Source organism: Agarivorans sp. QJM3NY_33 (genome assembly GCF_050870865.2).
Taxonomy (GTDB): Bacteria; Pseudomonadota; Gammaproteobacteria; order Enterobacterales; family Celerinatantimonadaceae; genus Agarivorans.
Map to the genome: position 1 here is coordinate 2105585 of NZ_CP194039.2, position 115343 is coordinate 2220927.

Below are 115343 nucleotides of genomic sequence, written 5' to 3' on the forward strand. Positions count from 1 at the left end.
GGGGGAATAGGGTCACCAAAAAAAGTACAAAGCCAATAAATGAAAATTGGCCCAACCAACTGATCAGTAAATAACTCTGGCCTAAAAATGTCTCTGGCGCTGCGGCCAACACCAAATAACGTAAGCCTACAATTAATGAAAGAATGATATTAGACAAACAAAACCAATGTCCCCAGCTGATTAACTGTGACACCTTGTCTCGGTACTGCTTTGAGTTATTTACCATTGATTGTTCTTAAGTCCTTCAGGGTAGCCTATGATTCACTGATTGAACTTTTCAGTGCTTTTGAGAAACCTTCGGCAAGAGTCTTCCTTTGCTCTGGAGCAACACGTTGATTAATCAGGCAAGTCGTTGCATTACCTAACACCATTAATGCTAAATCGGTGGTTACATTATGGTTGTTGACTACTTTGAGTACATCATTTAGTAATTGTTCCACTTGCTCTGTGGAATATTTTGAAACTATTGCCATTTCTTCTCTGCAAAATTAACGATAAAGACGCGTATAATACCCCACCTTGTCAGTAAACACTAACAGCAAAAACTATGAGTATTTCATTAAAACATCTTATTTTACATTCATTAGAATTGGCAGCCGACGGCCAAATCGCCTTACAGGCCCGCAGCGAAGAAATGCTGCATAGCGAGCAGGCGCTCAGTCTCATTGAGAGCTTACACTTGAACTTTAGTGGCCGTGCAGCCAAAGGCTTTGGCTACTACCCGCCAGAAAACACCAGTACCTTTAAAGAGAAGCTCGATCTGTTATTGAGTAGCGAGTTGGATTTTCATCGGTTTAGTGTTGATAGCGGCTCAGTACTGGTTGAAGAACTCAAAAAATATGAGTTTATAGAGCAGGGGGTTTTGTTACTGGCTCATTATGAACATGTCGCTGGCGAGTATTTATTAATTATGTTGCTCGAAAATAAAACTTCACCGGCGGTTGATGAAAGTCTAGAGCTGACCGCGAGTCGTTATTTGGAAACCAGTTCAATTCAATTAGCAGCCCGGATCGATATTACCGATATGCAGCGTAACGCTGAATCGAGACGTTATGTTTCTTATGTGAAAGGTCGGGCTGGGCGTAAAATTGCAGATTTTTTTGTTGAGTTTCTTGGTTGTGATGATGGTCTTGATGTGAAGTTGCAAAATACCGTATTGATGCAAGCGGTCGATGATTATTGCCAAGCGACGCAGTTAGATAAAGAAGAGAAACAAGCTTATAAAGCTGAAGTGAAAAGTTATTGTGAGCAGCAGCTTAAAGATGGTGAAGAAATCGTTGTGGGTGAACTTGCTAAGGCCTTACCGACCGACGATGAAAATGTCGATTTTTATCAGTTTGCGGCCGAAAACTATCCTTTGGAAGAGCAGTTTCCAGCAGACCGCAGCACTTTGAAAAAACTTGCTAAGTGTTTTGGTCAAGGGAAAGGCGTTTCTATTAGCTTCGAGCAAAAGCTGTTAGGAGAGCGGGTATTTTATGATGAGGCGAGCGATACTTTGACAATTGTTGGTATCCCGCCTAATTTGAGAGAACAACTTAAAAATAACAATTAAGTCAGTAGCTATGTTTGAAAAGGTTGTCAGTTTCATTGTTGTTGTAAAATTACCACATGCAAAGGTTTTCAAGTGCTAATGTAGTTAATTTTGTTGTTTTATTACCAACTTATTGAGATTGGATTGCCTTTAAGGCCCCGTCTTTCCTTGCTTTTTCGTTATGTAGTATAGTTTCAAAATTGCGAGCTGAGTCATGTGAGTTTCAGTTCTGTTGAGCTAGAATCAAGTTCAGCAAGTTACTCTTGCGACTACAATAATCATAACGACAGTTAAGGAAAGGCTAATGAAAAAGACAATTCTTGCATCTGCTATTGCGGTTGCTTCTTTGGGCATGGTATCGAATGCTTTTGCTGCAATTGAGGAAGGTCAGCTCACTATTTGGATTAATGGTGATAAAGGCTATAACGGCTTAGCAGAAGTAGGCAAACGCTTTGAAGCCGATACCGGCATTAAAGTGAGTGTTGCTCACCCAGACGACGCCCCTGGTAAATTTCAACAGGCTGCTTCAACTGGTTCAGGCCCAGATATCTTCTTATGGCCACATGACCGTTTCGGCGATTGGGTTGATGCCGGTCTATTAGCAGAACTGAAACCGAGCGCTGAGAAAAAAGCGGCTATAGAGGACTTTGCTTGGAATGCGGTCACGATTAATGGCAAAGTTTATGGTTACCCTATCTCGATTGAATCAATTGGTCTTATTTATAATAAAGATTTAGTACCGACTCCCCCAAAAACTTGGGAAGAAATTCCAGCCTTAGATGCTCAGCTACAAAAAGATGGTAAACACGCTATTTTATGGGATTACAACAACACTTATTTTTCATGGCCGATATTGGCAGCCAATGGTGGCTACATCTTCAAATTTGAGAATGGTGCTTACGACGTAAAAGATACCGGTGTAGCGAATGCTGGCGCGAAAATGGGCGCGAAAGTAATTAAAGACCTGATCGATGGCGGTCAAATGCCGAAGGGAGCTGATTACGGGGTGATGGATTCAGCCTTCAATAAAGGCGAAGTGGCGATGATGATTAATGGTCCCTGGGCTTGGGATAACCTCGATAAAAGTGGCATTAATTACGGTGTAACTTACATTCCAACGGTTAATGGACAAAAAGCTAAGCCAATGGTTGGTGTATTGGCTGGTGCAATTAACGCGGCCTCACCCAATGCTGATTTAGCGGTAGAGTTTTTAGAAAACTATTTGATAACCGATGAAGGTTTGAAAACGGTAAACGATGATGTGCCGTTAGGTGCTGTTGCTCTTAAATCATTTATGAAACAGTTAGCGGGTGATCCTCGTATTGCAGCGACCTTTGCGAATGCTGAGGATGGCGAGCCAATGCCTAATGTTGCGGCCATGGGTAAATTTTGGTCGGCGATGGCAACATCTCTCACCAACATTACCAGCGGTCGTCAGCCGATTGATAAAGCATTAGACGCCGCTGCGCGTCGTATAGCGAAATAATACGGTCATATTATTTCGATTAGGGGGAGGGGCTTGGTCTACCCTCCTCTTGTTAATTTCGGTCTAACTCAAAGGTTGTACATAAGATGGGTCATTCTGCGTCTCCAGGTTTTATGCAGGGCAAGTATGCTTGGCTAAAACTGCTACTGGTTTCAGCGATTGTGTTGCTCAACGGCTACGCAATTGTGCTGATGTATGCAGGTGGTGAGTATGCATTTGCATTGCTCACCCTTGTTGTTGTTTCTACTGGTGTGTATGTTTTTGTGAATAAAAAAATGTATGCACATCGCTATATTTTCCCCGGCATTGCCGGCATGGTTGTGTTTATTATTTTCCCTTTGGCCTATACCATTGGTATTGCGTTTACCAATTACAGCGGAACAAATTTGTTATCGTTGGAGCGGGTAGAACAATTACATACACAGAAAATATATATGGCGAAAGGTGGCTCGTTTGGCTTTCAATTGCATCGAGCTGAGGATGGGAAGTATATTCTTGCGCTGAAGCAAGATGAAGTGATGTTTATTACACGTCCCATTGACGCTATTTCTAATGCGGACATTAAGGCTAAAAAGCTTAGTTTGGAAACGTCACGACTTAAATTGAAAGTTGTTGATAGTTTGCCAAATTCTCCCGTAACCCCAATTAAGGACATTATTACTCATCGGCAGTTTTTAGGTAGTTTAATTCTTGTGACTCCGAATGGTGATGAGTTAGTGATGAATGGCTTGCGTAAATTTTCTGCGATGAAGCCTTTATACTCTCGTTTACAAGACGGCGTGGTACTGAAAGATAGTGGTGTTATTCTGCCTGGCCCTTCGATCTTACGGAATAACCAGACGGGTCAACTGATGTTGCCGAATATGGAGACTGGTTATTTTCAGTATATTGATGGTGATGGTGAGTTCGTTGGTGAGCGTTTAGCCCCTGGTTTTACTGTGAAAGTGGGTTGGAAGAATTTTGATCGAGTGATGACCGATAAGGGGATTAAAGAACCTTTTATTGAGATCTTTATTTGGACGGTTATTTTTGCGGCCGCTTCCGTTGCCTTCACTCTTGCGATCGGTATGGTTCTCGCCTGCCTCATTCAATGGGAAGAGCTCAAAGGTCGAGCGATTTATCGCGTGGTGCTCATTCTGCCTTATGCTATCCCTGCATTTATCTCTATCTTGGTGTTTAAAGGTTTATTTAATCAAAACTTTGGGGAAATAAACGGCATTTTGGAATCTTTGTTTGGCATCAAGCCGGATTGGTTCACCGATCCCCTTATGGCCAAGTCGATGATTCTGATCGTGAATACCTGGCTAGGCTACCCATACATGATGATCTTATGTTTAGGGATGCTTAAGTCTATTCCTGAAGATCTTTATGAAGCCTCTGCAATGGATGGTGCAGGCCCTATCAGTAATTTTTTAAATATTACTGTGCCGCTGCTGATGAAACCATTGACGCCTTTGTTAGTCGCTTCATTTGCCTTTAACTTTAATAACTTCGTGTTGATTCAGTTACTCACCAATGGTGGGCCCGATATTATCGGTGCCTCAACCCCAGCGGGTACCACCGATTTACTTGTAAGTTATACCTACCGCATTGCCTTCCAAGGCGATGGTGGACAAGACTATGGACTTGCCAGTGCGATTGCTACCCTGATCTTCTTGGTGGTTGGCGCGTTAGCCTTAGTCAATTTGAAATTAACAAAAGCTGATAAAACGGCATAAGGAGGAGTTGTTATGGCAATGGTTCAAGCTAAGTCTTTGAAGTATAGAAAACTAGCAACTCACGTTAGCTTATGTTTATTTCTATGTTTAATAATTTTTCCATTATTGATGGTCATCACTATTTCTTTCCGTACTGGTAACTTTGCTGTTGGAGAGTTGATTCCGTCAAATCCCACGCTCGATCACTGGCGTTTGGCTTTAGGTATTTCGGTGTTGAATCCGGATGGTTCAACCACGCCACCACCATTTCCGGTACTGATTTGGTTATGGAACTCGATTAAAGTTGCGGGCATTTCAGCATTACTGATTGTAGCCCTATCGACGACCAGTGCTTATGCCTTTGCGCGGATGCGCTTTAAAGGCAAGGCAACCATTTTAAATGGGATGTTGATCTTTCAAATGTTCCCCTCGGTATTGGCCTTGGTCGCGATTTATGCCTTGTTCAATAAGATTGGTGAGTATGTTCCATGGTTAGGTTTAAATACTCACGGTGGTTTGATATTGGCTTATCTTGGGGGGATTGCACTACACGTCTGGACGATTAAAGGTTACTTCGAAACCATCGACCCGGCCTTAGAGGAATCTGCAGCAATTGATGGCGCAACACCTTGGCAGGCATTTAGGTTGGTCTTGTTGCCGCTGTCTGTGCCAATTTTAGCGGTCGTGTTTATCCTTGCATTTATCGGTGTGATTACCGAAGTGCCTATGGCTTCTGTATTGATGCAAGATGTCGATAAGCTCACCCTTGCTGTTGGTGCTCAGCAATACTTATACCCGCAAAACTACTTATGGGGTGATTTCGCCGCAGCGGCAGTATTGTCAGGTTTCCCTATTACCTTGGTATTCCTCATGGCGCAACGATGGTTGGTTGGAGGTTTAACTGCGGGTGGTGTGAAAGGTTAAATTATTTGGGCGTAGTTGCAGGTGTAACGACGCAATACAAAATCGATTGATGAATAAAGCAAAGCGCTTTATTCAGTTTGGAGCTGATAATGGCTGATGTAATTTTAAACAATGTACGTAAAAACTATGATCCGAGTATTCACCAAGACACTTTGCGTGACATTAACTTAGATATCAAAGATGGTGAGTTTGTGGTGTTTGTGGGTCCGTCAGGTTGTGGCAAATCAACTTTATTACGAATGATTGCCGGACTTGAAGATATCACTAGCGGCGAGTTAAAGATTGGCGGCAACTATATGAACGACGTACCGCCAGTAGAACGTAATGTTGGTATGGTGTTCCAGTCTTATGCTTTATACCCACATATGGATTTACGTGAGAATATGTCTTTCGGTCTGAAATTGAAGAAAGTCGATAAGGCGATTATTGAAAAACGTGTCTCTAATGCCTCAGATATCTTGGGCTTAGACCCTTTACTTGACCGTAAACCTAAAGAATTAAGTGGTGGTCAACGCCAACGTGTTGCTATTGGTCGTTGTATTGTCCAACAGCCAGGAGTGTTCCTATTTGATGAGCCTTTGTCAAACTTAGATGCAGCGCTTCGAGTGAAAATGCGCATCGAGATAGCGAAGTTACACAAAGAACTTCAATCTACCATTATTTACGTGACTCATGATCAAGTGGAAGCGATGACGTTAGCGGATAAGATTGTGGTCCTTAGCCCTCTAGAGCCAAATGCGTCCAGTAATTTGGAGCAATATGGTTCGCCATTAGAGCTATATCATAATCCGACCAATAAATTTGTTGCTGGCTTTATTGGTTCACCTAAAATGAATTTTATCGAAGGTAAGCTGATTGAAGTCGGTGAGCAAGAAAGCAAAATAAAATTGGTGACAGGTGACATCATTAGTGCTGCAATTGACACCACCCGAGCTAAAATGGGCGATACGGTTGAGTTAGGTTGTCGTCCCGAGCACTTGGTAGAAGATACCCATGCTCATGCAGAGAACTTCATTACAGGTACGGTTGTAGTTGCCGAGCATTTAGGTTCCGAGTCTTACGTTTATATGGACGTGAAAGGCTTTGATTTCACCTTTAAAGCACGTAGCGAATTTCCATCTAACAATGGTGATGATCTTCGTGTTGGCTTGCCAACTAAAGCATGTTACTTGTTTGATAGTAAAGGCAATGCGTTCCCACGTACTGCTAAGTACAACAAAGACTAGAAGTTGACCAGTAATAGCAAAGCGGCCCTTCGGTCGCTTTTTTTATAAGCGTTTAATTTATAGTCAATCTAACTCATTATCTGTTGATTCTTGCGGGCCTAAATCATCGCTAACTGGCTTACGTATTTTGTAATTAGAGCCACGAGTTACTGCACTTCATGCCTCGTTATCGGCAGGTTTATTCTGCGCAACAAGTTGATCATATCATTAATCAGATTGCTATTATTTGGCTTTATGGGTTGGTTTTATTCTCGCGTTGCATCATTTCCAGTAATGCCATTTGAACAAAATTTTTCTTTTCGGCGTTCTTGGCGTTAAAGGTTAAGCCATAGTGCAGACGTTCAGGTGTTCTTTGCTCTAAGTGTTGATTACAAATACTCGCATCAATACTGATGCTTGGATTATTATCGAGGTTTAGTTGTAATTTAAAAGGCAATGAACTCAAAGGTAATGGGATTGGCTCACAAACAAAACCGCCTCCATTAAGTGATAAATCTTTTAGGACCCCATGAAACGACGTCTGTGCTTGGTGCTGACAAAGTAGTGTGCTAGCTAAGGCAATGGGCATGCGGCTATGCTGACGCAAACTTATTTTTTGGATCCGACGAGGGTAATCCACCACCAACCATCGGCCAACACTACTCATCAGTTTTGATATATTGCCTCGATAAGCAAAAATGGTCGCGTTAGGATCGCCTTGATTAACTAGGCGAATCACAATCGACTGACCTTCTCGAATTTTCTCTTTAGCGGCTTCCCACTGTTGATCTATTCCCCTCGAAAGGATCAAACACATACCAGGTTCAATTCCGATTAAACGACTACGTAAACGCAAGGGTTTTGTGGCCGTCGGAATTTGTAAATGGACCTCGGTTTGACAGGGCAGGGCATTGAATTCAGCTAATAAATCTGGGGAAATCGGTTCCACGGCTGGTTCTGTATATTTTGATAATCTTATAACAATATCATATAAATCGTGTTTGTGTTTTAGTGCTGATGAGAAATGTGTAACAAACGGACTATTAGCGCAGCTTACGGTTATAATTAGCGACCTTGGTTAATATGGAAAGTTCTGATGAAATTGTTTGTAAAAGATTTGACCGTAATCGACTCCACCTACCTGTGCCCAGACCGTGGTTTAGTGGGAGAAAGTTGGTTAGTAGACATAGAATTAGCTGGCGCTTTGAATGATATGGATATGTTGTTAGATTTTGGCCAAGTGAAGAAACTAATCAAGCAACTCATTGATCAGGAAGTCGATCATAAGTTGTTAGTGCCTCAGCGGTCACCTTTATGCAAAACCGAAACCCTTAATGGTTATACTCATATTGATTTTGCGCGGCCAAATGGTGGAAGCATCCAGCTGCGTTGTCCTACTCAAGCGTTTGCGTTTATTGACACTCTAGAAGTGACCAACGATGCTTTGACTACTTATGTACAGCGGATCATTTTACAAAAGCTACCTTCGAATATTCAAGATTTAAAAGTTAAATTACGCCATGAAGCGATCGATGGACCTTATTATCATTATTCTCATGGCTTAAAAAAGCATGACGGTAATTGTCAACGGATCGCTCATGGGCACCGTTCGACTCTCGAAATTATGGTTGACGGTGAGCAAGATTTGGACTTAGCAACAAGTTGGGCGATGAAGTGGCGAAATATATATTTGGCGAGCAAAGCTGACCAAATTGAGCCAAGCAATATAAGCTTTTATCAGGCTCAAAATTGGCAAAAGCACTATGCTTTTGCATATCAATCTCCACAGGGTTTTTTTGAGTTGGTATTACCCCAACATGAGACTGATATTCTTCCCTGCGAGACAACTGTTGAGAACTTGGCCGCTTATATTGCAAGTACTTTGTCTGCCGCGATGCCAGAACACTCTATTGAAGTAATTGCTTATGAAGGAGTTGGGAAAGGCGCTATTTCAGAGGTTCATGGTTCGTCATGGTAAATAAAAAGCGCCTGTTGATAGGCGCTTTGAGTGTCATAGAGCGGCGTTATAAAGTAAATCGTTTGACTAACGCATCTTGCTCTTGAGCTAATCCACCTAGTTCTTCACTGGTGCTCGCCACGATTTCAATACTTTCATAGTTTTCGTCACTAATGTCTGAAATTCTATTGAGGTTCGCAGAAATTTCAGCTCCGGTGGCTTGTTGTTGTTCGGCGGCAGCGGCGATCTGACTACTCATATCTGAAATTTGAGTAATAATCCCTTGGATCTCTTCCATTGCTCCATTTGCATCAGAAGTTTGATCAATACTGGCTTGCATTTCTGAAGAACATTCAGACATGACTGTGACTGCGCGTTGTGCACTTTTTTGTAAGTTCTCAATCATGGTTTGAATCTCGGTGGTTGAATTCGTCGTTTTTTGGGCCAGAACTCTAACCTCATCGGCGACGACAGCGAAACCGCGCCCTTGTTCCCCAGCTCTTGCTGCTTCGATAGCTGCATTTAACGCTAGCAAGTTGGTTTGATCGGCGATACCTCGGATCACATCTAAGATTGAACCAATATTGTTGCTCATTGCATCTACCTCACCAATTACCGCGCTACTATCGTCGAGTCGCTCTGATAACTGATGGGTGGTGGTTATATTGTTACTCATTACAGAGCGCCCTGAATTGGCCGCGGCCTCTACTTCCATCACTTTTTCAAGGGTCATATTGGCACTCTGGGCAACTTCACGAACCGATTGTTCCATTTCAGTCATTGCGGCTGCGACCGACGCAGTTTCTTGCCGTTGATTGTTGAGTTCGGTGGTCGCGGTATGCAACGTCACTGAGTTTCCTTGGGATACATTGGATAAGCTTTCGGCAGCTTCGCTAATATCGTGCAGTACTGATCGCATCTGTTTCATCATGCTATTCGCTGAATCCGCAAGTTGACCAAATTCGTTACTACTTTGATAATCGACGGTTTCAGTCATATTACCTGCAGCCGCAGATTTCAAGGTTTTAAGTAGTAGTTGCAAGGGTACTTTAATCGCACTTGCTACATTCCAGGCAACCAAGAAGGCTAAAGGGATAACGATTGCCATTGCGATATATAGTCGTAGCCGACTGGTCGCTAGCATTGTATTCGCATTGGCCGACGCTTCGTCAACCAATTTATTGGCGATTTGATTAATGTTGGTGAGTTGTTCGATGGCTTCGGTAATCAGCAATGCTGTTTCGTCGGTTCGGCGTGAAATTGCCTCTTTGTCTTGTGAGACCTTTAAGTGCTGGGCTAATACACCATCCTTTGCAGTGGTATCTTTAATAAATTGATCGATTTGATGGCCCATGTCGTTGCGCAAGTCTGGGATTTCATCCTCAAGATCGGCATTGGCTGAGTTGAAGTTTTTTAGCAACTTTTGATTACGTTGCAAAATCACTGCAATTTTTTCTGATTCGCTGGTATTGAGTCCATCGAGGGTATTCAATTCGATCACTACCATCGCATTGAGAAAGCTTTCAGAGGCCCAGCGAATATAATCGTCATCTAATTCAACGACTTTATCTGACAAATTTTTCTTCAATTGAGGCAGCATGACTGATAGCTGATTGGTACTGCGTTTTACTGTTTGCAAATCAGCTAGATATTTAATGTTATCTGCCATGACCTGCTTGGCAACTTGAAAGTAACGTTCATCCAGATTGCTTAAGGAATCTAAATGAGAGCCTAATTCGCTATTCCCCTGAGCCATCTTGCGTAAGGTTGCGAGTGAAGAAACGAACTCTTGTTCGCTCTGTTCAAAGGCTTTGCTACTGACTTTAATCGCATCAGGTTTAGTCGATGTTAATGCATCTTTAAAAAACTTATCCGCGGTGAGTAAATCAACAGCAAAGTCGCTGCTCTGCAGTACCAGTGGTGTTGCTTCTTCGGTAACAACATTTAATTGTTGTTTGAATTGATTCCCCGTTTGCAGGGAAAGGACATTTGTTAGCACCATCATGAGTACTAAAAAACCGAAACCTATATTGACTCGGTGAACAATAGATATGTGTTTATAAAACTGGAGCGATACGCCTAAGCGAGCTGACTTTTTATTCATAATTCCTCGACAAATTTTTTGCTAGCTATTTATAGTTATTATGTTTTTTTATTTATTAAAATTATGCCTTTACTCGTGCTGATATACTAGGTATTAGATCACAACTCTACTCGGATAAACCCTTTGTTTATCAGCTTCGATAAAGAAAGCTTCGATAATTGAGTGTTTGCTATCGTTAGGCGAAAAAATTGTCTGAATATTCACCGGTTAGATGTTTAGAGGTGGTAAATTGGCGCGAAGGTTAGGCGTGGACCGAAAAATGGTTTATAAATAGGCTTTGGACTGCTTATCAATTTGTCGTCTGTTAATTTATGCTAGCTTGATAAGCGAGTTATATGTAGATGTGTTTTACTACATATTGCGACAAACTTAAAATCCAAGTGATCTGGTTCCTCTGTATTAATTAGTCATTATTGTTTTTGTTTCAATAGGATAGATGGGTGAGTGCTCAGCTAGAGGCTTTCTCTCAGTAGTTTGTCTGTCTTCGTTCTTTGGAACATAAATGCATAGCGAAAGATGAACAGTTTAGGGTTTATTCTCGAGAATGCTTATATTGATTGAATCATAGATTTGATATTCCATCATGATTAATTCTATGTTGCGAGCATTTGTATTTGGGTATTTGGGATAGTAAATAATGCATCAATTTTGGCGTGTCGATAGCAACATTGGGGACCGCCGTAGCCAGTTGCGGTGTACTTGGCCGAAAATTGCAATATTTGTTATTGCGGCGCTCGTTACTGGTTGTTCAACAGCAGTGTTCAGTGATCTTTTTACCACTTATTCTGAACAGTTAAGAGCGAGTCGTTATCAATTGACCGCAGGACAATTTGAACACGCGGCCGAGTTACTGGCAGAGGGAAAGGTAACGGATAATAGCTATTATTTAAAACAGTTGGAACTTGGTCGAATGTTGTTTTTAGCGGGAGACTTTGAGGCGAGTCAGCAACACTTTAGTCGCGTCGATCAACAGTTAAAATGGTTATCGAGTCAAGCCGAATATCGCCTTTCCACAGGCTTACAACAGTTTTCTACCTTAGCGACCAACGATAATTTTATTCGCTACCATATTCCAGTGTATGAACAAGTCATGTTGCACCATTATCAAGCGATCAATTACTTGCATAGCGGTGGTTTGGAGTCCGCATTGGTTGAAATTCGCCGCGCAGGACAACTACAGCAGTTGGCGATGGAAGAACAGCCAGTGAGCTTAGAGACGCAATTGCAAGACTATCAACAGCAATACGATGAACTGTTGAAGCAATATCCCAGTCCCGATACAACGCTTCCAAATGCTTATCAGAACGGCCTTAGTTATGCTTTGTCTGCAGTTTTGTATATGGCGGCGGGTCAAGATAATGATGCCTATATTGATTATCGTAAAGCCTTAGCTTTAGCGCCTAAAAATCATTATTTGCAGGCTGAAGTTGCTCGATTGGGGCAAAAACTGGCGATGAGTGATTATCAGCAATATACCCCATTGAAAGCTCAGCCGCTGACTGAAGATCAAGGCTTACTCGTTGTTTTACATGAGCAATCTATAGTGGCTGCAAGGCAAGAAGTACGCTTTACCTTACCTCTCTATCACCAGCAGCGTTGGCAAACTTATACCTTGGCACTTCCGGTTATTTCTACCAAACCTCAACTGGCGATCCCGTTAGCTTTGTCTTTGGAAGGACACGATTTTGCAACGCAACAATTAGTTCAAATCGATGCTTTAGCTGCCAAGCAACTACAACAAGATTTACCTGCAGTATTGGTGCGGCAAATTTTACGAGTGCTGGCTAAAGACCAGCTGCGTCGAGAAGTGAACCAAGGCGACGCAAAGAAAGGGGAGAATTGGGCGAATGTTTTCGCAAATGTATACAATATAGTGTCTGAGCGAGCGGATACTCGAAGTTGGCAAAGCTTACCAGCATTGGCGCAAATAGCGATTAAACCGTTTGCTGTGGGAAAACATAAATTGACGATGTCTGGTCTGGGTGAATCAGAAGTTTCGGTTAACATAAGGCCAGGTCGAGTGACCTTGGTGTTGACCAACGATCTTGGTTCTACAGTTCAGTTATTTAACTTATAAAAGAGGAGTTGGTTATGAAATATATACTGATAATGCTGTCGTTATTGCTGGTGGCTTGTACTGCCGATACATCTGGTATGATAGCCAATTCACAAAAGCCAGAGGGGAAACAATGGCTGATTGTTGATAACTTAAATTTAGGACGAAAGTTAACCATCACAGAGGCGAGGAGTACTCAAAGTGCCGATCGACTACTGGGTATCGCAACGCTTCAATCTTTATTTAAAGGCGACTTGAGTTTGCAATATCGATTCAACTGGTATGATAGCGATAATATTCAAATCAATGATGCGAGATCCGCATGGACACCGCTCACTCTACATGGTCGTGAACAGGTTCAGATTCAGTCGGTCGCGTTAGTTGCTAATGCCCACCACTTCAAAGTTTATGTTAGAGAAGTTCAATAACAGAGAGATAAGTTATGAAAACATATGTTTTAGCCGTTTCGATGGCAGCCCTTATGCTAAGTGGTTGTTCTAGCCAGGTAAGTTATGGTGATCCGCAAGCCGTAGAAACGGTGGATGTTGCCTTTGGCTCTACGGATTTACAGACAATTGCAGGTCAAATGACAGACTCAATGGTTGCGTCGCCCTTATTAACGGAACTAACTCGTAACAAACGGCCAATCGTATTTGTTGATAAGATAAAAAATAAAACGAGTGAGCATATCGATACTGAATCTGTTAGCGATACTATCAGTACCCGCTTGTTACAGTCAGGTAAGTTTCGATTTGTAGATATGACCACGGTGAACCAAGTGCGTGAACAGTTGAACTTTCAAAATGACGGTGGTTTAGTTGATCCCGCTAAAGCAATTGCGTTCGGTCAACAAGTCGGGGCAGAGTATATGCTGTATGGCAACTTAGCGAGTATTGTTAAAACCAACAAAAAGACCAAAGATGTTTATTATAAGATGACGATGCGTTTACTTGATCTTAAAACTGGTTTAGTAGAATGGGCCGATGAAACCGAGATCCGTAAGGCTGAAACTAAATCTACCTTTGGCTGGTAGGGGTATCGAGCCGATGGGACCGCTGTTTTTAGATTTATTGGGCGCCGAGCTGAGTGCTGAAGAGCGAGATATGTTACAGCATCCCCTTGTGGGAGGTGTCATTTTATTTAGTCGTAATTATCAGGAGCGTGCCCAGTTAATTGAACTGGTTCGCTCAATAAGAGCTGCGAGTAAACAGTATTTATTGATTGCTGTGGATCAAGAAGGAGGACGTGTACAACGTTTTCGGCATCAGTTTTCTTGCATACCTGCGATGGGGGATATTGATGCAGGGGCAAGGCAACTGAGGATGGCTAGTGTCGACCTGGCTGAACAGTTGGGTTGGTTAATGGCCGTTGAGCTCAGAGCTTGCGATATTGATATTAGTTTCGCTCCGGTGCTGGATATCAACGGTTGTAGTGATGTGATTGGTACTCGTGCTTTTAGTTCTAACCCTGAACAGATCGTTAGTGATGCGGGTGGTTTTATCTCTGGAATGCATCACGCAGGGATGAAGGCAACTGGCAAGCACTTTCCCGGACATGGGAATGTTAAAGCAGACACTCATCACTTTGAAGCCACTGACTCGCGCTCATTTGATGAGATTAAACGTTATGATTTAAGTGTATTTAGGCGTTTAATTAGTCAAAATAAATTGGACGCAGTGATGCCCGCACACGTAATTTATAGTGATGTTGACGATAAACCCGCAGGATTTTCTAAGCGGTGGTTACAACAAGTATTGCGTAAAGATTTAGGTTTCAAGGGGGTTATATTTAGTGATGATTTGTCGATGCAGGGCGCAGCCCTTGCTGGTGATCATGTGCAACGAGCCGAGCAAGCCTTGACCGCAGGCTGTGATTACCTTTTGGCCTGCAACGATCGAGATGCCAGTATTCGCTTATTAGATGGCTTACCACATACTCAGGTTGCACGCCCCGATGCCTTGCGAGCAAAAGCTTATCCTATGACTTGGTCGGAGCTCACAGCATTGACTCAATATCGACAAATCGCTGCGCGCGCCCTAGAAATTCAGCAAATTAGTAGTGAACTGAGTGAGAACTAAATACACTTAGTATTCATGCGGGAATATAAACAAGGAATCGCATCATGATTATTTATTTACACGGCTTTGATTCTACAAGTCCGGGTAACCATGAAAAAGTACTACAGCTTCAGTTTGTCGATAGCGATGTGCGTCAAATCAGTTACAGTACCATTCATCCTCGACACGATATGAGTCACTTACTCAAAGAAGTCCACAAACAGTTAATGTTGAGTGCTGAAGAGGAAGTGGTGATTTGTGGTGTTGGTTTAGGCGGGTATTGGAGTGAGCGGATTGGTTATCTATGTGGAATTCCCTCCGTTTTGTTTAACCCGAATTTGCACCCAGAGCGGAACATGCAGGGCAAAATAGAGCGGCCCGAGGAGTATTTAGATATTGCGACTAAATGTGTTGCAGAGTTTAGAGACAAAAATCGTGGTAATTGTACGGTTGTGTTGTCTGAAAATGATGGTGTGTTAGATAGCCAACTTTCAGCTGAAGAGTTACAAGATTATTATCCGATTATTTGGGATAGCCAGCAAGCACATAAATTTCAAGATATTAGTCGTCATTTACAATTAATTAAGTCATTGCGGAGTCTACCTCGTCTATGAAATGATTGAGATCAGCGAATAGAGGCATTTCCCCCTCGTTTTTATAAGCCTTTTTTTTGTGATCCTACTCTCATTACGTATAATATGACGCAGCAGAGCGATTATTCAAAGGCGTAGTACATAATGATAAAGCCTTTTAAAAAGCGCTAAACACTTCAAGTTGTGAGAAGGAAATAAGCAAGAATGACTAAAATTGTTGTTGTAGGTGGTGGCGCAGGTGGCTTAGAACTCGCGACGAGTTTGGGTCACAAACTTGGCAAACGAGGTAAAGCCAAGATAGTTCTCATTGATAAAAATAGAACGCATTTGTGGAAACCATTACTACATGAAGTCGCGACGGGGTCGCTAGATGCCGGAATCGATGCCTTAAGCTATCGTTCTCATGCGGCCAATCACGGTTTTGAGTTTCAATTAGGTGAAGTTGCTGATATTGATCGCGAAGAGCAGTTGGTGACGCTAAAAGCCATGGTCGAAGAGGAGCAGGAAGTATTACCAGCTCGGCAGATCGACTATGACTATTTAGTGATGGCAATCGGTTCCGTGTCCAATGACTTTAATACGAAGGGTGTCAAAGAGCATTGCATTTTCTTAGATAATCCGAGTCGCGCCAATTTATTCCACTCTCGAATGTTAAATCGATTCTTGCAGTATTCTCAAGGCGATGAATCACAACAGGGAGAAAAGGTCAGAATTTCCATTGTTGGGGCTGGTGCCACAGGTGTTGAGTTATCGGCGGAGTTATACAACGCGCTTGATCAACTGCGGGCTTATGGTGTACCAAATCTTAGCAGTTCAAGTTTGGCGGTTACGCTGGTTGAAGCGGGTGATAAAATTTTGCCAGCATTACCGGTTAGAATTTCTTCGTCAGCGCATTCAGAATTGCAAAAAATGGGCGTTGATGTTCGCACCAGCACCATGATTACCGAAGCCACTGCGGAAGGGTTAACGACAAAAGATGGCGAGTTAATTAAAGCCGATTTGATGGTGTGGGCGGCTGGCATTAAGTGCCCTGAATTTATGAAAGAAATCGGTGGGCTAGAAACCAACCGGATTAATCAGTTAGTGGTTAGGCCTACGCTACAAAGTTCACGTGACAGTAATGTTTATGCGATAGGTGATTGTGCCAGTTGTGCCTTGGGTGAGAAAGGCTTTGTTCCTCCGAGGGCTCAATCTGCACATCAGATGGCTTCCTTAGTTTACAAAAACATCCTACGTCAGCTTGAAGAAAAACCGTTACTTGAATTTGAGTACAAAGATCATGGTTCGTTGGTGTCTTTAAGTCGTTATTCTACCGTTGGGTCACTGATGGGTAACTTGATGCAAGGCTCTATGATGATTGAAGGGCGGATTGCTAGAATGGTCTATATCTCTTTATACCGGATGCACCAAATTGCTTTACATGGTTATTTTAAAACAGGATTAATGATGCTCGTTGGGCGAATTAATCAGGTATTAAGACCGAAGTTAAAGCTCCACTAAATACAGGCTTTAAGATTCTATTAGAAAGGCAATAACTACTGGTTATTGCCTTTCTAATCCGGCTTTTACTACGATAAAAGCGAACATCAAACTCAACCACAGTGTGAGCGCACTCAGCGCTTCAAATCGCCAATGATGTAAATTCATTAAATAGGCCTGGCTGAGAATATCGGCCAGCAATAACACGAATACCCCCCATAACTGAAACGTTAAAGAGACCGTCTGCCACAGCTTGGGCAAGAGAAGACGAGATAGCGGAAGTGCGCCTAAAGCTAAGCCGACATAAAACCAATGATGGTCGGGATATAGTAAGCTGAGCAGCTTTTCTCCCATTTGACGAGAGCTAGCCGCGATTGCTAGCAATAGCCAGGTGCGACTTAATAAGGCGCAGCTGAATAGCACACTTGGTTGGTTCGCAACGACCACTGCAGCGCTTACGAAGCCGTTTGGCTCGCGGGAGCCGTGAATACTGCTTCAGTAGTGGCTGACTCGGCTGAGTTGCCCTCGAGTGATTTCTGTTCTGGTGCAATAATCTCTGCCATGTCGTTGTCCTGACCATCCGCTATGGATGTTGGTGAAAGTGCACTTTGATTTTCTGGACTACGACGAATTTGGATCAGCATGCCCATTAGTGGATGGTCGAAATAATGTATTTCTCCGGAACGGACACGACGTTTTTGATCAAACTTAAAGCTATGTAGCTCCTCTTCTGTTTGATAATTCGCAATTAAACTGCCATCTTCAACTCCCTTTTGTTCTCCACTTAATATCACCACTTGCTGCGGTTCATTATTTGGCAGGGGATTGGGGGGGGTGAGCTGTGTTTGGCGATCAGAGGGAAGAACCTCTCTTTCAACTTCAACAGGACGTTTTAGGATCAGTTGACTCTCGATATACAAGTAGTGTTGCAAGTAAATTCTAATCCCACCGTTTAGCTCCCAAATTTCGGCCGGTACCTGAGCAACGGCGTCGCTGCTAGTTTCACCATTTAGCGGCGTTGCTTGCTCAAACAAGCTGGTTTCACCAAGCTTATTCTGCTCATCGCTCTTGGCGTTAACGATTGCGTCATTATGAGCTGCAAAGTTAATCAGGTGGCCATCGGCTTGAAAGCGTTGCGAAAAGTCTTGGCCTGCTTGCAACTGATAAAATTTGGCTCGATGACGGGGTGCAACGACTTCCCGCCAAGCTAGATGTATGAGCGGTGTAAAGGCTGCGTGCTGATTTAATTTGGCAAATTGTTCACCTAACTCTAGTTGGTCGGCATTCAGCATCTGTCGATGGGTCGCACCAGTGATAGGCCAACCGCGTCCGTCAATGGTTACAGGTAACTGTTCAAATCGAGGCCGAATGCAGGGCTCGGTGTTACAAGCAAACAACGGTGCGAGCAACGGTTCACTGGTATTTACGCTGAACGTTTGTGGTTGCGGCCAATATTCTTGACTGCTTTCGACACTAACATTACGTTTAAAAACGATGACTTCAATGTCAAACCAACGCGGTCCATCTGCCATGCTAGGCGCGCTGGTCGTAACGATTGCGGCCAAGCCAAGAAGCTGTATAGCCTGTTTAAGAGTTGCTCGCATTGGCGTTAAATTGCTCCAATATAGATTCTATGAGGGTGAGGCGCTGTTCGGGACCGTCGCTTGGAACCGCAAATTTTAGCTTGTTGGCGCCTTCCATTCGATAAATAGCTGGCTGAGATTGTAGCAGGCTTACCAGAAAAGCGGCATTAACTTTTGTTGATTCGGCAAACTCGATAACGCCGCCTTTCGGTCCGGCCTCTAAGCGCTTAATACCGAGGTGGTCGGCTTCAATTTTAAGCCTTTGCACGTTGAACAAGTTTTGAGCAGGTTCCGGTAATAAGCCAAAACGGTCAATCAGCTCGACTTGTAATTCGCGCATTTCTGCAGAATTCCCGCAATTAGCAATGCGTTTGTACATAGTGAGTCGAGTTGTGACATCAAAAATATAATCGTCAGGCAGTAGTGCTGGTAAGCGTAATTCAATCTCACATTGTTCGCTTTGACTGAGATCCCAATTGAGATCTTGACCATTTTTGAGGGCTGTTACCGCTCGGTCTAACATTTCCATATATAGGGTAAAGCCAACGGCTTCTATTTGTCCACTTTGGTCATCTCCTAAGAGTTCACCAGCTCCGCGAATTTCCAGGTCGTGGGTAGCTAAGGTAAAGCCTGCGCCTAAGTCCTCTAGTTGAGCGATCGCCTCTAAACGTTTACGTGCGTCTTTACTCAATAGTTTTGGTGGTGGAGTGAGTAAATAGGCATAGGCTTGGTGATGAGAACGGCCAACTCGACCGCGTAATTGGTGTAACTGAGCCAAGCCAAAATTATCAGCACGATTGATAATAATGGTATTAGCACTGGCGATATCAATCCCAGTCTCGATAATGGTAGTACAAACCAGAACGTTAAAACGTTGATGGTGAAAGTCTCCCATAATGCGCTCTAGCTCACGTTCGCGCATTTGTCCGTGGGCCACAGTAATACGTGCCTGTGGCAGCGATTCAGAGAGTTCTTGGGCGACTCGCTCAATGGTTTCAACCTTATTGTGTAGAAAGTAAACCTGCCCCCCGCGCATTATTTCGCGACTAATCGCTTCCTTAATTAGTGCATTATCATATTGGCGCACAAAGGTTTTTACCGCTAAGCGTTTTGCCGGAGGGGTCGCAATGATCGATAGATCACGCATGCCACTCATTGCCATATTCAGGGTTCTAGGTATTGGTGTTGCGGTGAGTGTGAGAATATCAACATTCGCCCGCATCGCTTTTATTTGCTCTTTTTGACGCACTCCAAAGCGGTGTTCTTCATCAATAACCAGCAGCCCTAAATCAGAAAATTTCACATCCTTGCTTAATAACTTATGGGTTCCGATTACGATATCGACACGACCATCAGCCAGTTTTGTGAGTACTTGATTTTGTTCTTTGGTGGTGTTGAAGCGTGATAAAGAAGCGACTTCAATCGGCCAATTGGCAAAGCGGTCACTAAAGTTGTCAAAGTGTTGCTGGGCAAGCAGGGTGGTCGGGACGAGCACGGCCACCTGTTTTCCGCTGTTCACGGCGACAAATGCGGCACGCATCGCCACCTCTGTCTTACCAAAACCAACATCGCCACAAACCAGCCGGTCCATTGCGTTTGGCGTCTGCATGTCTTGTAACATCGCAGTAATAGCTTGCTGTTGGTCGTCGGTTTCTTCAAAGGGGAAATCGGCGCTAAATTGTTGATAGGCCGCTTCGTCAAGTTGATATCCATACCCAGGTTTAGCGGCGCGTTTGGCATATACTTCTAGCAGCTCTGCGGCGACATCACGGATTTTCTCGGCCGCTTTTTGCTTGGCTTTTTGCCATTGTTCATTGCCTAGCTTGTGCAGTGGCGCCGTTTCGTCGTTGGCTCCAGAGTAACGGCTAATTAAATGGAGTGCATTTACAGGTACATATAATTTTGCCTGATTGGCATATTCAAGGCTTAAAAATTCAGTTTTTATGCCGCCGTTTTCAAAGCTGGTTAAGCCCAGATAACGGCCCACGCCGTGTTCTAGGTGCACCACTGGTTGACCAATCGATAGTTCTGCTAAATTGCGGATCAGAACATCGGGATTGAGCGTTTTACTTGAGGCCTTGCGCTGTTTAGCGCGAACTTTGTCACCGAGTAAGTCGGTTTCAGTAATCAACTGCAAAGTTGGTGTGTTTAGTTCAAAGCCTTTTTCGATAGGCGCGACCACAATCGCCAGACTATCGTTACTCGCAACAAAGTTAAAAATGCTTTGATGATTTTTAAGCTTTAACTTGAGGGGGCGAAGTAAATTCTTGAGTGCTTCTCTGCGTCCCTCGGTTTCGGCAATAAAGCAGGTTTTAGGATGCGGGTGATGCTCTAGGTAATGGCTTAGGGCCTGCAATGGTAAATTGAGTCGATGATTGACGCTGAGGTCTGGTAATGCATGAGCGGCTAAATTGAGCCGTCCTTGGGCATTTTTGGCCGGTCCGCTACGCAGCTTAATGCCAGCAAAACTTTTTAATTCCTTAAAACACTGATCAACATTTAAATAGAGTTCATCTGGCGGCAAAATGGGCCGAGAGCGGTCATGGCGACGGTTTTGATAGCGTTCTTCGAGATCTTGCCAAAACTGTTTTCCAGCATGCTCTAAGTCGCCAATTTTTAAGATGATGGTATTGGCCGATAGTTGGTCACTCAGGCTTTCTGTATGTGAGTGAAATAGCGGCAGGTAGTATTCGATACCCGCTGGCATGATCCCTTTTGATACCTGCTGGTAGATTGATTCCGCCTCTCGGCTTGGCTCGAATCGATCACGCCATTGTTGGCGAAAGGTTTCGATGCCGGCTTGATCAGTGGGGAACTCATGGGCTGGCAGCAAGGTAATTTGTTGCTGCGTTTGCTCACTGCGTTGGGTGTCGGGATCAAACTGACGAATGGTGTCTAGCTCATCATCGAAAAAGTCTAAACGAAATGGTTGGCGACTGCCCATGGGGTAAAGATCGAGTAAGCTTCCGCGTAGCGCAAATTCGCCATGTTCCATGACTTGGTCGACATGTTGATAACCCGCGCTAACCAAGCGTTCTTTAAAAGCCGTGATGTTGAGCTGCTGGCCAACCTTAAGTTGCAAACTATGTTTGGCTAAAAATTCGGCCGGAGCACAGCGCTGTAACCAGGTTGCAATCGGTGCGATGACGACACTGTTCTTGTCCTGACTAAGCTGATTAAGACTGAGGATCCGCTGGGAAATGATATCTTGGTGTGGTGAGAAGGTATCGTAAGGAAGCGTTTCCCAATCTGGAAGTAAGTGCACTGCGCGTTGCGGTTGTAAGCCATTCACTTCTCGTTCTATTTGCAGCGCGCTGCGGGTATCTTCCGTTAAAATAACTAAGGGCGCATCTAAGGTGGTTACATATTGATGGACCACCAAGGCCAACGCACTGCCCGGTAAATTAGTGACTTGTTTATTGTCGCCCGCATGCTCAGGGCAAGGTAGATTTAATAACACGACTGACTCATTTTTTTTCGGCTAATAGGCGAGCGTCGGCTCGCGCTTTTAATTGTTGGCTTTGCACATGAAGACTGGCACGGACCAAGGTTTCAATATCTTCATCACGGATCCAGTGGTAATTGATATGCAGTAATTGTTGCTGGCTGTGGGCCACCGATTGTGAACCTTGAACTTGACCATAACAAAATACCGCGCTGGATTCTTCAGGTAAGAATATTTTTAATCTCACCATTTGTCCGGCCTTTAAGGGGCTATCCCAAAAACAGTGGATTTCTGAGCCTCCAAACTGATGGCTGGTGGTGCGATGTTCACTACTATCTTGCTGGACTAAGACATAGCTTAAAACCCGATTCAGTTTCTGTTCTTGAGCTTGTAGATAAGCGAGTAGTTGTTCGCCAGCTTCGCCGAGTTGTTTTAGCGCACGTAAACCAAGCAAACCATGGTGGTGGCTACTATTAGCGAGGATGAATGGCTCTGGAATTAGGGCCTCAAACTCGCTGTACGAAGAGGGTAAGTTATCATCTTCAATGAGCTCTAAATTCACATTAAGCTGATGAGTCACACTAAAGTAATGTTGATCTTGCATATTTTCCTACAAGTGCCACGCGGCGAAGTTATTCCATAAAACCATGCATAAAGCCTAGTTGAGGTAGAAATTACAACAAGTTGTGTCATGGAATGCAAATAAACTAATTATCTTTATGTTTTACCGGATTAAGCTTGGGCTGTCACTTGTTGACGGATCATGGGCGCGGTATGATGACCGCGTTTTTTCGCCTACGGATGACCTTAGCCTCGATGAATTTGATTGGCTTTATAGCATGGCGCTTCTCTCGAGGAGCCAAACAGCAACGTTTTGCATCATTTGTGAGTTGGTTTTCAACGCTAGGAATTACGCTTGGCGTGGCGGCATTGATCACCGTCATTTCAGTGATGAACGGTTTTGAGAATCAACTCAAACAACGTATTTTAAACTTGGTCCCTCATCTTACGTTTAGCCAGCAAGTTGAACTACCGCCGTTTTTAGCTAAGTTCCCTCATTCGCCCTTAGTGCTAAGTGAAGTTGTTTTGCAAAGCAGTCATCAACTGACGGCGGTAACGTTGCAAGGAATTGATCCTAAGCAACAGGCCGACATTGATTTATTGCGACAACATTTGTTAATCGGCGAGCTGGATAGTCTTAAGCCAGGTTCTTACAAGGTGGTCATCGGGATTGGTGTCGCAAATGCGCTTGGCGTTCGTTTAGGCGATAGCATTCGTTTGATGGCAACCGACCGGGTGCTATTCACGCCACTTGGTGAAATGCCTTCACAACGTAATTTTGTGGTCTCCGGTATTTTTGAGTTTGCAGCAGAAGTTGATAAGCAGTTTGTTCTGGTGAATATCGATGATAGTGCTCGGCTGTTGCGAAGTTCTGTGGCAGCGGTGAGCCAACAGCGACTCTTCCTCGATGACCCTTTCCAGATCGAGTCTCTCAGTGTTGCCTTGGATCAACAAGGTATTCAATATCAAGATTGGCGGCGTTTTTATGGTGAATTATTTGCTGCGGTTAAGATGGAAAAAAACATGATGGGGATGTTGTTTTGTTTAATTATTGCGGTGGCTGCCTTCAATATCTTATCTAGTCTGGTGATGATGGTTGGAGAAAAACGCAGTGACGTTGCGATCTTACAAACTCTAGGTTTGACGCAACAGAAAGTCGTTTTGGTATTTATGGTTCAAGGTGCCTGGAGCGGTTGTATTGGTGCGGGGGTTGGTGCTTTCGCAGGCTGGCTTTTAAGTCATCATATTAACGGCGTGATGTCTGCCATTGGCTTGAATTTCGCCGCGAGTCTCGGTGGTGCAGGTTTACCAGTATTGCAACGTAGTGAGCAAATCATCTTTATTACGGTGGTTGCAATGTTATTAAGTATTTTAGCAACCATTTATCCTGCTTGGCGCGCCAGCAAAATTTTACCCGCAGAGGCACTTCGTTATGAGTGAGCAAACAGCTCAGCCCGTTTTAGTGGCAACAAATATTGTTAAAACTTATCAAGATGGTAGCCAATTTACTGAAGTATTACATGGCGTCGATTTCACTGTATATCCCGGTGAAGCGGTGGCTATTGTGGGAAGTTCCGGTTCCGGTAAAAGTACTTTGTTGCATATTTTGGGCGGCCTGGATGATGCTAATCAGGGCGAAGTTAGTATTGATAATCAAGCGCTTAACCAAATGAATTCCAAACAGCTTGCTAAGTTGCGTAATCAAAAACTAGGGTTTATTTATCAATTTCATCACCTATTAGGAGAATTTTCAGCCTTAGAGAATGTGGCAATGCCGCTATTGATCGCCGGTGAGACAAAAAAAGTTGCGATGGCTAAGGCCCAAAAGTTATTAGACAGAGTGGGTTTGGGGCATCGATTAGCACATCGACCCGCCGAGTTATCGGGAGGGGAGCGTCAACGAACGGCGATTGCACGAGCTCTGGTGAACCAGCCTCGTTTGGTGTTGGCAGATGAGCCTACGGGGAATTTGGATAGCCATAGCTCCGACGCAATTTACCAATTAATCTTGGAGCTCAACCAAGATTTGGGCACCGCCTTCGTGGTTGTGACTCATGATTTAGCTTTAGCTGCCAAATTTAATCGTCAAGCCTTTATGCAAGATGGCAACTTTAGTGAAGAGGCGCAGTAACGATGCGGCTTCCTTTATCGATTTTAATTGGTTTGCGTTACCACCGCGCTAAACATAGTAATGGGTTTATTTCCTTTATCTCCCGTTCTTCCACTTTAGGGATTGTACTGGGTGTCGCAGTACTCATTATCGGTTTATCGGTGATGAACGGCTTCGAGCGGGAACTTCGGGATCGGTTTTTGGGCATCGTGAGTCATGGCGAATTAGAAGCCGTTAATCCGCCGCTGGTTGATCATCAAGATTTGCTGACCCAAGCAACCAGACACTCCGAAGTTTTAGGTGCAGCACCTTACGTGACGCTGAGCGCCTTAGCGCATAAAGGGAGGAAGATGAAAGCGATTGCCTTGAAAGGGATCGATCCCGCTATTGAACGCACGGTGACGGACTTACATCAGTATATTGGAGACGATGCGTGGCAAGCGTTACAGTCGGATCTGCCACAAGTTGTGTTGGGTGCCGGTATTGCCCGTTTACTCGAGGTTAGCGTAGGTGATCCGGTGACGCTATTATTACCTAAAGCTGGAACCCGTCAGCATTTGAGCGCGCCCCAGCGAGTTAGAGTTAAGGTGGTTGGCTTAATGAATGCTGGTGGTCAGTTAGATAATCAGCTGGCTTTCATTAACTTAGCTTATGCCCAAAAGTTGATGCAATGGCAAGATGGGGTATCTGGCATCAGTTTGCGCTTAGTGGATCCGCTTGATGCAGACCGCGTGGTTCGCTTAGTCGCCAAAGGGTTTCCCCAACTAGTGTATATTAAAAGTTGGACTCGCCAGCATGGCTATTTATATCAAGATATTCAGTTGGTTAGAACAATCATGTATGCAATTATGTTGCTGATTGTTGCAGTGGCAAGTTTTAATATCATTTCCACACTGATCTTGGCGGTGAGTGAAAAAAGAGGGGATATCGCCATTTTGAAAACAATGGGGGCCACCGATGCAAGTTTGGTGAGAAGCTTTATTGTTTATGGTTCATACAATGGCGTGATCGGCTGTTGTTGGGGGGCAATATTGGGGATCTTAGGCAGTTTAGGACTTCCTAAGTTGGCTGCTGTTGTCGAAAGTATACTGGGTCACAGTCTGTTGTCGGCAGATATCTACTTTATTGATTTTTTACCCACTCAGTTACTATGGCGTGATGTCATTGCAGTGGTGTGCGCAGCTTTGCTACTGAGTATTTTTGCCACGATTTGGCCTGCATGGCAGGCGGCTCGAGTTAAACCAGCGCAAGAACTTGCTTAAGGCTGAAGCACTGTGAACGATTTGAGGTGAGGAGACCCTATGCTATAAGTCTTTTCATTGTGTTTCGTGAGCAACCGTATAAATTACTTTTTGTGACTTCTTCGGGTCCCGAGGTAGCTCTTTTTCATACACAAAAGTGTTCGCATATCCAACAAGTGACACAAGCGCTTCAAAGTTCAATTCACCTTCACCGCATCAAGGTTTGTTTATCGACGTTTTTTATAGCGTCGTCTGACCGAGTAACGCCAAGCAGCATTAATTGAAAAATAGCCGAGTGCTGAAAAGAAGATTGAACAAACAAGACAACCTAACAAAAATGCCGGGCCAATAGTGGCTATCAAATGCTCGATACTATGCCATGAAAATTTAAAATGATAGTACTCAATAGGTTGCTGCAATATGCTTGCGCCCACTAAATAGCAAAGATAAAAGATCGGTGGGATGGTTAAGGGGTTGGATACCCATACTAAGGCAACCGATAAAGGTAAATTCACCCGAAACATGATTGCCAATGCAGCCGCAATCACCATTTGTGATGGTAAAGGGACAAACGCAACAAATAAACCGACTGCAAATGCGCCAGCCGCAGAGCGACGATTGAGATGCCATAGGTTTGGGTTATGAAGCCACTGACCAAAAAACTTGAGATGTTTACTGGATTTTAAATCTTCAGTTTTTGGAATAAATCGTTGTAAGGTTTTTTTTGGCATATAGTTTGTTATTGACAATAAACTTTTTATCGCACATGAATGCATTTTTACTAGCAAGTTTGCTAGCTATGACATCATCGTTATTATGGGCTAATTTACTTAGCATACCATCGTTATATAGTTGCTACATCGCTCTATTTGCTTTGTTTTGGCGGCGAAGATATTTTTTAGCAGGCCTCGTATTCGGGATCTGCTGGATAACTAGCCATGCGCTATATTATCAATCTTGGATTGAGAGCATCCATCAAAAAGCGCACAACTCTAGCATAATTGGTCAGGTGTTGGCAGTTCAAAATAACGTTTATGGTCAAAAAATTACTTTAGAAATACATCAGTTAGATGGACGCTCTAGTTGGCTGTGGTGGCGGCCTAAGTTGGTATTGTATCAGTCTAAGCTTAGTGACCGATCGCAGATCGTGCTTGCTGGGCAGACCATTGATGTTGGGGCGCGTTTAAAACCAGCGTTTGCTAGTTTAAATCCTGCGGGTTTTAATTATGCCCGTTGGTTGGTCTCCCAGTCGATTATCGCCCGAGGTTCGGTATTGTCGCTTCGCATTGCGCAGGCGGAAAGCTCTAGTCGGGAGCGATGGCTTGGCTTTCTCAACCAGCAATTACAAGGCCTTGAATACGGCGGCGAGATCCTCGCGTTGATGGTAGGGGATAAGCGCAGCTTGAATCACCAGCATATGCAGTTGTATCGCCAATCGGGTCTGAGTCATCTATTTGTATTATCCGGCTTACACCTTGGCATCGTGGCGTTGTGGTCATGGTATATGGCTAATTTGTTGTTTTTGCTGATGCGTCGGCAGGAACGGTTGTGGTCCTTGACGCTGAGTTTAATGTGTTGCGGGTTTTATTGTTGGTTAGCCAATTGGCAACTGCCGATGTTACGTGCGTTGTTGATGTACAGCTGCGTTATTATAAGTATTGGATTGTTCAATCGGCGGCGAGCTTGGCACGGGGTGCTGATCAGTTTATTTATTATTTTAACGCTATGGCCATTTAGTATGTATGGCAACAGTCTGTGGTTGTCGTTTGCCGCCGTTGTGGTGGTATTACTGGCACTGTGGTGCGGTCCCAGTCACAAACTAATGATGTTGGTATTTATTCAGTTGATGGTTGGTATCATCTTGATGCCGCTTCAAGTCTTGATGTTTGGTGTGATTCCGAGTTGTGCGCTGTTGGTCAATCTTATTGCGGTACCACTGTTTAGCGTGCTTTTGGTACCTGCGGTCATGGCATTATTTGTTCTATATATCGTCGGTTTACCATTGGCTGACTGGTGGGCCGATTTACTCAATGATGTTTTTGGTCTCTTCCATCAAAGTTTGATGGCTTTAAATCAGTGGCAGTTACTTAGCTTTCATTTACCGCGTTTTACTATTGCTATGCTGTTATTGTTTGCTGCTTATGTTTGGGCCTTTGGTTTGTTTAGGAGGCAAGTCCATCTGGCTTGGCTAAGCTTGCTCATGTTCGTACCTGTTTGGCCGTCATCTCTTGCTCCAGACGACTCGTGGCAAATCATAGTATTAGATGTTGGACAAGGCCTATCGGTGGTGGTTATTCAGCAAGATGAAGCGCTGATTTATGACAGTGGTCCTCGCTACCGAAGTGGCTTTAGTTATGCGCAAAGTGTCACCATTCCTTTGTTGGTTGACCAATCGGTGAATCGACTTCCTTGGTTGGTGTTTAGTCATGGAGATAACGATCATGCCGGTGGGCGATTTGTTCTGGAACAGCATTATCCGGAAGCGAAGCGCTATTATGGTAGAGATCCGCGTTTGCCTGAGGCGAATTGTATGGGGGTTCATCAATGGAAAAAACTGCGACTTCAGTTTTGGTTGGCTGAGCGAGGGGAGGGTAATAATGGTTCTTGTGTGCTGAGAATCGATGATGGACATTATAGTTTATTACTTCCTGGAGACATTGAACAAGTGATTGAAGTTGAATTACTGAGCCAGTTTACGGCGCCCGTCACCATGTTGCTTAGCCCTCATCATGGCAGCAATAGTTCTTCTTCTGAGGCATTTGTTCAGCAATTTAAACCCGAAATAGTCATTCACAGCAGTGCTGCTTTTAACCGTTTTGGTTTCCCCAAACCTCAAGTGACACAACGATATGCGGCAAGCCAGCAATTCATAACCGGCAAGGTGGGCGCGATAAACATTAAAATCGATGACCGTTCATATCAAATTAGCTCGCAGCGAGATAAATTATTCAGCCCTTGGTACCAAAAAATCATCAGTTGGTGATTTGTCTATAAACCGCTAAACTAAGGCAATTTTTCCGATGGAATAACTCTGTTCTTATGATTCCAGATACAGCTACTGATACAAAAGCTAACTTTATCCGTTTATTAGGCTATGTGAAAGACCGCAAAATTGGCTTGATTGTTGCCGTTATTGGCATGATTGGTTACGGCGCGGTAGATACTATGTTTGTTTATTCAATTAAACCGTTAATCGATGAGGGATTGTCTGGCAGTAACCCTGCAGTATTAACCTATATGCCGATTTTTGTTCTCGGTATTGTGTTATTGCGGGGAATATGTGGTTTTGCTAGCGGTTACGGTATGTCTTGGGTGGGTGGCCATTTGGTGATGAAAATCCAGCGACAGATTTTTAATCATCTGATGCTCATGCCAGTGTCATTTTTTGATAAAAACCCAACGGGGAGCTTACTCTCAAAAATTACTTATGATTCGAACCAAGTGAGTACTGCTGCCACCGCTAGTTTGGTGAATCTAGTTCGAGAAGGCGCTACCATTATCGGTTTGCTGTGCTTAATGTTTTATAACAGCTGGCAGTTATCCCTGATCTTTTTCTTGATTGGTCCACCAGTTGGTTTTGCAATTAATCTCGTTAGTCGTCGTTTTCGTAAAATTAGCACTCATTTACAACACGCTGTCGGTAATGTGACCACCACTACCGAACAAATGTTGAATGGCCATCGTGAAATTTTGTCTTTTGGTGGCCAGAACAAAGAAGCACAGCGCTTTGATCATGCCAGTAATATGATCCGTCGCCAGCAAATGAAAATGGCAACGGTCAGCGCCATTGCCAACCCTGCTATTCAATTTATTGCCTCGATTGGTTTATCCGTTGTGCTATATGTGGCGTCATTTCCTGAGTTAGTTGACAAATTAACGCCGGGTACGTTTACGATTATTGTCACCTCGATGATGATGTTGTTAAAGCCGTTAAGGGTGGTGACTCAGTTGAACAATGATGTGCAACGTGCGATGGCGGCTTGTACTAGTCTGTTTACGGTCATGGATATGAATACTGAATCCGATACAGGCAGCTACAAAACCAAACGGGCGCAAGGCGACATTTGTTTAAAGCAAGTGAACTTTAAGTACCCGACTAAAAACGAATTAGTACTCAAAGGGATCGATTTAACGATTCAAGCGGGCCAAACCGTTGCTTTGGTCGGGCGTTCGGGCAGTGGTAAAAGCACCATTGCCAGTTTGTTACCCAAGTTTTATGAAGTTACGGCTGGTGAAATCACTTTAGATGGACGTTTATTGCAAGACTATGAGTTGAAGAATTTACGTGACCAGTTTTCTCAAGTGTCTCAAATGGTTCACTTATTTAGTGGTACTATCGCCGAAAATATTGGTTACGCCAAAGATGATGCTACTCGAGAAGAAATAGAGCGGGTGGCCGAGATGGCTAACGTAAGCGCCTTTGTTGATCAATTTGAAGAAGGTTACGATACCATCATTGGCGAAAAAGGGGTGATGTTATCTGGTGGACAACGACAGCGCATTGCCATTGCTCGTGCCTTGTTAAAAGATGCCCCGGTGCTGATCCTCGATGAGGCCACCTCAGCTTTAGATACTGAATCAGAACGTAAAATCCAACAAGCCATCGATCGCGTATGCTCTGACAGGACTGCGATTGTGATTGCGCATCGCCTTTCCACCATTGAGAATGCCGACATCATTGTGGTGATTGATGAGGGATGTATTGTAGAACAAGGTAGTCACTCCGAGCTTATGGCTTTAAAAGGGACCTATTATCAGTTACATCAAATTCAATTTGGCCAAAAATAGTGAAGTTTTGGTACCAAAGCGCTAAGCAGCACTGGTTTAAAATTGTCCCATTGCTGCTATTCAGTTATCTATTTCGCTTCATTGCGAGGCTGCGTCGTTTGGCTTATCAGCAAGGATGGCTGGGTCAATATGTTTGTCCCGTACCGGTGGTGGTCGTGGGGAATATTAGCGTTGGAGGGAATGGCAAAACACCGGTTGTACTGGCCTTAGTGGAAGCTGCAAAAAAGCATGGCTTCAAACCTGGTGTGGTGAGCCGAGGGTATGGGGCCAAGGCTCCACATTATCCTTTTCAAGTCGATGCCTCAAGCGACAGCGAACATTGTGGTGATGAGCCTTTACTGATTTATTTGCGTAGTCGATGTCCGGTGATGGTGGACCCAAACCGAAGTCGTGCTTGCCATGCTATTTTGCAAGCTGGCGTTGACCTTATTATTTGTGATGATGGCATGCAACATTATGCCTTAGCGCGAGATATTGAAATTGCCGTAATTGATGCGCAACGTGGTTTGGGGAATGGCTTGTGTTTACCGGCAGGTCCGTTACGAGAACCAGCTTCGCGTTTAGCTCGCACCGATATTGTGATTAGCAATGGGGAGCCAGCATTCTCGGCGGAGAGTTACATTTTAAGCTTGCAGGCTTCTGCAATTCGAAAAGTAATGGATGATTCGGTGGTGCAAAACTTATCTACGGTAGATCTTGCGCTCGCGGGGATTGGTAATCCCCAACGCTTTTTTTCATCGCTTATCCCTTTAGGGATTCATGCAATAGAGCATATGGCTTTAGATGACCACCGACCCTTAACTTTGCAACAACAACGTGAACTGTTTAATAAAACACTGATTATGACGGAAAAAGATGCGATAAAATATCGCCATACGGCAGGTACTGATTGGTATTATTTGCCTGTAGATAGTGTGCTGCCAGCTGCATTTTATCAGCACTTTTTCTCTTTATTACAGGAAAAAACCAATGTCAGTCGAACATAATTTACTTGAAATAGTCGCTTGCCCTTTGTGTAAAGGTAAGCTTCATTATGATAAACCAAACAACGAATTAGTCTGTAAGTTTGATCGCCTTGCTTATCCCATAAAAGACGCTATTCCGGTGTTATTAACCAGTGAAGCCCGTGAGATGTCTTTAAATGAGTTACCGCAATGAAGTTTGTCGTGGTGATTCCGGCGCGTTATCAGTCAACTCGACTACCAGCTAAACCTTTGCAAGATATTGCTGGTAAAACCATGATCGAGCGAGTTTATCAGCAAGCTTTATTGTCAGGTGCCGAACGAGTCGTGATTGCTACTGATGACCAACGAATTGTTGATGTCGCAGAGTCCTTTCAAGCCGAGGTCGTACTCACGGCCCAGAGCCATGAGTCGGGCACTGAACGTTTAGCCGAAGTATGTCAGCGTTTAGCGTTTGCCGCCGATACTATCGTGGTTAATGTTCAGGGGGATGAGCCAATGATCCCACCGAAGGTGATTGCTCAGGTAGCTGGCTTATTAGAAGACGCACCAGCAGTAAAAATGGCTAGCCTTTCAGTGCCTATTCTTGAAGACACTGACATTCATGATCCAAACGTGGTCAAGGTGGTGTGTGACAAGGATAATCACGCTCTCTATTTTAGCCGCGCCCCGATCCCTTTTGAACGGGATGGTCAGTGGCAAGCTGATCTTTATTCAAGGCATATTGGAATTTATGCTTATCGGGCTCATTTCGTGGATGAATATATACAGCTGTCGCCTTCTCCTCTGGAAAAAATGGAAAAGTTAGAACAGTTGCGAGTATTGTGGCATGGCTACAAGATAAAAATGGCAAGGGCTTTAGAAACGCCGGCACACGGGGTTGATACTCCGGAAGATCTTGAAAAAGTCAGAGCCTTATTTAAGCTAAAGTGCTCTTCAATTAAGTCTTTAGACTGATTGAGTGATTTCATTTATTAATTAGAATTATTATGAATTACATTTCTTTAACTGAACATAAAAAATCGTGGATCTTTAGTCGAGCCGATATGCCGATTAGCGAGCAAGATGCTATTGCGATAAAACCAATGACTGAAACTAGGGCGAGTATGCTGTGGAAAGAGTTAGTCAGTAAGCAAGTTGATCATCCTGATTTTTTTCGTAAGGGAGATTGGGCTTTCAGTATCGAAACTTGGCAAGGACAAGGGAACTGGGAGAATGTTTGGGACAGTGAACAAGCGAGTCTTCCTGAAGAATTAGTCACGCATTTACAATGGCAAGACAACACTGTGGTTTATTACTGTAACGATCAACGTCATATTATTGAAACGACATGGAGCACATTTCAACGTTGTTGGAAAAACTTCTTATTTATGGATGATGGCGCTCTGTTGATAGGAAAAAAGCGTAACGAGGTGGTTCAGTTCTTGGCGAACGGTAGTTTTCAGTGGGGAAGTAAGGCCAGCTAAACATATTTGGTCTTTGATTCGAATAAAAAATCCGAGAACTGGGTCTCGGATTTTTGTGTATATTGATTAGACTAAAATAACAACTTACTTAAACGGTCGTTGAGGCTCACCAGTATAAAGCTGGCGAGGTCGACCAATCCGTTGAGTATCTTCTTCCATCATTTCTTTCCAATGGGCGATCCAACCCACGGTACGAGAAAGTGCGAAAATCACGGTAAACATGCTCACAGGAATACCAATCGCTTTCAGTACGATGCCTGAGTAAAAGTCGACGTTGGGGAACAACTTCTTCTCTTTAAAGTAAGGGTCGGATAGTGCAATACGTTCCAACTCCATCGCCACATCTAATAGTGGATCATCAATGTTTAATTCATTGAGAACTTCATGGCAGCTTTCGCGCATTACGGTGGCTCGAGGATCGTAGTTTTTGTAGACGCGATGACCGAAGCCCATCAGGCGGAATGGATCATTTTTGTCTTTCGCGCGTTTAAGAAACTCTGGAATGCGATCAACCGAACCGATTTCTTCTAGCATATTGAGACAGGCTTCGTTAGCACCGCCATGAGCGGGACCCCATAAACAGGCAATACCTGCTGCGATGCAAGCAAATGGATTGGCCCCAGAAGAACCTGCCAAACGGACCGTTGAAGTCGAGGCATTTTGTTCATGATCGGCATGCAGCGTAAATATCCGATCCATCGCACGTTCTACCACTGGACTCACTTTATATTCTTCAGTTGGTACCGAGAACATCATATTGAGAAAGTTTGCAGCGTAGCTCAAATCGTTACGAGGATAGACAAAAGGTTGGCCTGCTGAATATTTGTAGCTCATTGCCGCGAGGGTTGGCATTTTAGAGATCAAACGGTAGGCCGCAATTTCACGGTGACGCACATTCGTGATATCCATAGAATCATGATAAAACGCAGATAGCGCACCAACAACACCGACCATGATTGCCATGGGATGAGAGTCACGACGAAATCCTTGGAAAAAGTGGATTAATTGTTCATGCACCATGGTATGGCGGGTAACAGTTGTCTTAAATCTTTCGTATTGCTCAACGTTTGGTCGTTCACCGAACAATAAAATGTAACAAACTTCAAGGTAATCGGCATGTTTTGCTAATTCTTCTATCGAGTAACCCCGATGTAACAAAATGCCTTTTTCACCGTCGATATAGGTGATTTTTGACTCGCATGAAGCAGTCGCTAAAAAGCCTGGATCGAAAGTAAAATAACCTTTCGAACCTAGAGTTCGAACATCTATTACGTCGTGTCCTGCGGTACCTGACATGATGGGCATTTCGTATGCATCTTGTCCTGGCAGCTTGAGGGTGGCTTTCTTATCAGCCATAGCATGTCTCCCTTGCTTATTCTAATTGTATTAATTTTTTTGGATACAAAGCGAGGTACATTCTGACCTAGAATGACTTCAATTGTCAATTGGCTGTTGTTATGATTTGTGGTTGTTTGTGTCGGATGTGTTAATATTTAGCTTTAATTCGGCTGTTTAGTTGCATTGAAATAGCTAAATGAAGGAAATGTTAATTGTATTTGTGTTATGTGGGCGTTATAATTCTTGCGAAGTATGGCGCTGGCACGAGCATTTTTTGCACAATGGAAATGTATTTTTTAGACTTTAGTCTAGTTTTAGAGCTTAAGTTCACAAAATTAACATTATCGCAACTCAATGCCCTATACTGAGCCTAACTTTATCATCATAATAAAACTCTAGGAACTGAGTGGGCAGAGAACCGTGAAAACAAAACAAAGACCAGTAAACCTCGACCTACAAACCATCCAACTTCCCATCACTGCCATTGCATCTATTTTGCATCGTGTTTCCGGTGTGATTACCTTTTTCGCCTTAGCTATTTTGTTAGGCCTGCTTGCCGAATCCCTTCAATCGGCAGAAGGTTTTGCGAATGTTTTGTCCATCATTGACAATTTCTTTGTGAAATTGATTCTATGGGCGAGCCTAAGTGCGTTGATGTATCACATTGTTGGTGGAATACGTCATTTCATTATGGATATGGGCTATTGGGAAGAGCTAGATACAGCATCTTCTAGCGCTAAAGTCTCATTCATCATCACCGCTGTATTGGCGTTGTTAATGGGAGTAATTGTATGGTAACTAATGCTGCAACATTTGGCCGGAGCGGAGTACATGATTTTATACTCATTCGCGCAACCGCCATCATCTTAACTTTATATACCCTCTATATGCTTGGTTTCATTGCGTGTACCGACGTGACTTACCAATCATGGAGTGGTTTTTTTGCTTGGCTCCCAACTAAGGTATTCACTTTGCTAGCACTCATTTCCATGCTGATACATGCTTGGATTGGTTTATGGCAAGTTTTGACCGATTACGTGAAATTTACAGCATTACGAATGGGTCTGCAGTTTTCTTTAACAGTACTAGCGCTTATTTATGTTGCTAGTGGCTTGTTCATTATTTGGGGGTAGGTCGAGTGGCCATTTCTATCAGAGAATTCGACGCCGTAGTGGTCGGCGCAGGCGGCGCGGGTATGCGCGCAGCTTTACAAATTTCTAAAGAGGGCAAGTCTTGCGCTCTTATTTCTAAGGTATTTCCGACACGTTCTCATACTGTATCAGCTCAGGGTGGAATTACTGTTGCTTTAGGCAATTCGCATAAAGATAACTGGCAATGGCATATGTACGACACCGTAAAGGGCTCTGATTATATCGGTGACCAAGATGCGATCGAATATATGTGTAATGTCGGACCGGAAGTGGTCATTGAACTAGAGAAGATGGGCTTACCGTTTTCTCGTTTTGATGATGGCTCCATTTATCAACGTCCTTTTGGTGGTCAGTCGAAAGAGTTTGGTGGTGAGCAAGCTGCACGGACAGCCGCTGCCGCAGACCGAACTGGTCATGCTTTATTACACACGCTTTACCAACAGAATGTAAAAAATAAGACGACGATTTTTTCCGAATGGTACGCATTGGATTTAGTGAAGAATGCTGATGGCGATGTGGTGGGTTGTACAGCCATGGATATCGAAAGTGGTGAAGTCGTTTATTTCAAAGCGAAAGCAACCGTATTAGCGACTGGTGGGGCTGGACGAATTTTTGCCTCAACGACCAATGCACATATTAATACCGGTGATGGTGTGGGCATGGCGCTACGAGCAGGCGTACCAATTCAAGATATGGAAATGTGGCAATTCCATCCCACTGGCATTGCTGGCGCGGGGGTTCTGGTTACAGAAGGTTGCCGTGGTGAAGGCGGTTACCTGCTCAATAAAGACGGCGAACGTTTTATGGAGCGTTACGCGCCTAACGCGAAAGACTTGGCTGGTCGAGATGTGGTTGCTCGTTCAATGATGACCGAAATCCGTGAAGGCCGTGGCTGTGATGGCCCCTGGGGTCCACATCTTAAGTTGAAGTTGGATCATTTGGGTGAGCAAGTCTTAGAAAGTCGTTTGCCAGGGATCTGTGAATTGTCTCGTACATTTGCACACGTAGATCCTGTGAAGGAACCCATTCCAGTGATCCCAACCTGTCATTATCAGATGGGGGGCATTCCTTGTAATGTGAATGGTCAAGCGATTAGGCAAAATGACAAAGGTGAAGATCAAATCGTAAATGGTTTATTTGCGGTTGGCGAAATCGCCTGTGTGTCGGTTCACGGTGCAAACCGCCTCGGAGGTAACTCTTTACTCGACTTAGTGGTATTTGGCCGCGCTGCGGGTAAATTCTTGGGTGAATACCTGAGCCGCGATATCGATATGGCTGATGCTTCAGAAGCAGATCTGGAAGCGGCAATGCAGCGTTATAATCGCTGGGAAAATTCGAGCCATGATGGTGAAGATCCAGTGCAAATTCGTAAAGACTTACAGCAATGCATGCAACTTAATTTTTCGGTGTTCCGTGAAGGCGAGTCAATGGCCGAAGGTTTAAAAGAGCTGCAAGAGATCCGTAAACGTTTGGAAAACGCTCGCCTCGATGATAAATCGGTAGACTTCAATACCCAGCGGGTTGAGTGCTTAGAGTTAGATAATTTGATGGCAACCGCTATTGCGACTGCTCATGCGGCTAATTTCCGTACCGAGAGTCGTGGTGCTCATAGCCGGTTCGATTACCCCGAGCGTGATGACGCACAATGGTTATGTCACTCTATATTTGAACCGAGCACTGAAACTATGGGACGTAGAGAGGTGAATATGTCACCCAATCTACGTGAAGCTTTTGAACCTAAAATTCGCACTTATTAGGAGGCGGCAATGAACGTTAACTTTTCTTTGTACCGCTATAATCCAGAAACAGATACAAAACCCCATATGAAGTCATATCATCTTGAGGTCCCTGAAGGCTCTGATATGATGGTGCTGGATGCATTAATTCAGCTGAAAGAACAAGATCCTAGCATTGCATTTCGACGTTCTTGTCGAGAAGGCGTGTGTGGTTCAGATGGGCTTAACATGAACGGCAAAAATGGTTTAGCCTGCATCACGCCTTTGTCAGATTTATTAGGTAAAGGTGATATTGTGATACGCCCGTTACCTGGCTTGCCTGTTGTTCGTGACTTAGTTGTCGATATGGGACAGTTTTATGATAATTATGCCCGTATTAAACCCTATTTAATCAGCGAACAGAAAATGCCTCCGGCTCGCGAAAATTTGCAAAGCCCTGAAGAACGTGAAAAATTGGATGGTATGTATGAGTGTATTCTCTGTGCTTGCTGTTCTACGGCTTGTCCTTCATTTTGGTGGAACCCTGATAAGTTTGTTGGTCCAGCGGGTTTGCTTGCCGCTTATCGTTGGCTGGCAGACAGTCGAGATACGGCGACTGATGAACGTTTATCAGAATTAGATGATGCTTTTAGCGTTTTTCGTTGCCATGGCATTATGAATTGTGTAAGTGTTTGTCCTAAGGGATTAAACCCTACAAAAGCGATTGGTCACATTAAGTCGATGCTGATCAAACGGGCTGTTTAGTAATACAGTTAATTTTTAATTAACTGGTTCTAAATAGCCATTTTACCTCGGTAGAATGGCTATTTTTTTATCAAACCCTACAAAGTCTAATATGACGCAAAAAGAAAGGGATAGCGTTTAAATGCAAAATGGCGTAATGAAAGCCTGGCTAGATTCCTCGCATTTAGCTGGTGCTAATTCGACCTATGTCGAAGATCTTTATGAGGCATTTTTAGAAGACCCTTCATCTGTATCTGAACAATGGCAGGCAGTATTTTCAGAGCTCCCTGCAGTCAACGGTGCAGTCGAAGACACCCCCCACGCTCCAATCCGTGATTATTTCCGCCGTTTAGCTAAAGATAATTCACGCTTTAGCTCACCGGTTGAAGACCCTCAGCATAGTGCCAAGCAAGTTAAAGTACTGCAATTGATTAACGCCTATCGTTTTCGTGGCCATCAGCATGCTCAACTTGATCCACTCGGTTTATGGCAGCAAGAGCGTGTAGCCGATTTATCTCCAGAGTTTCATGCCCTAGATAGCGCTGATTTTGAAGAAACCTTCAATGTTGGTTCTTATGCTATTGGTAAAGAAACGATGGCATTAAAAGACCTGCACAAATCTTTACTCAAAACCTATTGTGGTTCGATTGGTGCGGAATACATGCACATTACCGACACTGAAGAAAAACGATGGATCCAAAGTCGTTTAGAATCTGTTGAAGGTCAGGGTGAATTCACTCAAGAGGATCGGTTGCGCTTATTAAAAAGCTTAACTGCCGCTGAAGGTTTAGAGAAATATCTTGGTGCGAAATTTCCCGGAGCTAAACGATTTTCTCTTGAAGGTGGCGATAGCCTATTAGTGATGCTCAAGGAAATCGTTCGTTCTGCTGGGATCCAAGGTACTAAAGAAGTGGTTGTGGGCATGGCTCACCGAGGGCGCTTGAACGTTCTAGTTAATGTTCTAGGCAAAAACCCTTCAGAATTGTTTGATGAATTCGCCGGTAAGCATGATGAAAGTTGGGGCACCGGGGATGTTAAATATCACCAAGGTTTTAGCTCCGATTTTGAAACCCCCGGTGGTAAAGTTCATATGTCTTTGGCATTTAACCCTTCGCATCTGGAAATTGTTAATCCGGTGGTGATGGGGTCAGTTCGAGCTCGACAGGATCGTCGGGAAGGCGAGAACTGCTTACCAATTACCATTCATGGTGACTCGGCTATTGCTGGGCAAGGTGTGGTGCAAGAAACCTTTAATATGTCGCAAGCGCGTGGCTTTAAGGTGGGAGGGACTGTGCGTATTGTGGTAAACAACCAAGTTGGTTTTACCACCTCGAATCCTCGAGATACGCGTTCTACCCAATATTGTACCGATATTGCAAAAATGGTTCAGGCGCCTATTTTCCATGTTAATGGTGACGACCCTGAGGCCGTTGCCTTTGTTAGCCGTATGGCTTTGGACTACCGTAATACTTTTAAACGTGATGTGGTGATTGATTTAGTTTGTTACCGTCGTCATGGTCACAATGAAGCGGATGAACCGAACGCAACTCAACCTTTGATGTATCAACAAATCAAAAAACATCCGACGCCGCGTAAAGTTTATGCTGATTTGTTAATACAGCGTGGACAGCTTGAAAGCACCGATGCGACAGCGCTAGTCAATGGATACCGTGACCAATTGGATAACGGCGATTGCGTGGTTGAAGAATGGCGTCCGATGACACAGCACAGTGTGGATTGGCGGCCATATCTTGGGCATGAATGGGATATGGCTTACGATTCTAGTTTACCCATCGAGGATATTTATAGCTTGGGTGAGCGATTAACCACTGTACCAGAAACGCACAAGTTGCATCCGCGGGTTAAGAAAATTAATGATGACCGGATCTTAATGAGCCGTGGTGAGAAGGCGGTTGATTGGGGCTTTGCTGAAAACTTGGCATATGCCAGTTTATTAGACGCTAAGCAGAATATTCGATTTACTGGACAAGATTCTGGTCGTGGTACTTTCTTCCATCGCCATGCGGTGTTGCATAGCCAAAATGACGCTTCTACCTATATCCCACTCAAGCACCTATCTGAGCAGCAAGGGCACCTAGCCTTATTTGACTCGGTATTATCGGAAGAGGCTGTGCTCGCATTTGAGTATGGTTATACCACTGCAGAGCCCTCAACCTTAGTTATTTGGGAAGCTCAATTTGGTGATTTTGCCAATGGTGCACAAGTGGTGATCGATCAGTTCTTGTCTTCTGGTGAGCAAAAATGGGGTCGGATGTGTGGTTTAGTGATGTTATTACCTCATGGTTATGAGGGGCAGGGTCCTGAACACTCATCTGCGCGTTTAGAACGTTACTTACAGTTGTGTGCTGAACATAACATGCAGGTGTGTGTGCCTTCTACTCCCGCTCAGGTTTATCATATGTTGCGTCGTCAGCAAATCAGACCGATGCGTCGACCTTTAGTCGTGATGTCTCCTAAATCGTTACTGCGTCACCCTCTGGCGGTGTCTTCTCTGGATGAGCTCGCCAATGGTCAGTTCTGCAACGCGATTGATGAGGTGGATGAACTGGATCCGAGCCAAGTTCGTCAAATTGTCATGTGTTCAGGTAAAGTTTACTATGATTTGCTCGAGCAGCGTCGTAAAAATGAACAGACAGATGTTGCGTTAATACGGATTGAGCAATTGTACCCATTCCCAGAGCAAGATGTGAAACAGATTTTTGAGCAATATCAGCATGTTGAACGTTTTGTTTGGTGTCAGGAAGAGCCGCTTAATCAAGGTGCTTGGTATAGCAGCCAGCATAATTTCAAATCGGTTATCCCAGCAGGTGCAAATTTACGTTACGCTGGACGACCAGCCTCGGCGTCGCCAGCAGTGGGTTACATGTCCCTTCACTTGAAACAACAACGCGCCCTAGTTACTGATGCGTTGACCGTTGAATAATTAAGAATTAAAGGAAGCCTTAATGAGCATTGAAATAAAAGTGCCAGACCTACCCGAATCAGTAGCTGACGCAACCATCGCAGTTTGGCATAAGCAACCCGGTGATGCCGTCGCGCGTGATGAAGTGATTGTGGATATCGAGACCGACAAAGTTGTACTTGAAGTTCCAGCAATGGAAGACGGTGTACTTGAAGAAATTATCGAAGCCGAAGGGGCCACGGTATTAGGTCAACAATTAATTGGTAAAATGAAAGCGGGCGCGGTCGCAGGTGAAGAAGCGAAACCTGCAGAAACGGTCGTAGAGAATAAACAAAGTAACGAAGAGCTTTCTCCTTCAGTTCGCCGTTTGGTGGCAGAAAAAGGCCTCGATGCCTCTGCAATTAAAGGAACGGGCCCGAGTGGGAGAATTACTAAAGAAGATGTTGAAGCGCATGTCGCTAAGCCAGCAGCTGCATCAGCCCCTCAAGCTGTTAAAGCTCAAGCTCCGGCTGTCGCTCAACCACCATTATCCTCGCGCAGCCAAAAACGCGTGCCAATGACACGTTTACGTAAACGTGTGGCAGAACGTTTATTAGAAGCTAAAAACACCACTGCGATGTTAACGACGTTTAATGAAGTGAACATGAAACCGATCATGAAGTTGCGCAAGCAATATCAAGAGGTGTTTGAAAAACGTCATGATATTCGACTTGGATTTATGTCGTTTTATGTGAAAGCCGTGGTTGAGGCTCTAAAACGTTTTCCAGAAGTCAATGCATCAATCGATGGGGACGAGATTGTCTATCATAATTATTTTGATGTGAGCATTGCCGTTTCAACGCCACGTGGTTTGGTTACTCCAGTCCTTCGTGACTGTGACTTGCTGAGTGTTGCAGATATCGAAAAAGGGATCCGTGAACTAGCGATTAAAGGCCGTGACGGTAAGTTAACCGTTGATGAGCTGATGGGTGGAAATTTCACAATTACCAATGGCGGGGTGTTTGGTTCATTGATGTCTACACCAATTATTAACCCACCTCAAAGCGCTATTTTAGGGATGCATAAAATTCAAGATCGGCCAATGGCGGTGAATGGGCAAGTGGAAATTTTGCCAATGATGTACCTCGCATTGTCTTATGATCATCGTTTGGTGGATGGAAAAGAGTCGGTTGGGTTTTTAGTCACCATTAAAGAGTTACTCGAAGACCCAACTCGCCTGTTGCTAGACGTTTAACACAAGTTTGTTTTGGGCCTGATCTTCAGGCCCTATTTCGGAAAGGTGTATTACACCTCTAATGTATCCCCTAACACTATGGATAGAACATCATGAATTTGCATGAATATCAGGCCAAGCAATTATTTGCCGATTATGGCTTGCCAGTGCCAGAAGGTTACGCCTGCGATACCCCACAAGAAGCAGCTGAAGCTGCAGGTAAAATCCCTGGTTCAACTTGGGTTGTAAAATGTCAGGTTCACGCGGGTGGACGTGGTAAAGCAGGGGGCGTAAAAGTCACTTCTGATAAAGAAGAGATCAAAGCTTTCGCGCAGCAGTGGTTAGGCAAAAACTTAGTCACTTATCAAACGGATGCGAATGGTCAACCAGTCTCTAAAATTTTGGTTGAAGAAGCTTCCGATATCGCCAATGAGCTATATTTAGGTGCTGTTGTCGATCGCGCTTCTCGTCGAGTGGTTTTTATGGCTTCAACAGAAGGTGGTATGGAGATTGAAAAAGTCGCCGAAGAAACGCCTGAGTTGATCCATCAAATGGCAATAGACCCATTGGTCGGGCCTCAGCCATATCAAGCCCGCGAGCTTGCATTTAAATTAGGTTTAGTTGGGAATCAAATTCGCCAATTTACTAAAATCTTTATTGGTTTGGCTGACATGTTTACCGATCACGATTTAGCCTTACTAGAAATTAACCCGTTAGTGGTCACTGGTAGTGGCGACTTAATTTGTCTCGATGGAAAAATTAATATCGATTCAAACGCGATGTACCGTCAGCCTAAACTGCGTGAAATGCACGATGCTTCGCAAGAAGACGAGCGTGAGGCGCATGCTGCTCAATGGGAGCTTAATTATGTCGCTCTTGATGGTAGCATTGGTTGTATGGTGAATGGTGCTGGTCTTGCGATGGGAACCATGGATATCGTGCAATTGCATGGCGGCTCACCCGCTAACTTCTTAGATGTTGGCGGCGGTGCGACCAAAGAGCGGGTTACTGAGGCGTTCAAGATTATTTTGTCTGATGACAAAGTGAAAGCGGTACTGGTAAACATCTTCGGTGGCATTGTTCGTTGTGATTTAATTGCCGATGGTATTATTGGTGCGGTTGAAGAAGTTGGCGTGAATGTTCCGGTGGTCGTTCGCCTTGAGGGCAACAACGCTGAATTAGGAACCCAACGTTTGGCTGAGTCTGGCCTTAACATTATTGCAGCGACCAGCTTAACGGATGCTGCAGAGCAAGTCGTTAAAGCTGCGGAGGCCAAATAATGAGCATTTTAATCGACAAAAATACCAAAGTAATCTGTCAAGGTTTCACTGGTGGACAAGGTACTTTCCACTCAGAGCAAGCGATAGAGTACGGAACCCAAATGGTTGGCGGAGTATCACCAGGTAAAGGCGGTCAAACGCATTTAGGCCTACCGGTATTTAATACTGTAAGTGAAGCCGTACAAGCAACAGGCGCCGATGCAACTGTTATCTATGTACCAGCCCCATTTTGTAAAGACGCTATCTTAGAAGCGATTGCTGCTGGCATTAAAATCATCATTACGATTACCGAAGGTATTCCAACCTTGGATATGCTTGAAGTAAAAGTGAAGTTAGATGAAGCTGGGGCGCGTATGATTGGCCCTAACTGTCCGGGTGTAATTACGCCTGATGAATGTAAAATAGGTATTATGCCTGGCCATATTCATAAAGCGGGTAAAGTGGGGATTGTATCGCGCTCTGGTACGCTCACTTACGAAGCGGTTAAGCAAACTACCGATGAGGGCTTTGGCCAGTCAACTTGTGTTGGTATTGGCGGAGACCCCATCCCAGGTTCAAACTTTATCGACATTCTAGAAATGTTTCAGAATGATGCTAAAACGGAAGCCATCGTGATGATCGGTGAAATTGGTGGTAGCGCGGAAGAAGAAGCTGCCGCATACATTAAAGCGAATGTCACCAAGCCCGTTGTTTCTTATATTGCGGGTGTTACTGCGCCTCCTGGTAAACGTATGGGCCACGCCGGTGCGATTATTGCCGGTGGTAAAGGAACGGCAGCGGATAAATTTGCTGCTCTTGAAGATGCAGGTGTAAAAACAGTGCGAAGTTTAGCTGATATTGGCAAAGCCTTACGTGAAGTCACCGGCTGGTAATTTCTATTAATCTTATAAAGCGCCTAAGGGCGCTTTTTTTATGTCTCGAATCGTATGACTGACCAGTCATACCAATCTAATTCATTAGATGATCAACTTATTGCGCAGAATTAATCTGCCGATAACGAGGCATTAAGTGCAGTAACTAGTGGCTCTAATGACTCGATACATCACGCAGTTAGTGGTTATTTAGGTCAGCAAGAATGAAGCGATAATAAGTTAGATGGGTATCACGAAGAGGTTTATGCGAGTCATTCAGTTTCAAATGTCACATCACTTATTCTTAATATCACAATAAGTGATGTTAGCGAGCTGAATCACTTGATTTTATCAAGCGGATCAACAACGATGGGGTACACGGATGCAAATATAATAATCAATAGACTAACGACAAGGAGGCATCATGAAGGATTCTCTGCCTATAGAACATTTGTATTACACGGAAAGTAGCTTAGAAAAGATTTTGAGCAACTTGGATAAGGTGAGACAAAATATCTTTCCCAATTTATCCGAAGAAAAAGACATATTGGAGCAAAGCTTCCCCTCGGTTTGCTTGATTGGCCTCGGCCGATGTGGCTCAAATATCGCGTTGGATGTAGCCACTTTAGTATACAACTCTCGAACGCATTATCTTAAAGAAATTGAGTATCAAGACCAGTTGGCGCAGGAGCGAGAGTTTAAGCCGATGCGCTGGATTAAAAATCATTTACCGATTGATTCTGGTAATGAAGACAATCCTGTTTTCTTGATTGAACCAGTAGTATTAGTCGGAGATTTAGACAAGGATATCGCGGGCCGAATCAAGTATTCCTCACAGTCAGGTCGTCAACAGTTTTTAGACGAATATAAAAAGCTGCAGTTAATGGATTTGTCGGAGGTGCACGCGGGGGGTGCCGGTAATGCACCGATCCTAGGGCAATATCTTGCGAAAATCATTTTAAACAAAGACACCGGAAGCTTTAGAAACGAAGATTGGCGGCATATTCATTCTTATTTGGTTGATTCTTGTGGGATAAAAGCTAATCAGTCACGCTTGTATTTTTATATTTTTAGTGCGGGAGGTGGCACAGGCTCAGGCATGGCTTCTGAGTTTGGTTTAGCCCAACAATTTTCCTACCTTAGTAAAACGTTTGATTATCAAGTCAATCCATCAAATCAACCAGACAAGCGCGACTCATTTGTATTTGAGCCTATTTTTACTTCCGGTATCTGTATTTTGCCAAACATCTCAGGTAATAGTATTGAGGTATCCGAAGCCTTACATATTAATGCTGGACGTCTGCTTTGTAAGTATCTATCGGAAGAGTGGGATTTTTCTTATAACGTTGAACGAGAGAGCATCGATACGCCAGACGATGTCATGCGACGGATCCGTCCATGGAACTCAATGATGTTGATTTCTAACGATATTATGCGCTATGTCGAACAGGACGAGAGTGACATTGCTAAAGATATCGATGTCAATACGATGGAGAAACACGCCAACCAATATATCTCTCAGCAGATCTTTAATATTCTAACTGCGCAAGCTGTCACAACCGATTATGATGAAAATTACTTTAGGCGAGCGGGGATTGATATTTCAGAAACCGTTCGTTTAGACGCCAATGATCTATTTATGAGTATGGCGGGTCCCGTGGCCGTCGCCTATGCTGAGAGTGTGGTGAACAAAGCAGTACATGATGATATAGATATTGATGAATTATTCTTTCGGTCTATTGATCTTCCTCATTTCAATCAAGATACGCAAGCCATCGAAGGCATTAGTATTTTGCCGATTGAGTCGCAACGTTATAAGCAGTCATTAAAGAAATATCAAGATAGCCACTACGATGCAGAACAGTTAAACCAATTACACTTCTTCAAGCATTGTTCGTCGGTGATTTCCATTATTTCTCTACCGAAAGACTATAAATTGTCGTTCATGGACCTAAATAAATTAAAAGTACATATCAATAAGTTATTTCCAAATACTACTTTAAAGCGTTATGCCTTGGTAATTGGGGCTTCAGCGAATTTATCTTTAACGACACTGGTTGCGAAAAGCCCATGTTTGAGTGATGACTTTTTAACCTTGGTTGTCGCTTATATTAAGCGCTGTTTTGCGAAAGATGAGTTCCGTTATAATGACGACATTGATCAAGCTATATTGCGCTTTATTATGGAAGATGAGTTTAAGCCCGAAGAGTTACATGCATTTTTATGGGAGTTTGAAAATCCGGCTAAAATTCTTGATACGAATTGGTACGCGATTAAGCCTATGTATGAAAAAAAATATCGAGAGCTGATTGGAGACTCAAATAAGTTTGTGTCAATTAACGATATTCGTCTTGGCTTTAAAAATGTGGAGAATGCGGTGAAATATCTACGCGAGATATATCGTCATCGAATTAGTAAGACAAATATTCTTTCTTTGGATACTCAAGCCGATGGCGTGATTCATTTATCGCCAACGTTACATGCAATAGATCCGGTCATTAAAGCTAAGTAAATACAAATACCAGAGGGGGCTGCAAAGCCTCCTTTTTGGTATCTGTGCGCTTGCTTATGCAGAGGTTGTGGCGGCTGCTGTTTGGGACTCGGGCGTAGTATCTTGCTGTTGTTGTTTTAGTAAATTGTAATTCATCACGGCTTTGCGGTTAGTTGCGATGTTTCGTTCAATAATATAGTGAAGTTCAGACTTCATGTGATCTCCTTTTAAAGCATAAAAACTGAAAAATCATTTGTATGACATTCAGTATGTGGGCGCCATGCTACATAAATGTGAATCAAAAATGAACTATTTACTTCGTTTTGTGGTTTAAATTGATGTTTAACTAAATAAATGCGCTGTATGCCTGAATCAATTGGTGATTGCTAATGAGGCTCAGATTAACTTTGGACAAGTATGAGAATTTGTTCCAAAATGTCGGCGTTATCTGATTAGGGTCATAAAAGGTTAATCTTGTGCATGGCACAATGCCGACACAAAAAAGAGTCTCTAATGGCGATGTATATCGCAATAACTCTATTATTTTAAAGATTTTTTGTTCTGATAGATCTGTTTATCACGGTATATCTTTGGTTTAGAAATGATCCTATCGGACATATTTGTTGAATTATTTTTGTAAATTTGGTCAATTCAGCTTTTAGTGAGGGAATGATGGTTAAAAAAATTGGTGTTTTAACTAGTGGTGGTGATGCCCCTGGTATGAATGCAGCCGTACGAGCAGTGGTACGTAGTGCCTTGTCTCAAGGCATTGAAGTTTATGGTATTTATGATGGTTATATGGGCCTGCATGAAGACAATATTAAAAAATTGGATCGCTTCAGTGTTTCCGATGTTATCAACCGTGGTGGTACTTTTCTAGGCTCCGCTCGTTTTCCTGAGTTTAAAGAACTCGCGGTTCGGGAAGTTGCCGTTAAAAACTTAGAAAAACACGGTATTGAAGCGTTAGTTGTCATCGGTGGTGATGGTTCATACATGGGCGCCAAAAAGTTAACTGAAATGGGTTTTCCATGTATTGGTTTGCCAGGTACCATCGATAATGATATTGCAGGGACTGACTATACGATTGGTTTTGATACGGCACTCAATGTTGTGATAGATGCGATTGACCGTATTCGGGATACTTCTTCTTCACATAATCGTATTTCGGTGATCGAGATCATGGGACGTTACTGTGGCGATCTTGCGATGCAGGCGAGTATTGCAGGTGGTGCAGAGTATGTGATTATTCCTGAAAAGGGCTTTAGTCGCGAAGAGTTGCTCAAAAGCTTAAAAGATGGCCAGAAAAAAGGTAAAAAACATGCGATTATTGCCATCACCGAACATATCACTAATGTGAATGAGTTGGCGGCAGGTATTGAAATGGCGACGGGTCGGGAAACTCGAGCGACGATTCTGGGTCATATTCAGCGTGGTGGTACTCCAACCGGTCGTGACCGAGTGATGGCCAGTCGTATGGGGGCTTACGCGGTCGACTTGCTACTTGAAGGCGAGGGGGGTCGTTGCATTGGTATTCAAAATAATAAAATGGTCCATCACGATATTATTGATTGTATCGAAAATATGAAACGTCCATTTAATGAAGACTTATACGAACTATCTCGTCGTTTGTTTTAAGCTTTTATTCTAACAAAAACCTGCGGATGCAGGTTTTTTTATGTTTATTGCCTTACTCATAAGCATTGAGTGACCAATCATAATCCAGATAAACAATTGAGGCGGCTTGGAGCTCCCGCGGTTCAGCCTTTAATTCTTTCGAATAATGACTTAAGTAACGTTTTAAGTCAGCACCAAAATCTTCTTTGTACCACTTAAATATCGATGATAACTGTAGCTGGTTATTTGTTGCATGGTAAGTATTTTTGTCACTGTTTAAGAAAGCTCGAAACGCGCGCTCTAGTTGTTGTTGCAGATGCTCCGCACGATAGGCTGTGCTTTGTAAGGGCGGGCAGCTTTTTGCGGCACAAACGACTGCGCTATGGATCCATGGATTATTGTAAACAGGCCTAATCAATTCATGTTCTATATCATCAAGGCTGACCTTTTCCCCAAATAGATCAAAGCGCTTTTTCTTCCAGGGCGATTGAAACCACGATCCTAAGTCTCGAATAGAAGTAATGTTTGGGTAGGCACTTAAGACGAATTGCACTGTATAAGCGTTATAAGCATTAATTAGAAAGGCCAGTTGTTGATCTTGAGTCCAGGCATTAAATTGGACTTGGCTTACCTTCGCAACGGATACCAAGTAACGCTGCAATTTAGCTTGATCAAAATTGCTGTAATCAACTCGACTTTCATTATTAGCAACTGGCCAATGCACATATTCTTGTAGTAATTCATCCCATAGTTGCTGATCAAAGGGCTGGGCAACCGCCATAGGTTGACTAAATAGACTCATAAGGATTAAAACTTGAGCAAACAGACCGATTCTAGGGTGGAAAAGTACTTTTAGCGTTTGCAATAAGGGAAGGCTTAAGCGAGAATAGCCTCGCTTCTTCGGAAGCTCATCTATGGTGGCCCTGTTGGTCCTCCCGCATTGATACTCTGTGAACTCGGCCAGGCCCGGAAGGGAGCAACCGCAGCAGACGACTCGAGTGCCGGGATGTGGCTGATAGGGTTGCCACCCAATCCCACATATTCTATTACATTCCATAAATTTCAATTGAATCAGTCGATTGCTTATATCACTTAGCTTAGTCTTTTTTGCGGCGTAGGCTATATCAATAGCGTTTTGGAGTTTGGGCTGGCCTAATGCCAATCGAACTCATTAATTGTTCATTCTTGTTAACCTAAATCAGCGCTAAATGTATGATGTATATTGTAATTAGAGTCACTAGTTACTGCACTTCATGGCTGGTTATCGGCAGATTTACTCGGCGCAATAAGTTGATCATATAATGAATCAGATTGGTATAAGCTTGCCTCACTAGCACTATTTGAACGTCTATTTATTTGAATAGCGGTCCAAACTTAGTTTTTCTTAGCTTCAATCCGATAGATACGCCTTCGCTAAATGCTTTCTACTTATCATTTAAATTAATGCCTTCATCGAGCTTAAAACTTAGTTTAACACCTGATAAATAACACATTCTATTTTGTGTGAAAGTGATGCTCGTGTTTTATCAGCCTCATTCAGATATAGCGCAGCTTCAGCAATCGTGAAGGTTTTTACAGGCATTTTCCCAATGAGTTATAGCCGGTTTTATCCTCAAATGAGATATATCGATTGACATCACATTTTTTGCAATTATCATTGCAGTAACAATAATTGCATAGGCAACTAGTGCAGTGGCAATCATTTTGTGAGTGAGTGATGACCGTAACCAAAGAACAAAAAGATTTTATGCTAGATAATATCGGCTTTTTGCTAGGTAAAAGCTGTTACATCAAAGATAGGCTTTTAGACCAACATCTTATCCCCGAGGACATTACGTCTACCCAGGCAAAGGTCTTGTTTCAGATTTATCATTTTCGCCTGAATAGGCCTTCAGAAATAGGAAAATCGCTCAATGTTGATAATAGTGCGATTACTCGAATGTTGGATAGACTTGAAAAAAAATCACTTATAGAACGAGTCCCAGACCCGACGGATCGTCGTTCGCAGATCATCCATTTAACCCCGACAGGGAGTTCGGTGGTCGAACGTTCGCTACCGCTTGCGAAAAGTGCTATCGATGAGTTAACTCAAGCGCTATCGAAGCAAGAAATCGAGCAATTTCGTCATTGTCTGATAAAGATTGTCACTTCTAAAATTCCTGAGAATTGCCAGAAAAAATATTTGAAAGGTACAGACCCTGAATGAGAAAATATACAAAGTTAACGCCAGTGATGGTGACGCTGCTGTTATATGGTTGTGCTGCGCCGAAAAATATCCAGCCCCACAATCAATTGGCCGAAAAATCGATAATTGAGCACAGTGAAGTTCTTAATGCACAGCATTTATCACCTGCACTATGGCCAGCCGAAAATTGGTGGCTACCACTTGATGACCCTCAATTAGAGCGTTTGATTAAAACAGCTTTAAAAAATAGCCCAGATATTCAGTTAGCAAATGCAGCTTTAGTCAATGCGTCGTCGATGGTGATGGCGGCAGACGCTCAATTTGATCCGGTGATTACCGCCGACGCCGGTGTATCAAGAGCGCGTTTATCCCGTTCCCAAGATTATAGTTTGCAGGGGAATCGCTATGGCACTGTTTATAACCTTGGTTTGAATGGCTATTACTCATTTGATTTGTGGGGGGGAGAGCGCGATAGCTGGGAAGCTGCGGTGAATAACCAGCGGGCGGCTGAAGTTGATCATCAGGCCGCGAAAATTACCCTGTCGACAGCGATTGTTCATCGCTATGTTCAACTCTCGAATGCCTACGCTTTGCAAGATTTGGCGCAGAAAGATTTAGATCGTACTGTGGGGATTGTTGATATTACATCACGCCTGTTTAAACACGGTTTAACTTCTGAAGATCGACTCTACACTGCACAAAGCGGTGCTGCGTCGGCTAAGCAAACCCTAAAGAAACGCACACTAGCGGTGAAGCAACTTAAAAATGTCTTAGCGACTTTAGTTGGCCAAGGTCCTGATATTGCAACGAGCATTCATCGTCCAAGCGTCCATATGGATACTCACTTAGCGTTACCGCGCGAGGTGCCTGCAAACTTACTTTCTCACCGTCCCGATATTGTGGCTGCGAAGTGGCGGGTAGAAGCCATGAGTAAAGAAATTGATTCTGCAAAAACGCGTTTTTATCCAAATGTGAATCTTAGTGCGACCGCTGGATTTAAAGCCATGCTTGGTGATGCAGTGTTTGAAGATGCGAGTCGTGCTTGGAGCGTGCAACCTGCGATTTCTCTGCCGCTATTCACCACTGGCTTAAAAGCAACATTAATCGAAAAAACAGCGGGTTACGATACTGCTGTCGCGCAGTACAACAAAACCTTGGTGAATGCGCTGGGTGAAGTCAGTGATAGCATTTTGTCCCTCCAGTCTATTCAGACTCAGCTCAAAGATGCTCACGAAAGTATGCACTTGGCAGACAAGAGTTACGTGATCACCGAAAAACGTTACGAAGCTGGGATGGGAAGCCAGCTTGAAGTTCTTATGGCGGAGCAGCAACTTATTTTGGCTGAATCGTCGTTTACATTGTTAAAAAATCAGCAGCAAGAACAGCAAGTGCTACTGGTGCGGGCTTTAGGCGGTGGCTTTCGCCAAGAGCAATCAGTTCCCTCTACTCGTGCTGATAACTAGTCGTTATTAAGGTTATAAGAATGCAAGATACACATATTGAAAATGTAGCGTCTCCCCAAAAAGGTAAGCGTAAAAAAAGTTTCACTATTTTTGCAGCAGTGCTGTTGCTTGCGGGTGTAGGCGTGAGTTATTACTACACAAATTATGTCGTAGACAATGAAGAAACCGAAGATGCTTATGTGAATGGTAACGTGGTTCAAATCACCCCAGAAATCAGCGGGACTGTTACTAAAATTGTGGCCGACGACGGTGATTATGTTGAAAAAGGCCAAGAATTGGTTCGTCTTGATGATGCCGATGCCGAAGTCGCTTTTGAAAGTTCGATGGCAAACCTAGCGCAAACGGTTCGCCAAGTTCGTGGTTTGTTTAACAATGTTGCACAAGCAAAAGCCGTGGTTGATGAGAAGACCATCGCTTTAAATAAAGCTAAAAGTGATTTAAAACGTCGCGCAGATATGGTGAAAGCGGGTGGCCTTTCTCAAGAAGATTTAAGCCATGCCAAAGACATGGTGAATTCAGCCAAGAAAACACTGGCAGTTGCAGAGCAGCAGTTGAAATCCCACCAAGCGATGATCCATAACACCACTGTTGAAACCCATCCCTTGGTCAAAACTGCAATCACTAAAGTGAAACAAGCTTATTTGGCGAAGCAACGTACTCGTTTGGTTGCTCCGGTTTCAGGTTATGTCGCACAGCGCAATGTGCAAGTGGGTCAACGGATTAATCAAAGTTCAACCTTAATGGCTGTGGTTCCATTGGATGAAGTATGGATTGATGCCAACTTCAAAGAGACGCAACTCAATGATATGCGGATTGGTCAGCCAGTGACTCTCACCTCTGATTTGTATGGTGATGAGGTGGAGTTTCACGGGTCGGTTGAGAGTTTAGGGATTGGTACTGGTAGTGCCTTTTCTATCCTCCCGGCGCAAAACGCCACTGGTAACTGGATTAAAGTGGTACAGCGCTTACCGGTGCGAATTGCCTTAGATAAACGCGAAATTGAAAAATCGCCACTGCGGATCGGTTTATCGATGATGGTACACGTTGATACCAAAGACACCAGTGGTCAGTTATTGGCGCAAAAGAACTCAAAGGCGGTAGCGCGTTACCAAACCGATGTATACGCACAATCGTTGCAAGGCGTTGATGATTTGATCGTTCACATTATTTCTGAAAACGATATTTTGGGCGAGTTATACGTTGCCCAGAAATAGAAAGGTAGTGAAATGAGTGAACAACAGGGGTTTCGACCCGCCAATATGGGCCTGTGTGTATTTGCAATTGCGCTTGGTGTGTTCATGCAAGTACTCGACACTACGATCGCCAACGTATCACTACCGACAATTGCGGGGAATATGGGCGTGAGTCTCAATCAAGGGACTTGGGTCATTACCTCCTTCACCGTGAGTAATGCCATTGGTTTGCCGATTACCGCGTGGTTGAGTCGTAGAGTGGGGGAAGTACAGTTGTATGTTGGTGCGCTAATCGCCTTTAGTGTCACTTCCTTCCTCTGCGGTATTTCGCAAAGTATGGGCGAGCTGGTGTTATTCCGTACTTTGCAAGGTTTTGCCGCTGCACCGCTGTTTCCGATGAGTCAAGTCTTGCTGTTGTCTATCTTTCCCAAAGAAAAACGCAGTATGGCTTTGGCATTGCTGGGGATGGTGGCGGTAGTGGGTCCGATTGTTGGGCCTATCTTAGGTGGGTGGTTAACCTACGACTATAGTTGGCCATGGATCTTCTTAATCAATATTCCTATCGGTATATTTACCGTGATGGTTATTTTGACCCAGCTCAAAGACCGTCCACATAAGCCGGTTAAGTCAAGACTGGATATTATTGGTTTAGCAACCATGGCTTTAGGGGTTGGTGCCTTACAAATTGTACTGGATAAAGGAAATGAGCTGGATTGGTTTGCAAACCCATGGATCATTGGCGGCACCGTATTTGCGGTGATTATGCTGGTATTTATGGTGATTTGGGAGCTCACCGATGAGAATCCAATCATCAACCTGCGCCTTTTTGCCAATCGTAATTTTTGCATTGGTACTATTTTATTGACCTTGGGGTATTCTGGCTTTTTTAGTATTAACTTGATCCTGCCGCAGTGGTTACAAAGTCAAATGGGCTATACAGCTTTATGGGCTGGGTTTGCAGCGGCACCATTGGGCGTGATACCGCTATTTATGACTCCTATTCTGGGACGGTTTGGTAGTCATCTTGATATGCGGAAATTAGCCGCGACATCATTTCTGGTCATTGGGATCAGTTGTTACGCGCGTGCTAAATTCAATATCGAGATTGATTTTGCGAGCATCGCGGCGGTTCAACTGTTTATGGGGATCGGTATTTCGTTGTTCTTTATGCCGATGACAACTATTTTGTTGTCAGATCTTAGTGGGCCCGATGTCTCTGATGCCGCCTCATTGTCGACCTTTATACGCACCATTGGCGCTAGCTTTGCTTCGTCGTTGACCACTTGGATTTGGTCGAGAAATGCTAGCTTACACCATTCGGTTATGGCGGAGCATATCTCTCCGTATAATCCTTTGATTGCGCCTTCGCTACAGAGACATTCTGAAACTACCTTAGCCATTTTAAATGGTTCAATTACGACGCAATCATTCATGATGTCGACGATTGACTTGTTTACCATTTTGATGGTGTTATTTATCGCCTTAGTTCCGTTTATCTTCTTGACCAGGAAGGCGGTGAAACATGCTTAAATACTGTTGCTGAGTAAGCTTTCAATCGCTCTTTTAAGTGTAGAGCCAGTCAATTGAAATGACTGGCTTTTCTTTATATTTGGGGGTTTTCTGTTTTGCAGGTGAGTACTATTTTAACTGTGATTTTTACTTGGTTCTTAATGTTGTTCTTCCATCGACAATAACCCTTTTTAGCGTAACTTAGTTGTAGATTTATGATTGATGCTACTGAAATCGATATGAAGTCGTGATACCACACCTAGTAGTCAATGCATCAAATATGAGACAGCAGGAGCCTTATGGAAGAACTTCAAGGTGGCCGAAAAGGCTCGGTTTTTCGTTTAGCAGACAAGGTTTATCGTCCCTGTGGATTTTGGTCGCAATCGATTCACCAATTACTCAGGCACTTAAAACGTGAGCAGTTTTACGGCGCTCCAGAATCATTTGGTTTCGATGAGCAGGGACATGAGATCCTATCTTATATACTTGGTGATGTTTACAACTACCCATTGGTCGGTGCTATCGCAACGAAAGCTGCATTATGTTCTGCAGCCGCTGTTTTACGTCTATATCACGATGCCACCGTTTCATTTGTTCAGTGTGGACAAAGCAATCAATTAAAGTGGTTGCTACCGGGAAGAGAACCACAAGAAGTCATCTGCCACGGTGATTATGCACCATACAATGTGGCATTAAATGGAAATACAGTGGTTGGTATTTTTGATTTTGATACCGCGCATCCAGCTCCAAGAATTTGGGATGTCGCTTACGCTGTTTATTGCTGGGCACCATTTAAGACTAAACCGAATGATGCCTTGGGGGATTTAAGGCTGCAATCCATTCGTGCAAAGCAATTTTGTGATTCATATGGCTTGCCATATTCCGAGCGTGTCCAGTTAGTTGATGTGATGATATCGAGGATACAAGCCTTGCTTGATTTTATGCACGACCAAGCAGCCAAAGGGAATGAGGCATTTATTGCTAATCTCAAGGATGACCATCATTTGGCTTATATAGCAGACATTGAATATTTAAAGCTGCATCAACAAATAATTACGGACAGTCTAAATGGCGATTAGTTCGGCCAATTGTTGGCGTACAATAAAGTATTGATCAATACATTAAAGTCTGATTAATTTTTGCTGTAAGTGAATAGTTCAGCATTCATGATTTATCTCATTGTTGTCGTATTACTTGTTACGACAAGCCAAAGCTATACTCCTGAAAAACCAGCTTACGCTTAGCTTTTCTTTTTTTATGGGTAAACTACTGTGATGGTATACAGCTTGGTTGGTTCCCATCTTTCTGCAAATACATGACCACCTTTCACGCATGGTCAAAATGCTGATAGACTGGTATGCTGTTGATAAATTTAAATATAAGAGGGTGCGTGAATTTCTGCGGTGCGTGAAAGGTGGTAACTTCGCATGCGTGAAAGATGGGGATTTGCATATTAATATACTGTTAGCTATCCAAGTCATGAGGTACAAATAAGTTTGGAATCGGAATTCAATATAAGAGAAGCGACATTAGACGATGTTTCAGCAATATCAGTTTTAGGTCGTAGCATATATAAAGAACACTTTGCCGATATTTGGCATGACATTGATAGTTTTTTAAATACTGATTTTACAAATGAAGCAATTGAATCGTGTATAAAATCGCCATCAAGTCATCGCTATCTACTAGTTCTTAGAAACAATACATTGGTCGGTTTTGCCAAATTAAACATAAATTCAGAGCTGAATGGTATGGGGAAACCATGCATTGAATTGCAAAAAATCTATCTAAAAAAGGATAGTGTTGGCAATAATCTAGGTTCAGCACTAATTGAGCGTGTAATGGAACTTGCAGCAGAACTTGATAGTAAATACGTGTGGCTGGATGTGTTAAAAAACAACGTGAAAGCCCAAAAATTCTATCTACGGCATCAATTTGGAATAATTGATGAAATACCTTATAAAACTGATAGGTATCAGATAGGAATGTTTGTTATGGTCAAAAGGTTAAAAAATAGCTAATCGGGTAGCCGGAGGTATCTAACCTCCAGCCCCCACAACACCCTGCATGCGGCTCCGCACAGGGCGTTTCCTGAAAACGGTTAAAATACAACGGCCGATTAGCTCCTTTGCATTCCAATGATGGCTTCTGTTTTTGCGCCATGACTCCTCAGTCCGGTCGGATACGGAGACAATGAGCTGCACAGGCTCCTCATTGATTTTCAGGTTCAGGCCTTCACCATGTCCCAACCATTACACAATAGAACGGCATTGGGACTTTTTATCTAAAAAAAGCCGTCTGCTTAAATCGCCATAGCGTGAGTTAAACAATCGCTTGTTAAGCAGTTCTCCCACTCTTTGTTTATAAGAAGTAGAACATGCACTTTTTCTTTTCTCTGCACTGCTGCATCATATACGGTAGCCGTTAGATCACATGGCTTCGTTGTCTTGTGCCAACTCGCCTCCAGCCTACGCCTCATATGATGTTCTTGTTCATCAGCTCGCCCTCTCTTTAGATAAAAAGGCGTCCGGCTTCCTTCAGACATTCCCTCGAGGCAATGCCCTTGCCATTCGCTAGTAGTTAGCGTTTAATAATCAAAATATTATTAAACGGTGACCTTCCTACAGAGGACTTTCACCTCATTAGTTCATGCCCATGCTGGGCGTACACAAATCGCTGCAATTGACAAAAATACCTGTCACGAATTTTGGTACCCAAAATGTAGCGCCAGGTATTTTTGCAACTGAGCTCAGCGTTATATTTTTATTCATAGTGCAGGAGAATCCAATGGCTCATATCCCAGAAGAAGCACATGTCGTTGCCTACTATTTGGCAAAATTTCCAGATTCTTATAAAAATCTTGAGCCTAATAAAAATATGACGAATTTACTTATTAGTTACTCTAGATTCTTTTCAATGCCAGACAGTTCATTGAAGAGACTGCGAGATGAATATGATGCATTTTTCCCACATAGAGCAGGTTATAAAGGCGCAGAGAAGAGATCATCTCGTGTAAAAGTTAATGATTCTCTTAAAAAATTAAGTGAATCTGAATTACATGAAAAAGTATTAAATATTGTAAATGAAGAGTCAGCTGTATTACCTGAAATTGAAACTGACACTCCTTTGTGGGAAGGAAAAAGGGTTCAAATTCAAGTCAATAAATTTGAACGAAATCGATATGCTCATGCTGCTTGTATCGAGCACCACGGATTAACATGTCAATGCTGTTTAAATAATATGGGTGAACTTTATGGGGAAATTGCTGAAGGTATTATTGAGGTTCACCATATCAAACCTATTTCTGAAATTGGTGCTGATTATCAAATTGACCCAATCATTGATTTAGTTCCACTGTGCCCTAATTGCCATAGGGTTGTGCATAAAAGAAACCCGCCGTATACAGTCCAGGGCGGGATCGCACTTTGTTAACAGATATGATCTAATACCTCTAAACCCTAAGCTACATAGTTATTTTGAACATAATTGAACATTTATCAGTCGTCGAGGATACTCGATCTGACATCAATCAAAAGCATGACCTTATTGACGTGATTTTCCTTGTTATCAGTGCTATCGCATCAGGATGTGAAGGCTGGCAAGACATTGAATATTATGGAGAAGAGAAGTTGGGCTGGCTGAGGAAATATAGACCATTTGAACACGGGATCCCAAGACGACACACGATTGCACGCATTTTGCGTTCTGTTGTCGCGGAGTCTTTGCTTGAGGCATTAGCTCTGTGGATTAACGAGCAGCGAACGAATCAAAACAGAGCCATCATCGCATTTGACGGAAAAGTACTGCGTGGTTCGTACCGAAATAACAAGAAAACAGCATTACAATTGGTTACAGCCTATGATACTGAACGTGGTCTCGTTCTGAGTCAGAAACCGACAGCGAACAAGAACGGCGAGATTAGCGTTGTGCGCCAAATGCTTGATGTTATTAACGTAAAAGGCTGTGTTGTCACCGTTGATGCTCTACATTGTCAGCGCGATACACTAGAGAAAATCGCAGAAAAGAAGGCTCATGTTGTCGTTCAAGTAAAAAACAACCAACCAAAGTTGAGAGCGGCTGTTGTTGAGCAGTTTCAAGCCGTCTTTGATGCTGGTAAAGAGAAGGTCGTCACTGAAATTAAAGAAAAACACCATGGTCGTAGCGAAGAGCGATACGTCTTTCAACTAAAGGCCAAGTTGCCCGAAGAGTTAGCAAAGAAATGGCCAACGGTAAGAAGCATCATAGCAGTGGAACGCCACCGCGTGATAAATGGGAAAGGCACTGTAGATACCTCGTATTACATAAGCTCAATGTCACCGAATCACAAATTGTTAGGCCACTATATTCGTCAGCATTGGCGAATTGAAAACAGCCAGCATTACGTATTAGATGTTGTTTTTAAAGAGGATAACTCTCGCATTACTTTAGACGGAGCGGTGGAAAACATAGCTCTATTTAGACGTTTTGTGATGAACATGCTCAAACAATGCGATTGTGGAGCGCCAAGTCACAAAGTGAAGTTGAAGAAAGCGGGATGGAGCGACGATTATCGGGCACGAGTCTTCTTTGGGTTATAAATCCATCAAAGTATGCTCCCGCCCTGGTATACAGTCGAAGAAGTGCAGTCAGCGTTTAATAAGAAGAGCATGGACATCCATGATAAAAACTACAGGGACAGTAACAGTGTTAGTGAAGTGAACACCACTGCAATTATTTAGTTCTCAAGCGTTAATCATGCTGATTGGTGGCTAAATTCACAGTAGGTGACTCGGTTTGATGATTTCTGAGCCAATACACGCCTCAGCAAAGCTGATGGTTCAGACATAGTTCGAAAGCAAGCTCGCGCTTAAGCGCGATTTAGCAAATGTCTGCAGCAACTTAAACTAAAGATAACAAGATATCCATCTTAACTAGCGAAATGTTAGTCAATATCTAAAATTGTCATTGCGTTTCCCGCTGCGTTCGTTGGACTTTTTTGTGTGGCGAAGACCAAGATGCTGGTAAACGCTATGGTAATTCATCCGCGGTGATGACCTTGATTGATGACATTTGATAGGCGCTTCGCCTCTTTTAAATAGGGCGAAGCCGCTTATTAAACTTTCTCCTAGAAATTAGCAGACATACCAACATAATAAGTGCGTGGCGATTCCACATGACCTAAGGCAATAATATCGTCGCTTAGCTTTTGGTTACTTAGGTTGTCGATCCCTGCGCGAAACTTAAAGCTGTCGTTTAGCTGATAATTTAAGCCGATGTTGATGAGGGTATATGGTGCTTGGATTAGTTCTTCCCCATTGTCATTTTGTTCGATTATTTTTCGACCGCGATAGTTGGCACTGGTGAATGCTGATAAGTGCTCGCTTGGCTTCCAGTTGAGTTGCAACAGTGAAGAATGCTTATAGCGATTGGTGAGCTGTTGATTGGTAGTCGCATCGCGAGCATCGGTAAAGCTATAGTTTGCTTTAATACTCAACTGTGCTGAAAGCTCAACACTGCTTTCGAGTTCTAAGCCTTGAAATAGGGCTTGCTCTACATTTTCATAGTATTCATAGGGTCTATCGTATTGGCCATCATCGATTTGAGTACCACTACGTTGGATCAGGTTATCGACTTCATTTCTAAATATTGTGGCGGCGAGTGACCACGAGTGCTGATGATATAAAGCCGAGAGTTCGTAGTTGACACTGGTTTCTGGCTGGAGATCTGGGGTACCAACCACATAACAATGGCCGCCACAGCTAGAGAGCGTAAAATCTGGATTCAGCTGTACCATGGTTGGTGCCTTAAAGGCTTTGCCCACACCGCCTTTAATCACTAGATTTGGATTAACTTGGTTAACCAAATAGGCGCGAGGGCTTATCTCGGTCCCAAAGTCTTGGTGATGGTCGACACGAGCACCTAGCGTGGCGGTCCAGTCTCTCGCAAAGGCCCATTCATCTTGCACAAATAGCGCTTGCTGCTGAACACTAGTTTGTTTGCTATTCGGTAAGTTATTGGGGTCGTCAAGGGAACTATAACGGGCATCACCACCAAAGGTTAAGCTGTGGGTAGCCAGATAAGTGGTGGCTGAAGATTCGAAAATATGATTGGTTTCTAGCGCGTCTTCGCTAGTGGCTTGGCCTTCAACTTTGACTTGTTCGTGAGAATAGCGCGTTTGGCTATCTCCCCAGCGCCAAAAACCGCTGTGAGTCAGTGCTTGACTATGGCGTATTACTTTCTGTTCACTGGCGGTAATCGACGGTTGGCCGCCTTTATTCCCTTCGATTAGGGAGTCTCGAAAGTCATCGCTATAGCTGAGATCCAAATCGATAATTTGCTGATCGTTAAGATACCAAGACAGCGCTCCTTGCATACTTAGAGTATCGCGTTTCTCGATAGCGGTTACATCGGCTCGGTCGTAGGAGCCGTTGCTGGTATTGCCAGTGCCTGTGTAGGGGTTCCAAGAATTTCGATAGCTTTCGTTGAGCGCAAAGCGAGCATATAGCTTGTCGTTGATTAATGCGCCGCCAGTATTTAAGCCAAGTAAGTATTGTTCGCCACCGTTGCCATCGGCTGGGCTTGATAAGTTACCGTTGAGGGTAGATTGCCAAGCATTTTGTGGTGTTTTGGTGATGATATTAATGGTACCGCCCATCCCATCCGAGCCATAGAGCGCCGACATTGGCCCGCGAATAATTTCGATGCGTTCGATGCTGTCGACCGGAATTGTGGAAAGGTCGAAGTCATTTCCTCGCACAATCGCACTGCTAGAGCTCATTCGTCGACCATTCACTAGTACTAAGGTATATTTAGCATCCATACCACGAATACTGACTTGCTCACGCCCAGCTCGGCCACTTTCTTTGATGGATTCTACGCCCACCGCTTCTTTAACTATATCTGCCAAGTTGATGTTGGGTTTACTTTGAATTTGTTCGGCGCTAATCACTGAAATAGAGGCAGGGGCTTTTGCCACGCTCGCTTGGGTACGCGATGCCGTGATAACTATCTGTTCAAATTTCTCAGTGGTTTGCTCGCCCTCGTTGGCCAATATGCTGGGGCTACTAAGTGTTGTAAGTGCAGCGACGAAGTAAGTCGGAGCAGTGCGTAAGCGAGCGTTTCCTGACAATGTCATTGGTATATCCATAATGCTAATGAGAATAATTTGCGCTAAAGTCGGTGAATTTCCCGATGAAGTCAACGCGAGTGCCATTGTAAATTTGTATGGTAACTATTCATCTATTGCATACTGGCTCTGATAAGACTAAGCAAAACGTTTAGTTGAGCGGCTTGTCAGCTTTGTTATTGTAAAGTGCTTTAAACTGTTCCCTTACCCAACAACACATTGCGTCGTTATGATGGCGCTTATGCCAGTACAAATAGATGATTGGGTTATTGATTTTTAGTGCTTTTAGGTTTGAGCGGGCCACCAAATTTCGTCCTTGGCAAATGCTGTCGGCAAAGTGGGCAGGCAGCTGGAAAATAATATCACTCACCTCGGCTAGGCAGGCGGCTGCGTTAAAGTTGGTCAGTGTCAGCGGAACTCGAAGCTGTTGCTGCTTTGTTAGTAAGCCGTTATTTCGGAGTTGTTGTTCTAAGGTAAAGCGTTTATCACCTTGAATGGAAATTGCCCCAAAATTGCACTCAAGTAGGTTGTCCAAGTTGATCACTTGCTTGGCTAAGGGGTGATCCTGATTCATCACCAATTTGAATTCCAATTGAGCGATGGGCATGCGATAGAGTTCTTGTTGGCTAGAACTAGGTGTAAATGCAGAGAGTACAAAGTGGGTGTCACCATTTTCCAGGGGACTAAAATGATCTTGCGGGATAGTGTCAACGTCTAGCGTCATATTGGGGGCTTGTTGACGCAGCAGTTTAAAAAAGGGCGGTAGTAGATAGTTGATATCTGGCAGTAGACCGAACATTTTGATGGTTTTTCTACTGTTGGCGGGCTCAAATTGTTGGCCGTCAAACAGGGTTTCCATCTCCGCAATCAGACGCTCTAAATCCTTGAGTAAAACTTTAGCACGGTTAGTTAAATCGTAACCTTGATTGGTTCTGACCAGTAGTTCATCTTTAAAAATGACTCTGAGCTTTTGTAGTGCGCGACTCACCGAGGGTTGACTGATGTTGAGAGACCGAGCGGTTTTGGAGACATGCTTTTGATTTAACAGTTGCTGCAATATCAGCAGTAGGTTGAGATCGATACTTCGTAAATTCATAAGATGGATAGCTACTATTAACAATATTCAGTTGACGGATGAAGTCTATTTGTTACTGTTGATGTCAACAAGAATGATTTGCATTTAAATTTAACTTTAAGTTGATCTAGCGCGTGGCTTTGCGATTATTTTTTAGTTTAACTATTTGGATGCTTTATTTTGAACGTGTAATCACGTTGCATATTTTTTGATCTTATAGAGAGTTTGAGTTGAACATGTCTGTCAAAAATCGGTTGGTAGTTTGGGGTAAAGCAGTGCTGGTTACTGCGCTATGTTTGGTGTCTGGCGCAGTATTGGCAGAAAGTCTCACGGTACGTCACCACATGGGGGAACTAACCCTTGAGAGTTCACCTAAAAGAGTGGTGGTTTTGGGGCATGCCAGCTTAGATTTGGTGGATGCGCTAGGAATTAAGCCCGTGGGTGTTGTTAAAAGCTTGTTACCCGATTACCTAAAGCAATATCAAACTGAGCAATATGGTAGCGCAGGAAGTAACACCGAGGCAGATTTTGAAGCGATATATTCGCTTAAGCCAGACCTGATTATTGCAGAAGCGCGAATGATGAAGGTTTATCAAGAGCTCTCAGCGATTGCACCCACCTATATGTTTTATGTGGAGCCCGGCCACTATTGGCGAGACACCCAAACTAACTGGCGTAATTTAGCCAAGTTGTTCGGTAAGTCAGCTGAAGCAGAAACTTTAATTCAAGGTTTCTCTCAACAATTCACCGCGCAACATCACTTGAGTGAGCAACAACAATTAACAGCGCTCACGGTGATGAATAATGGAAACAATTTAGCCAGTTTCGGAGATAACAGTCGTTTTTCTTTGGTATATCAAGAATTGGGTTTTTTGTCTTCGTTAGCTAAAAATGTTGAATCGACAGTGGGTCCTCACGGAAATCTCATTTCTTTCGAATATATTGCCGATGCAGCGCCCGATGTTTTATTGGTACTAGACCGCGAACAAGCAATAGGACGCAGCTCTGGACGTGCTAAATCACTATTTAATAATCCGTTGGTGGCGAGTACGCCTGCCGCCAAACATCAGCGGATTGTGTTTGTTGATCCCGCAGCTTGGTATTTAAGCGCCGGAGGGCCAAGGGCTACTCAAATCATGTTGGATGATGTTCATAAGGCATTCAATTAATTTAAGGTAGTCCCCTGTCTGGGCAATTTTTACTATGAAAATAAATCGCGTATTGTGCGCGCTGCTTGCTTTGTTTAGCTTAGCAAGCTGTTCGCTATTTGTCGGGGTGGCGAGCATTAGCCCGCAAGCCTTATTGCAAGGTGATCACCAAGCTTGGCTTATCTTTATAACAAGCCGCATCCCAAGACTATTGGCCGTTTGTTTGGCGGGTGCTGGTTTAAGCATCGCTGGTTTAATCATGCAGCAAATCGTACAAAATCGTTTTGCTGCACCGTCGACCACTGGAACCATCGATTGCGCGATGTTGGGTTATGTGTTGAGCATTATGCTGTTTAGTGATGCGAACAGTTTAGTTCAGCTTGGGGTGATCCTATTATTCTCGCTGCTGGGCACTTTAATCTTTGTACGTTTCCTGCAGCGCTTAAAGTTCAAGAATACGGTGCTGGTTCCGCTCATTGGGATTATGTATGGCAATGTTATTTCTTCGTTAAGCACCTTCATCGCTTATAAATACGATTTAATGCAAACCTTGTCTTCATGGACCGTTGCAAATTTCGCTTCGGTGCTACAGGGGAATTACGAAATTCTCTACTTAGCCTTACCTGTATCACTAGTCGCCTACTATTACGCAAGTCAATTTAGTGCCGCTAGCATTGGTGAAAGCTTCGCTAAAAATATAGGTTTGGATTACCAGAAAATCATCTTGATAGGCGTCATGATTGTTGCATTGTTGGCATCGTCGGTGGTGATGATTGTTGGTGTTATTCCATTTTTAGGTTTAATTGTTCCCAATTTGGTCTCGCTATTCATGGGCGATAATATGAAGCGAAATTTACCTTGGACGGCTTTTTGGGGAGTGGTTTTAGTTCTAATTTGTGATGTACTTGGCCGAGTCATATTGTTTCCCTATGAAGTTCCTATTTCAATGATTATTAGCATTTTGGGTGGGATAACTTTTATTGGATTAGTGTTAAAGGATAAGTCCAATGGCTAATTCGATGAAGGTGACATTACTGGCAATAGCGGCCGCGATTATTATTGCATTTTTTTTGTCAAAGGGATTAACCCTCGATAATTATCAATTCTTTTTGTCACGGCGGATCCCTAAAGTACTGGCAATGATGCTGGCTGCCGCCGCGATTGGAGCCTCTTCGTTGGCTTTTCAAACCATTACTCATAATAGAATTTTAACGCCTTCTATCCTAGGCTTTGACTCCCTTTACGTGCTGATACAAGTGCTGATTTTACTGCTATTTGGCAGTGCCAGCAGCTTGATGCTGAATAGCAAACTTAACTTTTTAATTGCGACCTTGAGCATGGTGGTTTTAGCCATGGGCCTGTTTACACTTTATTTTCGGCGTAAAAGCAACGATGTGTTTACTTTATTGCTAATTGGCATTGTGTGTAGCAGCTTATTTAGCAGTATGACTAACTTTTTTACGCTGGTGGTGGATCCGAGTGAATTTTCGCTCATTCAGGGGTCGATGTTCGCCAGCTTTAATAATGTGAACGGTGAGTTGGTCTATTGGTGTATCGCTCCCTTACTTTTGGCGCTTAGCTACTTGTATCGACTGTCTGGTCAATTGGATGTATTGCTCTTGGGCGCAGATAACGCCAAAAGCTTAGGGATTGATACACAGCGGCTTACCATGAAAGTGATGTTTGTGGTCACAATATTAGTTTCAATCTCTACCGCACTGGTGGGACCGATCTTGTTTTTTGGATTGATTGTGGTGAGTTTGACACATCAATTATTTACGACTTTCAACCATCGTCTCCTGCTGATCGCCTGCTCGTTGTTAGCAACCGTATTGTTGGTTGGTGGACAGTGGTTGGTGGAAAACCTCCTGAGTTTTGAAACCACTCTCAGTGTGATCATTAATTTTATCGGTGGCAGCTACTTTTTGCTGTTGCTGATGCGTAACAAATTTAACTAACGGCTCTCAAGACTAGTCCTATGATAAAACTAACCAGCTTGTCAAAAATCTACAGTAATCACTATGTGGTAAACAACGCCAGTGCACTATTTCCCTTGGGGGAAGTGAGTGCAATCATCGGCCCCAATGGCGCGGGTAAAAGTACCTTGTTGTCGATGGCTAGTCGCTTAACGGACTGTGATGCAGGGGAGGTGCTCATTGCTGGTAAAGAACTGGCGCAGTGGGATAGTGAAGCGCTGGCAAAGCGTTTAGCAGTCTTAAGGCAAGCCAACAATATTCATATGCGTTTTACCGTGCGAGAGTTAGTGGCTTTTGGCCGTTTTCCTCACTCGAAGGGGCGGTTAAACCAGCAAGATCAGCAAATTATTGCTCAAGCTTTAGAACATTTAGATATCGAGCATATTCAACAGAGTTATTTAGATCAGCTTAGTGGCGGTCAGCGACAAATGGCTTTTATTGCTATGGTGGTGGCACAAGATACCGATTACATTTTTTTAGATGAACCCCTAAATAATCTGGATATTAAACATTCGGTCGAGATCATGAGTACGCTGCGTCGCTTGGCTCATCAGATGAATAAGGCGGTGGTGATTGTGATCCACGATATTAACTTCGCCTCTTGTTATGCCGATAACATCGTCGCAATGAAAAAGGGCGAGGTGATTAAAAGTGGACCGGTGGCGGAAGTCATCGATGAACAAGTGCTCTCTCAAATTTATGAGATTCCCTTTAAGATCCGGGAAATCGATGGTGAGCGGATCTGCATGTATTATGGAACGGCTATTTAATCGCCTTAAGGCACTGTAATAAAAAGAGTTTAACTCGTATTCCACTCGTTAAACTGAACTCGATAATACCGTTGCCTCGGACTTTGATTTTGGAGGCGAGGCCTTAAAGCCGTAATAAATATTAAAGCTGCTTAGTAAGGCAAATAGTCCGATAACTAATCCTAAATGCCAGGCGTAATGCATGCCCATTTTGAGCAATAGCATACTCGCCAGGGCGGCAAACAGCATCTGGCAGCCACCGGCTAAAGCGGCGACAGTACCAGCCTTATCTTTAAAAGGTAATAGTAATAATGTCATGGCGCAGGGCAGGGCAATTCCATTGCCAAGAGCCATTAAAAATTGGCCGCTCATCATCGCCAGCGGTGTTAATGGAGCCATAATCAACCAGATTGCAGCGCAAAGATGAACCACTGGTGAGCAGAACAACATTGCTTTGGTTCCTATTTTTGGCCGAACTCGATTACAAATGAGGCTGCCAGTGAGTAGACCACTGGCCGGTATTAAGGCCCATAAAGCGTATTCTTCCGAAGTCATCCCAATCTGGACTTGCATGATGAAAGGCATCAGTGATACTGAGATCACCACCAAACTGAAGTTAAGCCAATTAATTGCCGCAAAACTGACAAAGTAGCGCGAACGAAACAGTTCAACATAGTCACACACTATTTTTTGTGGCTTAGCCAAAGCAGACTTGGTTTGTAGGGTCTCTGTGAATAAGAAATACAGCAAAACCCAAACTAGCGAAATGTAGCAAAGCAAGCAGATAAACACGCTAAGCCAGCCTAAATTATGATTGATAAACCCACCAATGACAGGCGCGACAATTGGCGTGAATGAGGCGACAACGGTAATCCACGATAGCGCGTTAGGAAGCTCATCCTTAGAATAACTATCTCTTAGCGAGGCTCGTCCTAAAACGGCGCAGCAACCTGCCCCCAAGCCTTGGATAAAGCGGCCTAGCACCAGTAGTTCGAAGTGTTGGCTACCGACCACCGCTACACTTAAACCAAGCAAGGCAAGTAACAGTCCAAATAACAACACCTTACGTCTACCAATTGCATCTGATACCGGGCCATAAATAAATTGTGATGGACCAAAGCCTAGTAGATAAATGGCTATCAGTTGTTGTGCTTCATCGACGCTAATCGAAAAATCTTTGGCTATCCAAGGCAGCGAAGGAAAAACTAAACCCATGCTGAGTTGACCAATACTTACGACTAAGCTGGCCAACAGAACGGGTTTCCAGTTAAATGAGCTGTTTGTCATCGCGTTACTTCATGTTGTGAGAGAAGGCGTCTGAGTCTTCTTTTTTCAATACTTTGTGACCATCTTCGGTCATCCCTTGTTTCCAATAACTACTGAAATAAGAATTTGAGCGCGGGACTTTTAGCTGGCTAATATACGCCCGTATCTTGCGCATGTCAGTAAATTCGCAAGCACACCAAACAGCAACACTGCCTTGAGGCCATGGATGATTGATCACTACATCTGCTAGCGTTTGCCTGTTGTCTTCTTCAATCAGCCAGTGAATTTGAATGCCTTCAGGTGTTTGGATTGACTGCTTATCGGCTTGATGCTTGAGCAATACGAAGGCTGTTCCTTGGGTGTTGCTCGGCAGTTGAGCTAGTTTTGCTTGCATTGCGGGCAAAGCAGTCATGTCGGCGATCAGCAATACGCTATCGGTATTCATGTCAATCGCTGCATTTGAGTTAGGGCCTGCCAGCTGAATGCTATCACCTACTTTGCAGTGCTGCGCCCAATGGTTGGCATAGCCGCCATTTTCTGGGCTCGGCTGGGCATCGCCATGACGCACAAAATCGATGCTCAAGGTTTGTGTGCTTTGATCTAAGGCTTGTACCGTGTAGGTACGTACCACTGGGCGTTGTTCTTCGCTTAACGAACTCAGATCACTGCCACCTTGCGGATGAAATAATAGTTTTAGGTATTGACCTGCGCTATCTTCAGCAAACGATTTGATTGCTTCTCCACTGAGAGTGACCCGCTGCATATTCGGCGATATGGTCTCACTTTTGACCACGGTGAGTTGTTTTAACTGTAATTTTCTTTTCATGATTATTCACTTTGATTCTGTTTGTTGGATTTACGTTTGAGCCGCATATCGCCTAAGTTGCCTTGTTCCGCAATTTTGGCTTTTACGCGCTTCACCGTCGACAGACTGGCGCCACTCTCATCGGCAGCCTGTTGTAAGGTTTTCCCCTCAATTAAGGCTGCTGCGATTTTTTGATGCTTTTCTTGGTCACATTTGCGACCTTGATATTTCTTATTCCATTCGCTTGGATTTTGTCGCAATGCTTCACGGCTCAGTGCTGCTGCTGCGAGTCTGCGACAGCGCTGGTTATTGGCAAAGCCAGTCAATAAAGCATTTATTAAGGATAATTGTTTGCTGTCGGCATGGATGCTGAGTTGTTGGTCATAGGTTTTAATTGTGACCCCTTGTGTCAGCAGTTGGCTTATGGTGCTATGAATATCAGTAAAACTACTACCTAAGCAGTTAATCCACCAAACAATCAGCGTATCTCCAGTTTTGAGTTGCGCCATTAGGGTGCTTAATACCGGACGCTCAAGGGCTGGCACATTACCGCGGATCCCTGTTTCTAACTTCAGTTCGGCTTCCGGGTACTGGCTTTGAATGGTTTGATTTTGTGCTGCCTGCTGTATAAATTTGGGTGACATGCGCGCATAAATATAACTGCGTTCCATGTTTACTCCTCGAGCGTTCGCTGGGTTCTTTTGGTTGAATGGCTCACAATGTACTCCGGTTCATATGGAGTGTAAAGTTAATTTTGAACCCATTTGTTTTTCACTGTTCTATTTCGGTGGTTGTTTGACGACGAAGCTATCCGTTACTTAGCCTGTGATAAGGTATAAGCTAGACCCTGAAAATCGTGTGTATACCCAGCAAAACAATTTCGCTCATGTTGGCTAAGTTATGCGTTATGTACATCTATTAAATGATAAAAATTCATTTAATACATTATTCAACAAGGATTACACTTCACCTTTGTTTTGTTATTTCAGTCATTTATTCGGAGCATATTTATGTTTAAGGCACTCGTACTCGATCTTGCTGATAAGAAAACCTGCGCTAGCATTTGTCAACTGGAAGACTCGGCGCTTCCAGAGGGAGACGTGGTGGTTAAAGTTGATTATTCCTCGTTGAATTATAAAGACGGCCTCGCAATTACCGGCAAAGGCAGAATTGTTCGTAATTTTCCAATGGTCCCTGGAATTGATTTAACAGGCACCGTAGAAAGCTCTTTAGATCCGCGTTATGCCGAAGGTGATAAAGTGGTATTAACTGGTTGGGGCGTCGGTGAAGGGCATTGGGGTGGAATGGCAGAGAAGGCCAGTTTAAAAGCAGACTGGCTGGTGCCTTTACCCAAAGGATTTGATGGTAAACAAGCCATGATGGTTGGTACGGCTGGTTTCACCGCGATGTTATGTGTACAAGCCTTAATTGATGCGGGGGTCACGCCTGAATCTGGTGAAATACTGGTGACGGGTGCTAGCGGTGGCGTAGGCTCGGTGGCCGTTTGTCTATTGGCCCAACTTGGATATAGCGTGGCTGCTGTTACTGGGCGTGTTGAACAAAACGGCGAGTTATTGCGTTCTTTAGGTGCCTCTCGGATTATTGATCGAGATGAATTTGCCGAAGCTGCGCGTCCCTTAGAAAAGCAATTGTGGGCAGGTGCGGTAGACACGGTTGGTAGCAACGTATTGGCAAAAGTGTTGGCGCAAATTGATTACAATGGTGCGGTGGCAGCCTGTGGTCTGGCGGGTGGTTTTGACTTACCAACCACCGTGATGCCATTTATTTTGCGTAGTGTGAGCTTATTAGGTATTGATTCAGTGAGTTGTCCGACGGCCAAGCGCATTAAAGCTTGGCAACGTTTAGCTGAATTACTTCCACAAAGCTATTTCCAGCAAGCATGTACCGAAATTGAACTACCGGAAGTTGCTGCATATGCAGAAGCCATTACCCTCGGTCAGGTAACTGGTCGAGTGGTGATTAAGTTATAAGAATTGAGAGCCCTGCGATTGAATACGCCGACAAAGATCGGCGTATTGATTGACGCTTTAGACCAAGCCCATGTCTTGAACTCGTTTACTGATCAGCCGGCTGCACTCTTGTTTAATCAGATTTCGTAGCCACTGCTGTGGCGCAGCATGTTCACAGCGTAAAGGCCAAATTAGTGAATAATCGAAGGGTTCAAATTTAAAGGGTAAAGGTTTAATGAGTAGCTGATGTTTGTCTGCTTGCAAATAAGCTAAATCTGCGGGAACGGTAATGATGATGGGTTGCTTATCGGCAATGGCGATGGCGGCATCTAGGTGATAAGCACGTAATAATAATTTAGGTTTAGGGTGTCCAATCAGGGCTTCGTCAATCAACTGTTTTACGCCGTCACTGATTGCAATCATCGCATGTGGGTAATGGAGATAATTTTGTAAACTGAGTGCTTGCTTGGCTAAAGGATGATGCTTTGAGAGTAAGCAAAATACACTGACTAAGCCTAAGCTTTCACTGAGCAAAGGTGCAACAGGCTTTGTTGGTCGACTTATCGCCATGTCGTAGCCATCACTGGTTAACTGTTTGTTTAATTGGTCGTGTTGTAGCGGAACAAACTCGAGAGTGATGTTAGGCGCTTCTTGATAAATTCGTGGCAAGGCAAAGGGAAGGATCGTTTGCATCGCATAGTCGGTGGTGGCGATCGTGAAGTGTTGTTGGCATTCACTGGGATTAAAATCACTAGGGCTTAAAATTTGCCTTAGCTCTTCTAGGGGATGCTGTAAATGTTGATTCAGCTCGATGGCTCTTTGGGTTGGCACTAAGCCCTGACCTTGACGAATAAACAAGGGATCGTTGAGTAACTCACGTAGACGAGTTAATACTCGACTCATGGCAGATTGGCTTAAATTTAACCTTTGAGCCGCACCGCTTACGCTGCCTTCTTCTAAAAGTATTTTTAATCCGATCAGAAGATTCAGATCGCGTCGATAAATGTCTTCCAATTCCATAGACTAATTTTTCACTGTTGCTTTACTTGCTCCGTGACACCCTCAAGCGAGACATTTGTATGAATGACTCTGCATGGTCATTGAATGGAGAGGCCAATGACTAGGCTCGTACATGGGTTTCACTATTATTCGCCCAACACTATGTAATTCGTGCCATCACCACTCGGTTTTGGGATTGTAAGTTTAGTCCTGAATAATAAGTATTATCTTAGGCTCTGCTTATCGGCAAGAGATCATCATACTAAACGAGTTATTATTTGGCTATTGGCCTCAATATGGTAATAAATTTGTCGCTTATCTCTGTGTTTAAGTATTTTTTATGTATGTTGCTCGATATATTGGTTACTATTAGTCATACTAAAGCCGAATAGTTAATAGCAGTAAAGTGAGTGATAGTTCAGGTCGCTTTATTACTATTAATTTTTATAAAGGTTGTTACATGTCTAACGAATTCAATCAAATAGAAGGGGCATCACGAAGTCTGCATTTACAAGTAGCTAGAGAAATCGCGAGAGGGATCTTATCCGGCGCTTTGGCTCAAGGAAGTATTATTCCTGGAGAAATAGCCCTTTGTGAACAATTTGGCGTTAGCCGAACGGCTTTGCGTGAAGCGATTAAATTGCTCAATTCTAAAGGTTTATTGGAATCTAGGCCGAAGATAGGCACGCGTGTTCGTGATCGGGAACATTGGAACTTCCTCGATGCACAGTTACTCGACTGGATGATGGGTTTGAGTAATACCGAGAGCGCTTATCATGAATTTTTGACACTACGTTGTGCTATTGAGCCTGAAGCAGCGGCTTTAGCCGCGCGTAATGCAAGTGCAGAACAGCGGATGCAGTTATCTGCGGTATTTCAGCAAATGTCGAATGTTGCGAGTGGAGTTGACTCGGAGACAAAATGGACCGATGTAGATATGGAATTCCATCGCTTGGTCTTTTTATCAACCGGAAATAGTTTTTATATTCCTTTTGCAAATGTATTGCGTACGATGTTTGTTGGTTTTATTGATCATGCCTCTCAAGAAGGGGATAAAACTTGTATCGAAGAGCATAAAGCGGTTTACGATGCGATTATGGCGGGTAATGCCGAAAAGGCACGTCAGGCGAATATCGATTTGCTGAACATTAGTAAGGCACAGCTGGCAAGCGGTGTAGCTTAGTGTTAAGGCCGAGTTTATGAATATAAACTCGGCCATTTTATTGGTTTGCTTAGTGGTTAATGGCAAAACCTAAACCCAAACTTTGGTTGTGTTTATTGTAATCAATCAGTGATTCCCCATAACCGTTAAAATACTTTAGGTATATCGACAGTTCAGAGCTGATTGGATAAGACCAGCGCACATCGATGGCACCTTTGTTATCTCGTTTTAGATTGTTACGGGCGAGTAGGTTTAAACGATGATACTTACTAAATTCTAAATCTACGCTTAGCTCGCCATAACCGTAATAGTCCTCCATATTAGGGTTATCATCATCCTCAGCCTCTTCTTTAAATCGATACCAAGGTTTGATTGCCAGATTGAGTTTGCCAATATCTAATGGTTCTCCTAAATCGAAATTAAACTCAGTGTAGATCCGGTTCCAAGAGCGTGAACGTAGCTGTGCCTGTCCGTTTGATTCGTGCACCAAACCTAGCCTTACCCAGCTTGGCGACCATGCGGTTTGACTTAAATCGTTGTCTGGTTGATTCCATTGATAGAATATCTCTGGCTCATAGTTGGTTTCTCTGATTGAATCGCCAGAGCGTTTGTAGGGTTGCCAGAACGTTTGCTGGCTATAAGCAATGTTTATATTGTCGTTGTCGGTGAACAGCTTGAAGGGTAGCATGATCCCAAAGCTAATTTGAAACTCAACTTCCATGTTCTCGGGCTGTTCGCCGCTGAGCCCACCTTTTAAATCGGGAATACTGGGCGAGGGATTGTATTTGACAGGAAGAATGTAGTTATCGCGGAAAAGACTCATTCCTGCATATTGCCATATTTCGTGATTTTGGATGAGGTCATCACTGGCTGGGATACGGTTTAGACTGAGCCCTAATCCAAAGGATTGATTGTGGAAATTGTAGTCGAGTAAAGATTCACCATAACCATTAAAGTATTTAGCATATAGGGAAAAAGACTGAGAGACGCAGTAGGATAAACGTAAGTCAAATGCGCCTTTGTTATTTGATTTTAGGTTGTTTCGCCCCATGACACTGACTTTATTTGGGCAGGTCGGCTCTCCAAATAGATAGGCCATTGATAATTCACCGTAACCATAATAATCAGTAAACTCTTCGCCTTGATTCGTTTCTGGGCCAACTGGTAGCCAAGGTTTGAAACTGAGTTGAAAATTGTTATATGCGGCATCAAATTGTGCATAGACACGTTCCCAAGAGCGAGATAATTCGTCTTGAGAGCCGTTGGCTTGATGACTAAATCCTAGACTAACAGCTTTCAGTTGCCAGCGATTATTGACGATGCTTTTGTCATTTGGTAACCAAGTGTAGATGAGTTCTGGTTCGTAGTTGGTATCACGGAAGGGCGCAGATACCGGCTTGTTATAGACTTGCCAGAAGCTTTGTTGGGTATAGGCAATACTCAGGTAATCTCGATTGTTGAATAGGGTACTCTTAAGAATTAATTTGCCGCTGATCTGAAACTCGGACTCCAATTTGTCAATCACCTGTTCATCTGTTGAGAGTTCGCTGGCCAGACGGGTTGAGTAATCTGCTAAGGCGGGCGGATTCGGATTGTATTTGGCAAATAGAATGTAAGTATCTCTATAAGCGACCAATCTGGGGGGGGGATCCGCATTATTCGCTTTTGCTATTGTTACGTTAAAAATGATAACCAACATAAGCGAGGTAATCGTTAATTTAGCCATATCTTCCCTGATGGTTAATCGTGTGAGCTGAAAGGTTCACTTATTTTTGGTGTTTGATTTTTGTTCAATTTAAAAGCATTTTGGCTACGGAGTAGACATAAATTGACTCATTATTTTTCGATGGTAGCGGTAAATGGGGAAAGATGCGAGTTAAGGTAAAGTAATTTTTTGGGGTTTTGGGGCGGATTTTAGACACTAATATTTAAGTTATTCTGATTTCATACGCTAGATTTGGATATTGATGCTGCGATGACTCATCGTGCAGCGAAAATATCAGCTTGCGCATAGGCTTGCTCAAGCTTGAGTCTATACCCTCCAATGTAAATTGGGGCAAACCTCTCCTTCAAAGTAAGCTTACCCGCAGGATCTTGCTATCCATCTTGTTATGCTGATATTTGCTTGACTAGCTTTTGCTGCACAGCAGTGGTATCAATAAACCGAGAACAATAAATTAGCTTGTGTGAGTTGATTGAAGAAAAACTGGGCAAGTAAATGAAAGATAAGGTTTTAGCGTTTAGTCAAATGTCTCCGGATTACTTAGTGCATCAACAATTCCCGACAGCTTATCAAGCTGGCTGTTCGTTATTTAATTCACCTATATTTCTACAAGCACTGGAACAACAGCGTTGTGTTGGCGATAACAGCGGTTGGTTGCCGCGTCATATAGAATTGTGTGACGCTCAAATACTTATTCCAAGTTATATCAAACAACACAGTTATGGGGAGTATGTATTTGATTGGAGCTGGGCCGATGCTTACCATCGTTATGGCTTGCAGTATTACCCAAAGTTGGTCTCGGCAATTCCCTTTACGCCAATCACTAGCGAAAAGCATCTGGGTCAGCGATTGTCTGAGGCCGCAGTTAAAGATTGGGTGCAAGTGGTGATAAGTATTTGCCAAGAGCAACAACTCAGTTCGTGGCACTGTAACTTTATTGATGTTGATTTAGCTGAGCAATTGGCAGCGCTTGGCTTAATGATTCGTCATGGAGTGCAGTTTGAGTGGTTCAATCACCAGTATCATCATTTCGATGATTTTTTACAGACTTTTACGTCGCGAAAACGGAAAAACACCAATAAGGAGCGGCGCACTGCACAAGGTAGTGTTGAGCATATAAATCGTTTAGTCGGTCAACAAATTAGTCAAACAGCACTCGAAGCCTTTTATCGATGTTATCAAAGTACTTATTTAAAACGTGGACAGCAAGGCTACCTTTCTTTTAGTTTCTTTCAGCAGTTGCTCGAACAACTGGGCGATTCTATGTTGCTCGTGACTGCAGAAAATAATCAGCAAATTGTTGCTTCGGCACTATTCTTTTTTGATGCTGATAACTTGTATGGACGATACTGGGGTTGCCTTGAAGAATACCCCTGCTTACATTTCGAACTGTGCTTTTATCAAGGGATCGAGTTTGCAATAGAGCGAGGTTTAAAACGTTTTAACCCCGGTACCCAAGGCGAGCATAAACTGTTACGGGGCTTTGAACCGGTCACAACTTACTCGGCGCATTATATTAAACAAGCTGACTTTGCGCAGGTTATCGCCGACTTTTGTGCCCAAGAACGCCAACAAATGGTTGAATATAGCCGCCAATGCCAACAACTGTTACCCTTCAAAACAAAACCCGAAATGTAGCTTTATGCTATCTTTAGGCTCGCAAGGATAGTGATTGCCGCAGATGGTCCATATACTAAGGAAGCGAAGATGGCACAATTAGAACTAAAATGTAAATGTGGTCAAGTGAGGGGGCTTGTACAACAGCTTAAGCCCAATCAAGGCACTCATTTATGCTGTTATTGTAAAGATTGTCAAGCTTTTGCCGCTCAGTTGCAAGCTGAAACGGCCACCCTCAATGAGTTTGGGGGAACCGCTTTATTTCAGATCTATCCCGCTGCAGTTCAAATTATACAGGGCCAAGAGCATTTGGCTTGTCTTCGTTTACATAAAAAAGGCTTATATCGCTGGTATACCAGTTGTTGTGACACGCCCGTGGCTAATACTGTTGGTTTGAATGTCCCCTTTGTTGGACTTATCCATAGCTTTATTGCACCAGAGCAAGATATTCAAGAGATTATTGGCCCGTTATATGGTTCAGCTTACCAGCAACAGGCAACCAGTCATTTACCTGAGTCCTTATGGGGTAATAAGTCTCGAGCTCGGATCATTTTTCGGATAATCAGTAAAATGTTACTGTGGAAACTAATGCGCAGGGGGAAACCAAACCCATTTTTTAATGCCAATGGACAGGCGCGAGTTAAACCTAAAATTATTAGCGATGGTCATTAATACCAATCAGATCCATAACCCAGTTAGCGGTGATTTAAGCCCGCAAAAATTAACCGATAAGCAGTTAGATTGGTATAAAAACCTGTAATTTAAGTTGTGATAGCGCTATTTCAAAGCTGCGTATTTATTTATGCGTTCTTTGTTCACGGTATTTTTTCTGGTATCTGTTTTTCGCCACCCAGTATCTGATTTGTTCAATTCAATTTCATCTTCATGTCATTAAGGTCAGCCATGATCTTCTAGTGCGGGTTCATGGTTTGAGGGGTTTTAGATCTTAGAACGAGTCTCTAATGTTAGTTTTGTTTGCTTAAAGGCTCATTTTTATCGTTTGAAATACGCCAATTTTATTATTGTTACTATACTGAAAAAGCTTAATATTTTAATAAGGAAGTGATGATGCGAACAACACTTAAGACTCGCCTACTGTTAAGTAGTCTGTTTGCAGTATTGATCACTGTGGCGGTATTGGTGAGTATTTCCAGTTACTTCATTCGTAGCAATGCTCTCACCAATACTCAGCTCGAAATTGAACATTTGGCGACTACCTTTACTCAAGGAATAGGCCATTGGATTTATGATCGCAAAAAAGCCATTACGGGCCTTAAATCAACCATTGAGGCGCAACCAGATCTCGATCCTGTTCCTTATTTATTGCAAGCGCATAATAGTATCGGTTTTGCTTTAACCTATTTTGGTGATGAGCAAGGCAATATGTATCGTCAAGATCCTCGCTTGAATAAGCCAAATTACGATCCTAGAGTCAGACCCTGGTATAAGAGTGCAAAGGCTGCTGGCAGCATGATTATGACGGCGCCTTATGTGAGTGTGACCTTGCAGAAGCAAGTGGTGACGATTGCCGAGCCGGTGATGGTGGCTGGCCGATTTTATGGGGTTGCAGCGGCTAATTTAACACTTGATCAATTAACGGACGCAGTTCGACAACTAAAGGTCCCTGGAGAAGGTTACTCTATTTTGGTCGATAGCGCTGGTTTGATTATTAGTCACCCAGATAGTGAATTGAATAATCAACAACTAAGCACGATTGATGGTGAGATGAATCAAAACTGGGTTAAAGCGCGCGCCAATACCAATCTCATAGAAAATCGCATTTTGGATGATACAGCTAAGCTGGTATATGTAGAAGCGGTACCAGAAAGTGATTGGTCTTTAATATTCATCATGGGCAAACAGCAAATTATGTCACAGGCTGCTAGCCTCGCATGGTGGATGTCGGCGATGGGCTTTATTTTATTGATTCTATTCGGGTTGGTTTTAGTCGCGATTTTCAAATTTCAATTTAGAGGTCTCGAGCGAGTCGCTCAGGCGCTGAATGATATTGCCGAAGGTGAAGGGGACTTAACAGTACGTATTCAAACAACGAATAGTTACGATGAAATCGGCCAGTTGGCTGGCGGTTTTAACCGTTTTGTTGAACGGGTTCACGGTATGATCTCTCGGATGCATGAAATTGCGGGTCAATTGGGAGGACAAGCCACAACAACCAGTGCATCAGCCACCGATAATAGTCAGCGAATCGCGGTTCAACAAGATGAAGTGACCATGGTTGCCACCGCAGTGACTGAGATGGCCAGCGCAACCGAAGAAATTGCTAGCCATGCAGAGCTTACGGCGAATACCGCACAAGAAGCGGTGACTCTCTCTAGTCATGGTCAAACTCAAGTGATGCAGAGCCAGCAGTCGATTCGCAGTTTGGCGGACGAAGTGGCGACCGCTGGACAGATTATTGGTGAGTTGAACGAGCACTCACAGAAAATTAATAGTATCTTGTTAACGATTAGTGGTATTGCTGAGCAAACCAACTTGCTGGCTCTAAATGCCGCCATTGAAGCAGCTCGAGCTGGCGAACAAGGTCGTGGATTTGCTGTTGTGGCAGATGAGGTCCGAGTATTGTCGCAACGTACCCATTCATCGACCCAAGAAATTCAGGCGATGATCGAGACCTTACAACAGACGGCTGGTAAAGCAGTCACCTCGATGACCCAGAGTCATGATATGGCCGAAACTAGCGTTACCGATGCAAATTCTGCTAGCGAAAGCTTGTCTCAAATTAGTAAGGCGATCAACGATATCTCTGATATGGCGACGCAGATCGCGACGGCAGCAGAAGAACAAACTTCTGTGACCAGTGAAATCAATCGAAATACCGAATCGATTCGTGAAGTGTCGGAAAACTTATCTCAAGAGGCGCAAACCTCGATGACACAAGCCCAGGAACTGGCAAATTTAGCCGAATCGCTACAACAAGAAGTGAGCCGATTTAAATTATAGATTATTGTCGCAATTTCTTAATCCCGTTGAAGGTTGCTATTTAACGGGATTTTTTATGGTTGGCTTGTGATGGTTCTCAAATCAAATGAGCATAAATGCTAAATTACTTCATGCCATTCTCCTTTGTACCGCGATTCAATATACCGTTTTGAATTCGAATCAAAAATACTCAAAGCTGACAATCTCGATATAATGTTTTATTAAACAAATGCTTAAAAATAGGTTCTAAGAGATTCATAGCGTATTATTTTTTTGTCGTAAGTATTACATCCCTTTTCATTTCACTGACTGAACGTTTGCTCGTGGATGCGTTTCGTTATGAGGTGAGCTGACAGGCACGCTTAGACCTTTCTATAGCTTTGGAAAAATTTTTATAACTTAATTAAGGATTATTAAATGAAAATATCGACGATTTTTGTCATGTTACTGGCTTTTTTATCCTCCGCAAGCTTTGCTGAGAGCATGTGGTCGGCATACATTCCTTAAAACTTGTCAGCAACTTCAAAGGCCAGTGAGATGGGGGTGACGATTTCAAATATTACTGACGAAACCGTTAGTGTTGAACTTGAAATGTACGATCTTAATGGCAGTTTAATTAGCAGCCCTTCGGCATTTACGAATTTAAACGGGGTTGCGATAAACATCAGTACTTCACCGGCTGATGCGACGATTAGTTTTGATATTCCAGCTAACGCGACCGCTGCGTTTACCTATGGCAACTGGAATGGTCATGGTTATGGCAAAATCACTTGGAAACAAGACAGTAACAGGCGTACCGCATTATTAGCCCATGCCTTGAGAAATAATAATGGATCATTTTCAATACCAATTAATGCCGGATTACCATTCTGAAGTTAACTCTAGGAACTGTTTAAGCTAAATATTAGCGCCAAGCCAGCGAAAACAGTGGTATTTCGCTGGGTCGGCACTAGCAGTTTAAGGATTATCTAAACTTTGAAAATACTCATCTTGTTGAGGCTCCCAGTCTTCAGGGTCAAGTTCGACTACCGGGACGGCCTGATTTGCACTGAAATAAATACAAGCGGGAGCGGAATATAAGGGGACACCATCGTAAGAAAATATCGAGTAGTACTTAGGAATATTGGGATTACCAAAATCATCAAAAGTGTATTCATCCTTACCGCCATAAATTTTTACGCCATCTTGAGGTGATTTGGGAGGATGAAAGCGATTCCGCACCACAAAGGCACCCACAAAATCGTCATTGTCAGGGTTTTTCCAGGTGAGTTTCGCTAAGTTTTTTTCAAGCGTGACCGTGAAGTTTGTCGGGGCAGCTAAACGGGTCTTCGGACGTTCGATATACTCGATGATTAATTTTGGTTGTTGCTGATTACTCGGATCATTAAGCCAATTTATCAGATCATCTTGGCCTTTTTTGCTGGCAGAGGTGGAGCGGATCACAAAACAAATGGGGCTATGTTCACTATATAAACGCTCCAGTTCTCCACGACTAAAGCTATCAAAATTGAAGAAGTGTGGCTTTTTATCGCGTAGCTCAGTATGACTGACTTCGTATCCAATATATTGAATTCGTTGACGTTCTTTAACTGATTGGTAGCTCAAGTTGTCCACTTCGGCCAATTCGACCGTGAATCGAATATCTTTTTTGGGGCCCAAGAAGTTGGTGTTTTGAATGACGAGATAGGCATCGGTAATCACGGTTCGTTGCGGGTCGGGCATCGCCTGCATAGCGAAGGCCAGTTGCCCATAAACTTTTTCACCTTCAGGGTCATAACCCGAAGCTAATTTGCCATTTTCAATTCCTTGTCGATAGATACTATTGACCATTGTAGGGTAGAGTTCTACACGCTGTGGTCGACGTGTATAGGTGAGTTCAATACTGGGTCGATAGTGAATGCCTGAACCAAAGCGACCAAAGCCAATATCAAACTGCATCATCTGCGATTCGTGCCCTCGGGGAAGCGTCGTGGGGCCGTCGATACGGATCACCAGACTGCCTTGTTCGATAAACTGTTCAAGTAATTTGCGCTCTGCACCGTTAAACGACCAATGACTCCAGACCCCTTGGGTTAACTTATCTGATTCGATGGCTTGACCGGTGTGTAGTACTTTGGCGTTTTTGATGGCTTCAAAGTCTCGAATATCGGAAATACTCGCGGGATCGAGTATTGAAATCCCCCATTCTCCATAGTTTTCTATTTTTGCACCAACACGGTTGAGAGGGTAAAGCGAGAATGATGCGGCTTCAATTTGAGCATCGTCGGGGACTCTATCTAGTTTAAATTCAATGACGCCGTAGCAAACGCCTCGAGATTTATTCACTCCAATAAATAACGAGTTGTTCCCAAAATGTTCTCGATTTTTTTCTTGAGTGTATTGCCCTAGATAGCCAATATCGTTGCGCAGCGGAAATAAGGTTCGGCTAAATTGATGTTGCGCGAGGTCGGTTTTTAATTTCACTTCTGGCGCATAGGGGCCGCAGATCTGCTGTTTTGCATGAACCGCCCTAATTTTGTAGTAATAGTAGCTGCCGCTTTGCAGTTGAACATCGGTAAAGCTGGTGGATTTGGTGATGCCCACTAAGTTGTCATCTGTACAGGGACTTTTATGTTGCTGGTTGCGATAAATTTCGAAATAAACATCCTCGTCACCGGAATATTCCCACTCTAAAGTGGCTTCATTGGCGGCAAGTGCGTTAATCGTGAAGTTGCTCACTCGCTGCGGCGCGAGGGAGGAGTAACTGATTGCTGAGTTAAGTGCGAGTACCAGCGCGGGAATGTTTTCGTTCACGCTTTGGGTCATGTTTTCCATGTAATCGGGAATATTACGAGTGCCTACCTCAACAACGGTGGCAATGATGCCTTTGTCGTAATAGTACTCTCGGCCGCTACCATTAATTAAATTGGTGGGGGGCTTGCCACGATGTATCCCATATTGGGTACCAGAGACTTTTTGGATTTCATGTGCCATGTTGGCGCATAGGGTATTTAAGTCAGTGGTATCGACTTCGGCTTCATGATTAAATTTATGCGCAGGGAAAAATACGTTGCCTTGCGAGTGGTAATCTAGCGCGATCGTAATATTGTGGTGGTTGTCGACAAAGTCTCTAATCGCTCGAGTTTCTGGTTCAGAAAAGGCTTCAGGACCACCATAGGTGGTGGCATTGGTATCGTTACGGTGTTTGAAACGAGTGCCAAAATTGCGGTTTAGATCGACGCCAAAGCTACCATCGCCGTTATCTCTGCGGTTTTTTCGCCAAAAAGAAAAATGAGTGCGAGAAAATTCAAAACCATCGGGGTTAAGGCAGGGCACAATATATAGGGTATTGCGACTCAAGGCTTGCTGAAGCTTTGGGTTAAACTGATGATTGTCGATAATGTATTTGATGAAGCTATTGGCCAGCTCGATACCAATCCATTCACGGGCATGAATGGTTCCCGTATATAACAGTGCAGGCTTGGTGTTGGCATTGGCTAAACCTAAGGAGAGAGTGGCTAGAACAATAGGGCGATCTTCCCAAGTATTCCCAATGCTTTGCACGTGGATTAAGTCTGGGTAGTCAGCCATTGCTTGTTCAAGAAAAGCCATCGTATCTTTATAAGAAGTATATTGTTTTTTCATATTTGGCCTACTGCCAGGTTTTTTGCAAAGCCTGCATTTCTTCCTTGAGAGTGTACTTTAGTTACTGTTGTGGTGTTCAATCATCATACGAAGCAAGCTCCGTTCCCCCTTAGTTTACAGAATAAGGGGGATGGTTCGTCAATCATTTAGTCTGGTTGTTGTTGCGGGCTTGATTCGTCTGCTTCTTCTGAAGAGGGAATATCGCCTTGGCTTTGCGTACCAGCACTTTGCATGGTCGCTTGCCGGGGACTTGTGGATGATTGATTTCGCGGGTAGTTATCCTGACGATTCCAAACTTCACTTGGCCACTCTTCTGCACCGGGGATCGGATTTGTTGAAACAATGGGGTAATTATCCTCGCTAAGTGCGGTAAAGGTTTCACCACTGTCACAGCTGGGAAAGTACTTTCGGCCAAAGGTGATATACCGCATCGTTCGCAGGATCGAAGCGCTCATTTTGCCTAGCTCTTCCCAGTTGTATAGTGGAATATTAGGCAATTTAAATTGCCCGTCGGATAAGTGCCACATCAGGTATTGGCCTATCCAGTCTCGAATATAGGGGAAGGCGGCAAAGGCGGTGGCGCATTCTAGAATGCGCAATTTACCATCGATACCAACAGCGATGTCACAGGCCCAATACTCGGCCTTGGCGGCTTTGGAGACTTGAACTGCCAAATCTAACACCTCTTTGGGGACATCCTGATAATCCATGCTGCCGCCTTGGCTGGTATTGGTTAGCCAATCGCCTTCGGGAGGACGGCGCCAAAAAGCGCATACCGGTTTATGGCCAATCAGCATCACCCGTATATCGGCGCTCATGGGGACAAAGTTTTGCAGGTAAACCGGATAGTATTTTTTTTCGGCGAGTAAGGCTTTGGCTTCTTGAAAGTTGTCTACTTTATGGACAAAGTAACCACCGTAGTTTGATGGCCCGTAAGATTTTTTGATGATCTTGGGGTAAGTAGTGGTCTTTAAGAATGCTTCGGCTTCGGCATATTCATAAAAAATATCGGTGGGCGGAATGGGGATTTGGTATTTTTCACAAAAATGAGTGACATTTTCTTTCGATTTATTGCTGAATTGAGTATCTAGTGAGGGAATAAATCGAACCTCTGGCAATTCGCGTGCAATTTGTCGAAAAGTTTCGTAGGCCGTTGCGGGAATATTACCAATGAGTACTTCGATTTTTTTTTGCTTCACTTCTTCGATAAAGCGATTTTTATCGTGTCCCCAATGGTAAACCACGGTTTCAATTGTATTTGGCCAGCCTTTAAAATTAGATTTGTCGAAAAATCTTAAGACGTGGTCTAGATAAAGTAGGCCTAGTTTAGGCAGTCTGCTGTTGCTCATATATGCTGTCTTCTATTCGGTCAACTAAGGGGAGAGGTTGGGTGTTGGTAAATATAGTGCGCTCTACTAATTCAACAATGGCATCGATTTTTCTCGAGTTAAAATCGATCCCCAGTTTTTCTTGTTCCGGTGTGGCAAAGGCAGGAATGCCGTTGACTTCCAACACTACATATTCTTCGGTATCTAAGTCATAAAGTAGGTCGACGCCAGCAATCTCTAAGCCGGTAACCTTAGCTGCCTGTATGGCGAGTTCAATCACTTCATCTGAGGGATGGCGGGTAATCACGCTGCCACCACTGGTGATGTTGGTCTTCCAGCTATCGGTGGGCGCTTTGCGGCCGTAACAACCGATGTACTTACCGTCGACAACGTCGACACGATAATCAGTTTTATCGTAATTGATGTATTTTTCTAAGTAAAAGTGCGGGACATCGAGTCGATTTAAAAACGGTACCAGCACATCTAAAGAACGCTCGTCTTCGATCTTCACGATCCCTGTTCCGCCCCAGCCATCGGTTGGTTTGTATACAACTCGGCCATTCCATTCACGAACCGTGTCGCGTAGCCCTGAAAAATCTTCACGATTAAATAAGCGATAATCGGCACTGCGTATGCCGGCTTGATTGAGCGCGTAAGCGGTTAAAAATTTATCTTCGGACAGAGAAAAGGCTTCAAAATTATTGATAGTTGGCACCAATTTATTGATCGCTTGATATAAATACATTTGGAAAGGTGTTTGTTGGCCTGCATTATAAGAGAAGAATAAATCGAGTTGCTCCATGGCAATACCATTACAGATAATCTCGCCATTTTGCGCTGAGGCTTGTGCTAAATCTAAGCCGGTAATTACGTTAATCCCACGCTGTGCTAATTGCTTGATAATGTTGTTCTGGATGGTGTCCCCACCACTGTTTTGATACATCCACATCCCTATGGTAGGGCCATTTTTATCTACTAGATTCTTACCCATAAAAGCCCCTTAAGACCAGAATTCATCACGTTCAAGGTTTATTTCCATTAAACCTATGGTCTAAATCAGCAATATTAATGCCATTAGATGTCGTTACCATTTCAATGGTTCACTTTTTGCAGTAGACAAATGGCTTCGAATGATATGGGGGCTTAGGGGCGCTTAAGGTTTGCGAGCGTTAGCGACCTATAAGGGCCGCTCCTTAAGGGAATATAGCGATTTTTAAGGCTTTAAAAATAATGAGGAACTAAGCGAGATGCTGAACTTTGCCCAATTGAAAAGTATTATCGATTTAAACTCTTATACAAAAAATAAAGCGGGGGTTGACCAAAATGGTGCAGTGTTTCGCGCTTGGATGGAGCAACTCGGCTATATCACCGAAGTTTTTCGGCGAGAGCATATTGGGGATCATTTGCTATTTACCAGTCGATATAACTCGGCATTACCACGGGTATTGCTATTAGGCCATCTTGATACCGTATTTCCTCCCAATAGCTTTGAAGGGTTTCGTGAAGACTCCGACTGGGTGTATGGGCCCGGCGTATGTGATATGAAAGGCGGTAATATTGTTGCTTTAGAATCGCTTAAGGCTGTGCGCTTGGCTCACGGCGGACTGGCTAATATCGATATGTTGTTGGTTAGTGATGAAGAAAGCGGCAGTGATGACAGCAAATACCTGAGTGCGGAATTGGCTAAAAATTATGACATTTGCTTGGTATTTGAAGCTGCCGGGGCCGAGCATGAAGTGGTGACTGAGCGTAAAGGTGTCGGCACGTTTACCATTCACTTTGAAGGCAAGGCTGCTCATGCGGGGAATCATTACGCCGATGGTTGCAATGCTAATTTGGCGGCGGCACAGATGCTGATTGCCTTGACCGATTTAACGGATCTGGCTGCTGGTAGCACCGTAAATGTTGGAAAAATTTCGGGAGGGATAGGTGCCAATACGATTTCACCGAAAGCTTCAATTGTTGTTGAGCTGCGCTATACCCAAATCAAGGAACGAAACCGTTTACTTGCCGGACTTGAACGCATTGTCGCCGAGCCAAAGGTTGCCGGTGTAATCGCTTCGCTGGAAGGGGGGATCCAACGCGATGTGATGCAGGCCTCCGCTGAGCAAGCTGAATTACTGTCAACGATAGCCGAAATTTTAGATTATCCATTAAAAACCGAGAAGCGAGGGGGGGTGAGTGACGCTAACATCGTGTCGTCAGCCGGGGTGGCGACTCTGGATGGTTTTGGGCCGTATGGTGATGGTGACCACACGGTTCATGAACGCGCCAGTAAACAGAGTTTTGTGCGACGGATCGACGAGGTCACTAAAATCTTGTTAGCTTTTAATGCGAATGCTTCGCTATAGGTGTCGGAAGATAACAGTGTTTTTAGCATTGTAAATGCTAAAAATAGATCAGTGACGGGGCTATTGTTGTAAAAATTACGATTGGCCAAAACGAGTTTGAGCGGCCACTTATGCAACGGTGTTTGGAATTAGCGTTAGTATGGAATCGTTGACGGTGACGCGCTTAGCATGGGGGCTGGAAGCGAGTTCAGCCCTCGCTTTTTGTGGGTGGTTTTGAGTTCTGTATTCATGTTTTTTAGTACTTGGGTATTTGACGCCAGTTTACCAGGGAGTGGCATAATAATTTGGACACTGATGGGGGACACGAGGATTTGAGAGGTTTTAATTCAGTGAACTCAATCTGTTTTGTTACCGCATTGACAAGCTATACATGCTGCTGAATCGTTGTATTTGTCATTTTAGCGATGAGTCCACCAACTCGTTTGCGCATCTCACGTCTATCCACAATCATATCTAGAGCACCATGCTCTAAGAGGAACTCACTCTGCTGAAAACTCTCGGGTAATTTTTCTCGAACGGTTTGCTCGATAACACGACGCCCCGCGAATCCGATCCTTGCTTTAGGCTCGCCAATGTTAATGTCACCCAACATAGCTAAGCTAGCTGAGACACCACCAAAAGTTTGATCTGTTAGTACCGATATGTAGGGGAGTTTAGCCATTGATAATTGATTCAAGGCAGCGCTGGTTTTGGCCATTTGCATCAGAGCCATTAGCGACTCTTGCATTCGAGCACCGCCACAAGCAGAAAAGCATACGAACCCACAATTTGCATCAATGGCAGCGTCAACTGCCTGAACGAAACGAGCCCCTACAACTGACCCCATCGAGCCTGCCATAAATGAGAACTCGAATGCGCAGGTCACAACAGGTATCCCCATTAGTTTTCCTTTCATCACCACGAGCGCATCTTTTTCTCCGGTGCTTTTCTGAGCTAGAGCAAGGCGTTCCTTATATCGCTTCAGATCCTTAAAATTTAGCAAATCTTTCGGTTCATGTTCACTGCCAATTTCAGTTCGTTCCCCTTTATCCAGAAAACTTTCTATTCGTTGGCGTGCAGCCATCCGCATGTGGTGTTCACATTTTGGACACACCGCCAGATTCTTTTCAAGAGCTATACGGTATAAGATCTGATCACAAGAAGGGCATTTCGTCCATACTCCCTCAGGAATCGACGCTTTACGTGTACGGATGATGTTCTTCTTCTCTAGTAGCTTTTCTAGCCAACTCATGGGAAACCTTATTCAGATACCTTTAGTGAAGGGTATTGTATTAGCCTGTATTTGGTAATAAAGTGGCAATTACTGGTTTAATAATCCCACTTTATGGGACAAATGAGATGCTAGACAAGATTGAACAGCAGTGGTTAAAAAGCTTTCACTGTGTCTATGAGAACAATAGCTTTAAACGAGCTGCAGAATTTCTAGGTTTGCCGACATCAAATGTTAGTCGCCATATCGCTTTGCTGGAAGATCGACTGGATACACGACTATTTGACCGAACGACCCGCAGAATCGCTCCAACAGATGCAGGAGAACATCTTTATTTACGCACACAGCCATTGCTGGACAAGCTTAATGATGCTCTTGAGGAAGTTACTCAGCACTCTCATCAGGTTATGGGTCAGCTGAAAGTTTTAATGCCTGATTCGCCTGCTTTAGCCCAAGCATTGGTTTCTTTTTGTACTCAGTATCCCTCGATTTCATTATGTTGTGATACCAGCATCAGTCCGAAAGAAGATTTACTTGATGGATTTGACATCGTTCTAAGTTTTCGTCGTGGGAAGCTAGAAGACAATAATTGGGTAGCGAAGGAGATTCAATGCTGGCCAAGTGCTGTAGTGGCATCCCCCAAAATCTTACAAAGCTTTCCTAGGCCTTTTCAGATTACCGATTTGAAACATGTTCCGTGTATCAGTAGCTTTACCGCGATAAATGGAACTCCGTGGATATTCAAAAACGCTAAAGGTGAGCTTATCACTCAAAAGGTACAGTCTTCCTTTAAAGTGAACAGCGGGCACCTTGCCAAAACTGGGGCAATATCTGGTTTAGGTTTTGCGATCCTACCTATCGAATTTTGCCAGACTGAGATATGCTCGGGCGCTTTGGAGGTGGTTGAGATGGAGTATCAGCCTGATAATTTAGTGCTGTATGCTTTTTATTCTTCTCGAAAGCACTTGGCTAAAAAAATTCCGATGTTCATTGAGCATCTCAAATACCACGCAAATATAGTCAATTGAACCTAAAGTACCATCCTAAAGGCTAGGGTTAGAGCACGCTGACAATCCTTAGTATGGGGCAAAACGTGTTGCGACTGTTTCGCAATAACACGCTTCTGGATATTTTTGAGTTTCGAATCGGCACAAAAATGACTGGTTTCAGATTCGAAAAAGTATGGAGTGGCTCTAAACCTGTGGCCAATTATTATCGGCCACAACAATCCAAGCTTTTCTTGAAATTCAGCTCGAAACTAAGCATTAGAAAATTTCATTATGCAGCCACTCCTTGCTCTTTTGACGATTCATGTGGCTCACCGTTAATCCCCATCATCATCTTATAATGAGCGCCATGCTCAGACTCTTCAAAAATCTTCTTGAAAACTTTTCTGTAGGTATCAATAACCCCAATGTCTTGAGTTACGTACAAATCGTCAATAGCATGGTGAGAGCCATCGTTAACCCACGAAAACAGTGACTGGCAAATCAACCTTTCTTCTCCTTCGAAAAGGTCAATCATGTCATCTTTTTTGATATTCCCTAAGAACGTGAAATAGTTCTCTAATATCTTTCTCATTGTATTTTGAATAGTTAGCGAACAAGGTTCTGGCGCTTTTATCTCCTGCCAGAGTAATTCATACGATGATTTTATTGGATTTGAATTATGCCCAACAATTTTTGAAGTGCCATCAACTTTCCTCACTATCCAAAAGGTTTCATCACTCAGTTTATCTTGCCCTGACCGCCTTTTATTAAATGTAACCTCCTTAAAAAAATAAGTGTTATGAGTCAAGATGAATAACTGCTTCATTAAGCTGGAATCATTTCTAGTATCGGACATTAATCCTTTTATTAAAGTACTTACTATAAATAAAATATCGCTATCTAAACTAGACACAGGATCATCGATAACTACAACCCTGTCAGTTGTTATGCCAATTTCGCTGAAGCTACCTTTAAGTAAATGGTAAAAGTATAAAAAAGATATAAAGGTTTTCTCTCCTTCACTTAATGTCTCTTTTGCACAAGAGCCATCACCTCTAACAATAGAGTAGCAACGGTCTTTCGTAGATTTGCCAATAGTAAAACTAGTAAATCCAAATGACTTTAATAAGCTGTCAATCGCATCGATAGTTGGCTGAATTGAAGTAGTGTCCTTTTCTAGCGCCTTTATTTCAGCATCCTTAGCTATCTTATCTGCCTTTTTAGTGCTTATACCGACAGTTAATCCCTGAATAGCTTTTTGCAAACTTGAGGAATCTTTTGTGTATTGTTGAAGTTCTGCTTTCAGTTCCTTCTCCAACACAAACTTCCAAACCTGATTGACTAACAATTCTTTTTCACTTTTAAAGTTAGATACAATTAAATTATGCTGATTAATTGAGTTGTTGGCGTTTTCAACTATCGATTTAATTTCATCGATTATTTGATGAGTAGCTTTTAATGTAACAGTAGAAGCAGGCTCTGATATTTTATTACCAAGCAACTGCATATTCTCACTGGTTATCGCCTTCAATGTGTCAAACTTGGCTTTTAATAAGTTGCTGTCAATATCTGCATGGCTATTAGCTACAAGACTTTCGAGATGTGAAATCAATTGTTGTGATGAGCTAGAATATGTCGCCACTACAGCCTGTAGAGTTTCAATATTTTGAGTAAATGTTTCGTCGAAATAATTGGCTAACTGATCTTCAAAGCCACTCAGTAGTGTTTGTTGGCAAAAGGGGCACTCACCTTCTGATTGAGGTAAGTAGTTCATACCATGTCTAACCCAATCACTGTTATTGAGCTTGTTAATTAAATCTGCTATATCAACATCACTTTTACCAATAATTCTCTGTCGTAAAATCTGATGTTGTTCTAATTCCTTTAGTTTTGACGAGTCAAGAGTAAGTTGGATTAATGGTTTTGATTCTGGACTATCACCAAACAATGTCTTTGCTTTTTCAATTAAATATTCTTTTGTTTTTAAATCAGCAGTATTACTAGCATTTTCACTAATAATTCGATCTTTAAACTTGGATTTACTGTTACGTACACCTTGAAAAGCGTCTTTAAATAAATCGTCTAATTTATCTTTTACTAACCAACATTTATCTGTGAAATTATTATCAATAACTTCAAGCTCTCTTGTTTTTCCTTTGTTGCTGTTGTCACCATTTAAAACTAATTCCTTGGATTCAATTTCTTCAACTATCTTGTCTAATTCACATTTTCCTTGTGCAATACTATCTATAACTGCTTGATCAGCTTCCCCTAAGGTAAAGACACCGGGCAGGTCCTTTTGAGGATTGAAATTTTTCTCTACAAAATCTCGATTATAAACAAATCTTTCTATGGGCGAACCAGACCACTTAACTGCACAGTTTGCGTACCTTGTTGAATCCTCAATCAATCTAGAAATTGTCGTTTTACCAGCACCATTTGCACCAAAGAAGAAATTAAACTTTTCAAGTGGTGATACCTGTTGAGGGACTATTCCATATGTTGCTGCGTTAGCAATTTCTAGAGAATTAATCATTCGACATCCTTGTTAGATAATTTGACGTCACCAGAGATTAATTTTGGCAATAAATAATCTCTAGTTTCAGTTTGTTTTGAGTGGCCACCATTACAGTAGTCACTTTGTTGCATAACAAAAACTTGGTCAACTCTTAATGTGCAGAACCAGAACCAGAACCAGAACCAGAACCAGAACCAGCTCAAACAGGTAACTCGAAAAGGGGCTGCTATGAGTTAGCCCATGGGTACAGAACGGCAAAATAAACTAGACACCCATCCTAAAAACAAAACCAACAATAACACCTTTTCGCGACACTTACCTAGGCTAAAGCTCAAAAAACTAAGCAATTTAACGAGATAAGTTTAATTGCGAGCAATAAACTAGATACCCACTCTAAAAACCAAAATATTTCACACTCTCGATAGCCAAGATTACGCTTTTAAATCCCATCATCTTCGCCGAGTAGCGCCTTTGACAAGGGAGCAAAGTTGAAGTCTGTTTGAGCGTAGTGTTTACTTCAAGGCCCTTGAGAATGAGCGACGCAGGGTTTAAGAAGATGCAGGGCGAGTTTTCTTTTTGCTTAGCTAAGCTTTGCTCGTTGAAGCTTAATGACGTCGCCGTAGGCGAAAGCTTTTGCCCCGTTGCTAACCCAGAGCGGGGCAGCGATGAGTTAGCCCATGGGTACGGAAATGGCTAACAAACGGTCAAGATTTAATCTATCGCGCAAGCTTTATTGTTTGCCGACAATAAGAGCCTTTGTGATTAAACGATAACGGCAAGCGATGCTTGCCGTTGATTTAGTTTGACTGACGTTGGTGTAAACGTACGTTCAGCATTCGCAAGGTTGCTTGAATACCCGCAAATACCTGGTTTGAGTTGATTCCGCGCGTATGGAACTGTTTGTTTTCATCGCGCCATTGAATCACACATTCGGTTAAAGCGTTGGCTTGACCGCCCGGTGGGATGCGTACTTCATAATCAAGCAGCTCAGGCATGCTCAACTTAGCTTCTGATAAAGGATAAGTTAAGGCCTTCATAAAGGCATCAAAGCCACCATTACCATGGCCAGAGCTTTTATAGATCTCATCTCCAATTCGCAGACGGATGTTGGCCGAAGACTCGAGATCTAAACCACTGGTAATTGAACAGTTAAGCAACTCAATGTGAGCAAAATCGTTACTCTCCATGATGTCTGCAATAATAAAGGGTAGGTCGTCGGGCGTAATGGTCGCCTTCTGGTCACCAAGTTGAACAATCTTTTGGAGTAGTTTCTTTTGATTTTCGGGAGACAGCTCGATCTCCATCGCTTCTAAATTCTTCACGATAGAAGCTTTGCCGGCCATCTTGCCCAGCGCATATTTTCGCTCGCGGCCAAAACGTTCGGGGCTTAATTCGGTAATATATAAGCCCCCTTTATGATCGCCATCGGCATGGATCCCAGCGGTTTGGGTAAACACATCGGCTCCTACAATAGGCGTATTGGCAGCTAAACGTTTACCGGAAAAGCTCTCAACTAATTTAGCAATATTGTGGATCTCTTTCTCATCAATATTAAGTTGAAAGCCGAGTTTATCTTTAAGGACCACCGAGACTTCGGCCAGCGAAGCATTACCGGCGCGTTCGCCCAAACAATTCATGGTGCAGTGCAGGGCTGCAACCCCCGCCTCGGCGGCGGCCATACTATTGGCTGTTGCTAAGCCATAGTCATTGTGGGGGTGAAAATTAAATTTGATTTGTGGGAAGCGAGTAATCATCTCTGAGATACTGATATACACTTCTTTGGGTGCCATCACACCTAAGGTGTCTGGCAGCATGAAGTGCTCAATGTCGAGGTTGCTGAGCGCTTCTACCAATTGAAAAACATAGTCGGGGCTATCGGCGTAGCCATTTGACCAATCCTCTAAGTAAACATTGACCGATAAACCTTGGCTTTTGGCGTAGTCTACGGTTTGTTTGATATCGATGATATGTTGTTCAAGGCTTTTACCTAACTGATTGGTACAGTGGTTTAAGCTGCCTTTGGTAAGCAAGTTGATGATTTTTGCACCTGAGTCTACGATCCAGTCGACACTCTTAGTGTGGTCAACAAAGCCCAGAATTTCGATTTGCTGTAAATAGCCGGTGGTTTTTGCCCAAGCGGTGAGTTGTTGTACCGCTGCCTTTTCGCCTTCTGAGACACGTGCCGAAGCGACTTCGATGCGGTCAACTTTTAGTGATTGGAGTAAGGCTTTGCCAATACTGACTTTTTCTTGTGGAAAATAAGATACACCTTGAGTTTGCTCGCCATCGCGTAGCGTGGTATCCATGAGTTGAATTGAGCGGTTTTGCTCCATAAAGCCGATCTCTCAGTAAAGAATTAGCTTAAAGAAGTAGGCGCAACCTGAGCTGCGCCTGCTAGATAACTATTGATGTACAAAACGGTACATCGTTGATTAGGCGTTAGGCCATAACCAAGGAAGTTGTTGTTTGTGTTTGGCTTCAAATTCAGAGATCTTGTCTTCGAATTTTAAAGTCCAGCCAATGTCGTCTAGACCTTTAGATAAAGTCTCTTTACGGAATGGGTCCACATCAAATGCTATTTCTTTACCGGCAGGGGTTTGAATGACTTGATTCTCTAAATCAATGGTAATTGAAATCCCAGGGGCCGCTTCGACTTCATCCATTAATGCTTGTAATGTTTCAGCATCAACGATGATAGGCAATATGCCATTTTTAAAGCAGTTGCTAAAGAAAATGTCAGCGTAGCTAGTTGAAATAATAGTATTAAAACCGTAATCGGCAATTGACCAAGGTGCGTGCTCACGTGAGCTACCACAACCAAAGTTATCCCCGGCGATTAGGATTTTTGAACCTTTAAACTCGGGTCGGTTTAATTCAAACTCTGGGTTGTCAGAGCCATCTTCTAGGTAGCGCCAATCGTGGAAAAGGTGAACGCCAAAACCGGTACGCTCCACTTTTTTCAAAAATTGCTTGGCAATGATTTGGTCTGTATCTACGTTGCTACGATTCATTACCGCAGCAACTGAGCTGTGTTTTTTATATGCTTGCATCATAAACTCCAAAAATTTCACTCACATTGATTAATCAACGTGTTTACATTATTTCCAAGTACGTAAATCGACGAACTTACCTTCAATGGCCGCTGCTGCTGCCATTGCGGGTGATACAAGGTGGGTTCTACCCCCTTTACCTTGTCGTCCTTCGAAGTTTCGGTTTGAAGTTGATGCGCAACGCTGTTCAGGTTGAAGATAATCACCATTCATCGCGAGACACATTGAGCAGCCTGGCTCACGCCATTCCCAGCCAGCTTCGATAAGCACTTTATCAATGCCTTCTTTTTCAGCTTGTTCTTTCACAGGGTAAGAACCTGGTACCGCAATCGCTTGCACACCTGATGCTACTTTTTTACCTTTAGATACAGCGGCAATGGCACGGAAGTCTTCGATACGGCCATTGGTGCATGAACCCACAAATACAACATCTACCGGAAAGTCGGTCATTTTCTTACCGGCTTCTAAACCCATGTAGCTAAGCGCACTTTTAGCCGCTAAAGATTTAATTGAATCTTCGATTTGAGTCGGATCTGGAATTGGTTGATCCACTGGTAGTACTTGCTCTGGTGAAGTACCCCAAGTCACTTGTGGCGCAATTTCTGCTGCGTTTAATTCTACTACAGCGTCGTACTCGGCACCTTCGTCGGTGGTCAATGACTGCCAATAGGCAACTGCTTGATCCCAGTATTCAGCTTTAGGAGCGAACTCTTTGCCCTTGAGGAAATCAAAGGTTTTTTGGTCTGGTGCAATCAAACCCGCTCGTGCTCCACCTTCAATGGCCATATTACAAACGGTCATGCGGCCTTCCATCGAAAGAGCTTCAATTGCAGAGCCTGCAAATTCGATGACGTAACCGGTGCCTCCGGCAGTACCAATTTTACCGATAATGGCCAACACAATGTCTTTGGCGGTGACAAACTCGGGTAACTCACCATCCACTTTCACCAGCATAGTTTTTGATTTGCCTTGTTGGATGGTCTGAGTTGCCATAATGTGTTCAACTTCAGAAGTACCAATACCGAAGGCGAGGGCGCCAAAGGCTCCGTGAGTTGCGGTGTGACTATCACCACAACAAACCACCATGCCGGGATGAACAAATCCGTGCTCTGGTACAACGATATGAATTACACCGTTGTTAGCATTGTTCATGTCGTACAGATTAATGCTGTTATCGGCACAGTTTTGCGCCATCACTTGAATTTGTTTCTTGCCAATCGGATCAGGGAGCGTTGCTCGGTCGGCTGCTTTGGTTGGAACACAGTGATCCATTGTTGCCAGAATGCTGTGGGGATTACGAACTGGGCGATTCGCGATGCGTAAACCTTCGAAGGCTTGCGGGCTTGTTACTTCGTGCATGAGGTGACGATCAACAAAAAGGATAGATGCGCTACCTTTAGGTTCGTGGACTACATGCGCGTCCCAGATCTTTTCGTACATTGTTTTTTTCATTGCTTCCTTTACACCCTGTCTGTTGCTCTCACTCGCGCTGTTTTTATTCTTTGTCAAGCTTTAAGCGACTACTAGTAAACTTAAACTGTCTATTTTTTCTGTCTGTAAATTATGCTCATTAGGTAAATTAGACGACCAAATCAGCATAATTAAGACTGTTCATCATAAAACAACATGCTAGGTGCAGCAAGGGGCTGCACCGAATCAATGCGTGATTATTCGCGAACTTGCTGTTTTGCCAAATGAAAGCGCTGTCAGTCATAAAATTAGCAAATAATCGTGCTTTGTTAGTGAAAACTTAACTAGCTTTTGTTTTCATCACTGTTATTGACGGAAAATAGGCCTTTGCAGCTTGTTTTTAGTGCTAAAACGCCAAGGAGTTTGGATGAAAGGTTTTAAATTAGGTCTAATCAGCGCTGCCTTAGTCATGTCCGCAGGTTCGGCGAACGTATCAGCGGCAATGATTAAAAGTCCCCTTTACTTGAATTACGCTGACAGTGGTGTGAATGCCGCACAACGTTTAAAGTTTTCAGGTAAAAGTCGCTATAAGATCACGCTACCGTTTGAAAAAGGCATTTACAAAATTCAAGTTTCAGACCAAGGGCAAAGTTGTGGACTTCGTTTTGGGCCAGAAGATGGTAGCAAGTTTGCTTTTTCTAAGCCTCTAGCGCTGAACGCATGCGCTAATGACCGTTATTTTGAGTTGAATATTCGCTTCGCGGGAAATTATGAACTGATTTTAGATAACTCACAAAGCGATAAACCAACGCTACAAGTGGCACGTAAGGCCAAGGCCTCAAGTTTTAAACGTAGCCCCCCTGCAGTTGACTGCATTCAGTGGGACGGGCAGCCAATTACGGTTGATGTAAGTTCTACTTTTAATAACGGTCAATTGGTGAAAGATTTTTATTCGGGCCAAACTCAGACGGTGACGAATGGTCAAGTGAGTATGCAGCCCGACCCCGCCAGCGGGGGACTGCTGTTATTAGAAGCTGCAGATGGCAAAGCCAGTGAGTTTTCTTGGGACAATGCTAGCGTTTATTTCATTATGACCGATCGTTTCAATAATGGGGATACGAGTAACGACTTTCCTTTTCATCGTAAAGCAGACGGCAAGCAAGAAACCGGTACTTTTCAAGGTGGAGACTTTAGCGGCATCACTGCCAAACTGGATTACATCAAAGATCTTGGGATGAACGCAATCTGGGTCACTCCCATTGTTGAGCAAATTCATGGCTTTATTGGTGGAGGCGACAACGGTCGTTTTCCATTTTATGGCTACCATGGTTATTGGGCCTTAGATTTTACCAAGATAGATCCGAACCTCGGCAGCGAACAAGATTTTGGACGTTTCGTTGATGAAGCTCATAAACGAGGTATTCGAGTGCTGGTTGATGTCGTCATGAATCATGTTGGCTACCCAACGCTGGATGATATGCAAACTATGGGCATTGATGCTTTAGCGCCCCATGCACCAGTGCCTAAACAATGGACCGATTGGCAGCCAGATTTGAGCAAGGGCCAAAATTGGTATCGTTACACTAATTTTATTCGTTGGAGCTCTAGTGAATGGGTTGATAAATGGTGGGGCCCGGATTGGGTTCGCAGTGGTATGGCGGGTTATACGGCGCCAGGGGGGGATGATATCACGATGAACTTGTCAGGGCTGCCGGATTTAATCACCGAAGGGACCAAGTCGGTGGGTTTGCCACCGTTCCTTAAACATAAAAAAGATACCAAGGCCGTCGAACGCGAAGGTTATACGGTGTCGGACTACTTGATTGAATGGCATACCAATTGGGTTCGTGACTATGGAGTTGATGGCTTTAGAGCGGATACAGTGAAGCATGTTGAGCCCGAGGTTTGGGGTAAACTCAAGCAAGCTGGAGTTGAAGCTTTGGCCGATTGGAAAGCCAAACACCCGGATAAAAAATTAGACGACAAACCCTTTTGGATGGTCGGTGAAGTTTGGCATCATGGAGCCTATAAAGATTTTTATTTTGATAATGGCATGGATAGTTTAATTAACTTCGAATATGGCGGTGGTAAAGCGGCGCTGAAAGGGGCGCAATGTCTTCCCCAAAACGAAGGTATCTATGCTAGTTACGCGAAAGAGATTAATCGAGACCCTAACTATAACTTGCTCACCTATATCAGTTCACATGATACCAAGTTGTTCTATTCCAATTATGAAGATTTAACGCTACAGGCTGGGGCCGGAACGGCCTTGATGATGATGCCCGGTGGTATACAGCTTTACTATGGAGATGAGAGTGCCCGCCCACGAGGGCGTCAATCAGATGCCTTTGATGCGCCCACGCGCTCATTTATGAACTGGCAGCAAATTACTAAAGAAGCGGATCGACAAGCGTTACTGAAACACTGGCAAACGCTGGGGCAATTCAGGAAGCGTCACGTAGCCATTGGTGCAGGAGAACACCATAAGATAAGTGATAAACCCTATGCATTTAGCCGCAGCAAGGGGAATGATAAGGTTGTAGTGGTGTTTGCGGGGCTTCAGTAGTCACTCTCACTTAAATTTGAAAAAAGCGGCTTAATTGAGCCGCTTTTTTATTTGAAATAACTCATTAATTGCGCAGCCATTGCTTGACTGGAAATACGTATGCTAACGAGTTGTTGTTGGCGCTGGACTGGTTGTTACCTCTTAAAAAGATATCATTTCACAGTCGCAATCTCGTTTGCAAGAGGATGCGCTGCTTGCTACTCCGACGAAAATTATGATGCTGCTAAGCACGATGCTTGGGTTTAGCGAAGTCTATTGCTTGTCTTTCTTTCAGAAGGAGACTGGAGCGTTTACATGGCAGTAGAAAAGCCTGATAAATAGTTAAGGAGTATTTATTGTTGGCTATCATTCAATAAAGTTTGGATATCTTCAAATTTCAGTTTCTTCTTCTCGTTCGTCATAAGTGAACTTATATCAATTGTTTTGCTTATCCAGTCATTTTTTCCAGTTATTAATTCGTTTGACAATGAAGATACATTTTTTTTGGCAAGAGTTGATTATGCAAACTACGCTTTAGGTTTTACACCTACTAAGACAAGCGCTTGAATATTATTTGAATACGGATAGTTCAATAATTAAACAGGTGAAGCATTGGTTTTATATCCGCACCGCTTTAAATGGAGTCAATATGTTTATATTTTTTAAAAATGTACTCGTGTCATCGCTCTGGTATTAACCACTGTATTTTGTATGAGTATGTTTGCTCGCTCTTAATGTCAGAGTGAAATTGTGAATATTTTCGCTCAAATTTCGCTTAAACATTACTCATTTTTTACTCTCAAAATCAGTGAGTTAACCGCGCATCTTTGAATAACGGATGACTATAGAGTTGTGCCGTTCGATGAATAAGCACTCATGCTTTTGTCCTGCCATTCATGTGCAGCTGGGGGAAATGCTACTTATTGCTAATTACGGTGTGAATTTTTATTTAATGACCAAATGATTATTAAAAGGGATGAGAGTTTATTACTCTATATGTCAATAAAAGTGGAGTTATATCGTGTTTGGATTTTCTAAAAAATTATATTTAGGTTTTTCGGTGGTGCTTATTCTTCTCTGTGTCGTGGGAAGCAGTGCTTATTTTGCCCTAATAAATGCGTCATCGGGATTTGAAGATTACCGATCTTTGGCTAGAGCCACTAATGCTGTCAGCCGTATTCAGGCTAATATGCTGATGGTGCGAATGAATGTGAAAGATTTTATTACGACCTCGGCCCAAAAAGATAAAGATGAGTTTGAATCGTATTGGCAGAAAACTCAAAACTATATGAATGAGGCAAAAGGAATTATTTCTGACTCTAAACGTATTGGGGTTATTAAGGATATTGATGGTTTGCTTAATGAATATAAAGCAGGTTTTTCACAGGTTGTTGTTCTTAAGGAACAAAGAAATGCACTGGTCAAAAATGTTTTAGATAGCAATGGTCCTTCAATTGAAAAAACACTGACTAAAATACTAATGTCAGCAGCAGCTGAAGAAGATATGCATGTTGCACATAAAACTGCATTAGCGACTCGCAGTTTATTATTGGCTCGATTATATGTTGTAAAATTTTTGATTTCTAATGAGCAATCTGATGTTGATCGAGTACATAAAGAGTTTTCTGATATAGATATGGAAATCAATAAGTTGGCTGATTCTTTGCAGGGTCAAGTACAGATGGAACTGCTTAAGGATGCACAAAAAAGTATCAGCGAATATGAAAAAGTTTTTGATGAGGTTGTTCAGGCAATAGCTGATCGTAATGTAATTATTAATGGCACACTAAATCGAATTGGTCCAGCGGTTGCAAAAATGACAGAAGATCTAAAACTGTCGATTAAGAAAGATCAAGACATCCTTGGTCCTCAATTGCAAGAAAGTAATCATAGTGCAGTCGTTATTATCGAGAGCATTGTGGCTGTTGCTTTAATCTTTGGTATTGCTATTGCCTTCTTTATTACTCGTTCGACAATGAATAGTTTAGGCGGTGATCCGTTATTGGTCACAAATATTGTTAGGCGTGTTGCCGAGGGGGATTTAGCGGTTGATTTACCCAGTCATAATGAACTCGATACTAGCTTGTATGCTGGTGTACGTATCATGGTTAAAAGTTTGCAAGATAAAGCAGTTCTTGCTCAGAAAATAGCTGATGGGGACCTCTCTTCTAAGATTGTGTTAGCGTCTGATAAAGATGTATTAGGCCTTGCTTTGCAAGAAATGGTACAGAACTTAAATGATATCTTAAGTGAGATCCAAAGCTCGGGAGATCAAATTGCAGCTGGCAGTGCAGAGGTCTCAAGTGTAAGCCAGTCACTTGCACAGGGGGCTACAATACAAAAAGATAGCTTACAAACCATTTCTGTAGCATTAGAGCAGTTGTCAACACAAACAGGCTTAAACGCAAATGGCGCCAATGATGCTCGAAAATTAGCTGAGACGGCTCAGCAAGCGGTATCTGATGGGCAGAATCATATGAAAGAGATGGTTGAAGCGATGAGTGAGATTAAGGAAGCGGGTGAAAGTATCGCCGTGTTTATTCAAACTATTGATGGCATCGCAGAGCAAACAAATCTACTCGCTTTAAATGCAGCGATAGAAGCGGCACGAGCAGGAGAGCAAGGTCGAGGGTTCGCAGTTGTTGCCGATGAAGTGAGGGGGTTAGCTTCGAGAAGTACCCAAGCGGCATCAGAAACCGCTAAATTGATACAGTTGTCATCAACTAAAACACTCAACGGTGTTGTGATTGCAGAAAAAACAGAGAAAGCACTGCTCGCTGTGTTTAGCGGTATTAACGAGACCACTGATTTGGTGGCGGGCATTGCTGCGGCCAGCAATGAACAAGCACTTGCGGTTGATGAAGTAACCCAATCAATTGCATCGGTTGGAGATGTTGTTGATCAAAATGCAGCAGCTTCGGTTGAAGGAGCCGCAGCAGCCGAAGAGTTAAGCGGTCAAAGTATTGCGATGAAAGAGGCATTGGCTCATTTCACCTTATAATAAATGATGGGAATAAAACGAATAGAATAAAATGGGTGCTCTTCTTAGTAGGTTTGAGAGCACTCATCATTCTTTGTTCGCTAATTTTGATTAGATGTTTAGGATATCATCCAGACGTCTATCAAAGTGAATTGCCAGTTGAGGCAATGTTATATTTCAATTCGGAATTGGCATTGTCCATTTACTGCAATTTACTATGCCTGCATAAAGAAGCTTAAGAACCTGCTTTAATCAGGTAACTCCGCTTTTATATGACATGATTATCGATACTTTTTTTACGATTTAATGTTAGCTCGCCATCGATGTGGATGTCTCGCTGTGGGAAAGCAATTACAATATTTTGTTCTGCAAATAGTTCATCGATCCGAAAGCGGATTTCACTGCTTACCTGTCTAAGTTGCCCTTCCATGTTGGCGTCCATCCAGAAGTACACGATAAACGCTAAAGCATTGTCACCAAAATCATTAAATATCACCGTTGGTGCGGGGGTCGTCAGCACTGAAGTTTGTTCTTTTACTGCTTGTTCTATCAGTTGAGCGACTTTTCGGCAAGGAGAGCCATAGGCTACGCCAATGCTAATTGAAGTGCGAGTTTTGTTGTCAATGAGAGTCCAATTAACCACGGTATTTTCAAGTAATTTACTATTCGGAATAAGCAAGTGGACGCCATCAGTGCGTCGGATCCGAGTGGAGCGGGTATTGATGGCCTCTACATTCCCTTTTACATTATCGACTTCCAAAAAATCACCAATTTTAATCGGTCTCTCCCACATTAATATCCAACCGCTTATAAAGTTATTGATGATATTCTGAGCACCAAAACCGACGCCAATTGCAACCGCACCAGAGAGAAAGGCAAAAGCAGTAATCGGGACATTGATCAAATCTAGAGTGGTGATCCCCATGACTAATATACCGAGTACATAGGTGATGCGCGTGACTAAATGAATTAAATCAGGGGCGACTTTTTGCCGAGTCATGCGATTTGTGAGTAGCTTTACAATGGTTCTAAGGGATAAATACCCAACGAATAACAAACAAGGAATGATGAGCAAGTCACCAGCACTAATTGCTTTGTCTTGAATGTGGAATATAGGTGTCTTCAGTAAGCTTGCTAAACTGTCAATGGTCACGGACTATCCTTGTGAAAAATTTGTAGCCGCGTCGGGACGGCCTTTGCCTGTATCTAGCAGCATCTATAAATCAAAGTTAACTTGTAATCAATTGTGTCTAGTTTAAATAAGATGCTAGAGTTGTGAATTAATTTTTACTGCGTGAATGAGTCAGTATTGTGTTATGAACTATTTAAGTCAATTTGTCCAAAATAAACTAGTGCTAACCGTTGGGGTGATTCTTTTTACCTTCCTGGTCAAATTTGTTGCTGTTAAATTGATAGATAAACAGCAAAAAAATAATGGTAAGGACCATCGAGACCTGATTAGTAACGTTAAAAATTTTCTTATTTTCATATTAGTCTTATTGCTATTCAATTTATGGGCTGGCGAATTGCAAAAATTTGCATTTTCTTTAGCGGCATTTGCAGTTGCGATAGTGCTAGCAACCAAAGAGTTTATTCAATGCATCATTGGTTTTTTCTATCTGATGTCAACTCGTCCCTTTCGGGCGGGGGAGTGGATCCAAGTTGATAACACTGTAGGGGAGGTTTCCCAATTGGATTGGATAAAAACCACAGTATTGGAAATTAATATCAATACTTATCAATACACAGGTAAAACCCTGTTTATTCCCAATAATAAATTAATTACCAGCACAATCAAAAACTTAAACTTTATGAAGCGTTATGCGGTGCATCATTTTGTGCTGGTGCGAGATACCATGATTAACCCTTTTAGTTTTGTTGCTCAATTGGCTGAAAATGCTGAAAGCTACTGTAATGACTTTGAAGACGTCGCAGCTCGTTACAACCAGTCTATCGAGCGAAAAATGGGGGGCGCAATCGTTGGGCCGAAACCGCAATTGGAAGTTGGCACCACTGAACTTGGTTATATGAAAATAGAGTTTACAGTGTTTTGTCCGACCGAAAAGGCAATGGAAATAGAGCAACAACTAACTGCTGATTTCATGCGTTTATGTTTGGCTGAGCAACAAAAACTAGGAGAAGTTTTGGCTAAATAAGAGGCCGCTTTTATAAAGCCTATTGAGATAGCGGGTCTTACTATCGATTGAAAGCCCTTTGTTGGGCTTTTTGTCTATGTGTGGTCGAGCACATCATAAGGGATGTGTTTATGCAGGGGGCTCTGCGGAGTCAAAACACTCAAAACAGACACATAGCGGTAAATCGTCGCTTTTATTCGCGCTTTGCGATGATCTTTTCAACGCTTAGTTGATGGTCGCTTGTACTAAGTTAAAGAATCAGGGATTATACGGAATTATTTTGTATGAACTGTTTTTATAGGTAGGCTGGTATGAGTGAGGCGGAAAATCGCCCTAGCAATTTCATTCGTCATATTATTGATGAAGATCTTAAGTCAGGAAAACACACTAGCGTTCATACGCGTTTTCCTCCAGAGCCAAATGGCTATTTACACATCGGCCATGCGAAGTCGATCTGTTTAAATTTTGGAATTGCTCAGGATTACCATGGCGCGTGTAATCTACGTTTTGACGACACGAACCCAGAAAAAGAAGATATCGATTACGTTAACTCGATCCAGCAAGACGTTAAGTGGCTAGGATTCGACTGGGATGGCGAGGTTCGTTATTCATCAAATTACTTTGACCAGTTGTATGGCTATGCGCTAGAGCTGATTGAAAAAGGCTTGGCTTATGTTTGTTTCTTAAACGGAGATGAAGCTCGGGAATATCGTGGCACCTTGAACAAGCCAGGGAAGAACAGCCCATATCGTGATACTTCGGTTGAAGAAAATTTAAGTCTGTTCGAAAAAATGCGCGCTGGTGGATTTAAAGAAGGCGAGTGTTCATTGCGAGCCAAGATCGATATGAGTTCATCGTTCATGTGTATGCGAGATCCGATCATTTATCGAATTCGTTTTGCTCACCACCATCAAACGGCAGATAAATGGTGCATCTACCCGATGTACGATTTTACGCATTGTATTTCTGATGCTATCGAAGGCATCACTCATTCGCTATGTACCTTAGAATTTCAAGACAATCGTCGTTTATACGATTGGGTATTAGAGAATATTACGATTGATAGCATTCCACATCAGTATGAATTTTCACGTTTAAATCTCGAATATACCGTGATGTCTAAGCGCAAGCTAAATACCTTGGTGACAGACCATCATGTAAATGGTTGGAATGACCCTCGTATGTTAACTATTGCTGGCTTACGTCGCCGTGGTTATACCTCAGCTTCTATTGTCGAGTTCTGTAAACGGATTGGTGTCACTAAGATGGAAAACATGGTTGAGATGCCAATGTTGGAAGCTTGTATTCGTGAAGACCTCAATACCAATGCACCTCGAGCGATGGCAGTATTGGATCCGATTAAAGTGGTGATTGAAAATTACCCAGAAAATCAAACTGAGAATTTGCTTGCACCAATTCATCCAAGCGAAGATCGGGGAGAGCGAGTCGTTCCATTTAGTCGAGAACTATATATTGAAGCGGAAGATTTCCGCGAAGAAGCCAATAAGAAATTTAAACGTTTAGTCTTGGGTAAAGAAGTTCGCTTACGTAACGCTTATATGATCAAAGCAGAGCGTTGTGACAAAGACGCAGACGGCAAAGTGACCACGGTTTATTGTAGTTACGATGACACGACGTTAGGTAAAAATCCGGCTGATGGACGCAAGCCTAAAGGGGTGATCCATTGGGTTTCTGCAAAACATGCTAAACCGGCTGAGATCCGTCTTTATGATCGTTTATTCACGGTGCCAAATCCTGCTGCGGAAGAGGATTTCACCAAAGTACTAAATCCTGAGTCCTTGGTCGTTAAAAAGGCTTTTGTAGAACCGAGTTTAATTGATGCGGTTGCCGAACAAGCCTACCAATTTGAACGTCAAGGTTATTTTTGTGCTGATAATGTTGATTCCAGTCGCGAGCATTTAGTGTTTAATCGCACCGTGGGTTTGCGGGATACTTGGGCTAAAACCGGTGAGTAATGCTTTTTGTCAGCTTACAACTCTCAATGATTTGAAGGAATTCTGTCGATGGGCAAGAACCAAATAGTTAGCCAAGCGGATGCCTTAAAAGGCCGAGAAGAGGCGATTTGCTTAGATGGCATTCATGCAGTAAACGGGAGTGATTACCTTGCTGGCGTTTCTAATGGCTTGAGCGAAGCTTATTTTGCTTTGGGTTGTTTTTGGGGCGCCGAGCGTTTGTTTTGGCAACAGCAGGGGGTGGTGTCCACAGCGGTTGGTTACGCGGGGGGCTACACGCCTAATCCTAGCTATGACGAAGTCTGTACTGGGTTAACTGCGCATGCTGAAGCCGTGCGAGTCATTTATGACCCAACGGTGATTACTTATCAAGCGCTGTTAACTTGTTTTTTTGAGCAGCATGACCCCACTCAGGGAATGCGCCAAGGTGGTGATGTTGGCAGCCAATATCGTTCGATGATTTTTACTTTGAGTCGCGAACAGGCAGCACTTGCGGAGCAAGCGCAACGAAGCTACCAGCTGGCATTGAACAGCGAGGGCTTGGCGAAGGCAATTAGTACTGAAATTGTTGAGTTTGATAAATTTTATTATGCTGAGTCAGAACATCAGCAGTATTTGCACAAGAACCCTAATGGCTATTGTGGTTTGGGTGGTTTAGGGGTTTGCCTACCGCCTTGGCTGCGATAAGACTTTGTTGGTTTAAAAAAGCAGCGTATACGCTGCTTTTTTTATTAGCGATGAGGTTAATACCAATCTGAGTACTTATATGATTAATTTATTGCGCAGAATAAATCTGTCGATAACAAGGCATGCAACGTAGTAACTGGTGGCTCTAATTACAAGATACATCACCCAGTTAGCGCTGATTTAGATCCGCAAGAATGAACCGATAATGAGTTAGATTGGTATCAATCGAACCGTCGGAGAGTTATTTATTTTTAGTGGATATTCGCGACGTTATTCAGCTGATTCACCGAGAAATTTAATTTATGAGTGAGAGTACAAGGTGAGCTTTCGGGCTAAGGCGACCAAATAAAACGATAGACAAAGGGGAGTAAGAACTCCCCTGTGCTTTGGACTAGCCGCGCAGTTTTAAGATACTAATTTGGTGGTTAATACCAAACTGTTCGGCTGCCTGTTTAAATCCGAGCTCCAAGCTTTCAAAACTCAAGCTTGATGTAAACTCCATACACAAAATGTCGCGTTCTTGCTCGATATTCCATAATACGGCTTCATCGGCAGTGGCACTTTGGAGTAATGGTAGAGCTTGGGTAATTGCTGCGCAAATTTTTGCTTTATATCTCATGAATCACCTTTAGGAAAGTAAACTTCGCAGACGGTCTACTTTCTAACATCTAGATATTAATCATTCCAAGGGTAATAGGGTGTAAGCAAATCAGGACTTTTGCCCTGATAACAGACTTCCGCAAACACGCCTGTCATCATCCATGACTGAATTATAATAAAGCAATTTGCCATTTAAGGCTGTGTAAAAGTTCGCAAATTATAATCAAAATGACACGATTGACTATTTCTTGAGCGTGATGACCTTTTTTTGTGACTGTAGGTCGATGATGTAGAACTGAAACTAAGCTAATCTTCGTCGATGTCAATTTCTGGAAGTAAGTGTAAAACTAAATTACTCAGAGTAGGAAAGTTATTCTCTTTTAAAATTTGGTTCTTTGCGGTGGTTGAAAATGGTAATAGTTCTAGCCAGCGTAATACCACCCAGCGTGGATCTTCATAGTCGAGATAATCTGGATGTTGTTTGTAGATTGGATGACGTTCAAGCACTTCTTTGAGTTTGCTTGTCATTTGTTGATTGTTTATTGCCTCCGAGCTGTCTTCCCACTCGGGGATTTTTAGAATGAGTCCACTAAGAAGGTTATCGTCAGCTTGGCTGATATCGGTGATAGAAACACGTTCGATAGCCTGAATGGAAATGCCTAACATCCCATCTTTTAACTGTTCAAAATCTTCGATAAGACAGAGTACACCGATGTCATTATCGGTGTTGTTGTGAGTTGGTTGGCATAATACAAATCCCTGTTGATTTTCACTTGCTAAGGCGACTAAGCGGAGATAACGAGGTTCAAAAATCCGCAGTTTACTTCGTCCGCCGGGCAGCATAAAAAGAGCTAAAGGGAATAAGGGTAGTCGCATACTTCACCTAAATGGGGCTTGGCTTATTTGGTGCCTGTTGAGCTTTATGTTTTGGGTCAGGGGCAACGCGAGGTTGTCGCGATGCATATCGTTTAATCAGTTAAGCACACATATTGTAACTTTTCCTTGAAAGAATAAGAAACGAGTTTTCTACCGCACCGTTATTACTTGGATGTTTTCCTCGGTGAAAAAACGATGAAATCCTTGTATCAACTAGGTTCACCGAGATATTTGGAATAAAATGAGTGATAAAGGAGTCATGTTGGCAAGGCTATTTTTGTTCAGGCATTGTAAATAGTCTGCCGGCTCATCTTATACTTAATAAGTAGGGGGGCTTCCCAAGTTCGCAGTAAAGGTGATTTGATATGTTTTACAATGAGAGTTTTACGCCATAGCTAATGTCTGGTGCCGAGATGAGGTCTAACTTGGGATGCGAGTATGTCATTGACTAAGAAATTGTATTTATGGGTATTATGAGATTTAAATAGTGTTTTGAGTATTTGTTTGTTCAATTTAATAATTCTTAGAGTTATTATTCTAAGGTCTATTGAGAGAGAGCCAATTATGCAACAGATCCATCGAGAGTTTGATCAGTTACTATCTCCGCTCGAACAACTTCAATCGCTGTGTGATAGATTACCTGATGCAGAACTAAGATCGCAGTTAATCAAACAAATTGCTTCAATCAGAGAGCAAAATGAACAAGCTAAACAAGAGCTATGTTCGCTGTTAAATCGTAATTCCTAGTGGTTGATATCTATCTGCATATCAATGTCCATAAATGGATCTTCTACTATAAATAGGTCTTCTAGTAGTACGTTATCCATGTTTATCGTTCCCTCGTAGAGGCTTGCCATTGACTGTATTTGATGCTGGGTTAAAAACTGGCGTTGTTCCTGAGTTAAACGACCAAGTTGGTCGGCGGTTAATAATTGGCTGATAAGCTGTTTGCTCTGTTCAAAATCTGTTTGTAAATATTGTTGGCGGGCTGAGCTAAGGCGCAGTTTCTGCTTCAGCTCCCATAGCTTGTAAGAGTTGTCCAAGGCATTGTCGGTCTGTGCGAGGGGTGGCATTGCTTGCTTGCTTGGGGAGATATCTGCCAAGGAGGGGGGCGTTTGGGGAACATCAGCTGCTTGACTGGTGTACCAAGCCCACGCCAAAGCAACATTCATCAGAATTAATAATGCCACTAATAGTGGCATGGTGACTCTTTTTAAAGCCTTGTTTTCTTTTTCTTGTTGCCGTTTAGCGATGGCAATACTGAGCTTTTGAATCGCAAACTGCTGTTGATGAATCGTTTTTTTTAAACTCTGGATCAGTTGTTTATCTTGTTGATTGACCGCTAGGCTTAATTGCAGAGCCCCTTCACCTAAGATCAATTTGTGATAACTATTTTGGATCATCACCATTAGCGCCGCCGAACCACCTTTATCGGGGTGGCAACGCATCGCCAATTGCTTATATCGCGTTTTAATTTGTTGCTCGTCGGCATCTTCATTTAAAGCAAAAAGCTGGAAGTGAGTAGTCATTTAGCGTGTAACAATTCCATTTATACAGGCTATTAGAATACAAAGTTTTGTTGTGCTTGTCTTAATATTTAAATGTGTTGTTACTGAGGATTGATTTGTCGATATTCTCATATTTATGACGAATGACTGGCGGAACTGGTGTTTATCATTTATTGCTGAAGCCATGAACCAATGGGCGATGCTGGTTGTGTTCACGTCAAACTTTGTGCTTTGGCTTAATGCTCACTGATGTTGACAGATCCTTCGTCGGGGAGGAGAGGCGAGCCAGTTAGTGCTGATTTATTCGGCGTTGCTGGTGATTTATTTTGGTTGGCACACGTCAACGAGCCTGCCTTGTCTAAATATACAACAGCTCGCCGCAAAAACACGGATCAAAGTTTAACAGGCTCTAGTAGTTGCCACACTTTCTGGTAAAATCTTTGCGCAAATAATCGTTCCCTGTAAAACGCTCATCCTAATTACGGTTAGCGTCGCGTTTTCACTTTCTAAATAGGACTGTTTACCATGAGCCTCGCTGATAAAGTATTAGCAGTGAATAACGATCTTCCCATACGCACCGATAGCCCCGTTCACAGCGGTAAAGTTCGCTCGGTTTATTGGTTGACTGACGCCGATAGCAAACGGTTAATTTTAGAGAAGGGCTATGATGTTGCGCCTGACACTCCATTAGCGATTATGGTGATCAGTGATCGCATTTCTGCTTTCGACTGCATATGGCATGGCGAAGAGGGCCTCAAGGGCGTACCTGGCAAAGGGGCTGCTTTAAACGCTATTTCTAATTATTGGTTTAAGTTATTTAAACAACAGGGATTGGCCGATAGTCATATTTTGGATATTCCGCATCCCTTTGTTTGGATAGTGCAAAAAGCACGTCCAGTGATGATCGAAGCGATCTGTCGCCAATACATTACCGGGTCAATGTGGCGAGCCTACGAAAAAGGTGAACGAAACTTCTGTGGTATCAAATTACCCGAAGGCTTAAAACGCGATCAGAAGTTGCCAGAATTGCTGATTACCCCTTCGACTAAAGGCATTCTTAAAGGGATCCCTGGGGTGCCTGAAGCGGATGATGTGAATGTAACACGGCAAAATATTGCAGATAATTTTAGCGCCTTTAAGTTTCAATCGGCCGATGACATTAGTGTTTATGAAAACTTATTAAAACAAGGGTTTCAGCTGATTAGTCAAGCATTAAGCGAGGTTGATCAAGTGTTTGTTGATACCAAGTTTGAGTTTGGTTATGTGACGGATGCTGATGGAAACGATAAGTTGATCTATATGGATGAGGTTGGGACGCCAGATTCATCGCGGATCTGGGATGGCCCAGAATATCGCCAAGGAAAGGTTGTAGAAAATTCGAAAGAAGACTTCCGTCAAACGCTGTTAAATTATTTCCCCGACCCCGACATTTTGTTAAATAAAAATCGCATGGATGAACGTGAAGCCTTAGCGCGAGATAATAGTTTGCCTGTAGAGGTATTAATGAAGATCTCTAGTACTTATATTGGTATTGCTGAAAAAATTACCGGAAGTGAGATTGTGATAGGCGATAATCCTAAACAAGAGGTGATTGATATTTTGCGTAAAGAATATGACTTGATTGTCGATTAACTTTCTCTTCTCCTTCGACGCCAAATTATACTGGTGTTGTGCGCTGTTATGACCAGCTGAAGTTGGTCATAACAGCATATCGATTTAGCTCCCGCTTGTATGCATCACCTTAAAGCCGCCGTGGCTTTGCGCAGTTGGCAGCGGTAGACTGATAGCGTTAAGCTAAACCGCGCTTTTACAAATATTCACTCAAATTTGCTTGGCAAAGCTCTAGGGCGTGGCTGTCTTTGTTTAAACTTGCCTGAAGCATTTCGCCTAACAATGTGCTTAGTTTTACATCATCAAATTTTTGAGCACTGAGGATAATTTCTTGAACTTGTTTTTGCACTTCAGGCCATTGTTGTGCTTGCAATTGCCGATTGATCTGCGATAGCCGTTGCCGAGCTTCGCTGCTAAAGATGGGGTATAAGGCCTTTAGGTAACTCGCTGGTGTGCTAGCAGTGACTTGGTTCTCTATCTCTTCTGGGGGGGCTTGTTCTGTTGATGTACAGAGTTGATTAATTATCTGGCTATATTGCTGCTCGGTTTGGTTCAGAGTATCGAGTAGTTGTTCATCTTGAAATAACTGTTCGAAGAGCGATGATTTAAGTTGTTGCTGACTAATCACAGTGTATAGCTGTTCAGCAGTAACGGGTAATTCAATCTGTTGATAGCTTAGTTTTGCAAGGTATTTCGGCAGCTCTTGGAAAGACGAATCCTGAAGAATAATCAAATTTTGCAGTTTATGTTTTAAGGCTAATTGTGCGAGTTGAGGAGAGTGCACTTGGCTGGCATTGATGATTACACTTTCGATAGAGGCCAGATTAGCCAGCCGTTGCTGAGCTTGGTTAATGGTGCAATATTCAGCTTTTAAACCATAGCTTTCATTGAGAACGGCTATATAGTCTGGCGCTTGCGACTCGGTTCCTAGTGAAAAAACCAACCGTGCTTTTTCATTCGATTGGGCCAGCCCTTCTGCTGCGATAGCGGCCAAAGATGAGGCTTTTACTTCACGTTGTTGCTGTTGTTCGCTTTCAGGATTGCTAGTTATGAGTTGTTCATAAAGAAAACTACTCAGTCGTGGCCGTAAACAGTAACGGTGTTCCGATTCTAGTTGTGCCAATGGCGGCGGGGTGTCGACATAGATGAAGTGTTTTAACGATGTCGCAGCTAATTTAGTTATAAATTCAGGCAGCTCCGCTCGCTCACTGACATACCATAATGTTTGTGTGGTATCGATTTGCTCGAGTTGCTCTTGGGTGAGTAGTTGTAAACCAAATAATTGTAGCTGTAGATTAAGACACTGCTGGGCAAAACCGGGTTCTATATCGATAAGTACTTGGATTTGTTTTGCTTGAGTTTTTACCTGCTCGAGCATTGATGTTTTAGCGGTACTCTCTAGAGACATCGTTAAACACAAAGAGTCTTGGTGTTGCTGTTGCTCGCCACCAATCTGTTCCAACAAGACTGAACTACAAGCTAACAGGGATTGTTGTATTGGCTGTAAGTGGTTGGCTTGTTCAACATCAATATTCAACTGTATTTGCTGTTGTTGTAAATCGAATTGAAATAGTACCTGAGTTCCCTCTGGATATAAGGAAATTAAATACAGCTGTAGGTCAAATATTGCCTGAGTGAGCGCAAGGTTTAACTGGTAGTAGGGCTTCATTTCAGGGTTAATAACTAAGCCCCAGTCAATATTTTTACAGGCTAACAGAGGGGCAAATGTGCTGAGGCGCTGTTCAAATAGGTGAATCACAGAATAGGCATCGGTATTGAGTGTTACTGCTTTGTTTTGTACCCAAGGTAAACAGCGTAGCAAGCTCGATAAGCGCAAGCTGCTATCGAGCGCTAGACCTTTGTTGAGGTGATCCGCCAGTAAGGTGTTATTTAACTGGTGCAAGGTGCTGAAACATGCGGCTTTTAGTGGTGAATAAAGCTCAGCTAACTGTAACTGCTGGACGCTACTAGCCAAGCTTGTTTGGCTTGGTTTGGCTTTCGTTATTGTTGGTATTGGCACTAAACGAACTAAATACAAGGCATCGTCATGAAAGTTCAGCGTGATGTGAGTCGCATAGAATTGTTGATCGGAATTTTTACCACGGACTAACAAACAAAATTGTTCTGGGTAGGAGACTAAGAGCTCGATAAAATCAGCTGAATTTTCTGTATCTTGTTGGGCTTTAGGCTGAAAGTGCTCGTTTAAATTAGTGCGCGTTAGTTGCTCTGCAGCGATCCCCAAATAGCTTAAAGCGGATGGGCTCGCTTCGATCACATGATTATGTTCGTCGACCACATAGTAAGCTTGATTCAGCTGTTCTAAGAGGGCTTTTTTTAGACTATTGGCTCGACTTGATAGTGCAACTAATTGTTTGAGCTTTTGCTGATTTTGCAGTTGTTCACTATTAGCTTTACTGAGTTGTTGCTTAAGTTCTTGATATTGTTGTTCTACGGAAGCCGCTGATTGCTGATTTGTCTGTTGCGGTGCTTTTGTTGCATTTGATGTGGTTAAGGGCTTTGCTTGGGAAGTAACTTTGGGCCTGAGTATTCGTGCTGCGATTAAACTAAGTATTAATTGTAGAAAGGCGAGCAGAATAATTGGACGAGCTAATGGTTGTTGATTGGATTTCAACCAATCGACTAGCCTCGTTGGACTACTGAATTCAATTTCAACCCAAGCTAAAGGGTTGATCTGCTTGGCTGGGATCTGCTGATTATTAAATTTTTGGGCTAATTTATGGGCCTTCAGATAATTTTCACGGCCCTGTTGCAAGGGTTTTCCGGCCTCCACCATTAGCTGCTGGCTGCTCTCATCTGTCACTTTCACGTAGTTGATACTAGGTGAAAGCAACAGTTGTTGAGCTAACGCTTCCAGCTGGGCTTTATTTTGACTATTTACCGCTTTTCTGGCACTGATTTCAAATAAACTTAAGGCCGTTTTCACTTCATTGACGCTAGCGTTACGTTGTTGTTCAAATAAGACCGGCAGACAAACAAAGCCTAGGCTGGTAATAATGACAAAGCTAACTAAGTTGATGATCAATACAGTTCTAAAAAAGTTATTCACAGTCGTCCTTGCAGTGAAAATATGCGTTTAGGCAAAGCGTTATTTGTGGATCATGATAACTCAAATTCATTGTCTCAGCAGTAATCTTGGCTCGCTTGTTGTTATCGCGGATAATAATAAAATTGTTGAGCTAGGTGAATTTTGCCAAACACACTGTTACATTAGCCTCGCAAAAACCAGTTTAGCGGAATGCCAATGAAATATAGTCCGAGTATCGATCATCTAATCAAATCATTACAAGTCTTACCTGGCGTGGGCCCACGCAGTGCTCAGCGGATGGCTTTTCATTTGCTAGAGCGCAAACGCCAAGATGGTTTGCAATTAGCCGCCAGTATTAATCAAGCCATGGAAGTCGTTGGGCATTGTGAATGTTGTCGTAATTTTGCTGAGGATGATTTATGTCCGATATGCCAGTCGACAAAGCGGATGAACAAGGGGCAGATCTGTGTGGTTGAAACCCCGGCAGACGTTGCCGCGATAGAACAAACGGCGCAGTTTTATGGTAGCTATTTTGTATTGATGGGCCATTTATCTCCCTTAGATGGGATCGGACCAAGTGAGTTAAACTTGGATAAATTGGAGAATCGGCTGCAAAACGAACCTATATCGGAACTGATCCTCGCCACTAATCCGACGGTTGAGGGCGAAGCAACCGCCTATTATATCTCTGATATGGCAAAACGTTACCAGGTAAAAGTGTCGCGTATTGCTCATGGCGTACCGTTGGGGGGAGAGTTAGACAGTGTTGATGGGACAACTTTGTCTCATTCTTTTATTGGTCGTCAGTCTTTCGATTAATTGCTGCCAGCCCCCGTGATCTTTAGACTCCTGCTTCGGCAGCTGTGTTTGTTTATAAGTCTATGTTTTTACAAAATATCTCTTGCGAATTTGGAATTAACTTGCAGATATTTCGAGTCGCCTCACATAATCAAAAATAATTAGTGACCAGAAACAGTGATTACTGATAAATAGTACTTCATATTTGAAACGCTATTTTATTTTTAAGAGGACTGTTATGGGCTCTGCAAAATGTATGCTCGCTGTTTTGGTTTTAGGCCAGACGATGTTGTTAACAGCTTGTCAATCTCTGGATGTGGGATCGGTACAAGGTTCCGAGAAGATGGAGCCTCAGCTGAGTCACCAGACTGTAGAGCCTTCGGTCAGTCCGTTGCTTTTGAGTCGACCGATGGTCCCTACCTTAGCCTATGATGACCGCTCCTTGGTATTGGCTTGGAACAAACCCGATAATGGACAACAGATTGTTGATTATCGGGTTTATCAAAATGGGCAGCCATTGGGCTTGTCGAGTCAAAATAACACTACTCACAATCCAGCAAAGCCTTATATGGACAAGTTTTTTGCCGAAGATAAGGCTGGTTTTCACCAACGCAGTGTTTATCTAAACTTCAAGGTAAAGCATTTACAGCCAGC

Annotated in this window: 92 protein-coding genes, 1 other RNA gene and 1 pseudogene (2 of these 94 running past the window's edge); 61 read left to right on the forward strand and 33 right to left on the reverse strand. The window is 43.1% G+C overall.

The features are described from left to right. Together ACRRSY_RS09580 and ACRRSY_RS09585 are read right to left on the reverse strand one after the other, a co-directional pair. Positions 1–226, reverse strand: partial view of a DUF3413 domain-containing protein gene (locus ACRRSY_RS09580; protein ID WP_432453437.1) — the 5' portion only. Its footprint begins 1589 nt before the window's first position; only the first 226 of its 1815 coding nucleotides appear in the window; it begins with the start codon at positions 224–226; its stop codon lies beyond the left edge, outside the window. 28 nt (positions 227–254) lie between these two features. After that, positions 255–473 carry a DUF1414 domain-containing protein gene (locus ACRRSY_RS09585; RefSeq protein WP_432453436.1) on the reverse strand — a complete coding sequence of 73 codons (219 nt, stop codon included), beginning with the start codon at positions 471–473 and terminating at the stop codon, positions 255–257. Positions 474–547: 74 nt separating this feature from the next. Here ACRRSY_RS09585 and yejK point away from each other — a divergent pair, with 74 nt between their 5' ends. From yejK to ACRRSY_RS09610, 5 genes are all read left to right on the forward strand, one after another. After that, complete coding sequence (yejK, locus tag ACRRSY_RS09590) at positions 548–1552, forward strand: nucleoid-associated protein YejK (RefSeq protein WP_432453435.1); 1005 nt, start codon at positions 548–550, stop codon at positions 1550–1552. A gap of 283 nt (positions 1553–1835) precedes the next feature. Then, complete coding sequence (gene malE / locus ACRRSY_RS09595; protein ID WP_432453434.1) at positions 1836–3017, forward strand: maltose/maltodextrin ABC transporter substrate-binding protein MalE; 1182 nt, start codon at positions 1836–1838, stop codon at positions 3015–3017. 86 nt (positions 3018–3103) lie between these two features. After that, positions 3104–4735 (forward strand): maltose ABC transporter permease MalF, encoded by a 1632-nt coding sequence (gene malF / locus ACRRSY_RS09600; RefSeq protein ID WP_432453433.1) that lies wholly within the window; start codon positions 3104–3106, stop codon positions 4733–4735. A 12-nt stretch (positions 4736–4747) separates the two neighbouring features. After that, positions 4748–5638 carry a maltose ABC transporter permease MalG gene (malG, locus tag ACRRSY_RS09605; protein WP_432453432.1) on the forward strand — a complete coding sequence of 297 codons (891 nt, stop codon included), beginning with the start codon at positions 4748–4750 and terminating at the stop codon, positions 5636–5638. A gap of 89 nt (positions 5639–5727) precedes the next feature. Continuing rightward, the gene (locus tag ACRRSY_RS09610; protein WP_432453431.1) at positions 5728–6864 is read left to right on the forward strand and encodes an ABC transporter ATP-binding protein; all 1137 of its coding nucleotides are present in this window, start codon (positions 5728–5730) and stop codon (positions 6862–6864) included. 232 nt (positions 6865–7096) lie between these two features. Here the strand turns inward: ACRRSY_RS09610 and ACRRSY_RS09615 are convergent, their stop codons facing one another. Continuing rightward, positions 7097–7792, reverse strand: coding sequence for a PilZ domain-containing protein (locus ACRRSY_RS09615; RefSeq protein WP_432453430.1), 696 nt, complete (start codon positions 7790–7792; stop codon positions 7097–7099). 147 nt (positions 7793–7939) lie between these two features. On the opposite strand from ACRRSY_RS09615, the gene ACRRSY_RS09620 reads away from it, so the two are divergent. Beyond that, a complete protein-coding gene (locus ACRRSY_RS09620; protein WP_432453429.1) occupies positions 7940–8821 on the forward strand; it encodes a 6-carboxytetrahydropterin synthase in 882 nt (293 codons plus the stop codon). 46 nt (positions 8822–8867) lie between these two features. On the opposite strand, the gene ACRRSY_RS09625 is transcribed toward ACRRSY_RS09620, so the two are convergent. Beyond that, positions 8868–10904 (reverse strand): methyl-accepting chemotaxis protein, encoded by a 2037-nt coding sequence (locus ACRRSY_RS09625; protein ID WP_432453428.1) that lies wholly within the window; start codon positions 10902–10904, stop codon positions 8868–8870. Between the two features lie 637 nt (positions 10905–11541). Between ACRRSY_RS09625 and ACRRSY_RS09630 the strand changes: the two genes are divergently transcribed. From ACRRSY_RS09630 to ACRRSY_RS09655, 6 genes are all read left to right on the forward strand, one after another. Further along, entirely contained in the window at positions 11542–12981 is a 1440-nt protein-coding gene (locus ACRRSY_RS09630) for a COG3014 family protein (RefSeq protein ID WP_432463056.1), read from the forward strand. A gap of 14 nt (positions 12982–12995) precedes the next feature. Then, entirely contained in the window at positions 12996–13388 is a 393-nt protein-coding gene (locus ACRRSY_RS09635; protein ID WP_432453426.1) for a YcfL family protein, read from the forward strand. Positions 13389–13402: 14 nt separating this feature from the next. Further along, on the forward strand, positions 13403–13993 hold the full coding sequence (gene lpoB, locus ACRRSY_RS09640; RefSeq protein ID WP_432453425.1) for a penicillin-binding protein activator LpoB: 591 nt from the start codon (positions 13403–13405) through the stop codon (positions 13991–13993). 13 nt (positions 13994–14006) lie between these two features. Next, positions 14007–15038, forward strand: coding sequence for a beta-N-acetylhexosaminidase (nagZ, locus tag ACRRSY_RS09645; protein ID WP_432453424.1), 1032 nt, complete (start codon positions 14007–14009; stop codon positions 15036–15038). 44 nt (positions 15039–15082) lie between these two features. Next, positions 15083–15631: an alpha/beta hydrolase YcfP gene (gene ycfP / locus ACRRSY_RS09650; RefSeq protein WP_432453423.1), complete on the forward strand. Its 549-nt coding sequence runs from the start codon at positions 15083–15085 to the stop codon at positions 15629–15631. A 183-nt stretch (positions 15632–15814) separates the two neighbouring features. Next, positions 15815–17110: an NAD(P)/FAD-dependent oxidoreductase gene (locus ACRRSY_RS09655; RefSeq protein ID WP_432453422.1), complete on the forward strand. Its 1296-nt coding sequence runs from the start codon at positions 15815–15817 to the stop codon at positions 17108–17110. A gap of 42 nt (positions 17111–17152) precedes the next feature. Here ACRRSY_RS09655 and ACRRSY_RS09660 read toward each other — a convergent pair whose 3' ends face one another. The 4 genes from ACRRSY_RS09660 to ACRRSY_RS09675 are packed head-to-tail and all read right to left on the reverse strand — an operon-like array spanning position 17153 to position 22721. Beyond that, complete coding sequence (locus ACRRSY_RS09660) at positions 17153–17536, reverse strand: DUF2919 family protein (RefSeq protein ID WP_432453421.1); 384 nt, start codon at positions 17534–17536, stop codon at positions 17153–17155. 8 nt (positions 17537–17544) lie between these two features. After that, positions 17545–18693, reverse strand: coding sequence for a peptidoglycan binding protein CsiV (locus ACRRSY_RS09665; protein ID WP_432453420.1), 1149 nt, complete (start codon positions 18691–18693; stop codon positions 17545–17547). Further along, a complete protein-coding gene (gene mfd, locus ACRRSY_RS09670) occupies positions 18677–22132 on the reverse strand; it encodes a transcription-repair coupling factor (protein WP_432459213.1) in 3456 nt (1151 codons plus the stop codon). The genes ACRRSY_RS09665 and mfd overlap by 17 nt, the downstream gene beginning before the upstream one ends. Before the next feature lie 7 nt (positions 22133–22139). Further along, positions 22140–22721 (reverse strand): PilZ domain-containing protein, encoded by a 582-nt coding sequence (locus tag ACRRSY_RS09675; RefSeq protein WP_432453418.1) that lies wholly within the window; start codon positions 22719–22721, stop codon positions 22140–22142. Positions 22722–22891: 170 nt separating this feature from the next. On the opposite strand from ACRRSY_RS09675, the gene ACRRSY_RS09680 reads away from it, so the two are divergent. Genes ACRRSY_RS09680 through lolE form a run of 3 tightly spaced genes read left to right on the forward strand, consistent with a single transcriptional unit; the run spans position 22892 to position 26050 of the window. After that, complete coding sequence (locus tag ACRRSY_RS09680; protein WP_432453417.1) at positions 22892–24118, forward strand: lipoprotein-releasing ABC transporter permease subunit; 1227 nt, start codon at positions 22892–22894, stop codon at positions 24116–24118. Further along, a complete protein-coding gene (gene lolD, locus ACRRSY_RS09685) occupies positions 24111–24809 on the forward strand; it encodes a lipoprotein-releasing ABC transporter ATP-binding protein LolD (RefSeq protein ID WP_432453416.1) in 699 nt (232 codons plus the stop codon). The genes ACRRSY_RS09680 and lolD overlap by 8 nt, the downstream gene beginning before the upstream one ends. A 2-nt stretch (positions 24810–24811) precedes the next feature. After that, positions 24812–26050, forward strand: coding sequence for a lipoprotein-releasing ABC transporter permease subunit LolE (gene lolE, locus ACRRSY_RS09690; RefSeq protein WP_432463057.1), 1239 nt, complete (start codon positions 24812–24814; stop codon positions 26048–26050). A 206-nt stretch (positions 26051–26256) separates the two neighbouring features. Here lolE and ACRRSY_RS09695 read toward each other — a convergent pair whose 3' ends face one another. Then, positions 26257–26760, reverse strand: a complete 504-nt coding sequence (locus ACRRSY_RS09695) for a DUF2062 domain-containing protein (RefSeq protein ID WP_432453414.1) — start codon at positions 26758–26760, stop codon at positions 26257–26259. 68 nt (positions 26761–26828) lie between these two features. Here ACRRSY_RS09695 and ACRRSY_RS09700 point away from each other — a divergent pair, with 68 nt between their 5' ends. The 6 genes from ACRRSY_RS09700 to ACRRSY_RS09725 are packed head-to-tail and all read left to right on the forward strand — an operon-like array spanning position 26829 to position 33245. After that, a complete protein-coding gene (locus ACRRSY_RS09700) occupies positions 26829–29012 on the forward strand; it encodes a DNA internalization-related competence protein ComEC/Rec2 (RefSeq protein ID WP_432459214.1) in 2184 nt (727 codons plus the stop codon). 56 nt (positions 29013–29068) lie between these two features. Continuing rightward, positions 29069–30817, forward strand: a complete 1749-nt coding sequence (msbA, locus tag ACRRSY_RS09705; RefSeq protein WP_432459216.1) for a lipid A export permease/ATP-binding protein MsbA — start codon at positions 29069–29071, stop codon at positions 30815–30817. Next, positions 30817–31803, forward strand: a complete 987-nt coding sequence (lpxK, locus tag ACRRSY_RS09710; RefSeq protein WP_432453411.1) for a tetraacyldisaccharide 4'-kinase — start codon at positions 30817–30819, stop codon at positions 31801–31803. Before msbA ends, lpxK begins: the two co-directional genes overlap by 1 nt. After that, a complete protein-coding gene (locus tag ACRRSY_RS09715) occupies positions 31787–31975 on the forward strand; it encodes a Trm112 family protein (protein WP_432453410.1) in 189 nt (62 codons plus the stop codon). Before lpxK ends, ACRRSY_RS09715 begins: the two co-directional genes overlap by 17 nt. Beyond that, positions 31972–32736, forward strand: a complete 765-nt coding sequence (gene kdsB / locus ACRRSY_RS09720; RefSeq protein ID WP_432463058.1) for a 3-deoxy-manno-octulosonate cytidylyltransferase — start codon at positions 31972–31974, stop codon at positions 32734–32736. Before ACRRSY_RS09715 ends, kdsB begins: the two co-directional genes overlap by 4 nt. Before the next feature lie 32 nt (positions 32737–32768). Next, positions 32769–33245, forward strand: a complete 477-nt coding sequence (locus ACRRSY_RS09725; RefSeq protein WP_432453408.1) for a DUF2947 family protein — start codon at positions 32769–32771, stop codon at positions 33243–33245. 84 nt (positions 33246–33329) lie between these two features. Here ACRRSY_RS09725 and gltA read toward each other — a convergent pair whose 3' ends face one another. Next, positions 33330–34601: a citrate synthase gene (gene gltA, locus ACRRSY_RS09730; protein WP_432453407.1), complete on the reverse strand. Its 1272-nt coding sequence runs from the start codon at positions 34599–34601 to the stop codon at positions 33330–33332. 402 nt (positions 34602–35003) lie between these two features. Here gltA and sdhC point away from each other — a divergent pair, with 402 nt between their 5' ends. From sdhC to ACRRSY_RS09775, 9 genes are all read left to right on the forward strand, one after another. Beyond that, positions 35004–35381, forward strand: coding sequence for a succinate dehydrogenase cytochrome b556 subunit (sdhC, locus tag ACRRSY_RS09735; RefSeq protein ID WP_432453406.1), 378 nt, complete (start codon positions 35004–35006; stop codon positions 35379–35381). Continuing rightward, complete coding sequence (gene sdhD, locus ACRRSY_RS09740; RefSeq protein ID WP_432453405.1) at positions 35375–35716, forward strand: succinate dehydrogenase, hydrophobic membrane anchor protein; 342 nt, start codon at positions 35375–35377, stop codon at positions 35714–35716. The genes sdhC and sdhD overlap by 7 nt, the downstream gene beginning before the upstream one ends. 5 nt (positions 35717–35721) lie before the next feature. Then, a complete protein-coding gene (gene sdhA / locus ACRRSY_RS09745; RefSeq protein WP_432453404.1) occupies positions 35722–37491 on the forward strand; it encodes a succinate dehydrogenase flavoprotein subunit in 1770 nt (589 codons plus the stop codon). A 9-nt stretch (positions 37492–37500) separates the two neighbouring features. Continuing rightward, the gene (locus ACRRSY_RS09750) at positions 37501–38214 is read left to right on the forward strand and encodes a succinate dehydrogenase iron-sulfur subunit (protein ID WP_432453403.1); all 714 of its coding nucleotides are present in this window, start codon (positions 37501–37503) and stop codon (positions 38212–38214) included. A gap of 121 nt (positions 38215–38335) precedes the next feature. Further along, on the forward strand, positions 38336–41137 hold the full coding sequence (sucA, locus tag ACRRSY_RS09755; RefSeq protein WP_432453402.1) for a 2-oxoglutarate dehydrogenase E1 component: 2802 nt from the start codon (positions 38336–38338) through the stop codon (positions 41135–41137). 22 nt (positions 41138–41159) lie between these two features. Then, the gene (odhB, locus tag ACRRSY_RS09760; protein WP_432453401.1) at positions 41160–42350 is read left to right on the forward strand and encodes a 2-oxoglutarate dehydrogenase complex dihydrolipoyllysine-residue succinyltransferase; all 1191 of its coding nucleotides are present in this window, start codon (positions 41160–41162) and stop codon (positions 42348–42350) included. A gap of 92 nt (positions 42351–42442) precedes the next feature. Beyond that, positions 42443–43609 carry an ADP-forming succinate--CoA ligase subunit beta gene (gene sucC, locus ACRRSY_RS09765; protein WP_432453400.1) on the forward strand — a complete coding sequence of 389 codons (1167 nt, stop codon included), beginning with the start codon at positions 42443–42445 and terminating at the stop codon, positions 43607–43609. Next, complete coding sequence (sucD, locus tag ACRRSY_RS09770) at positions 43609–44481, forward strand: succinate--CoA ligase subunit alpha (RefSeq protein WP_432459220.1); 873 nt, start codon at positions 43609–43611, stop codon at positions 44479–44481. The genes sucC and sucD overlap by 1 nt, the downstream gene beginning before the upstream one ends. Positions 44482–44884: 403 nt before the next feature. Then, positions 44885–46972: a hypothetical protein gene (locus ACRRSY_RS09775; RefSeq protein WP_432453398.1), complete on the forward strand. Its 2088-nt coding sequence runs from the start codon at positions 44885–44887 to the stop codon at positions 46970–46972. A gap of 54 nt (positions 46973–47026) precedes the next feature. On the opposite strand, the gene ACRRSY_RS09780 is transcribed toward ACRRSY_RS09775, so the two are convergent. After that, positions 47027–47167, reverse strand: a complete 141-nt coding sequence (locus tag ACRRSY_RS09780; protein WP_432463059.1) for a hypothetical protein — start codon at positions 47165–47167, stop codon at positions 47027–47029. A gap of 456 nt (positions 47168–47623) precedes the next feature. On the opposite strand from ACRRSY_RS09780, the gene pfkA reads away from it, so the two are divergent. Beyond that, positions 47624–48586, forward strand: a complete 963-nt coding sequence (gene pfkA / locus ACRRSY_RS09785) for a 6-phosphofructokinase (RefSeq protein ID WP_432456189.1) — start codon at positions 47624–47626, stop codon at positions 48584–48586. Positions 48587–48638: 52 nt separating this feature from the next. On the opposite strand, the gene ACRRSY_RS09790 is transcribed toward pfkA, so the two are convergent. After that, the gene (locus ACRRSY_RS09790) at positions 48639–49367 is read right to left on the reverse strand and encodes a DUF547 domain-containing protein (protein WP_432463060.1); all 729 of its coding nucleotides are present in this window, start codon (positions 49365–49367) and stop codon (positions 48639–48641) included. Between the two features lie 122 nt (positions 49368–49489). Between ACRRSY_RS09790 and ffs the strand changes: the two genes are divergently transcribed. The 9 genes from ffs (at position 49490) to ACRRSY_RS09835 (ending at position 59492) form a co-directional block, all read left to right on the forward strand. Further along, positions 49490–49586: signal recognition particle sRNA small type (ffs, locus tag ACRRSY_RS09795), an RNA gene on the forward strand. A gap of 696 nt (positions 49587–50282) precedes the next feature. After that, positions 50283–50771 carry a MarR family winged helix-turn-helix transcriptional regulator gene (locus tag ACRRSY_RS09800; RefSeq protein ID WP_432453395.1) on the forward strand — a complete coding sequence of 163 codons (489 nt, stop codon included), beginning with the start codon at positions 50283–50285 and terminating at the stop codon, positions 50769–50771. Next, positions 50768–52213, forward strand: a complete 1446-nt coding sequence (locus ACRRSY_RS09805; protein ID WP_432463061.1) for an efflux transporter outer membrane subunit — start codon at positions 50768–50770, stop codon at positions 52211–52213. Before ACRRSY_RS09800 ends, ACRRSY_RS09805 begins: the two co-directional genes overlap by 4 nt. A gap of 20 nt (positions 52214–52233) precedes the next feature. After that, positions 52234–53427: an efflux RND transporter periplasmic adaptor subunit gene (locus tag ACRRSY_RS09810; RefSeq protein ID WP_432459233.1), complete on the forward strand. Its 1194-nt coding sequence runs from the start codon at positions 52234–52236 to the stop codon at positions 53425–53427. A gap of 12 nt (positions 53428–53439) precedes the next feature. After that, a complete protein-coding gene (locus tag ACRRSY_RS09815) occupies positions 53440–54936 on the forward strand; it encodes a DHA2 family efflux MFS transporter permease subunit (RefSeq protein ID WP_432459234.1) in 1497 nt (498 codons plus the stop codon). A 278-nt stretch (positions 54937–55214) separates the two neighbouring features. Next, on the forward strand, positions 55215–55994 hold the full coding sequence (locus ACRRSY_RS09820; RefSeq protein ID WP_432463062.1) for a phosphotransferase: 780 nt from the start codon (positions 55215–55217) through the stop codon (positions 55992–55994). 417 nt (positions 55995–56411) lie between these two features. Then, on the forward strand, positions 56412–56936 hold the full coding sequence (locus tag ACRRSY_RS09825) for a GNAT family N-acetyltransferase (RefSeq protein ID WP_432459236.1): 525 nt from the start codon (positions 56412–56414) through the stop codon (positions 56934–56936). A gap of 766 nt (positions 56937–57702) precedes the next feature. Then, positions 57703–58347, forward strand: a complete 645-nt coding sequence (locus ACRRSY_RS09830; protein ID WP_432463063.1) for an HNH endonuclease — start codon at positions 57703–57705, stop codon at positions 58345–58347. Positions 58348–58391: 44 nt separating this feature from the next. Next, complete coding sequence (locus ACRRSY_RS09835) at positions 58392–59492, forward strand: ISAs1 family transposase (protein WP_432463064.1); 1101 nt, start codon at positions 58392–58394, stop codon at positions 59490–59492. A 527-nt stretch (positions 59493–60019) separates the two neighbouring features. Here the strand turns inward: ACRRSY_RS09835 and ACRRSY_RS09840 are convergent. Both ACRRSY_RS09840 and ACRRSY_RS09845 read right to left on the reverse strand, forming a co-directional pair. Then, entirely contained in the window at positions 60020–62029 is a 2010-nt protein-coding gene (locus ACRRSY_RS09840; RefSeq protein WP_432463065.1) for a TonB-dependent receptor domain-containing protein, read from the reverse strand. Between the two features lie 142 nt (positions 62030–62171). Then, complete coding sequence (locus ACRRSY_RS09845; RefSeq protein ID WP_432459245.1) at positions 62172–63116, reverse strand: LysR substrate-binding domain-containing protein; 945 nt, start codon at positions 63114–63116, stop codon at positions 62172–62174. Between the two features lie 215 nt (positions 63117–63331). Here ACRRSY_RS09845 and ACRRSY_RS09850 point away from each other — a divergent pair, with 215 nt between their 5' ends. Genes ACRRSY_RS09850 through ACRRSY_RS09865 form a run of 4 tightly spaced genes read left to right on the forward strand, consistent with a single transcriptional unit; the run spans position 63332 to position 66989 of the window. Beyond that, a complete protein-coding gene (locus tag ACRRSY_RS09850; RefSeq protein ID WP_432463066.1) occupies positions 63332–64264 on the forward strand; it encodes a siderophore ABC transporter substrate-binding protein in 933 nt (310 codons plus the stop codon). Positions 64265–64298: 34 nt separating this feature from the next. Further along, on the forward strand, positions 64299–65258 hold the full coding sequence (locus ACRRSY_RS09855; protein WP_432453384.1) for an ABC transporter permease: 960 nt from the start codon (positions 64299–64301) through the stop codon (positions 65256–65258). Next, complete coding sequence (locus ACRRSY_RS09860; protein ID WP_432463067.1) at positions 65251–66201, forward strand: iron chelate uptake ABC transporter family permease subunit; 951 nt, start codon at positions 65251–65253, stop codon at positions 66199–66201. Before ACRRSY_RS09855 ends, ACRRSY_RS09860 begins: the two co-directional genes overlap by 8 nt. A 20-nt stretch (positions 66202–66221) precedes the next feature. Further along, positions 66222–66989: an iron ABC transporter ATP-binding protein gene (locus ACRRSY_RS09865; protein ID WP_432463068.1), complete on the forward strand. Its 768-nt coding sequence runs from the start codon at positions 66222–66224 to the stop codon at positions 66987–66989. 48 nt (positions 66990–67037) lie between these two features. Here the strand turns inward: ACRRSY_RS09865 and ACRRSY_RS09870 are convergent, their stop codons facing one another. From ACRRSY_RS09870 to ACRRSY_RS09880, 3 genes are read right to left on the reverse strand one after another with little or no spacing between them, the layout of a single operon-like run. Then, on the reverse strand, positions 67038–68255 hold the full coding sequence (locus tag ACRRSY_RS09870; RefSeq protein ID WP_432463069.1) for a multidrug effflux MFS transporter: 1218 nt from the start codon (positions 68253–68255) through the stop codon (positions 67038–67040). A gap of 4 nt (positions 68256–68259) precedes the next feature. Beyond that, positions 68260–69060: a siderophore-interacting protein gene (locus ACRRSY_RS09875; RefSeq protein WP_432453380.1), complete on the reverse strand. Its 801-nt coding sequence runs from the start codon at positions 69058–69060 to the stop codon at positions 68260–68262. Between the two features lie 2 nt (positions 69061–69062). Beyond that, the gene (locus ACRRSY_RS09880; RefSeq protein WP_432463070.1) at positions 69063–69710 is read right to left on the reverse strand and encodes a recombinase family protein; all 648 of its coding nucleotides are present in this window, start codon (positions 69708–69710) and stop codon (positions 69063–69065) included. A gap of 339 nt (positions 69711–70049) precedes the next feature. Here ACRRSY_RS09880 and acuI point away from each other — a divergent pair, with 339 nt between their 5' ends. Then, entirely contained in the window at positions 70050–71030 is a 981-nt protein-coding gene (gene acuI, locus ACRRSY_RS09885) for an acrylyl-CoA reductase (NADPH) (protein WP_432463071.1), read from the forward strand. Between the two features lie 57 nt (positions 71031–71087). On the opposite strand, the gene ACRRSY_RS09890 is transcribed toward acuI, so the two are convergent. Next, the gene (locus tag ACRRSY_RS09890) at positions 71088–72029 is read right to left on the reverse strand and encodes a LysR family transcriptional regulator (RefSeq protein ID WP_432453377.1); all 942 of its coding nucleotides are present in this window, start codon (positions 72027–72029) and stop codon (positions 71088–71090) included. Between the two features lie 439 nt (positions 72030–72468). Here ACRRSY_RS09890 and ACRRSY_RS09895 point away from each other — a divergent pair, with 439 nt between their 5' ends. Continuing rightward, positions 72469–73191: a FadR/GntR family transcriptional regulator gene (locus ACRRSY_RS09895; protein WP_432453376.1), complete on the forward strand. Its 723-nt coding sequence runs from the start codon at positions 72469–72471 to the stop codon at positions 73189–73191. 49 nt (positions 73192–73240) lie between these two features. Here the strand turns inward: ACRRSY_RS09895 and ACRRSY_RS09900 are convergent, their stop codons facing one another. Beyond that, positions 73241–74896 carry a phospholipase A gene (locus ACRRSY_RS09900; RefSeq protein WP_432463072.1) on the reverse strand — a complete coding sequence of 552 codons (1656 nt, stop codon included), beginning with the start codon at positions 74894–74896 and terminating at the stop codon, positions 73241–73243. A gap of 492 nt (positions 74897–75388) precedes the next feature. Between ACRRSY_RS09900 and ACRRSY_RS09905 the strand changes: the two genes are divergently transcribed. From ACRRSY_RS09905 to ACRRSY_RS09920, 4 genes are all read left to right on the forward strand, one after another. Then, positions 75389–76531, forward strand: a complete 1143-nt coding sequence (locus tag ACRRSY_RS09905) for a GNAT family N-acetyltransferase (protein WP_432463073.1) — start codon at positions 75389–75391, stop codon at positions 76529–76531. A gap of 69 nt (positions 76532–76600) precedes the next feature. Beyond that, complete coding sequence (locus ACRRSY_RS09910) at positions 76601–77182, forward strand: DUF6151 family protein (protein ID WP_432463074.1); 582 nt, start codon at positions 76601–76603, stop codon at positions 77180–77182. 396 nt (positions 77183–77578) lie between these two features. After that, the gene (locus ACRRSY_RS09915) at positions 77579–79471 is read left to right on the forward strand and encodes a methyl-accepting chemotaxis protein (RefSeq protein ID WP_432461109.1); all 1893 of its coding nucleotides are present in this window, start codon (positions 77579–77581) and stop codon (positions 79469–79471) included. A 522-nt stretch (positions 79472–79993) separates the two neighbouring features. After that, entirely contained in the window at positions 79994–80323 is a 330-nt protein-coding gene (locus ACRRSY_RS09920; protein WP_432463075.1) for a hypothetical protein, read from the forward strand. A gap of 84 nt (positions 80324–80407) precedes the next feature. On the opposite strand, the gene ACRRSY_RS09925 is transcribed toward ACRRSY_RS09920, so the two are convergent. The 3 genes from ACRRSY_RS09925 to ACRRSY_RS09935 all read right to left on the reverse strand — a co-directional run bounded on the left by ACRRSY_RS09925 (position 80408) and on the right by ACRRSY_RS09935 (position 85393). After that, positions 80408–83074 (reverse strand): M14 family zinc carboxypeptidase, encoded by a 2667-nt coding sequence (locus ACRRSY_RS09925; RefSeq protein ID WP_432463076.1) that lies wholly within the window; start codon positions 83072–83074, stop codon positions 80408–80410. Positions 83075–83220: 146 nt separating this feature from the next. After that, positions 83221–84423 (reverse strand): ATP-grasp domain-containing protein, encoded by a 1203-nt coding sequence (locus ACRRSY_RS09930; RefSeq protein WP_432463077.1) that lies wholly within the window; start codon positions 84421–84423, stop codon positions 83221–83223. Beyond that, the gene (locus ACRRSY_RS09935; protein WP_432463078.1) at positions 84401–85393 is read right to left on the reverse strand and encodes an ATP-grasp domain-containing protein; all 993 of its coding nucleotides are present in this window, start codon (positions 85391–85393) and stop codon (positions 84401–84403) included. The genes ACRRSY_RS09930 and ACRRSY_RS09935 overlap by 23 nt, the downstream gene beginning before the upstream one ends. A 256-nt stretch (positions 85394–85649) precedes the next feature. Here ACRRSY_RS09935 and ACRRSY_RS09940 point away from each other — a divergent pair, with 256 nt between their 5' ends. Next, a complete protein-coding gene (locus ACRRSY_RS09940) occupies positions 85650–86753 on the forward strand; it encodes a M20 family metallopeptidase (protein WP_432463079.1) in 1104 nt (367 codons plus the stop codon). A gap of 364 nt (positions 86754–87117) precedes the next feature. On the opposite strand, the gene accD is transcribed toward ACRRSY_RS09940, so the two are convergent. Further along, positions 87118–87984 carry an acetyl-CoA carboxylase, carboxyltransferase subunit beta gene (accD, locus tag ACRRSY_RS09945; protein ID WP_432463080.1) on the reverse strand — a complete coding sequence of 289 codons (867 nt, stop codon included), beginning with the start codon at positions 87982–87984 and terminating at the stop codon, positions 87118–87120. A gap of 107 nt (positions 87985–88091) precedes the next feature. Between accD and ACRRSY_RS09950 the strand changes: the two genes are divergently transcribed. Beyond that, a complete protein-coding gene (locus tag ACRRSY_RS09950; protein WP_432463081.1) occupies positions 88092–88991 on the forward strand; it encodes a LysR family transcriptional regulator in 900 nt (299 codons plus the stop codon). Positions 88992–89241: 250 nt separating this feature from the next. Here ACRRSY_RS09950 and ACRRSY_RS09955 read toward each other — a convergent pair whose 3' ends face one another. The 4 genes from ACRRSY_RS09955 to leuC all read right to left on the reverse strand — a co-directional run bounded on the left by ACRRSY_RS09955 (position 89242) and on the right by leuC (position 95972). Further along, entirely contained in the window at positions 89242–91488 is a 2247-nt protein-coding gene (locus tag ACRRSY_RS09955; protein ID WP_432463082.1) for an AAA family ATPase, read from the reverse strand. A gap of 779 nt (positions 91489–92267) precedes the next feature. Then, on the reverse strand, positions 92268–93803 hold the full coding sequence (locus tag ACRRSY_RS09960) for an alpha-isopropylmalate synthase regulatory domain-containing protein (RefSeq protein ID WP_432453365.1): 1536 nt from the start codon (positions 93801–93803) through the stop codon (positions 92268–92270). A 99-nt stretch (positions 93804–93902) separates the two neighbouring features. Next, positions 93903–94520, reverse strand: coding sequence for a 3-isopropylmalate dehydratase small subunit (gene leuD / locus ACRRSY_RS09965; protein WP_432456187.1), 618 nt, complete (start codon positions 94518–94520; stop codon positions 93903–93905). A 48-nt stretch (positions 94521–94568) separates the two neighbouring features. Beyond that, positions 94569–95972, reverse strand: coding sequence for a 3-isopropylmalate dehydratase large subunit (gene leuC / locus ACRRSY_RS09970; protein WP_432453364.1), 1404 nt, complete (start codon positions 95970–95972; stop codon positions 94569–94571). Between the two features lie 385 nt (positions 95973–96357). Here leuC and ACRRSY_RS09975 point away from each other — a divergent pair, with 385 nt between their 5' ends. Together ACRRSY_RS09975 and ACRRSY_RS09980 are read left to right on the forward strand one after the other, a co-directional pair. Further along, on the forward strand, positions 96358–98496 hold the full coding sequence (locus tag ACRRSY_RS09975) for an alpha-amylase (RefSeq protein WP_432463083.1): 2139 nt from the start codon (positions 96358–96360) through the stop codon (positions 98494–98496). Positions 98497–99496: 1000 nt separating this feature from the next. Continuing rightward, complete coding sequence (locus ACRRSY_RS09980; RefSeq protein ID WP_432463084.1) at positions 99497–101476, forward strand: methyl-accepting chemotaxis protein; 1980 nt, start codon at positions 99497–99499, stop codon at positions 101474–101476. 90 nt (positions 101477–101566) lie between these two features. On the opposite strand, the pseudogene ACRRSY_RS09985 reads toward ACRRSY_RS09980, so the two are convergent. Beyond that, a pseudogene (locus ACRRSY_RS09985) lies at positions 101567–101698 on the reverse strand (IS256 family transposase); the annotation flags it as partial. 25 nt (positions 101699–101723) lie between these two features. After that, positions 101724–102608, reverse strand: coding sequence for a mechanosensitive ion channel family protein (locus ACRRSY_RS09990; protein WP_432459260.1), 885 nt, complete (start codon positions 102606–102608; stop codon positions 101724–101726). A gap of 163 nt (positions 102609–102771) precedes the next feature. Between ACRRSY_RS09990 and ACRRSY_RS09995 the strand changes: the two genes are divergently transcribed. From ACRRSY_RS09995 to msrA, 3 genes are all read left to right on the forward strand, one after another. Next, positions 102772–103611, forward strand: coding sequence for a mechanosensitive ion channel family protein (locus ACRRSY_RS09995; RefSeq protein ID WP_432453360.1), 840 nt, complete (start codon positions 102772–102774; stop codon positions 103609–103611). Between the two features lie 290 nt (positions 103612–103901). Then, complete coding sequence (gene glnS / locus ACRRSY_RS10000; RefSeq protein WP_432453359.1) at positions 103902–105566, forward strand: glutamine--tRNA ligase; 1665 nt, start codon at positions 103902–103904, stop codon at positions 105564–105566. A 48-nt stretch (positions 105567–105614) separates the two neighbouring features. Beyond that, positions 105615–106250, forward strand: coding sequence for a peptide-methionine (S)-S-oxide reductase MsrA (msrA, locus tag ACRRSY_RS10005; protein ID WP_432463085.1), 636 nt, complete (start codon positions 105615–105617; stop codon positions 106248–106250). Positions 106251–106641: 391 nt separating this feature from the next. Here the strand turns inward: msrA and ACRRSY_RS10010 are convergent, their stop codons facing one another. Beyond that, positions 106642–106869 carry a hypothetical protein gene (locus tag ACRRSY_RS10010; protein WP_432453357.1) on the reverse strand — a complete coding sequence of 76 codons (228 nt, stop codon included), beginning with the start codon at positions 106867–106869 and terminating at the stop codon, positions 106642–106644. A 287-nt stretch (positions 106870–107156) separates the two neighbouring features. Continuing rightward, complete coding sequence (locus tag ACRRSY_RS10015; protein ID WP_432463086.1) at positions 107157–107726, reverse strand: LON peptidase substrate-binding domain-containing protein; 570 nt, start codon at positions 107724–107726, stop codon at positions 107157–107159. Between the two features lie 564 nt (positions 107727–108290). Here ACRRSY_RS10015 and ACRRSY_RS10020 point away from each other — a divergent pair. Next, a complete protein-coding gene (locus ACRRSY_RS10020; protein WP_432453355.1) occupies positions 108291–108473 on the forward strand; it encodes a hypothetical protein in 183 nt (60 codons plus the stop codon). Here ACRRSY_RS10020 and ACRRSY_RS10025 read toward each other — a convergent pair. After that, a complete protein-coding gene (locus ACRRSY_RS10025) occupies positions 108470–109255 on the reverse strand; it encodes a J domain-containing protein (RefSeq protein ID WP_432453354.1) in 786 nt (261 codons plus the stop codon). The genes ACRRSY_RS10020 and ACRRSY_RS10025 overlap by 4 nt on opposite strands. Before the next feature lie 504 nt (positions 109256–109759). Here ACRRSY_RS10025 and ACRRSY_RS10030 point away from each other — a divergent pair. Further along, complete coding sequence (locus ACRRSY_RS10030; RefSeq protein WP_432453353.1) at positions 109760–110866, forward strand: phosphoribosylaminoimidazolesuccinocarboxamide synthase; 1107 nt, start codon at positions 109760–109762, stop codon at positions 110864–110866. A 175-nt stretch (positions 110867–111041) separates the two neighbouring features. Here the strand turns inward: ACRRSY_RS10030 and ACRRSY_RS10035 are convergent, their stop codons facing one another. Beyond that, positions 111042–113912, reverse strand: a complete 2871-nt coding sequence (locus ACRRSY_RS10035) for a hypothetical protein (RefSeq protein WP_432459266.1) — start codon at positions 113910–113912, stop codon at positions 111042–111044. A 195-nt stretch (positions 113913–114107) separates the two neighbouring features. Here ACRRSY_RS10035 and recR point away from each other — a divergent pair, with 195 nt between their 5' ends. Further along, entirely contained in the window at positions 114108–114710 is a 603-nt protein-coding gene (gene recR, locus ACRRSY_RS10040; RefSeq protein WP_432453351.1) for a recombination mediator RecR, read from the forward strand. A gap of 217 nt (positions 114711–114927) precedes the next feature. Then, on the forward strand, positions 114928–115343 hold the beginning of the coding sequence (locus tag ACRRSY_RS10045) for a glycosyl hydrolase family 28 protein (protein WP_432463087.1). Its footprint extends 1687 nt past the window's final position; 416 of the gene's 2103 nt are visible here — the first part of the coding sequence; the start codon lies at positions 114928–114930; its stop codon lies beyond the right edge, outside the window.

Excerpts from the sequence above, each read along its gene's own strand:
- ACRRSY_RS09625 (WP_432453428.1), bottom strand. The coding sequence starts at position 10,904 with ATGAATAAAAAGTCAGCTCGCTTAGGCGTATCGCTCCAGTTTTATAAA.
- msrA (WP_432463085.1), top strand. The coding sequence starts at position 105,615 with ATGGGCAAGAACCAAATAGTTAGCCAAGCGGATGCCTTAAAAGGCCGA.
- ACRRSY_RS09680 (WP_432453417.1), top strand. The coding sequence starts at position 22,892 with ATGATGACCGCGTTTTTTCGCCTACGGATGACCTTAGCCTCGATGAAT.
- ACRRSY_RS09940 (WP_432463079.1), top strand. The coding sequence starts at position 85,650 with ATGCTGAACTTTGCCCAATTGAAAAGTATTATCGATTTAAACTCTTAT.
- ACRRSY_RS09585 (WP_432453436.1), bottom strand. The coding sequence starts at position 473 with ATGGCAATAGTTTCAAAATATTCCACAGAGCAAGTGGAACAATTACTA.
- ACRRSY_RS09675 (WP_432453418.1), bottom strand. The coding sequence starts at position 22,721 with ATGCAAGATCAACATTACTTTAGTGTGACTCATCAGCTTAATGTGAAT.
- yejK (WP_432453435.1), top strand. The coding sequence starts at position 548 with ATGAGTATTTCATTAAAACATCTTATTTTACATTCATTAGAATTGGCA.
- ACRRSY_RS09635 (WP_432453426.1), top strand. The coding sequence starts at position 12,996 with ATGAAATATATACTGATAATGCTGTCGTTATTGCTGGTGGCTTGTACT.
- accD (WP_432463080.1), bottom strand. The coding sequence starts at position 87,984 with ATGAGTTGGCTAGAAAAGCTACTAGAGAAGAAGAACATCATCCGTACA.
- ACRRSY_RS09620 (WP_432453429.1), top strand. The coding sequence starts at position 7,940 with ATGAAATTGTTTGTAAAAGATTTGACCGTAATCGACTCCACCTACCTG.
- ACRRSY_RS09955 (WP_432463082.1), bottom strand. The coding sequence starts at position 91,488 with ATGATTAATTCTCTAGAAATTGCTAACGCAGCAACATATGGAATAGTC.
- ACRRSY_RS09840 (WP_432463065.1), bottom strand. The coding sequence starts at position 62,029 with ATGACATTGTCAGGAAACGCTCGCTTACGCACTGCTCCGACTTACTTC.
- ACRRSY_RS09910 (WP_432463074.1), top strand. The coding sequence starts at position 76,601 with ATGGCACAATTAGAACTAAAATGTAAATGTGGTCAAGTGAGGGGGCTT.
- ACRRSY_RS09750 (WP_432453403.1), top strand. The coding sequence starts at position 37,501 with ATGAACGTTAACTTTTCTTTGTACCGCTATAATCCAGAAACAGATACA.
- ACRRSY_RS09960 (WP_432453365.1), bottom strand. The coding sequence starts at position 93,803 with ATGGAGCAAAACCGCTCAATTCAACTCATGGATACCACGCTACGCGAT.
- ACRRSY_RS09800 (WP_432453395.1), top strand. The coding sequence starts at position 50,283 with ATGACCGTAACCAAAGAACAAAAAGATTTTATGCTAGATAATATCGGC.
- ACRRSY_RS09855 (WP_432453384.1), top strand. The coding sequence starts at position 64,299 with ATGAAAATAAATCGCGTATTGTGCGCGCTGCTTGCTTTGTTTAGCTTA.
- glnS (WP_432453359.1), top strand. The coding sequence starts at position 103,902 with ATGAGTGAGGCGGAAAATCGCCCTAGCAATTTCATTCGTCATATTATT.
- ACRRSY_RS09935 (WP_432463078.1), bottom strand. The coding sequence starts at position 85,393 with ATGGGTAAGAATCTAGTAGATAAAAATGGCCCTACCATAGGGATGTGG.
- ACRRSY_RS09815 (WP_432459234.1), top strand. The coding sequence starts at position 53,440 with ATGAGTGAACAACAGGGGTTTCGACCCGCCAATATGGGCCTGTGTGTA.
- ACRRSY_RS09925 (WP_432463076.1), bottom strand. The coding sequence starts at position 83,074 with ATGAAAAAACAATATACTTCTTATAAAGATACGATGGCTTTTCTTGAA.
- acuI (WP_432463071.1), top strand. The coding sequence starts at position 70,050 with ATGTTTAAGGCACTCGTACTCGATCTTGCTGATAAGAAAACCTGCGCT.
- ACRRSY_RS09830 (WP_432463063.1), top strand. The coding sequence starts at position 57,703 with ATGGCTCATATCCCAGAAGAAGCACATGTCGTTGCCTACTATTTGGCA.
- odhB (WP_432453401.1), top strand. The coding sequence starts at position 41,160 with ATGAGCATTGAAATAAAAGTGCCAGACCTACCCGAATCAGTAGCTGAC.
- ACRRSY_RS09860 (WP_432463067.1), top strand. The coding sequence starts at position 65,251 with ATGGCTAATTCGATGAAGGTGACATTACTGGCAATAGCGGCCGCGATT.
- ACRRSY_RS10020 (WP_432453355.1), top strand. The coding sequence starts at position 108,291 with ATGCAACAGATCCATCGAGAGTTTGATCAGTTACTATCTCCGCTCGAA.
- ACRRSY_RS09900 (WP_432463072.1), bottom strand. The coding sequence starts at position 74,896 with ATGGCTAAATTAACGATTACCTCGCTTATGTTGGTTATCATTTTTAAC.
- ACRRSY_RS09630 (WP_432463056.1), top strand. The coding sequence starts at position 11,542 with ATGCATCAATTTTGGCGTGTCGATAGCAACATTGGGGACCGCCGTAGC.
- ACRRSY_RS09700 (WP_432459214.1), top strand. The coding sequence starts at position 26,829 with ATGACATCATCGTTATTATGGGCTAATTTACTTAGCATACCATCGTTA.
- lolD (WP_432453416.1), top strand. The coding sequence starts at position 24,111 with ATGAGTGAGCAAACAGCTCAGCCCGTTTTAGTGGCAACAAATATTGTT.
- ycfP (WP_432453423.1), top strand. The coding sequence starts at position 15,083 with ATGATTATTTATTTACACGGCTTTGATTCTACAAGTCCGGGTAACCAT.
- ACRRSY_RS09880 (WP_432463070.1), bottom strand. The coding sequence starts at position 69,710 with ATGGAACGCAGTTATATTTATGCGCGCATGTCACCCAAATTTATACAG.
- ACRRSY_RS09805 (WP_432463061.1), top strand. The coding sequence starts at position 50,768 with ATGAGAAAATATACAAAGTTAACGCCAGTGATGGTGACGCTGCTGTTA.
- lolE (WP_432463057.1), top strand. The coding sequence starts at position 24,812 with ATGCGGCTTCCTTTATCGATTTTAATTGGTTTGCGTTACCACCGCGCT.
- sucD (WP_432459220.1), top strand. The coding sequence starts at position 43,609 with ATGAGCATTTTAATCGACAAAAATACCAAAGTAATCTGTCAAGGTTTC.
- leuC (WP_432453364.1), bottom strand. The coding sequence starts at position 95,972 with ATGAAAAAAACAATGTACGAAAAGATCTGGGACGCGCATGTAGTCCAC.
- pfkA (WP_432456189.1), top strand. The coding sequence starts at position 47,624 with ATGGTTAAAAAAATTGGTGTTTTAACTAGTGGTGGTGATGCCCCTGGT.
- ACRRSY_RS09655 (WP_432453422.1), top strand. The coding sequence starts at position 15,815 with ATGACTAAAATTGTTGTTGTAGGTGGTGGCGCAGGTGGCTTAGAACTC.
- ACRRSY_RS09665 (WP_432453420.1), bottom strand. The coding sequence starts at position 18,693 with ATGCGAGCAACTCTTAAACAGGCTATACAGCTTCTTGGCTTGGCCGCA.
- ACRRSY_RS09865 (WP_432463068.1), top strand. The coding sequence starts at position 66,222 with ATGATAAAACTAACCAGCTTGTCAAAAATCTACAGTAATCACTATGTG.
- malE (WP_432453434.1), top strand. The coding sequence starts at position 1,836 with ATGAAAAAGACAATTCTTGCATCTGCTATTGCGGTTGCTTCTTTGGGC.
- malF (WP_432453433.1), top strand. The coding sequence starts at position 3,104 with ATGGGTCATTCTGCGTCTCCAGGTTTTATGCAGGGCAAGTATGCTTGG.
- leuD (WP_432456187.1), bottom strand. The coding sequence starts at position 94,520 with ATGCAAGCATATAAAAAACACAGCTCAGTTGCTGCGGTAATGAATCGT.
- ACRRSY_RS10025 (WP_432453354.1), bottom strand. The coding sequence starts at position 109,255 with ATGACTACTCACTTCCAGCTTTTTGCTTTAAATGAAGATGCCGACGAG.
- ACRRSY_RS09610 (WP_432453431.1), top strand. The coding sequence starts at position 5,728 with ATGGCTGATGTAATTTTAAACAATGTACGTAAAAACTATGATCCGAGT.
- nagZ (WP_432453424.1), top strand. The coding sequence starts at position 14,007 with ATGGGACCGCTGTTTTTAGATTTATTGGGCGCCGAGCTGAGTGCTGAA.
- gltA (WP_432453407.1), bottom strand. The coding sequence starts at position 34,601 with ATGGCTGATAAGAAAGCCACCCTCAAGCTGCCAGGACAAGATGCATAC.
- ACRRSY_RS09915 (WP_432461109.1), top strand. The coding sequence starts at position 77,579 with ATGCGAACAACACTTAAGACTCGCCTACTGTTAAGTAGTCTGTTTGCA.
- ACRRSY_RS09695 (WP_432453414.1), bottom strand. The coding sequence starts at position 26,760 with ATGCCAAAAAAAACCTTACAACGATTTATTCCAAAAACTGAAGATTTA.
- ACRRSY_RS10030 (WP_432453353.1), top strand. The coding sequence starts at position 109,760 with ATGAGCCTCGCTGATAAAGTATTAGCAGTGAATAACGATCTTCCCATA.
- ACRRSY_RS09995 (WP_432453360.1), top strand. The coding sequence starts at position 102,772 with ATGAACTATTTAAGTCAATTTGTCCAAAATAAACTAGTGCTAACCGTT.
- ACRRSY_RS09905 (WP_432463073.1), top strand. The coding sequence starts at position 75,389 with ATGAAAGATAAGGTTTTAGCGTTTAGTCAAATGTCTCCGGATTACTTA.
- ACRRSY_RS09950 (WP_432463081.1), top strand. The coding sequence starts at position 88,092 with ATGCTAGACAAGATTGAACAGCAGTGGTTAAAAAGCTTTCACTGTGTC.
- ACRRSY_RS09790 (WP_432463060.1), bottom strand. The coding sequence starts at position 49,367 with ATGAGTCTATTTAGTCAACCTATGGCGGTTGCCCAGCCCTTTGATCAG.
- ACRRSY_RS09820 (WP_432463062.1), top strand. The coding sequence starts at position 55,215 with ATGGAAGAACTTCAAGGTGGCCGAAAAGGCTCGGTTTTTCGTTTAGCA.
- ACRRSY_RS09725 (WP_432453408.1), top strand. The coding sequence starts at position 32,769 with ATGAATTACATTTCTTTAACTGAACATAAAAAATCGTGGATCTTTAGT.
- ACRRSY_RS09845 (WP_432459245.1), bottom strand. The coding sequence starts at position 63,116 with ATGAATTTACGAAGTATCGATCTCAACCTACTGCTGATATTGCAGCAA.
- ACRRSY_RS09780 (WP_432463059.1), bottom strand. The coding sequence starts at position 47,167 with ATGAAGTCTGAACTTCACTATATTATTGAACGAAACATCGCAACTAAC.
- ACRRSY_RS09715 (WP_432453410.1), top strand. The coding sequence starts at position 31,787 with ATGTCAGTCGAACATAATTTACTTGAAATAGTCGCTTGCCCTTTGTGT.
- ACRRSY_RS09810 (WP_432459233.1), top strand. The coding sequence starts at position 52,234 with ATGCAAGATACACATATTGAAAATGTAGCGTCTCCCCAAAAAGGTAAG.
- ACRRSY_RS09850 (WP_432463066.1), top strand. The coding sequence starts at position 63,332 with ATGTCTGTCAAAAATCGGTTGGTAGTTTGGGGTAAAGCAGTGCTGGTT.
- sucA (WP_432453402.1), top strand. The coding sequence starts at position 38,336 with ATGCAAAATGGCGTAATGAAAGCCTGGCTAGATTCCTCGCATTTAGCT.
- recR (WP_432453351.1), top strand. The coding sequence starts at position 114,108 with ATGAAATATAGTCCGAGTATCGATCATCTAATCAAATCATTACAAGTC.
- ACRRSY_RS09875 (WP_432453380.1), bottom strand. The coding sequence starts at position 69,060 with ATGAAAAGAAAATTACAGTTAAAACAACTCACCGTGGTCAAAAGTGAG.
- ACRRSY_RS09775 (WP_432453398.1), top strand. The coding sequence starts at position 44,885 with ATGAAGGATTCTCTGCCTATAGAACATTTGTATTACACGGAAAGTAGC.
- ACRRSY_RS10010 (WP_432453357.1), bottom strand. The coding sequence starts at position 106,869 with ATGAGATATAAAGCAAAAATTTGCGCAGCAATTACCCAAGCTCTACCA.
- ACRRSY_RS09890 (WP_432453377.1), bottom strand. The coding sequence starts at position 72,029 with ATGGAATTGGAAGACATTTATCGACGCGATCTGAATCTTCTGATCGGA.
- sucC (WP_432453400.1), top strand. The coding sequence starts at position 42,443 with ATGAATTTGCATGAATATCAGGCCAAGCAATTATTTGCCGATTATGGC.
- sdhD (WP_432453405.1), top strand. The coding sequence starts at position 35,375 with ATGGTAACTAATGCTGCAACATTTGGCCGGAGCGGAGTACATGATTTT.
- ACRRSY_RS09895 (WP_432453376.1), top strand. The coding sequence starts at position 72,469 with ATGTCTAACGAATTCAATCAAATAGAAGGGGCATCACGAAGTCTGCAT.
- lpoB (WP_432453425.1), top strand. The coding sequence starts at position 13,403 with ATGAAAACATATGTTTTAGCCGTTTCGATGGCAGCCCTTATGCTAAGT.
- ACRRSY_RS09975 (WP_432463083.1), top strand. The coding sequence starts at position 96,358 with ATGAAAGGTTTTAAATTAGGTCTAATCAGCGCTGCCTTAGTCATGTCC.
- ACRRSY_RS09930 (WP_432463077.1), bottom strand. The coding sequence starts at position 84,423 with ATGAGCAACAGCAGACTGCCTAAACTAGGCCTACTTTATCTAGACCAC.
- ACRRSY_RS10015 (WP_432463086.1), bottom strand. The coding sequence starts at position 107,726 with ATGCGACTACCCTTATTCCCTTTAGCTCTTTTTATGCTGCCCGGCGGA.
- malG (WP_432453432.1), top strand. The coding sequence starts at position 4,748 with ATGGCAATGGTTCAAGCTAAGTCTTTGAAGTATAGAAAACTAGCAACT.
- msbA (WP_432459216.1), top strand. The coding sequence starts at position 29,069 with ATGATTCCAGATACAGCTACTGATACAAAAGCTAACTTTATCCGTTTA.
- ACRRSY_RS09870 (WP_432463069.1), bottom strand. The coding sequence starts at position 68,255 with ATGACAAACAGCTCATTTAACTGGAAACCCGTTCTGTTGGCCAGCTTA.
- kdsB (WP_432463058.1), top strand. The coding sequence starts at position 31,972 with ATGAAGTTTGTCGTGGTGATTCCGGCGCGTTATCAGTCAACTCGACTA.